The sequence below is a fragment of the Bacteroides sp. M10 genome (assembly GCF_014334015.1).
GTDB classification, from domain to species: domain Bacteria; phylum Bacteroidota; class Bacteroidia; order Bacteroidales; family Bacteroidaceae; genus Bacteroides; species Bacteroides intestinigallinarum.
Map to the genome: position 1 here is coordinate 3067023 of NZ_CP060488.1, position 115343 is coordinate 3182365.

The 115343-nt window shown below is 42.5% G+C and carries 67 protein-coding genes (2 of these 67 cut by a window edge); 42 read left to right on the top strand and 25 right to left on the bottom strand.

The genetic code is table 11. The features are described 5' to 3' along the window. The 8 genes from H8796_RS10915 to H8796_RS10950 form a co-directional block, all read left to right on the top strand. Positions 1-277: the final stretch of a GH92 family glycosyl hydrolase gene (locus H8796_RS10915; protein WP_117934692.1), read on the top strand. It extends 2063 nt beyond the left edge of the window; 277 of the gene's 2340 nt are visible here — the last part of the coding sequence; the start codon falls outside the window, past its left edge; its stop codon occupies positions 275-277. 131 nt (positions 278-408) lie between these two features. Beyond that, positions 409-3552, top strand: coding sequence for a TonB-dependent receptor (locus H8796_RS10920; protein WP_117934694.1), 3144 nt, complete (start codon positions 409-411; stop codon positions 3550-3552). A 19-nt stretch (positions 3553-3571) separates the two neighbouring features. Continuing rightward, complete coding sequence (locus H8796_RS10925) at positions 3572-5083, top strand: RagB/SusD family nutrient uptake outer membrane protein (protein WP_117934697.1); 1512 nt, start codon at positions 3572-3574, stop codon at positions 5081-5083. Between the two features lie 64 nt (positions 5084-5147). Continuing rightward, positions 5148-6500: a DUF5005 domain-containing protein gene (locus tag H8796_RS10930; protein WP_233530391.1), complete on the top strand. Its 1353-nt coding sequence runs from the start codon at positions 5148-5150 to the stop codon at positions 6498-6500. Positions 6501-6578: 78 nt separating this feature from the next. Further along, positions 6579-7046: a hypothetical protein gene (locus H8796_RS10935; RefSeq protein WP_117934702.1), complete on the top strand. Its 468-nt coding sequence runs from the start codon at positions 6579-6581 to the stop codon at positions 7044-7046. A gap of 11 nt (positions 7047-7057) precedes the next feature. Next, the gene (locus H8796_RS10940; protein WP_117934705.1) at positions 7058-8074 is read left to right on the top strand and encodes a DUF4961 domain-containing protein; all 1017 of its coding nucleotides are present in this window, start codon (positions 7058-7060) and stop codon (positions 8072-8074) included. Between the two features lie 158 nt (positions 8075-8232). Beyond that, on the top strand, positions 8233-9642 hold the full coding sequence (locus tag H8796_RS10945; protein WP_117934707.1) for an SGNH/GDSL hydrolase family protein: 1410 nt from the start codon (positions 8233-8235) through the stop codon (positions 9640-9642). An 80-nt stretch (positions 9643-9722) separates the two neighbouring features. After that, positions 9723-12407: a family 78 glycoside hydrolase catalytic domain gene (locus H8796_RS10950; RefSeq protein ID WP_117934710.1), complete on the top strand. Its 2685-nt coding sequence runs from the start codon at positions 9723-9725 to the stop codon at positions 12405-12407. 32 nt (positions 12408-12439) lie between these two features. Here H8796_RS10950 and H8796_RS10955 read toward each other — a convergent pair whose 3' ends face one another. Both H8796_RS10955 and H8796_RS10960 read right to left on the bottom strand, forming a co-directional pair. Beyond that, on the bottom strand, positions 12440-13057 hold the full coding sequence (locus tag H8796_RS10955) for an IS630 family transposase (protein ID WP_117938167.1): 618 nt from the start codon (positions 13055-13057) through the stop codon (positions 12440-12442). Continuing rightward, positions 13033-13449, bottom strand: coding sequence for a helix-turn-helix domain-containing protein (locus tag H8796_RS10960; protein ID WP_117938168.1), 417 nt, complete (start codon positions 13447-13449; stop codon positions 13033-13035). The genes H8796_RS10955 and H8796_RS10960 overlap by 25 nt, the downstream gene beginning before the upstream one ends. 275 nt (positions 13450-13724) lie before the next feature. Here H8796_RS10960 and H8796_RS10965 point away from each other — a divergent pair, with 275 nt between their 5' ends. The 5 genes from H8796_RS10965 to H8796_RS10985 all read left to right on the top strand — a co-directional run bounded on the left by H8796_RS10965 (position 13725) and on the right by H8796_RS10985 (position 22412). Continuing rightward, positions 13725-16007, top strand: coding sequence for a GH92 family glycosyl hydrolase (locus tag H8796_RS10965; RefSeq protein WP_117934809.1), 2283 nt, complete (start codon positions 13725-13727; stop codon positions 16005-16007). A gap of 23 nt (positions 16008-16030) precedes the next feature. Continuing rightward, positions 16031-18187, top strand: a complete 2157-nt coding sequence (locus tag H8796_RS10970; protein ID WP_117934713.1) for a GH92 family glycosyl hydrolase — start codon at positions 16031-16033, stop codon at positions 18185-18187. A 41-nt stretch (positions 18188-18228) separates the two neighbouring features. Further along, positions 18229-19362 (top strand): glycoside hydrolase family 130 protein, encoded by a 1134-nt coding sequence (locus H8796_RS10975; protein ID WP_117934715.1) that lies wholly within the window; start codon positions 18229-18231, stop codon positions 19360-19362. Positions 19363-19373: 11 nt separating this feature from the next. After that, the gene (locus H8796_RS10980; RefSeq protein WP_117934811.1) at positions 19374-20915 is read left to right on the top strand and encodes a family 43 glycosylhydrolase; all 1542 of its coding nucleotides are present in this window, start codon (positions 19374-19376) and stop codon (positions 20913-20915) included. 114 nt (positions 20916-21029) lie between these two features. Beyond that, positions 21030-22412 (top strand): SGNH/GDSL hydrolase family protein, encoded by a 1383-nt coding sequence (locus H8796_RS10985; RefSeq protein WP_117934718.1) that lies wholly within the window; start codon positions 21030-21032, stop codon positions 22410-22412. Positions 22413-22671: 259 nt separating this feature from the next. Here the strand turns inward: H8796_RS10985 and H8796_RS10990 are convergent, their stop codons facing one another. The 3 genes from H8796_RS10990 to dxs form a co-directional block, all read right to left on the bottom strand. After that, positions 22672-24123: a TrkH family potassium uptake protein gene (locus H8796_RS10990; RefSeq protein WP_117934721.1), complete on the bottom strand. Its 1452-nt coding sequence runs from the start codon at positions 24121-24123 to the stop codon at positions 22672-22674. A 99-nt stretch (positions 24124-24222) separates the two neighbouring features. Then, a complete protein-coding gene (trkA, locus tag H8796_RS10995) occupies positions 24223-25563 on the bottom strand; it encodes a Trk system potassium transporter TrkA (RefSeq protein WP_009000401.1) in 1341 nt (446 codons plus the stop codon). A 1-nt stretch (position 25564) separates the two neighbouring features. Beyond that, a complete protein-coding gene (gene dxs / locus H8796_RS11000; protein WP_117934724.1) occupies positions 25565-27469 on the bottom strand; it encodes a 1-deoxy-D-xylulose-5-phosphate synthase in 1905 nt (634 codons plus the stop codon). Positions 27470-27636: 167 nt separating this feature from the next. Between dxs and H8796_RS11005 the strand changes: the two genes are divergently transcribed. From H8796_RS11005 to H8796_RS11025, 5 genes are all read left to right on the top strand, one after another. Continuing rightward, the gene (locus H8796_RS11005) at positions 27637-28656 is read left to right on the top strand and encodes a GSCFA domain-containing protein (RefSeq protein ID WP_233530353.1); all 1020 of its coding nucleotides are present in this window, start codon (positions 27637-27639) and stop codon (positions 28654-28656) included. Then, positions 28632-31172, top strand: coding sequence for a bifunctional UDP-N-acetylmuramoyl-tripeptide:D-alanyl-D-alanine ligase/alanine racemase (locus tag H8796_RS11010; RefSeq protein ID WP_117934727.1), 2541 nt, complete (start codon positions 28632-28634; stop codon positions 31170-31172). The genes H8796_RS11005 and H8796_RS11010 overlap by 25 nt, the downstream gene beginning before the upstream one ends. A 135-nt stretch (positions 31173-31307) precedes the next feature. Continuing rightward, positions 31308-31526, top strand: coding sequence for a twin-arginine translocase TatA/TatE family subunit (locus H8796_RS11015; protein ID WP_117934729.1), 219 nt, complete (start codon positions 31308-31310; stop codon positions 31524-31526). Between the two features lie 11 nt (positions 31527-31537). After that, a complete protein-coding gene (gene tatC / locus H8796_RS11020; protein ID WP_187343971.1) occupies positions 31538-32380 on the top strand; it encodes a twin-arginine translocase subunit TatC in 843 nt (280 codons plus the stop codon). Next, the gene (locus H8796_RS11025; RefSeq protein WP_117934730.1) at positions 32343-35834 is read left to right on the top strand and encodes an AAA domain-containing protein; all 3492 of its coding nucleotides are present in this window, start codon (positions 32343-32345) and stop codon (positions 35832-35834) included. The genes tatC and H8796_RS11025 overlap by 38 nt, the downstream gene beginning before the upstream one ends. Before the next feature lie 395 nt (positions 35835-36229). Here the strand turns inward: H8796_RS11025 and H8796_RS11030 are convergent, their stop codons facing one another. The 3 genes from H8796_RS11030 to H8796_RS11040 form a co-directional block, all read right to left on the bottom strand. Continuing rightward, positions 36230-37747: an MFS transporter gene (locus tag H8796_RS11030; RefSeq protein WP_187343972.1), complete on the bottom strand. Its 1518-nt coding sequence runs from the start codon at positions 37745-37747 to the stop codon at positions 36230-36232. A gap of 266 nt (positions 37748-38013) precedes the next feature. After that, on the bottom strand, positions 38014-38934 hold the full coding sequence (gene kduI / locus H8796_RS11035) for a 5-dehydro-4-deoxy-D-glucuronate isomerase (RefSeq protein ID WP_032853889.1): 921 nt from the start codon (positions 38932-38934) through the stop codon (positions 38014-38016). Between the two features lie 24 nt (positions 38935-38958). After that, a complete protein-coding gene (locus H8796_RS11040; protein WP_009000412.1) occupies positions 38959-40365 on the bottom strand; it encodes a PTS galactitol transporter subunit IIC in 1407 nt (468 codons plus the stop codon). 301 nt (positions 40366-40666) lie between these two features. Here H8796_RS11040 and H8796_RS11045 point away from each other — a divergent pair, with 301 nt between their 5' ends. The 4 genes from H8796_RS11045 (at position 40667) to H8796_RS11060 (ending at position 49391) form a co-directional block, all read left to right on the top strand. Then, positions 40667-41866, top strand: a complete 1200-nt coding sequence (locus tag H8796_RS11045) for a glycoside hydrolase family 88 protein (protein WP_032853800.1) — start codon at positions 40667-40669, stop codon at positions 41864-41866. Positions 41867-41875: 9 nt separating this feature from the next. Next, positions 41876-42847: a pectinesterase family protein gene (locus tag H8796_RS11050; protein WP_032853802.1), complete on the top strand. Its 972-nt coding sequence runs from the start codon at positions 41876-41878 to the stop codon at positions 42845-42847. 88 nt (positions 42848-42935) lie between these two features. After that, positions 42936-44675, top strand: coding sequence for a pectinesterase family protein (locus H8796_RS11055; RefSeq protein WP_187343973.1), 1740 nt, complete (start codon positions 42936-42938; stop codon positions 44673-44675). Positions 44676-44840: 165 nt separating this feature from the next. After that, a complete protein-coding gene (locus H8796_RS11060) occupies positions 44841-49391 on the top strand; it encodes a two-component regulator propeller domain-containing protein (RefSeq protein ID WP_117934732.1) in 4551 nt (1516 codons plus the stop codon). A gap of 10 nt (positions 49392-49401) precedes the next feature. Here H8796_RS11060 and H8796_RS11065 read toward each other — a convergent pair whose 3' ends face one another. The 7 genes from H8796_RS11065 to H8796_RS11095 all read right to left on the bottom strand — a co-directional run bounded on the left by H8796_RS11065 (position 49402) and on the right by H8796_RS11095 (position 63094). Further along, on the bottom strand, positions 49402-50898 hold the full coding sequence (locus tag H8796_RS11065; protein WP_117934734.1) for a pectate lyase: 1497 nt from the start codon (positions 50896-50898) through the stop codon (positions 49402-49404). A gap of 35 nt (positions 50899-50933) precedes the next feature. Continuing rightward, on the bottom strand, positions 50934-52595 hold the full coding sequence (locus H8796_RS11070) for a pectate lyase (RefSeq protein WP_117934736.1): 1662 nt from the start codon (positions 52593-52595) through the stop codon (positions 50934-50936). Positions 52596-52626: 31 nt separating this feature from the next. Beyond that, a complete protein-coding gene (locus H8796_RS11075; RefSeq protein ID WP_117934738.1) occupies positions 52627-54204 on the bottom strand; it encodes a pectate lyase in 1578 nt (525 codons plus the stop codon). Positions 54205-54297: 93 nt separating this feature from the next. Further along, a complete protein-coding gene (locus H8796_RS11080) occupies positions 54298-55926 on the bottom strand; it encodes a pectinesterase family protein (protein WP_117934740.1) in 1629 nt (542 codons plus the stop codon). Positions 55927-56010: 84 nt separating this feature from the next. Further along, complete coding sequence (locus H8796_RS11085) at positions 56011-57888, bottom strand: DUF5123 domain-containing protein (protein WP_117934741.1); 1878 nt, start codon at positions 57886-57888, stop codon at positions 56011-56013. Between the two features lie 15 nt (positions 57889-57903). Then, positions 57904-59811 carry a RagB/SusD family nutrient uptake outer membrane protein gene (locus H8796_RS11090; RefSeq protein ID WP_004301514.1) on the bottom strand — a complete coding sequence of 636 codons (1908 nt, stop codon included), beginning with the start codon at positions 59809-59811 and terminating at the stop codon, positions 57904-57906. 25 nt (positions 59812-59836) lie between these two features. Continuing rightward, positions 59837-63094 carry a TonB-dependent receptor gene (locus tag H8796_RS11095; protein ID WP_004301515.1) on the bottom strand — a complete coding sequence of 1086 codons (3258 nt, stop codon included), beginning with the start codon at positions 63092-63094 and terminating at the stop codon, positions 59837-59839. Between the two features lie 346 nt (positions 63095-63440). On the opposite strand from H8796_RS11095, the gene H8796_RS11100 reads away from it, so the two are divergent. From H8796_RS11100 to H8796_RS11155, 12 genes are all read left to right on the top strand, one after another. Next, entirely contained in the window at positions 63441-64235 is a 795-nt protein-coding gene (locus H8796_RS11100; RefSeq protein WP_117934743.1) for a LiaF domain-containing protein, read from the top strand. A 3-nt stretch (positions 64236-64238) separates the two neighbouring features. Continuing rightward, positions 64239-65057, top strand: a complete 819-nt coding sequence (locus H8796_RS11105; protein WP_074556808.1) for a LytTR family DNA-binding domain-containing protein — start codon at positions 64239-64241, stop codon at positions 65055-65057. Between the two features lie 118 nt (positions 65058-65175). Further along, on the top strand, positions 65176-66705 hold the full coding sequence (locus H8796_RS11110; protein WP_117934821.1) for a pectate lyase: 1530 nt from the start codon (positions 65176-65178) through the stop codon (positions 66703-66705). A gap of 395 nt (positions 66706-67100) precedes the next feature. Beyond that, positions 67101-67985, top strand: coding sequence for a hypothetical protein (locus H8796_RS11115; protein WP_004305286.1), 885 nt, complete (start codon positions 67101-67103; stop codon positions 67983-67985). Positions 67986-67997: 12 nt separating this feature from the next. Continuing rightward, on the top strand, positions 67998-69803 hold the full coding sequence (locus tag H8796_RS11120; protein ID WP_117934745.1) for a DUF5123 domain-containing protein: 1806 nt from the start codon (positions 67998-68000) through the stop codon (positions 69801-69803). A 34-nt stretch (positions 69804-69837) separates the two neighbouring features. Continuing rightward, positions 69838-72225 carry a BACON domain-containing protein gene (locus H8796_RS11125; protein ID WP_117934746.1) on the top strand — a complete coding sequence of 796 codons (2388 nt, stop codon included), beginning with the start codon at positions 69838-69840 and terminating at the stop codon, positions 72223-72225. A gap of 44 nt (positions 72226-72269) precedes the next feature. After that, positions 72270-75482: a TonB-dependent receptor gene (locus H8796_RS11130; RefSeq protein ID WP_004305284.1), complete on the top strand. Its 3213-nt coding sequence runs from the start codon at positions 72270-72272 to the stop codon at positions 75480-75482. A 25-nt stretch (positions 75483-75507) separates the two neighbouring features. After that, entirely contained in the window at positions 75508-77409 is a 1902-nt protein-coding gene (locus H8796_RS11135; RefSeq protein WP_117934748.1) for a RagB/SusD family nutrient uptake outer membrane protein, read from the top strand. Positions 77410-77429: 20 nt separating this feature from the next. After that, positions 77430-79082, top strand: a complete 1653-nt coding sequence (locus H8796_RS11140; RefSeq protein WP_117934750.1) for a DUF5123 domain-containing protein — start codon at positions 77430-77432, stop codon at positions 79080-79082. Between the two features lie 55 nt (positions 79083-79137). Beyond that, positions 79138-80994 (top strand): fimbrillin family protein, encoded by a 1857-nt coding sequence (locus tag H8796_RS11145; protein WP_117934823.1) that lies wholly within the window; start codon positions 79138-79140, stop codon positions 80992-80994. 41 nt (positions 80995-81035) lie between these two features. Further along, the gene (locus tag H8796_RS11150; RefSeq protein WP_117934752.1) at positions 81036-83447 is read left to right on the top strand and encodes a pectinesterase family protein; all 2412 of its coding nucleotides are present in this window, start codon (positions 81036-81038) and stop codon (positions 83445-83447) included. A gap of 25 nt (positions 83448-83472) precedes the next feature. Continuing rightward, positions 83473-85047: a glycoside hydrolase family 28 protein gene (locus H8796_RS11155; RefSeq protein ID WP_117934754.1), complete on the top strand. Its 1575-nt coding sequence runs from the start codon at positions 83473-83475 to the stop codon at positions 85045-85047. A gap of 60 nt (positions 85048-85107) precedes the next feature. Here the strand turns inward: H8796_RS11155 and H8796_RS11160 are convergent, their stop codons facing one another. From H8796_RS11160 to xyl3A, 3 genes are all read right to left on the bottom strand, one after another. After that, positions 85108-85509, bottom strand: a complete 402-nt coding sequence (locus tag H8796_RS11160) for a putative toxin-antitoxin system toxin component, PIN family (RefSeq protein ID WP_117934756.1) — start codon at positions 85507-85509, stop codon at positions 85108-85110. Next, positions 85506-85712 carry a hypothetical protein gene (locus H8796_RS11165; RefSeq protein ID WP_117934758.1) on the bottom strand — a complete coding sequence of 69 codons (207 nt, stop codon included), beginning with the start codon at positions 85710-85712 and terminating at the stop codon, positions 85506-85508. Before H8796_RS11165 ends, H8796_RS11160 begins: the two co-directional genes overlap by 4 nt. A 551-nt stretch (positions 85713-86263) precedes the next feature. Then, a complete protein-coding gene (gene xyl3A / locus H8796_RS11170; protein WP_117934762.1) occupies positions 86264-88855 on the bottom strand; it encodes a xylan 1,4-beta-xylosidase in 2592 nt (863 codons plus the stop codon). Between the two features lie 410 nt (positions 88856-89265). Between xyl3A and H8796_RS11175 the strand changes: the two genes are divergently transcribed. Further along, positions 89266-90033, top strand: a complete 768-nt coding sequence (locus H8796_RS11175; protein WP_004301534.1) for a class I SAM-dependent methyltransferase — start codon at positions 89266-89268, stop codon at positions 90031-90033. A 133-nt stretch (positions 90034-90166) separates the two neighbouring features. On the opposite strand, the gene H8796_RS11180 is transcribed toward H8796_RS11175, so the two are convergent. After that, positions 90167-94507 (bottom strand): hybrid sensor histidine kinase/response regulator transcription factor, encoded by a 4341-nt coding sequence (locus H8796_RS11180; RefSeq protein WP_004301535.1) that lies wholly within the window; start codon positions 94505-94507, stop codon positions 90167-90169. Positions 94508-94983: 476 nt separating this feature from the next. Between H8796_RS11180 and H8796_RS11185 the strand changes: the two genes are divergently transcribed. Genes H8796_RS11185 through nagB form a run of 3 tightly spaced genes read left to right on the top strand, consistent with a single transcriptional unit; the run spans position 94984 to position 98077 of the window. Beyond that, positions 94984-95961 (top strand): TIGR01212 family radical SAM protein, encoded by a 978-nt coding sequence (locus H8796_RS11185; RefSeq protein WP_187343974.1) that lies wholly within the window; start codon positions 94984-94986, stop codon positions 95959-95961. Positions 95962-96019: 58 nt separating this feature from the next. After that, complete coding sequence (locus H8796_RS11190; RefSeq protein WP_004309431.1) at positions 96020-97216, top strand: FprA family A-type flavoprotein; 1197 nt, start codon at positions 96020-96022, stop codon at positions 97214-97216. 48 nt (positions 97217-97264) lie between these two features. Continuing rightward, a complete protein-coding gene (gene nagB, locus H8796_RS11195) occupies positions 97265-98077 on the top strand; it encodes a glucosamine-6-phosphate deaminase (protein ID WP_004301540.1) in 813 nt (270 codons plus the stop codon). 102 nt (positions 98078-98179) lie between these two features. On the opposite strand, the gene H8796_RS11200 is transcribed toward nagB, so the two are convergent. The 6 genes from H8796_RS11200 to H8796_RS11225 all read right to left on the bottom strand — a co-directional run bounded on the left by H8796_RS11200 (position 98180) and on the right by H8796_RS11225 (position 109543). Then, entirely contained in the window at positions 98180-100306 is a 2127-nt protein-coding gene (locus H8796_RS11200; RefSeq protein ID WP_117934764.1) for a GDSL-type esterase/lipase family protein, read from the bottom strand. A 145-nt stretch (positions 100307-100451) separates the two neighbouring features. Continuing rightward, positions 100452-101066 (bottom strand): L-threonylcarbamoyladenylate synthase, encoded by a 615-nt coding sequence (locus H8796_RS11205; RefSeq protein WP_117934766.1) that lies wholly within the window; start codon positions 101064-101066, stop codon positions 100452-100454. Between the two features lie 19 nt (positions 101067-101085). Continuing rightward, the gene (locus tag H8796_RS11210; RefSeq protein ID WP_117934768.1) at positions 101086-103614 is read right to left on the bottom strand and encodes an AsmA-like C-terminal region-containing protein; all 2529 of its coding nucleotides are present in this window, start codon (positions 103612-103614) and stop codon (positions 101086-101088) included. Between the two features lie 389 nt (positions 103615-104003). Next, positions 104004-105998 carry a tetratricopeptide repeat protein gene (locus tag H8796_RS11215; protein ID WP_117934770.1) on the bottom strand — a complete coding sequence of 665 codons (1995 nt, stop codon included), beginning with the start codon at positions 105996-105998 and terminating at the stop codon, positions 104004-104006. A 2-nt stretch (positions 105999-106000) separates the two neighbouring features. Next, complete coding sequence (locus H8796_RS11220) at positions 106001-106786, bottom strand: Cof-type HAD-IIB family hydrolase (RefSeq protein ID WP_117934771.1); 786 nt, start codon at positions 106784-106786, stop codon at positions 106001-106003. A gap of 201 nt (positions 106787-106987) precedes the next feature. After that, on the bottom strand, positions 106988-109543 hold the full coding sequence (locus H8796_RS11225) for a kelch repeat-containing protein (protein ID WP_117934773.1): 2556 nt from the start codon (positions 109541-109543) through the stop codon (positions 106988-106990). Between the two features lie 228 nt (positions 109544-109771). Between H8796_RS11225 and H8796_RS11230 the strand changes: the two genes are divergently transcribed. The 4 genes from H8796_RS11230 to H8796_RS11245 form a co-directional block, all read left to right on the top strand. Then, positions 109772-110794, top strand: a complete 1023-nt coding sequence (locus H8796_RS11230; protein WP_117934775.1) for an alpha/beta hydrolase — start codon at positions 109772-109774, stop codon at positions 110792-110794. 158 nt (positions 110795-110952) lie between these two features. Beyond that, on the top strand, positions 110953-112674 hold the full coding sequence (locus H8796_RS11235; protein ID WP_117934777.1) for a GxGYxYP domain-containing protein: 1722 nt from the start codon (positions 110953-110955) through the stop codon (positions 112672-112674). Positions 112675-112697: 23 nt separating this feature from the next. Beyond that, positions 112698-114116 carry an FAD-dependent oxidoreductase gene (locus H8796_RS11240; RefSeq protein ID WP_117934779.1) on the top strand — a complete coding sequence of 473 codons (1419 nt, stop codon included), beginning with the start codon at positions 112698-112700 and terminating at the stop codon, positions 114114-114116. 10 nt (positions 114117-114126) lie between these two features. Beyond that, positions 114127-115343, top strand: the 5' portion of a protein-coding gene (locus tag H8796_RS11245) for an FAD-dependent oxidoreductase (protein WP_117934781.1). The gene runs 241 nt beyond the window's last position; only the first 1217 of its 1458 coding nucleotides appear in the window; its start codon is at positions 114127-114129; its stop codon lies beyond the right edge, outside the window.

The window sequence follows — 115343 nt, forward strand, 5'->3', positions numbered from 1 at the left end:
TTCTGGCATTCATCCTTCTTGTCCAGGCAACACGCGTATGGAAATAACAAGTCCCGTTTTCGATAAGGTAGAGTTTTATCTTGATCCGAAATATTATTCAGGGAAGACGTTTACAGTCATTACCCATGATAACAACAAAGATAATATGTATATACAAAAGGCCTTACTAAATGGCAAGGTATATAATAAATGTTATTTGGACTTTGCAGAGATTGCGGCCGGTTGTGTCTTGGAACTGTATATGGGTAATACACCTAATAAAGAGTGGGGAAGATAAATCTTGAATTGATTGTGAGTGGCTTAAAATAGATAAGGTTTAATATAGAATATCCTAAAAAAGTTAGAGGATTCCAAATTGACATATGAATAACATAAAAACGTTTTGTTAATTAAAAATTATTTACTATTATGAAAAGAAAACAAAGAGCGGATGTACTTAGTGCATTTCCCGGATTTGCAAAAATGATGTTGTTACTGGCTCTACTATTATGGGGTGGAGTTCAGGCGAAAGCCTCTTCAGACAGCATTTTGCAACAATCAGAAAGAACAATTTCTGGTTTAGTGACAGATGAAAGTGGTGAGCCTTTAATAGGGGTAACGGTTATGGTTAAAGGTACGAGAGTAGGTACGACAACTAATCTTGATGGTGTCTTTACACTAAAGATACCCACAAATGCAGGAATATTACAATTCTCTTATATGGGAATGAAGACGACAGAATTGTCTATTGGCAGCAAGTCACAGTTTAAGGTGGCAATGGAATCAGATGCAGTGTTGATTGATGACGTGGTGGTTATTGGATATGGAACCCGTTCGAAAAAAGATATGTCAATTTCTGTTAGTTCAGTGAAAGGTGATGAACTGAATAACAGACCTTCGGCTTTCAATATCATGCAGAGTGTGGCCGGGAAAGTGGCAGGTGTTCAGAATATATCGATGTCTGGTAGACCAGGTGGATCGTCATCTTTACGTGTTCGTGGTATGGGATCTATCAATGCAGGAAAAGATCCTATCTATGTATTGGATGGTGTTATTGGAGTGGATCCAGACATTATAAACGCTGCCAACGTGGAATCTATTGATGTTCTTAAAGATGCTGCTGCAACTGCCATGTATGGTGCACAAGGATCAAACGGAGTTGTTCTTATAACCACAAAGAAGGGTAAAAAAGGCAAAGGCTCAATCACTTATGATGGTAAAGTCGGATTTGGCTTTATGAACCGTAAACTCGACATGCTGAATGCGGATGAATATATGGAGGTTCAAAGACGTGCATACGCATATAGTGGACAGACAATGCCTCATTTGACAACACCTTATGAAAATCTGTTCTATTATGCTAAAGATGCTTCCAAAAATTACCAATACGATAAAAACGGACTTTTGATTGCTTCTCCGAAATATAATACAGATTGGCAGAAAGCGGTGACACAAACAGCTATGACTAACGACCATATCCTTTCTTTCTCATCAGGGAATGAAGATACAAGCGTATATGCCAGTGTCGGATACCAGAATCAGGAAGGATTGATAAAAGAAAGCGTGTACGAACGTTATTCTGCTACATTGAATGTAAGAACTAAAATAAAAGATTGGTTCCGTATCCAACTTGTGGGAACTGTAGGTAGTCAGAAAGGCAATAATAACGATATGGAGGGGTCTTTCAATCAGGGGGCTATCAGAAACATGATTGAAATGCCACCTATCGTTCCTATTAAATATGATGATGGTACATGGGGACGTAAACACGATTATCCTTTATCGGAAACAGCAGAGAATCCGTTGTTACTACTTCAGGATAGAAAGAACGAATGGAAGTCTAACTTCTCATTGTTTAGTTTGAATGCTACATTTGACATTACTAAGAAGTTGACATTTACTACTCAGGGAGACTATCAGGTATCAAATAGGAAAGAAATGAGCTATGCCAAGGCCGGGCTGTTTGATGTCAGTGAAAACAATGGCGGATATGCTGATATAAAAAATAGCGATAGCCAAAAACTTACCAGTGAAAACTATTTTACTTATACAGATACGTTCTTTGATGGAAAACTTAGCTCGAACTTCGTTTTGGGAGCCAGTTGGTATTATAATCATGCAGAAGAATCGTCTTCGGGGTCTGAACAATATTTCGACGATTCGTTCGGCTATCACAATTTATCGGCAGGAACCACATGGCATGAACCAAAATCAGGAATGAATCAAAATACTATGAATTCATACTATTTTAGAATGAACCACAGTTTTCTTGATAGATACCTACTTGGTTTCACATTCAGAACGGATGGTGCTTCAAACTTTGGTATGAATAATAAGTATGCATATTTTCCATCTGTATCAGCCGGATGGCGTATTTCAGAGGAGAAATTCTTCTCCCCTGTAAAAGATGTCCTCAGTCAAATGAAATTGAGAGCTAGTTATGGTATCGTAGGAAATGCTTCTATTCCCAATTATAGAACTATATCACAATATAGCAATGGTTCTACTATATTTAACAAGGCGCTTACTTCTTACGTAGTTCTTAGTAATCTAGGTAATAAAGACCTGAAATGGGAATCGTCACGTCAATTCAATATCGGAGTTGATATGAGTTTCTGGGATAATCGTTTAGAAGTAATCATGGATTACTATCACAAATCTACTAAAGATTTGTTGTTCGAAAAGCAGGTTCCTTTTACAACCGGTTATACGACTACATGGACTAATCTGGGAGAAATAGTAAATAAAGGTTTTGAGACAACTATTACTTCACGTAATATTCATACCCGTGATTTTATGTGGGTAACAGACTTGGTCTTTTCTACTAACAAATTGGTGGTTGCAGATATCAATGGAGAAACGATTGATACAGGTAATAATACGATAGCTAGAGAAGGAGAAAAGTGGGCGTCATACTATGTATATAAAAGACTGGGCACATGGGGATTGGCAGAAGTAGCAGAAGCTGCTAAATATGGTAAAAAACCAGGTGACATCAAATATGAAGATGTGAATAAAGACTATAAAATTGATGAGGAAGACCGCCAGATTATGGGAAGTGGTACTCCTAAAGGAAGTCTGACAATGGTAAATACATTCACTTATAAAGGCCTTTCTTTGATGGTCGACCTGAACTATACGTATGGATTTAAAATTATGGACATTACAAATTCCATGTTAGAAAACAGACCATTGTATAGTAATAATGTTAAATCCATACTCAACGCATGGACTCCTGAAAATCAGAATACAATGATTGCTGCGTTACGTCTTCCTTCGGACAACTATTTTGGAGAAAATGAGAAAGACTCATATATGCTTCACAAAGGTGATTTCTTGAGACTTCGTAACATTTCATTATCATATACTTTCTCTCCTAAAGTTATGAAAGCACTTAAAGTTTTTGAAAGTTTGTCTATAGGAGTTTCTGCAGAAAATTTGTTGGTAATTACAAAATATCCAGGATATGACCCGGAAGTTGGTGCATTCAATGCAGATAGTGGACAAAGTATAGATTTTTATGCTTATCCCCGTCCGACTACTATTACTGGTAATATAAAGGTTGTATTTTAAGAAAATAAAATAGACGATTATGAAAAAAATATATTCAATTTTATGTGGGTTGATTACTTTGGCAGTAATTGCAACATCATGTGATGCATTTCTTGAAGAGAAGCCTAAAACATTCCTCACCCCTGAATTATACTTCCAGAATGAAGGGCAAGTAGTCGCTGCAGTGAACGGGCTATATACATTTTTGGACGATATCTTTGACGGAGATATAGAACCTGGTTCACAAACATTCATTTTTATAGAATACTTATCAGGATATGGTGAACGGCTTCGTGGTTCGGGCACTCAGGATTTGGCACAGGCCAACAGTCTGAATGTGGCAGAAAATAACGGATATGTTCAGAAATTCTGGGAAACGGGATATAAAGCTATAGAGAACTGTAATAGCATTATTGAAGGTATTGAATCTATGAAGGAGGGAATTTTAACTCAAGATAAAAAAAATGAGCTGTTAGGTGAAGTTTATTTTATGCGCGCATATTACTACTTCAATTTGGTAAGACTTTATGGCCCTGTTCCATTAAAACTGACCAGTACATCGGATTTATCAAATGTCGAAATAGGATTAACATCCATTGAAGGAGTTTATGATCAGATAGATAAGGATATGACGAGAGCTGGTGAACTCATGGATAAAAGTGCCTGGAAGAATGCCAATGGAAGAGTTTCTAAAGGAACTGTAAAATCATTACATGCTAAGATTTATTTGACAATGGCCGGATATCCATTACAGAAAGGCGCAGAATATTATCAGAAAGCTTATGCAAAAGCCAGTGAAGTATATAAAAGTGAGGCGTTTAAATTGTTTGATACATACGAAGAATTGAGAACCAGTGAAAATACGGGTGAACATATATGGTCTATTCAGAGAGAGGCAGATAATGCAGGTTCTCCTGTACATGGTAATATGTTACCTTATCCCGCACCTGCAAAAGCTATTTCAGCTAATGCAGTATATGGCGGTGCATTGGTTCCAACAATGTTGTTTTATAATTCATATCCTACTGGTGATAAACGTAAGGATGAACAGGCCTTTTATTATACTGAGCACGAAGCTCTTGATAAGTCAACAATAGTTCAATTAGGAAGGCCCTATATATACAAATATTGGGATGATGAGGCAGCGACTACAGGAAAATCAGGTGCCAATTACACATTGCTGAGATATGCTGATGTATTGTTGATGATGGCTGAAGCAAAGGCACAAGCGGATGGAGGTACAACAACTGACACCGATGCAATTGATGCATATTATGCGGTGAGAAAAAGAGCATTGCCTACAGAGGTAAAACCGACTTCAATAAAGACGAATGATGTCTTGAAAGAAAGATTCTGGGAAATTTGCTTTGAAGGACAGACATGGTATGATATGTTGAGAACTCGAAAAGCTTTGCATGCTGTCACAGGTCAGATTGTAGATATGATTGGTTATCAGACTCCAGGACATGGTGCTGCATTTAAGGAAGCAGATCTTTTATTACCTTATCCTATCCGGGAAAAACGTTTGAATCCTAATCTGAAAAGGGACTAAAAAATGTCATAGCAAAAAGATACTGAAAATAAATAACTTGAAAATGAAGTGTAACTCCAAATATATGGTATTCTTAGTATTCTGTTTGTGTTTTTTATTCTCTTGTTCGGAGGATGAGGGCACAAAAGAGAACCCGTTTGGCAATGGAGAAAGTGATGCTTTTATGAAGGTCACTAACTCATCAAATGCTGATACGCTATACTTGTCGTGGGAACTTACTAATACCAAGGTGAGTTTTGATAATTATAGGTTTGAGCTAGACAAGCCCAAAACAGTCAAAACTGTTGGTAAAGATAAGACAGAATTCTATTTCACTCATGTACCGTACAATGAACCTGTATCTGTATCTATATCATTAATCAAGAACGATGAGGTTGTAAAAAACTTTGCGATGCAAGTAAAGATTGATGGTCTTGACAGGACAATGTCAAGGATTATCATTCCTGATCAAGGCAGTGTTACGGGAGGAGATGGTATGTATTCGATTCTGTTGCCCGATGGCAGGAGTCTTTTTATGATGGGCGATTCGTATATCGGGACTGTTACTAACGGTCAACGTTCTGGTTCAGATCACATGTATAGAAATACGTATATCGTGTATAATAAAGGTAAAGTCAGTGCTATTTATGGGGCTAATGGCAATAAAAACTCTTCGGCAGCCGTACCTCCCGAATATCCGGATGAAAAGAAATGGTACTGGCCCGGACATGGATTTGTAGATGGTAACAAACTCTATATTTTTCAGACATTGATGTATCAGGGAAGCGGTGATATGTGGGGATTCAGATACGAAACGACCCACATTCTGGAGTATAACTTACCTGATTTGGAACTGGTAAAGACTACTCCCATACCTTTTAATGGTTCCGAGGATATTCATTATGGAATGGCAGCACTGAAAGATGGAGAGTATGTTTATACGTATGCGCAAGTAGATGTGACTAATGATATGAATCCTATTTCTGAAGTGTTAGTTGCAAGATCTATGATGGATAATCTGTATACAGGTTGGGAGTATTACACTGGTTCCGGTTGGAGCACAAATGCTTCCGCCGCAGAAAAGTTAAAAGGTCTGACAAGTGTACCGGTTTCCTCACAGTTCAATGTGTTTAAATTGCGTGATAAATATGTTTTGCTAACACAGAAGAAAACATTCAATTCTGGCGAGATATACACGTTCACGGCAGATACTCCGTATGGACCGTGGGGAAACAAACAACTTATTTTCAAGACATACGAACAGGATATCCCTCACTTATTTACTTATAATGCGATGGCTCATCCTCAATTCGAGAAGGACGGTATGCTATTAATAAGCTATAATGTCAATACCGAAGTTTTTGCGGAACAGTTTAGTGATGTGAGTACTTATCGTCCCAGATTTTTTTGGATCGAAATAGATAAGATTTTAAAATGAATGAGAAATAAGAATGTATTGTTGCAAGGAATTAGGGCAATGCACTTATAGTTCAAAATTAGAAAAGTTTAAAAAGATATGAAAAAGAATACATTAATTTTAGTAATAGTATCATTGCTATTTTTCCTCTCAGGTTGTAACACCGACGACCGGGTAAGGATGAGTGATAATTATCCTGTTGATGGAGATATAAATTATGGTATCAGACAGGTAATGCAATACGATGAGGTGAATATAAATGGTATAGATGTCGCTTCGAAGTTCCCATTCTTTGAGACGCTTCGCCTGACCATACACTACACTGACAGTAAAATAAGCGGCGTGACTTTTTCTAACGGGGAGGTACCTTTCTCTCCTTACAATTTTGAGGTCCCATCGGGTGAAGTAGATTGCTATCTGGATACTGAGGCACTTCCCAACGAATTGCGTATAACTGGGACAGAGCATGTTATCGCCTATTATCAAAATGGAGAATTCACTGTTCCTTTCCAATTGGATTGTCCGTCACTGAATTATAAATACACCTTTAAAAGTATAAATCAATAAATAGAATACATATGAAACTCATGAAAAAAAGCAAACACTTGTTGTTACTTCTGGTAGCATCATTCCTTGTTGCAACTTGTATGACTATAGAGGATATTATTCATCCGGATAACGCTCAGGTTGATAGCGATATTAATATTTCAGTTAAAATAAAGATTGTTGCAGAAACTGATGGTAATAGTAAATTGGCGTTTGGTATTTTGGTTCCCAAAAGCTGGAATGTGGCCAACAATGCTACTCTGACACTTACAACTGCAGCAGGCTTTGCGGCTAATGTTGTAACTAATGAACCTATGGTACTTGTAGGATCTGGAGAAAAAAATCCGTCAGACGCTTTGCCTTGGGCATCTTCATTTCAAAGTAAAATTGGTGTATTAGAGAATACCGGACCTGTTGAATGGGTCGTTTTTAAGTCCGCTACTACATTCCAGATTAATGATCAGGTTGCAGGACAAAAAGAAGTAACCGGTACTGTGAATATTAAACTTCATACAGGAGCAAGAGCTATAAAATTTTTTATGGGCTATACATTCTGTGGTGAGGCTTTTGGATTTAACAGTGAAAAATACCCAGATGATTATGTGAAAGCTTCTAAGGTACTTGAGGTAACTGGGGGAGACGAACCAATGATGGACTTCACTGCTGATCCTGCAATTTCGTTTGTACCAGCTACTTTCGGTTTCGGTGATATTTTCTCAATCAAGTATAATGAACCAAATTATGTAACGGAAGGTGGTCTTAAAGGTGGTGAAGCGTATTTAGTGGGGAAAGTAACATATGAGGAAAACGGAGTGGAAAAAGAAAAGACTATAGATGAGACAAGCAGTAAGACACTAATGGAAGAATTAGGTGATATGGGGCAAGTTACCTCATGGCAGAAATATATTTACCCGAAAGAATTCTTCGGTTTGCCAACAAATGCTGTTATCTTAAATATCCAGGTTCATTTTACAAATAAGGATAAAAGTATTTCTATTTTGGATAATGAAACTAATAGTGATTTTGTAGTAGAGAAAACATGCGAATGATGAATGAAGTGGAGAACTTAGTTAAGTTCTCCACTTTTAAATTTTGGTAGAAGTGTAATAACAGGGTTCTCCTATGTTATCGGTGGAAAATGTTCTGATCAGATGGGATAGGGCATGTAAATCATAATAATTTTATTATTGAATAGTTTTAATGGCTGATGGATATAAAAATATTTAGTAAGATACTTTTTCTAGTATGCTTATTTTATATAAGTTGTAATGGCTTGCAAGCACAATCTGCTATACCTCCTTTTAGAAAAGGAGAACGAGTAGTATTTACTGGTAATAGCATAACTCATGGCGGACATTATCATTCGTTTATATGGTTGTATTATATGACCCGTTTTCCTGATAAGCCGATCATTATCATGAATGCCGGCATTGGTGGAGAAAGTGTATGGGATATTAAAGATCGGTTGGATTATGATGTTTTTGACAGAAAACCGACTTATGTAGCTCTTACTTTTGGTATGAATGATACCGGTTATGATATTTACATGAAAGATGATGCTAAAGAACTATCAGAACAACAGATCATAGAATCATTAAAAAGCTTTCGGGAGATAGAGGAGCGATTACAGGCTAAAAATAAAATAACCAAGGTGTTGATCGGTGGTTCTCCTTATGATGAAACCTCAAAATTTAATAAATTCATTCTGCATCAGAAGAATGATGCTATCTTGAAAATTGTAGATGCCCAGTGTACATCGGCACGAAAAAACGGCTGGGGGTTTGTTGATTTCAATCGTCCGATGTGTGAAATAAGCTTGGAAGAACAGAAGAAAGATTCTACATTTACTTTTTGTAGGATAGATAGGATTCATCCTGATAATGACGGTCAGATGGTGATGGCCTATTTATTCTTGAAAGCACAAGGCTTGGATGGAAATAAGGTATCGGAATTCTTGATTGATGCACAGAGTTCGAATGTGGTTACACATAAGAACTGCAAAATATCAAAATTGAAGAAGGAAAAGAATGAACTTACTTTCGATTATCTAGCTTATGCACTTCCTTATCCTTTGGATTCCATTCCTCGACATGGCTGGGGAAACCAGAGATCTCAACGTGACGCGATGCAATTAGTTCCGTTTATGGAAGAATTCAATCAGGAACATTTTCAGGTAATCAATCTACAGAAAGGGACTTATCGGTTGACTATAGATAATCAGTTTATAGATGAAATTTCATCAGAACAGTTGGAAGATGGGGTTAATTTAGCGAATTATCCGATTACTCCCCAATACCAGCAAGCCATAAAGATCATGTATCTGAATGAAGAGCGGTTTGAAATAGAAAAACGATTTAGGGAATATTTGTGGACAGAATATTCATTTCTGAAAAAAGAAGGTCTTTTATTTGCCGATAATCAAAAAGCCATTAATAAACTTCAAGAATATTTGCCTAAGGATTTGTTTCTTAGGGCAAGTTACGGTTGGTATATCAAGGCAATGCACCCTGAAATTCGTAAAGTATGGAGTAATTATATGAATTCTATTGTTGAAACAATTTATGAAATAAATAAGCCTGTCGTTCATCGGGTGAGGTTGACTAGGGTAGACCTGTAATATAGGTGTTTCATAGCCATTTTGTTGGTTGTGAGCAGAGGAATATGAATTGATTGTGTTGAATATATAACAGATATTTTATGAGGAATATGCGTTTGTTATTATGTGTAGGATTAATACACTGCTTATGTTGTATGTCATCGTTTGTATATGGCAAAATAAAAGAGCCTCCTTTCATTCTGGCAGAATTAAAGTGTGAGAATTTGGTCAATCCTCTGGGCATTGATAATACCACTCCTCATTTCAGTTGGAAATTGAAAGGTAATGAATTAAGAGGCGGACAAGCCTATTATGAGATACAGGTTGCTTCGGATAGTATTTTACTGATCCAGGATAAAGCTGATTTGTGGAATACAGGAAAATTGAAGTCTGATAATTCGGTGATGGTGCCTTATCAAGGTGTTTCTTTATCTTCCCGTTCATTATGTTATTGGAGAGTTCGTGTGTGGAATTCTAAAAGGCAGGTTTCAGCATGGAGTCCGGTAGCTCGTTTTTCTATTGGTATTTTAGAACAATCACAAATGCACGGTGAATATATAGGGGCTTCTGTTGAGGGAGGGAAGATTTGTGCTCCTATTCTTCGCAAGAAAATAAATATAAAAAGAAAAGAAACTACATTTCTACACGTGAACACATTAGGTTATCATGAGATTTATATTAATGGAGAAAAAGTAGGAGAAAGTGTTTTGGCACCTGCTGTATCTCATTTGACTAAGCGTTCCTTGATTGTTACTTATGATGTAACTCCCTACTTAAGAGAGGGCGAAAATGACTTATTAATCTGGATTGGACAAGGATGGTATAAGAGCACTACTTTTGGAACAGCATATGATGGTCCATTAGTAAAGGCCGAACTGAATATCTTACGAAATGGAAAGTGGGAAGTGTTAACGAAAACCGATAATTCGTGGTGTGGACGTGAGAGTGGTTATGAAGATACAGGGACTTGGCGTGCATTGCAGTTTGCTGGTGAAAGGGTGGATGGGAGAATTTTACCGACAGATCTTTCTTCACAAACTTTGGATAAAATGAGGTGGGCTTCAGTAGTAACGGTGAAAGTCCCAGATCATATCACTTCACCTCAAATGTGTGAGGTAAATAAAATCTATGAGAAATTACAACCTGTTTCTATAGAGAAGCTGAACGAAGACGTTTGGCTGGTAGATATGGGACGGGTACAAACCGGATGGTTTGAAATGCGCATGCCTATGTTGCCTATGGGGCATGAAATAATAATGGAATACAGTGATAATTTGACTAAGGATGGGGCATTTGATAAGCAGGGCGAGAGTGATATTTATATCTCTGGTGGACGGGAAGGAGAATGCTTTAGAAATAAGTTCAATCATCATGCCTATCGGTATGTACGCATTTCTAATCTTCCTGTAAGGCCGGAAAGTGAATGGATGAGATCTCTTCAGATTCACGGAGATTATCAGAAAACCGCTACTTTTGAGTGTTCAGATGCCGATTTGAATACTATTCATAATATGATTCAGTATACAATGAAATGCCTCACTTTTAGCGGATATATGGTAGACTGTCCCCATTTGGAACGTGCCGGTTATGGTGGTGACGGAAACTCTTCAACAATATCTTTACAGACTATGTATGACGTATCTCCAACTTTTCTAAACTGGGTACAAACATGGGGAGACTCCATGCGTGAGGGAGGTAGTTTACCGCATGTTGGACCTAATCCCGGTGCTGGTGGAGGTGGTCCTTATTGGTGTGGATTCTTTGTATTGGCTCCTTGGAGAACTTATGTTAATTATGGTGATTCACGGCTAATAAAGAAATATTATTCTCAAATGAAAGAGTGGTTCAAGTATGTTGATAAATATACAGTCGATGGTTTATTGAAACGCTGGCCTGATACAAAATATCGTGACTGGTATCTTGGCGATTGGCTGGCACCGATGGGAGTGGATTCCGGTGACCAGTCATCTGTGGATTTAGTAAGTAACTGTTTTATCAGTGAATGTCTGGGTACTATGAGTAAGGCAGCCCTAACGTTGGGTAAGAAAGAAGAAGCCGAAGAATTTGCAATACGTAAAGGAAAACTTAATGGGCTGATACATAGGACTTTTTATCATCCGAATGATGGCATTTATTCTACCGGTTCGCAGTTGGATATGTGCTATCCTATGCTGGTAGGTGTCGTACCCGATTCTCTATATAGCAGAGTGAAAGAGAATATGATGGCTATCACTGCAGAAAAACATAAAGGACATATAGCGGTTGGTTTGGTTGGAGTACCAATCCTGACAGAATGGGCTGTTCGGAATAAGAAGGTAGATTTCTTCTATCAGATGTTGAAGAAACGTGATTATCCCGGTTATTTGTATATGACTGATAATGGTGCTACAGCAACTTGGGAATACTGGAGTGGGGAACGTAGCCGGGTACATAACTGTTATAATGGGATTGGAACTTGGTTCTACCAAGCTGTAGGAGGAATACATCCTGATGAGTCTGTTCCGGGATATCGTCATATCTATATTGATCCTCAAATACCCCATGGAGTAACTTGGGCTAAAATCACGAAAGAATCTCCTTATGGTACTATTGGTGTCAATTGGAAATTGGAAGATGGTCAGCTGTATCTTCAATTGGCAATTCCTGCGGGAACAACTGCTACTGTTTGTATACCTGATAATGCTGTTTCGTGCAAGATAAACAATAAAAAGATGGGTATTCAAAAGAAAACAATAGTCGTAGATAGAGGAAACTATGATTTTGTATTTGATTTGTATCCATACTAAATTTTATATTAAGTAACTGTTCAAAATTAATTTTACAAATATGAATAATTCACGAATAAGTTCGTACCCACAGACGCCAAGGCCCTGTTCGTACAATAGAAAAGCGAGTCCGTAGTCTCGTAATCTATCGGTCTTATCCATTTACCCTTAAGTATACGCCAAAGAATCTCGGCAGGATTAAGTTCTGGAGAATAAGGTGGAAGATAGAAGAGGAACAATCCTCTTTTCTCCCAAATTTTCCTCAGTTCTTTAACTTTCCGATTTCTATGAACAGAAGCATTGTCCAAGACAATTACAGTCTTCTTCGTTACATTGAAAGAGAATCTGTCAAGATAGTCCACAATCTTGTCTGCGTTGATGGACTCTTTTGTGGTAAAGCCTTTATATTGGTTCCTTTTGGTAATCATGCCAAAAATATTAAGCCGGGCAGCTTTCTCGGATGGGATGTAAATATCCTCATTCTTGAATTGCCAGCCATATGGAACATAACCATTTGTACAGACATGACTTTCGTCGGCATAATATAGCACAAGTTCTCCTTTGGAATCAAGTTCTTCAAGTTCTTGCAACTTCTCTTTCTTGTATGCGTAGAGCTGCGGTGAGGGTTTGCCCCTTGGGCGTTTTCTTATACGCTTATATCTTGCACCAATGTTTCTAAAAAACGTTTGAAAGTAATATCACTGGCTTCTTTACCAGTCGCATTCTGCCATGCTTCACGTGCTTTGGACACACTCTGACGGTCTTCCTCAATTGCCTTGCGGACTGCTTCTTCATCAGAACAATCCATAATAGGCTTTCGCCCCTGACCAGGACGTGTCTCCAAGCCTTTGATGCCATTTTCTTCATAACGTTTTACCCATGTGTAGACAGTAGGTACTGTTACCTCAAGCATTTCTGCTATTTGGGGAGCTGATTTACCTTCTGACTTCAGCAATATGGATTTGCATCTGATACGAAAACTATGAGTAGGGCCATTATGATAGCCTTTCTCTAATTTGAGGCGATCAACCTCTGATAATTCAAGTACTTTTATTGGTTTCATAATTCTATTTTTTCTATAAAACGGAAAATGAACCATATTAGTACTGATATATATAAATAATTTAGATCACCTACTTATTGAATTTATGGTTTATATTTTTTGTACTGTTAAGTAGTCTTTTACTCTACGGAACAAATTGGCTAATATGTTAAAATAGAATGATGTTGCGACATGCATTATTTTCTTTTTTCCTGTTTACTAGAGCAAGGATTTAGTGGTAATTGTATTTTTATTCGTCTTAAAGAAGTAAATAACTATCATATAATAATATGCAAATGATAACTATCAAAAATCTATTGACTTGTATTGTTACAGTCTTTATTTCCACTGGAATATACGCTCAAACGAAAGACTTGGTGCAATACGTCAATACGTTGCAGGGCACTGATTCCCATTTTGGATTAAGTTATGGAAATACATATCCTACTACCGGTATGCCCTATGCCATGCATACGTGGTCTGCACAAACCGGAAAGAATGGAGAGGGCTGGAAGTATCAGTATGCGGTAGATGCCATCAGAGGATTCTGCCAGTCACATCAATGCAGCCCGTGGATGAGTGATTATGCCGTATATTCTTTTATGCCGATGGTGGGAGAACTAGTCGTTAATCAGGATAAACGGGCGACGAAATTTAGTCATGACAATGAAATTGCCAAGCCGCATTATTATAAAGTAACACTGAATAATGGCATTACCACCGAAATGGCACCGACTACCCGCGGCGTGCATTTGCGTTTTTCCTATCCCTCTACCGGAGATGCCTATCTGGTGATCGACGGATATACAGATATGAGTGAAATCAAAATAGATCCCGCCAAGAGACAAATATCCGGTTGGGTGAATAACCAGCGTTTTGTAAATAATTCTAAGACATTCCGCAGCTATTTCGTTGTGCAATTCGATAAAGCATTTGAAGATTACGGCGTATGGGAAAATCAGAAAGATGAAATCTTCTCTAAAAAACAGGAGGGAGCAGGCAAAGGTTATGGTGCTTATATCAAGTTTAAAAAAGGCTCGAAAGTACAGGCTAAGGCAGCCTCTTCCTATATCAGTGCAGAACAGGCTGTGATTACTTTGAACGATGAACTGGGTAAAGACTCCAATCTGGAAACCACTAAAGCCCGTGGACAAAAAACATGGAATGAACTGCTGAACAGAATTCAGGTAGAGGGTGGAACAGAAGAACAAATGAAGACTTTTTATTCATGTCTGTTCCGTGCTAATCTCTTCTCACGTAAATTCTACGAACGTAAAGCGAACGGAGAACCTTATTATTACAGCCCTTACGATGGCAAAGTATATGACGGATATATGTATACCGATAATGGATTCTGGGATACTTTCCGTTCACAGTTCCCACTGACCAATATTCTTCATCCCACTATGCAAGGACGCTACATGAATGCTTTGCTTGCCGCACAGGAACAATGCGGGTGGCTGCCATCCTGGTCGGCTCCCGGAGAAACGGGAGGAATGTTGGGTAATCACTCCATCTCATTATTGGCAGACGCATGGGCAAAAGGCATCCGTACCTTCGACCCGGAAAAAGCATTGAAAGCATACGCACACGAAGCGATGAACAAAGGTCCTTGGGGAGGAGCCAACGGACGCGGCTTCTGGAAAGAATATTTTGAACTGGGATATGTTCCTTATCCGGAATCAATGGGATCAAGTGCCCAGACCATGGAATATGCTTATGATGACTTCTGTGGTTACCAGCTGGCAAAAATGGTCGGAAATAAACACTATCAGGAAGTTTTTGCCCGTCAGATGTACAACTATAAGAATGTATTCGATCCATCCATCGGCTTTATGCGTGGAAAAGGAGTCGATGGCAAATGGCAGGAACCGTTTGACCCGCTGGAATGGGGCGGACCTTTCTGTGAGGGCAATGCTTGGCATTATACCTGGTCGGTATTCCATGATACCGAAGGATTAATCAACTTGTTCGGAAGCGATGAGAAGTTTACTACTAAAATAGATTCAGTGTTTACCCTGCCCAGCACTATCAAGCCGGGAACATACGGAGGAGTGATCCATGAAATGAAAGAAATGGAAATCGCAGGGATGGGACAGTATGCGCATGGCAATCAGCCGATTCAGCACATGCCTTACCTGTATAGCTATGCCGGACAGCCATGGAAAACACAGTATTGGGTACGTCAGATTGTTGAAAGACTCTATAATTCAACAGAAAGAGGATATCCGGGTGACGAAGACCAAGGCGGTATGTCATCCTGGTATATATTAAGCTCATTAGGCATTTATGCCGTTTGTCCGGGTACGGATGAATATGTGATTGGCAGTCCATTATTTAAAAAGGCTACCATAACGCTGGAAAACGGAAATAAGTTTGTGATCGAAGCAAATAACAACAATAAAGAGAATGTCTATATCCAGTCTGCTACTTTGAATGGGCGTGTATTGGACAAGAATTTTATTAAATATGACGATATAGCAGACGGTGGTACGCTCCGTTTTGAAATGGGAGGGCAACCGAATAAAGAAAGATGTACGTCAAAATATGCCGCTCCTTTCTCTCTGTCGAAAGAATAAGAAAAGAAACAACGAAATACAGTATGAAAAATAAAGTTTTAACAGGTTTATTATTGGTATTGATTGGAGGGTGGGGGAGCCTCCTGGCACAGAATGCCGGGAGCAATTATGCCCGTCAGGTGAATACACTGATAGGTACAAAAGGCGTTGGTCTGACTTCGGGATATCTTTATCCCGGAGCCACCTATCCTTATGGAATGGTGCAGTTCACCCCTTCTTACTTTTCCAAACGTTCCGGATTTGTCATCAACCAATTGAGTGGCGGCGGTTGCGAACACATGGGCAACTTCCCTACTTTTCCGGTAAAAGGCAAACTGAAGATGTCTCCGGACAACATTCTCAACTATCGTATCAATATCTCTGAAGAAAAAGGACACGCAGGTTATTATGAGGCAATGGTGCAGGAAGACATCAAAGCCAAACTGACTGTGACCGAAAGAACCGGTATGGCGAATTATGAATATCCGGCAGATCAACAATATGGTACGGTCATTATCGGTGGAGGTATCTCCGCCACTCCGATCGAGCAGGCAGCCGTTGTAATCACTGCACCGAATAAGTGTGAAGGATATGCAGAGGGTGGCAATTTCTGCGGTCTGCGTACACCGTATAAAGTCTATTTCGTTGCAGAATTTGATGCCGATGCCTTGGAATCGGGAACCTGGAAAAGAGATGAACTGAAACCGAACACCACTTTTGCCGAGGGAGAATATTCCGGAGTCTACTTTACTTTTGATGTAAGCAAGAAGAAAAATATCCAGTATAAGATTGGTGTTTCTTATGTTTCCGTAGAAAATGCACGTGAGAATCTGAAAGCAGAGAATACCGGATGGGACTTCTTACAGATTCAAAACCAGGCAGAATCCAAATGGAATGACTACTTGGGTAAAATCGAAGTAGAGGGCACTAATCCAGACCGGACCACTCAATTTTATACCCATTTGTATCGTTCGTTCATTCACCCGAATGTATGTAGTGATGTGAACGGAGAGTATATGGGAGCTGATTTCAAGGTGCATAAGTCCCGTTCTAAACATTACACCTCTTTCAGCAACTGGGATACCTATCGCACACAGATTCAATTATTGTCGATGCTCGATCCCGAAGTAGCTTCTGATATTGTGATTTCTCACCAACTGTTTGCTGAAGAAGCTGGCGGCGCTTATCCCCGTTGGGTCATGGCGAATATTGAAACCGGAGTGATGCAAGGAGATCCGACTCCTATCCTGATCTCTAATGCCTATGCTTTTGGTGCCCGTAATTATGATCCGAAGCCGATTTTCAAAATAATGAGAAAGGGAGCCGAAGAACCGGGAGCAATGTCGCAGAATGTGGAGGCGCGTCCGGGATTGAAACAGTATTTGGATAAAGGATACTATAATGCTTCCATTCAATTGGAATATACTTCTGCGGATTTTGCCATCGGACAGTTTGCATTGCACGCCGTAGGAGATGAATTTGCAAGTTGGCGTTATTTTCATTTTGCCCGTTCATGGAAGAATCTGTACAATCCGGAAACCGGCTGGTTGCAATCACGTAATCCGGATGGTTCGTGGAAACCTCTGACTGAAGACTTCCGTGAATCGACCTATAAGAATTATTTCTGGATGGTGCCTTACGATATTGCCGGTCTGATTGAAATAATCGGTGGAAAAGCCGCGGCAGAGAAACGTTTGGACGAATTCTTCACCCGTCTGGATGCCGGCTACAATGATGCCTGGTTTGCTTCCGGCAATGAACCGAGTTTCCATATCCCCTGGATATACAACTGGGTGGGAACTCCCTACAAAGCACAGGAAATTATCAACCGTGTATTGAATGAACAGTATTCAAGTAAAATTGACGGTCTGCCGGGTAATGATGATTTAGGTACGATGGGTGCTTGGTATGTGTTTGCCTGTATCGGTCTTTATCCCGAAATACCGGGAATAGGAGGCTTTACTGTAAATACACCAATCTTTTCATCGGTGAAAGTTCATCTGAAGAAAGGAGATATAGTGATAAAAGGCGGTTCGGAAAAGAATATCTATATCAAATCGATGAAGTTGAATGGCAAACCGTATGATAGTACATGGATAGACTGGGATCAACTTAATAATGGTGGGACTATTGATTTTGCTACCTCGGCCAAACCCGATGTAAAATGGGGAACTAAAGTGGTGCCTCCCTCTTTCCCTTAAAAAGAAAGTAAGTCGGTTAATAACTAATATCAAACGTAAGAATGAAAAGAAAACTACAGAACATAGCTTATCTACTGATGGCTGCCGCATTCGTTACTTCATGCGGCGAGAAGAAACAAACATCCGAATTTCCGGATTGGGCGTGGGCGGACTTCCAGCGTCCGGAAGGCGTTAATCCAATTATCTCACCTGATACTACTGCTATTTTCTATTGTCCGATGAGGCAGGATTCAGTGGCATGGGAGGCGAGCGATACATTCAATCCGGCTGCCACCGTTTATGATGGAAAAGTTGTAGTGCTCTATCGGGCTGAAGATAATTCGGCAACCGGTATCGGTTCACGTACTTCCCGTTTAGGATACGCTTCTTCCGACAACGGAATCCATTTCCAACGAATGACTGTTCCCGTATTTTATCCGGCAGACGATAGCCAGAAAGAACTCGAGAATCCGGGTGGTTGCGAAGACCCACGCGTTGCCGTAACAGAAGACGGACTCTATGTAATGCATTACACACAATGGAACCGTAAACAGGCACGTTTGGCAGTGGCCACTTCACGTGACCTCCAAACTTGGGAAAAACACGGACCTGCTTTTGCCAAAGCCTATAATGGAAGATTTCTGGATGAATTTTCAAAGTCTGCCTCTATCCTGACTAAATTAGTCGACGGCAAACAAGTGATCGCCCAAATAGATGGGAAATACTGGATGTATTGGGGAGAAAAGTTTGTCAATGTAGCTACCTCCACAGACCTCGTCAACTGGGAACCAATGTTGGATGAAAACGGCGAATTCCTGAAAGTCATGATACCCCGTCCGGGTAAATTCGACAGTGACCTGACCGAGTGTGGTCCTCCTGCTATCCTGACAGATAAAGGAATCCTGTTGTTTTATAACGGTAAAAATAAATCGGGTGCAGAGGGAGATACGCTTTATACAGCGAATTCTTATTGTGCCGGACAAGCTCTGTTTGATAGTAAAGACCCTGCCAAACTGATCGATCGTCTGGATAAACCGTTCTATACTCCCGAATCAGACTTTGAGAAAAGCGGACAATATCCTGCCGGAACGGTATTTATCGAGGGACTTGTATTCCACAACCAGAAGTGGTTCCTCTATTATGGCTGTGCTGATTCTCGCGTGGCAGTTGCCGTATACGATCCTCTCAAAAAATAAAGAAAATGTTCATGAAGAAGATCATAATCTTTCTGTTTGGTATTTGTCTTGCGCCACAACTTGTAGCGCAAGAACAACAGTACTTTATGAATCCGGTTATCCGGGGCGACATGCCCGATCCGTCCATGATCCGGATAGATGATACGTATTATGCCACAGGAACATCATCCGAGTGGGCTCCTTTCTACCCGGTATTCACATCCAAAGACATGGTCAACTGGAAACAGGTGGGGCATATCTTCTCCAAACAACCCTCCTGGACTTCAAACTCATTCTGGGCACCGGAGCTATATTATCACAATAATAAAGTCTATTGCTACTACACTGCCCGTCAGAAAAGTACCGGAATTTCTTATATCGGAGTAGCCACCTCGGATTCTCCTTTGCATGAATTTACCGATCATGGTCCGATCATAACGTATGGAACAGAGGCCATTGATGCATTTATCTATGATGACAATGGGCAATTGTATATTAGCTGGAAAGCGTATGGATTGGACAAACGTCCGATAGAACTGCTGGGAAGTAAACTCTCTGCCGACGGATTACGTTTGGAGGGCGAACCTTTTTCTCTGTTGGTAGATGAGGAAGAGATAGGCATGGAGGGGCAGTATCATTTCAAACAAGGCGATTATTATTACATCGTCTATTCGGCTCACGGTTGCTGTGGTCCCTCTAGTAACTACGACGTATATGTGGCACGTTCCAAAAACTTCTGTGGACCGTATGAAAAATATGCCGGAAATCCCATTTTGCATGGAGGTGAGGGTGATTATATTTCATGTGGTCATGGCACAGCGGTAAAAACTCCGGATGGAAGAATGTTTTATTTGTGTCATGCCTATTTAAAGGGAGAAAACTTCTATAACGGACGCCAACCTGTTCTACAGGAAATGGAGGTGACAGCAGATCATTGGGTGCGTTTTAAAACGGGTAATATTGCCGTCGCCAAGCAACCCATGCCTTTTAAAACAACCCGGCAGAAACCTCTTACAGACTTTGAAGATCGCTTTCAAGATAGTAAATTGAAAATTGACTGGACTTGGAATTATCCTTATTCGGATGTAAATATTGCATTAAAGAAAGGAAAACTTTCTCTGTCCGGCACTCCGAAAAAAGACAATAAACAGGGTACTGCATTATGCTTACGTCCACAATCTTCGCACTATAGTTGTGAAACCAAAGTGATTCGTGCGAATGAAAGTTTGCAGGGATTAACCTTGTATGGTGATGATAAGAATTTGGTAACTTGGGGAGTCAAAGGAAATAAATTGCAGTTGAAAATGCTGAAAGACAATTCAGAATCAATACTCCATGAATCCAGTCTCACTACTGATAAAGACATTTATCTGAAGATAGAGGTAGAACAGGGTTGTATTTTCAACTTCTACGAAAGTAAGGATGGAAAGACATGGAAATCTGTATTGGATACTTCCTTAAAAGGAGCCTTTTTGACTCGTTGGGACAGAGTGCAACGTCCGGGATTACTTCACTGCGGTGCTGAAGATGTGCCAGCGGAATTTGCTTATTTCAAAATGAGAAACTTGAAATAAATGAACTGAACAATGAATAAATGAACTGGATGATGAATAAGCGAATTAATCGGATAAAGACAGATAAAACAATGTATATCAACTTATAGTATTTGTAAAAAAAGATATTAAGACATGAAAAAGTTTTTTGTATTGATTGCGGCAGTTTGTATGACATATACTACTGCCTTTGCTCAAACAGTGAAGCCTTTTAAAGAGGGTGAAAGAGCAGTATTTTTAGGAAACAGTATCACGGATGGCGGTCATTACCATTCGTATATCTGGTTGTATTATATGACTCGTTTTCCGAATATGCCTCTCCGCATATTGAATGGTGGTATTGGCGGAGATACGGCATACGATATGAACAAACGCTTGGATGGAGATATTTTCCCTATGAAACCCTCTGTATTGATGGTTACTTTTGGTATGAATGACTCCGGATATTTTGAATATAACGGGGATAATCCCAAAGAATTCGGCGAACAGAAATATCAGGAAAGTATCAAGAATTACCAGCAAATGGAGAAGCGTTTCAAAGATCTTCCTGATACCCGTATTGTGATGGTCGGAACTTCCCCTTATGATGAAACCGTGCAATTGAAAGAGAATGTACCGTTCAAAACAAAGAACGAAACTATCAAACGTATCGTTGAATATCAGAAAGAATCTGCAGCTAAGAACAATTGGGAATTTACGGATTTGAATGCTCCTATGGTTGCTTTGAATCAACAAAACCAACAGAAAGATCCGGCATTTACTCTTTGTGGCAGCGACCGTATTCATCCGGATAATGACGGACACATGGTGATGGCTTACCTTTTCCTGAAAGCACAAGGATTTGTGGGTAAAGAAGTAGCAGAAATGGAGATTAATGCTAATAAGAAACAGGCAGTTAAAGCAGAGAATTGTACAATCTCAAATATCAAGAAGAACGGAAAAGATTTGAGCTTTGACTATCTGGCAGAAGCTCTTCCTTATCCTTTGGATACTATCGCTCGTGGATGGGGACAAAAAAAGGGGCAGGCAGAAGCTACGAAAGTCATTCCTTTTATGGATGAAATGAATCGTGAAGTTCTGAAAGTAACAGGTCTGAAAGGTGATTATAAATTGTTGATCGATGAGGAAGAAATCGGAATATGGAGTGGAGATGACTTGGCAAAGGGTATTAATCTGGCTGCCGAATCCAAGACTCCTCAATATCAACAGGCATTAGCTGTGATGCATCTGAATGAATATAGATGGGAGATTGAGAGAAGTTTCAGAGATTATGCATGGACTCAATTTGGTTTCTTTCAACAAAAAGGATTGCTTTTTGCCAATGACAGACAAGCTATCAAGGTTATGGATGAAAATCTTGAGAAGAATGGATGGCTGAAAGGACATCGGGATGGTTATACCAGAATGATGTCTGATGCTGTACGTGAGGCTCGTGAACAGGAAATGGATGTTCTTATCAATAAGATTTATGAGGTTAATAAACCTGTAGTGAGAAAGATTCTGCTAAGAAAGATTTAAAACAAAAGCAATGATGCTAATGACTGTAATCATTATCAGGGAACAGCGATTATCATCAGGTTATTCGGATAACCATTAGCAGGGAAGTACACAGGGAATAGTTGAGAAATATAAGTTGATAAGTTGTTGTTAGGTAATGGCTTATAATAAGGTAATGCCTTTTAATAGTTTGATAATGCTCATATTTGCTCTTTCTTATCTCCGGATGCAGCTAGTTATCTTCCTATTTTCTAACGAAAGCTGCCTCTCTTCCTCTTCTTTAACTCTTCTTCCAGAAATCGGAAGTGAAAAGCAATAATACTGTAAACAATTCCAAGCGTCCCAAGAGCATTAAAAAAGAAAGCAGCCATTTGGCAGCATCGGGCAATGCACTCCATGAGAAAGCCGGACCACATGTGCCGAGGCCTGGTCCCATATTACCTATGCTTGAGATTACGGTTCCTATTGATTCCAGAAAACCGACTCCTAAGCCCATCATGACAAGCACGCTGATGATAACAATAACTACATACAAAAAGGTGAAAGCCAATACAGTAGACTGAATGGAAGGGGAAATAACTTGCTTATTTACCCGCACCGGGAGTATGGCGTTAGGGTGAAGAATATGTTTGAATTCATTTTTCACTACTTGAAACAGAATAACCATACGAATACACTTGATACCTCCTGTTGTACTGCCGGCACAAGCTCCTATAATCATCACAATGATGAGGCAGCCCCAGAGGATAGAAGGCCAGAGCATATAGTCAGCTGTGACGAATCCCGTAGAAGTTTGCAATGAAATCACTTGGAAAAGCGATTTCCGGAATGCCTCCTCTACTCCCATAGAAGAAGTCTGATGGAGCCAGATAGCAATGAATAGAGTGAAGAATGAAACACAAATAAAGTAGAACTTCAGTTCCGCATCATGTAGGAACTTCTTAATCTTCCCATTAAACATCAACAGCAGCAATGTGAAGTTAATTCCTGAAAGGAACATGAAAATGGAAATTACATAGTCTATATAAGGTGAATGGTAATATTCAATGCTGGCCTGTTTAGTAGAGAACCCACCGGTACTGGTCGTTGCAAAAGCATGACATATACTATCGAATATACTCATGCCACCACCTATTAATAAAATAATCAGTGTTCCCGTCATTCCGGCATAAATACCCCAAATCCATTTAGCAGTGATGCCAATGCGGGGATGCACTTTATCATGAGTAGGTCCGCTGGCTTCTGCTGCGAACACCTGAATTCCGCCCACACCAAAAATCGGCAGAACAGCAATGGTGAAGAATACAATACCCAAACCACCTATCCATTGCGTCATAGCCCGCCAGAAAAGTATTCCGTGGGGCATCGACTCTATATTATTCAGAATAGTGGCACCTGTACTGCTAAATCCGGACATCGTTTCAAAAAATGCATCCGCAACATTGGGAATATATCCTCCTATATAATAAGGTAACATTCCGAAAAGGGAAAAGGTAACCCATGCTGCGCTGACGATGACATATCCATCGCGGCGATTCAGGGATTTCACTGCGTCTTTCCCGATGGCAAGCAGCAGAAAGCCAATACAGGCTGTGACAGCAGATGAAATCAGGAAACTCTGCAAGTCATTCTCTTTATAAAAAAGAGAGACCGCTCCACAACATAACAGCATCGCTGTTTCTATCAGAAGCAGAAAGCCCAGAATCCGGAATATCATCTTTGAATTAATCATAAACTAGTATTAAGTATTAGGTATTAAGTATCAGGTATTAAGTATTAGTCGGTGAAAATGGGTTGCTACGGTTAATACTTAATACCTGATACTTAATACTTAATTAAAGAACTTCTCAATCTTTTTAATCATCATACTCAGACAGAATACGACTACATGGTCGCCGGGACGGATTTGTGTATCACCCGTCACCAAGATACCTTCTCCGTTGCGGATCATTCCTCCGATGGTAGTACCCTTCGGGAGTCCCAGGTCTTTAATCAGGTGTTTGGTGATTTTAGCACCTTCCGGTACAGTGAATTCAGCAACGTCCGCATTGGCAAAAGTAAGACATTTCACATTAGACACGTCGGCATCCAACATCATTTGGTAGATATGGCTGGCAGCGATCATTTTTTTATTGATAACAGTACCGATGTCAAGACTTTCCGCCATACCGATATAGTCGATATTCTCAACTTCTGCCACTGTCTTTTCCACTCCCATACGTTTAGCGGCGAGACAGGCTAGAATATTTGTTTCCGAGTTACCGGTCAGAGCAACAAATGCTTCGGTATTCTTTAGTCCCTCTTCGATGAGCAAATCCATGTCGCGACCATCTCCGTTGATAATCATTGTCTTATCATCCAGTAACTCTGTCAGGCGGTTACAACGGTTCAGGTCATTATCCACTATTTTCACCTGCATATAATCCGGTACATATTGTGCGGTACGGACTGCGATACGGCTTCCCCCCATAATCATCACGTTGCGTACGTCGGCATAATCTTCCTTGCCGGCTATCTTACGAATATACGGAATATACTTGCGGGTAGTGGTGAAATAAACAATATCATGCAATTTAACGACATCGTCTCCACGGGGAATAATCGTTTCCGTTCCGCGTTTGATGGCTACTACGTGATAAGGTATGTTAGGACCGCCTAGCTGATGCAGCGGTATATTCAGGATTTCAGCCTTTTCACGCATCTTCGTACCAATCAGAACCAGAGAACCTCCACAAAACTCCCACCACTGGCGTACCCAGCTCATACGCATGGAAGATACGATTTCTTTCGCAGCCAGCATTTCCGGGTAAATCAGAGAATCGACTCCCAGCTTCTGGAAAAACTCTTTATTTTTGGGCAGAAGATATTCGTAATTGTCGATACGTGCCACTGTCTTTTTAGCTCCCAGATTGGTAGCCAGCATACAGGCAGTCATGTTACGGCTTTCGTCCGGTGTGACTGCGATAAACAGGTCGGCTTCTTTGACGCCCACTTCTTTCAATCCGGAGATGGAAGAAGGAGAAGCGGCAACAGTCAGCAAGTCAAAATTGGCACTAAGAGCACTTAGTTTCTCTTCGTCATCATCCATCAAGATGATATCTTGCTTCTCGCGCGATAACAGCTTGGCCAAATGGGTGCCTACGTTGCCGGCACCGGCAATAATAATCTTCATGTCAATTGATAAATTCTTTTATTTTAGTCAGAATCCCTTCTTCATCCATGCCGCACAGTTGATACAGTTCGGCAACTGATCCATGCTCTACAAATAGGTTGGGGATACCGATACGCTTCACGCTTGGTTTGTATTCGTTGTCTGCCATAAATTCAAGGATAGCACTACCCATCCCGCCTTTGATAATCCCGTCTTCGATAGTCAGGACACGTTGGAATTTACGTCCTACCTCATGTAACAGCTCTTCGTCCAGCGGTTTCAGGAAACGCAAATCGTAATGGGCGATCGACAGACCGAAATCAGCTTCTGCCCGGGAAATGGCACGGGCAGCTATGTTTCCTATCGGTCCGATAGTGATAACCGCAAGGTCGTTGCCCTCTTTCAGTTTTCGTCCTTTTCCCACCGGAATCTCTTCCAATGGACACTTCCAGTCTACTAATACACCGCGTCCGCGAGGGTAACGGATCACGAATGGCCCCTTGTCCGGCAATTGTGCCGTATACATCAGGCGACGTAATTCATGTTCGTCCATGGGCGAACTGATCGTCAGATTGGGGATTGGACGCAAACATGCCATATCAAAAGCTCCGTGATGAGTGGGACCGTCTTCGCCAACCAGTCCGGCGCGGTCGAGGCACAAAACAACAGGGAGATTCTGAATCGCTACGTCATGAATGATATTATCATGCGCGCGTTGCATAAAAGAAGAATAGATATTGCAGAATGGTTGCAGTCCGTCTTTTGCCATCCCACCGGAGAAAGTAACCGCATGTCCTTCGGCAATGCCTACATCAAACGCGCGTTTGGGCATTTTCTCCATCAGTATGTTCATTGAACAGCCGCTAGGCATGGCAGGAGTGACACCGACAATCTTCGGATTGGCTTCGGCAAGCTCTACCAATGTATTTCCGAATACATCCTGGAAAAGCGGAGGCATTCCTTCAGTGTTGGCAATGAAACGTTCGCCGGTGACCGGATCGAATTTGCCGGGAGCATGCCATTCGGTAGCGTGCTTCTCTGCCGGCCCGAATCCTTTTCCTTTGATAGTATGCAGATGCAGGATTTTAGGTCCTTGCATATCTTTGATGTCACGCAATACTCTTGCTAGATTCTTTACATCGTGTCCGTCTATCGGACCGAAGTAACGGATATTCATCCCTTCGAAAATATTCTGTTGCTGTGCAGCCATTGATTTCAGGCTGTTCCCGAAACGTATGAGCGCTTTGCGACGTTCTTCGTTTAGGATGCCGAGCTTGAACAACATGCGCGAGAGCTTGAAACGTAGCTGATTATAGCGGTTGGAAGTTGTCAGGTTGACGAGATACTGCTTCATACCTCCTACACTCCGGTCAATGGCCATGTCATTGTCATTCAGGATAATGAGCAGGTTGTTCGATGTGGCAGATGCATTGTTCAGCCCTTCAAAAGCCAGTCCGCCACTCATGGAACCGTCGCCGATGATGGCTACTACATGGCGTTTGGCATCTCCTTTTCTGGCGGCTGCGACAGCCATACCGAGAGCTGCAGAAATAGAATTGGAAGCATGTCCGCACGTGAAAGTATCATATTCGCTTTCTTCCGGAGACGGGAAAGGACGGATTCCTCCGAGTTTCCTGTTCGTAGAAAAGGCTTCACGGCGTCCTGTCAGTATTTTGTGGCCGTATGCCTGATGTCCCACGTCCCATACAATACGGTCATAAGGTGTATTGTAGACGTAGTGTAAAGCTACGGTCAGCTCCACTGTTCCCAGACTGGCAGCAAAATGCCCCGGGTTGCAGCAGAGTTCTTTAATAATGTCTTGCCTTAATTCACTACATACCTCCGGCAGTTGCTCTACGTCTAGTCTTCGCAGGTCGTCAGGATAATTGATAGTGTTTAGCAAGTTATATATCGGTTCATTCTTCATGATTCGAGGAAATTTAGTGCAAAAATACGAAAAGAAAGTATATTCGCCCCCCTTTTTTTTATAAAATCTTATTCGGCATAGGGACGTATCTGTTTTTCCATACTCCCTAAGATTATTGAATCGTGAGGAAAAAGAGGTAGGAAATTGTTTTTTGATTACTTTTGCACATGAAACGTAATGAAATGATGGAAAATCGTATGAACTTTCAAACATCTGTAGAATTGCCTGCCGGGATGCCACCTGTCAGTCATGCAGATCGTATTCTTCTGATGGGCTCCTGTTTTGCAGAAAATATCGGGAGACAATTAATGGACGCTGGGTTTCAGCTGGATCTGAATCCTTTTGGTATTCTTTATAATCCTTTGTCCGTCTCATCCGCTTTGAGAGAGATTATGGGAAATAAAGAATATACCAGCCAGGATTTGTTTGCCTACAAAGACTTATGGCATAGTCCGATGCATCACGGCTCTTTTTCAGCTTTTACGCCCGAAGAAACGTTGAATGCCATAAATGCCCGTCTTCATCACGCCCATCAAAGACTGCCGGAGTTGAACTGGCTAATGGTAACTTTGGGCACCGCTTATGTTTATAAACAAAAAGAGAGTGGGCAAGTGGTAGCCAACTGCCATCAACTGCCGGAAAACCATTTCTTACGTTACCGGCTTACTGTTGAAGAAATTGTAGAAGATTATACAGCGCTCATCACCGGAATGGCAGCCTGCAATCCGGAATTAAAATGGCTGTTTACAGTCAGCCCGATCCGTCATATACGCGACGGAATGCACGCCAATCAATTAAGTAAATCTACGTTGTTACTGGCCATCGACCGGTTGCAGCAATTGTTCCCGGAACGAGTGTTCTACTTCCCCTCTTATGAAATCATATTAGACGAATTGCGTGATTATCGCTTCTATGCTGACGATATGCTGCATCCGTCTCCTCTGGCGATTCGTTACCTGTGGGAACGCTTCTCCGAAACCTTCTTTTCCGCTGAAACAAAGCAGGTTATCATGGCAGTGCAGGACATCCGCCGGGACTTGGCACATAAACCCTTTCACCCCGAGTCAGAGGCGTATCAACGCTTTTTAGGACAAATAGTGTTAAAAATAGAACGACTTATCGGAAAATACCCGTACTTAGATTTTCAAAAAGAAACAGAACTATGTCATATGCGATTGAATCCATAGCCAAAAGTATCGGTGCCCGCCGTATGGGCAAACATAAAGCGACTATTGATTGGCTGTTAACAGACAGCCGCTCTTTGAGTTTTCCGGAAGAAACTCTCTTTTTTGCTTTAACTACCAAACGAAATAGCGGAGTCCGTTATATTCCCGAATTATACGACCGGGGCGTACGCAATTTTGTAATAACAGAAGAAGACTTTAAATTAATTGAGAATGGAGAATTGAAAATGGAGAAATCTGGGCAGGATGATGATGCGCAGCCAATTCTCAATTCTCAACTCTCAACTCTCAATTTCCTTATCGTTCCCAATCCTCTGAAGGCTTTGCAGAAGCTTGCCGAAGCGCATCGTGATAAATTTAAAATCCCTGTGATAGGTATCACCGGAAGCAATGGAAAAACCATTGTGAAAGAGTGGTTGCACCAGTTACTTAGTCCGGATCGTTGTATCGTCCGTTCTCCGCGTAGCTATAATTCGCAGATCGGAGTTCCTCTTTCTGTATGGCAACTTTCAGAAGAAGCAGAACTGGGCATCTTCGAAGCCGGCATCTCCGAAATGGGAGAGATGGGAGCCTTGAAACGAATGATAAAGCCTACCATTGGTATTCTGACCAATATCGGCGGTGCCCATCAGGAAAATTTCTTCTCATTGCAAGAGAAATGCATGGAGAAGCTGACGCTTTTCAAAGACTGCGATGTAGTGATTTACAACGGCGATAACGAATTAATCAGTAATTGTGTCGCAAAATCAATGCTGACTGCACGTGAAATAGCCTGGAGCCGTAGGGATATTGAACGTCCGTTGTATATCAGCCGTGTAATCAAGAAAGAAGATCATACTGTTATATCCTATCGTTATCTGGAAATGGATAATACATTCTGTATTCCTTTCATCGATGACGCTTCCATTGAAAATGTGCTGAATTGCCTGGCAGCTTGTCTTTACCTGATGACACCTGCCGACCAGATCACCGAACGGATGGCCCGTCTCGAACCGATTGCCATGCGTCTGGAAGTGAAAGAAGGAAAGAATAACTGCGTATTGATTAATGATAGTTATAATTCAGACCTGGCATCATTGGATATTGCACTCGACTTTCTGGTACGTCGTTCGGAAAAGAAAGGCTTGAAGCGGACACTGATTCTGTCGGATATACTGGAAACCGGACAAAGTACCGCTACGCTCTACCGGCGTGTAGCACAGTTGGTGCAGAGTAAAGGAATAAATAAACTGATTGGTGTAGGGCAGGAAATATCCTCCTGTTCCGCTCGTTTTGATGACGATCTCGAACGCTACTTCTTTCCTAACACAGAAGCACTTCTTACGTCCGGCATACTCAAATCACTTCATTCGGAAGTAATTCTGGTAAAAGGTTCGCGCGTGTTCAACTTTGATTTGGTATCCGAAGAACTTGAATTGAAGGTACATGAAACCATTCTTGAAGTAAACCTCGGAGCGATGATCGCCAATCTGAACCATTACCGTTCCATGCTTCGCCATCCGGAAACAAAGGTGATCTGTATGGTGAAAGCATCCGCTTACGGAGCCGGTTCGTACGAAATAGCCAAGAGCTTGCAGGAACACCATGTCGATTATCTGGCCGTAGCCGTGGCTGACGAAGGTTCCGAACTTCGCAAAGCAGGTATTACCGCCTCTATTATAATCATGGATCCGGAGCTTACGGCATTTAAAACCATGTTCGATTATAAGCTGGAACCGGAAGTCTATAATTTCCATCTGCTCGATGCGCTCATCAAAGCGGCAGAAAAAGAAGGAATCACCAACTTCCCGATTCATGTGAAACTGGATACAGGTATGCACCGTTTGGGCTTTGCGGTAGAAGATATACCATTGCTCATTCGTCGTCTGAAGAATCAGAGTGCGGTGATCCCCCGTTCGGTATTCTCTCATTTTGTAGGAAGTGATTCGCCGCAGTTCGACGCTTTCACCCGTGGACAGATTGAATTGTTCGAGAAAGGTTCGCAGGAATTGCAGGCCGCTTTCTCTCACAAGATTCTCCGTCACATCTGCAATACGGCAGGAATCGAACGTTTCCCCGATGCACAGTTTGATATGGTACGTTTGGGAATCGGACTTTATGGAGTTAGCCCGATAGACAATTCGATTATACATAATGTGAGTACGCTCAAAACTACCATTCTTCAAATTCGGGATGTTCCCCAGGAAGATACGGTGGGATATAGCCGGATGGGACATCTGGTACGCCCTTCGCGTATTGCAGCTATTCCTATCGGCTATGCGGATGGATTAAACCGTCATTTGGGACGCGGCAATGCCTATTGCCTGGTGAACGGAAAGAAAGCTCCTTATGTGGGTAATATTTGCATGGATGTGTGTATGATAGATGTAACGGACATTGACTGTCGGGAAGGCGATCAGGCCATCATTTTCGGTGATGATCTTCCGATTACGGTTTTGTCCGATACGCTGGATACAATCCCTTACGAAGTGTTGACAAGTATATCGACACGAGTGAAGCGGGTATATTATCAGGATTAATTCACTCCGGAGTGGCATGGAGCCTCACAGAGCAAACGAAATAAAAATAAAAAACTCTGCGGAACTCTGCGTTACTCTGTGGTGAAAGTATTATATTTGCAGCAACTATTAAAAACCTCTTTATCAAATAAACTTATGACAAACTTATTATTGTTAGGCTTTTTGCCTAGTGGGTCCGAATGGATTATTATCGCTTTGGTTATCCTTCTTCTTTTTGGTGGAAAGAAAATACCTGAACTGATGCGCGGCTTAGGCAAAGGCGTGAAGAGCTTCAAAGACGGTGTGAACGAAGCAAAAGATGAAATAAACAAGGCAAAAGAAGATCTGGATAAACCTGCCGACACAGGTAAGTAAAGCAAGTACGGATGGCAGAAATGACCTTTTGGGATCATTTGGATGAACTGCGTAAGGTACTTTTTCGGGTGATCGGAATTTGGTTTGTATTGGCGATAGGCTACTTCATTGCTATGCCCTATCTTTTCGATCATGTGATACTGGCACCTTGCCACAATGATTTCATATTCTACGATTTATTACGGCATATCGGGAAGACATTTGATTTGACCGATGATTTTTTTACGCAAAAATTTTACGTGAAGCTAGTCAATATTAACTTGGCTGCTCCATTCTTTATTCACATGTCGACAGCTTTTTGGATGTCGGTTGTGACAGCTATGCCTTATCTCTTCTTTGAAATATGGCGTTTCATCAATCCCGCTCTTTATCCGAATGAGAGAAAAGGAGTACGTAAAGCATTGACTATCGGAACAGTGATGTTCTTCATCGGTGTCCTGTTAGGTTACTTTATGGTATATCCATTGACGCTCCGTTTCCTGTCTACCTATCAGTTGAGCTCGGAAGTGGAGAACATCTTGTCGCTCAATTCCTATATAGATAATTTTATGATGCTGGTTCTCTGCATGGGATTGGCTTTTGAACTTCCATTGGTTACATGGCTACTTTCTTTACTGGGAGTAGTGAACAAGTCTTTCTTGCGGAAATACCGCCGTCATGCGGTGGTTGTCATCGTGATAGCAGCTGCTATTATTACTCCGACAGGCGACCCCTTCACATTGAGTGTCGTAGCTATTCCACTTTATCTGTTGTACGAGATGAGTATTTTGATGATAAAAGACAAGAAGAAAACCGAAGAGGAAGAGGAAGTAGAAGATGAAGCTGGAGATGAAGTTGCCCTGTCCGAAGAGTGAAGCGATAGAATCTTATGAAATCCTTTTAGCAGTTTGCCGGGCAGAAGATGCCTATCTTGCCGTAGGATATAAGCAAATGCGCGACTTGCTGGAACGCATTTGTCGCGCGCAAATGCAAAACGAAAGTTTACAGATGACCGACCTTTCCGCACGAATTAGTTTTGTGTCGGCTAAGGTGGGGCTTTCTGTTGCAGAGCAGAACCGGCTGCATACCTTCCGGTTAACTTCAAATGCTATCCTGAACCGTCAACAAGAGCCCAACCGGGAACAACTCTTGCGGGATGCGAAAACCCTGGCTTTCTTTATCCGTAAACTTTTGGATGAAGATATTCCTCTGGAACTATATCGACTACTTCCGCGTGCGGATGCTACCTATTGGGTTGCGCCTCCTGCCCGCGAACGGGTACAGCGGATGCGTGTCTGTTTCCAGTATGCCGATGAACAATATCTGTATGTGACTCCCTTGGATGAAGTTTCGGAGCAACCATATCTTGTCCGTTATAATGTTCCCCAAATCAATGAAGAGTTTGCAGAAACGTGCAAGCAGTTTTGGCGTCATGCGCAAGTCAACTTATTGGATGTAGCCATCGATGAAGCAGGAATCCTGACCCCTTCTTTTATCGTACTCGAACCGGATTACTTGCTCGACATCAGTTCCCTTGCCGAATGTTTCCGTGACTACGGACATCATCCGGCCAACTATTTTCTTTCTCGTCTTCAACCGATCGAAAATGCCCGTCCTTTATTACTAGGAAATATAGCCAACCTTTTTCTGGACGAATGGATTCATGCAAAGAGCGAAGAGATAGACTATCGTACCTGTATGCAGAAAGCCTTCCGGCGTTATCCTATTGAACTGGCTGCCTGCTCTGATTTGCGAGACAAGGAGAAAGAACGACAATTCTTTGAAGACTGCAAATTGCACTTCGATCATATTCGTGAAACAGTAAATGACACCTTTCATGCAGCCGGCTATGAGCTTGACAAAACAGATGCCGTGCTCGAACCATCTTATATTTGCGAGGCACTCGGACTTCAGGGACGTCTTGACTATATGCAGCGGGATATGTCTTCTTTCATCGAAATGAAATCCGGTAAAGCGGACGAGTATGCTATCCGGGGCAAGGTAGAACCGAAAGAGAATAATAAGGTACAGATGTTGCTTTATCAGGCGGTATTGCAATATTCGATGGGAATGGATCACCGGAAAGTGAAAGCCTATTTGCTTTATACCCGCTATCCGCTTCTTTACCCTTCCCGTCCTTCATGGGCGATGGTACGCCGGGTAATTGATTTGCGTAACCGGATTGTAGCTGATGAATATGGCATCCAATTACGAAACAGCCTGGAGTATACGTCACAAAAACTGGAAGAAATCAATGCTTCCACCTTGAATGAACGAGGATTGAAAGGGCGTTTCTGGGAAACATGCCTGCGTCCTTCTATTGATAACTTTCAATCGAAACTGAAAGCTCTTTCCGCATTGGAAAAGAATTACTTCTATGCGGTGTACAACTTCATAACAAAGGAACTTTATACCTCAAAATCCGGTGACGTGGATTATGAGGGACGTACAGGAGCAGCTTCTTTGTGGCTCTCTACATTGGCGGAGAAATGTGAGGCCGGAGAAATCATTTATGATCTGAAAATAAAGGAGAATCATGCTGCTGATGAACATAAAGCCGGACTTACTTTTACTTTCTTTCAAAGGGAAAAGGTTGGGGATGCTTTGGGAAATAAGATAACCGTAGATAAAACTACCAGAAATAACATTACTGAAAATGAAACCTCTGAAAGTAAGACTATCAGTAGTGAAGCTCTTGAAACTGAAACTTTTCTCCCTAATTTCCGTCAAGGAGACGCCATTATCCTTTATGAGCGGAATTGCGATACAGATAATGTCACCAATAAAATGGTTTTCAAAGGTAATATTGAGTACCTGACGGAAAACGAAATAGGTATTCGCTTGCGTTCTACCCAGCAGAATCCATCCGTACTTCCTGCCGAAAGTCTCTATGCGATAGAACATGACACGATGGATACGACATTCCGTTCCATGTATCAGGGCTTGTATACCTATCTTTCTGCTACACAGGAGCGCCGGGACTTGTTGTTATCACAGCGTCCTCCGAGGTTTGATGAATCATTGGATTCTCTCATTTCCTGTTCGAAGGATGATTTTACACGAGTTGCCCTGAAAGCAAAAGCCGCGCAGGATTATTTCCTTCTTATCGGACCTCCGGGAACGGGAAAGACTTCGTGTGCCTTGAAGAAAATGGTAGAAACCTTTCATGCAGACAAGGATGCACAGATTCTTTTGCTTTCCTATACCAACCGGGCGGTTGATGAGATATGCAAGTCGTTGGCTTCCATTGCTCCGGCAGTTGATTTTATCCGGGTAGGAAATGAATTATCTTGCGATGAAGCCTATCGGGAGCATCTGATTGAAAATGAGTTATCTTCTTGCAACCGTCGTTCAGAGGTCTACGAGCGTATCCGGAATTGCCGGATTATCGTTGGAACCGTAGCGGCTATTTCCGGTAAACCGGAACTGTTTCGTCTGAAACATTTTGATGTGGCTATCATTGATGAGGCTACTCAAATATTGGAGCCGCAGTTACTGGGTATTCTCTGTGCTCGTGGAGAAGACGGGAAAAATGCAATTGATAAGTTTGTATTGATCGGAGATCATAAGCAACTGCCTGCTGTTGTGCAGCAAAACGCGGAACAGGCGGCAATCTATGATGAATCATTACTGTCTATCGGATTGAGCAATCTGAAAGATTCTTTGTTCGAACGTCTTTACCGGAACTGTACGGCAGCCTGTTCATCGTCCGCTATTCATCGTTCCTATGATATGCTTTGTCGTCAGGGACGTATGCATCCGGAGGTTGCCTTATTCGCCAATCGTGCTTTTTACGGAGGTCGTCTGATTCCTGTCGGACTACCTCATCAAATAGAAGACTCGGACACGATCTGCCGTTTAGCCTTTTATCCGTCTGTGCCGGAGAAAGCAGGCGCATCTGCCAAAATCAACTATTCGGAAGCACGTATCGTTGCAGATTTAGCCGTTCGCATTTATGAACACCATCAGTCGGATTTTGACGAATCCCGTACTTTAGGAATCATTACTCCTTACCGAAGTCAGATAGCATTGATTAAAAAAGAAATAGAATCAGTTGGTATTCCGGCTCTGAATCGCATTCTGGTTGACACCGTGGAACGGTTCCAGGGAAGCGAGCGTGATGTAATAATCTATTCCTTCTGTGTCAACTACCCTTATCAATTAAAATTTCTATCCAATCTGACGGAAGAAGAGGGTGTTTTGATTGACCGGAAACTGAATGTTGCCTTGACCCGTGCAAGGAAACAGATGTTCATCACAGGAGTTCCCGAACTTCTGGAACGTAATCCACTCTACAAAAGTTTATTAAAATTAATAGAAGGCTTCTGAAAAATTGCATCATTTTTGCAGATGTTAGTTTTTATTCTCTCTTTATGCAATTCATTAACACCTCTATATTGAACAAACGCCTATATTTGCAACACGTTTTTTTCATAGAGATTTAGATTTAAGGTTAGAAGAATTGTGGAAGTCGTGAGACTTCCCTTTTTTTCATCTTAACGTTTACTATACTTCATTATAGGAATGCAAAAACACTGTTTTGAGTGTTGCGTTTAAATATTTTGCAGGAGGATGATGCAGGATAAGTAAACCTAAAAAGCCTTCTTCGTGAGAAGAGGCTTTTTTATTTTTTCATTTTTTTGAATAATTGGTTAAAAAACAAAAGAGTAATCCGGCGACGGATTACTCTTTTGTTTTTATTGATAGTATCTATTGAAATGGAATTAATCCAATACGATAGGTTTGTATTTCGGAACTAATGCTTTCATGATGATCCAGCCAATCAGATAAGCTACTGCACATACGCAGAAGATAATGAAATATCCGGCCGGTTTACCCTCAAAGCCCATGAATGTCATGGCAGGGTGTACAAATTGCGCTCCCTGTTCCAGCAACTCTTTCGTCATTTCCACTTCTTTGCCGTCAACCATCGTTGTTCCGGAAGCATATACGAATAAGTTACCTGCCACTTTCTGAAGAATCATAGAGCCGAAACCACCCGCCATACCACCGATACCAGTAATACTTGCGATAGCAGTTCTTGGGAACATATCACCAACAGTAGAGAAGATGTTAGCCGACCAGGACTGGTGAGCAGCCCCACCGATACCGATCAAAATAACCGGGAACCATGGAGAAACTGTACCTAACGGCTGTGCCAACAATACAACCAATGGGAAGAAGGCGAAGATCAACATCGCTTTCATACGGGCTGCATACGGATTCATACCCGTTTTGTTGATAAAGATAGTAGGCAGTTTACCACCGTAGATAGACAACATCGTTACTGCATAAAGCGTAAAGATCAATGCCATACCTAGCGGATCGGAAGTTTTGATACCGAATTGAGTATTCAGGTAAGACGGAGTCCAGAAAAGGAAGAACCACCATACACCGTCAGTGGTGAACTTACCAAAGATGAAAGCCCATGTCTGCTTGTAGCTGAAACATTGCCAGAATTTCATTCTCTTTTCATCCTTCTCGTCTGCCATCGGAGCACTACCTGCTTCGCGCTGGTCTTGTTCGATATAGTCAAGCTCTGCCTGGTTAACGTGTTTGCTTTTTGACGGAGCATCGTACATGAATACCCAGAATCCCATCCAGATGAAACCAAGTCCACCAATTACGATAAATGCCATTTCCCAACCGAACATTTTTGCCAGGATAGGAATGGTAAGAGGAGCGATTAATGCACCGATAGAAGCACCGGCGTTGAAGATAGAAGTGGCGTAAGCACGGTCCTTTTTAGGGAAATACTCTGCAGTTACTTTAATTGCAGCGGGGAAGTTACCGGCTTCTCCTAAAGCGAGGATACAGCGGGCAGCGAGGAAGCAGTACATACTGACAGTAGCAATGGTCACTACCACATCTCCTGTGGCTCCTGCCAGTTCTGCTGCGCTATGCAGACCTACCTGTGCTTCTGTGATAACACCACAAACGGCATGCAGACAGGCACCTGCCGACCATACACCGATGGCCCATAAAAATCCTTTTTTAGTTCCCATCCAATCGACAAAGCGACCGGCAAACAGCATACATATAGCGTATACAATCGAGAAAACAGAAGTAATAGTACCGTAGTGAGATTCGTCCCAGTGGAATTCCGGTTTGATAAATTCATCCCACGTCAATGAGAGAACCTGACGGTCGAGATAGTTAACTGTAGTAGCAAAAAATAGCATAGCACAGATGGTCCATCTGTAGTTTGTCATCTTTTCGCCTGTTTTTTGAAATGCATTCATGATAATGGATTTAAATAGATTTTGTTTCGTTGACAAAGGTCGGTATTTCGACTGAATTTTATTTGTAAAAATTGGTCAAAATCATGTATTATTCGTTGCATTATATATGGATTTTGTTACATCTTATATATAATAGGTAACGAGGTGTTTGTTCTTTGGGGGAAGAATATGTAAAATCCGGAAAACTTCATCCCTTTCTCCCGTAAGAGAAAAGAATGAAGTTTTTCGGATCATTGATTATATATATGAGTAGGAATACGCAACGGTTAGCGCATTTCTGTATATTTGATCTTGTCCATGTCTCCGTAGTCGAGGTTTTCACCTGCCATACCCCAGATAAACATGTAGTTGCTTGTTCCGGCAGCAGCGTGGATAGACCATTCCGGTGCCATGATAGCCTGTTCGTTCTGCATCCATACGATACGTTCTTCCTGAGGTTCGCCCATGAAGTGGCAGATCGAATTGCCTGTCGGTACATTGAAGTAGAAGTATGCTTCTACACGGCGAGTGTGAGTGTGTGCAGGCATGGTATTCCATACGCTACCCGGTTTCAACTCTGTCAATCCCATCTGTAATTGGCAAGGACCTTCTTCAAGTACATTGTTTACAATCAACTGGTTGATAACGCGGTCGTTGCTTTCTTCCATCTTTCCGGCAGGGAATGAATTAGCTTTCAGCGAGCCTTTGCGTCCGTCGATAGTAATCAATTGAGTTTTGTATTCTTTGTGAGCAGTAGCCGAGTTGATGTAGAACTTGGCAGGATTGCTGGAATCTTTGCTCTTGAAAGTCACTTTCTGCTTGCCTCTACCTACATACAAAGCATCTTTGAATTTTAGCACGTATTCTTTACCGTCTACGGTTACGATACCTTCGCCACCCACATTGATGACACCCAGTTCGCGACGTTCGAGGAAGAATTTAGCTTTCAGTGGGTCGATTGTTTCAAGTACCAGTTCTTTAGTTGCAGGTACTGCGCCACCGAAGATCAGACGGTCGTACATTGAATAAGTGACGTTGATTTCGTTTGGAACCATCACTTTTTCCATCAGGAAGCTACTACGCAAGCGGTTAGTATCATACGTTTTCACGTCTTGCGGATTGCAAGCCACTTGCATCTTGTAATTCACCTGGGCAGAAGCAGACATCGCTGCGATACCCAACATCATTGCAATTGCTAATTTTTTCATCATCTTTTCTTTATAGTATTTATATTATTCTTTATTATTCATTGCTGCATTTTTTGCGTCATTCCGGGTCATGCGGATACGGTTGTAGATAGCCATTCCGAGTGCCAGTGCCACAAGGATGGCAGGACCGATAATTTTCAGACTGTAAGTCAGGTGGAAGATACCCCAGCAGAAGAGGCTGGAAGCGAAGTCGAGTGCTCCACCTTCAAAACCGGCGGGGATATTTACTGTCGGGTCGCCTGTTGCAGCATATACATCTTTAGCAGCCATTGTGAAGAAGCCTGCCAGTTCGGTTACGAAATACAGACCTACGATCAAAGCTACCAGACCGATAATGAATGATTTCACTACGTTACCTTTTGTAATAGGCAGAATCATCGGGAACAGATAGAACATACCTGCCAGAGAGGCCAAAGGTAAGAAACGGTTGCCCGGAAGGATAACAGCCAGGAAGATCGTTACAGGGATCAAAAGCAGGGATACCACCAACGTAGTCGGGTGACCGATAACCAATGCAGGGCTCATACCGATGCTCAAACCGGTGTTATTCTTATATTTTTTAGCGATCAACTCACGGGTAGCGTCAGAAATCGGTTTCAAACCTTCGATGAAAAGGCTGGTGATACGTGGAATCAATTCCATCACCGCACCCATCTTGATACCTAATCCTAAAATGCCCGGAATACCATCCAATACTTCTTTCCAGCTGGCACAACCCAATGCTCCGATACCGCAACCAATGACGATACCCAGGAACAACGGTTCACCCATCAACCCGAATTTCTTTTTCATACCTTCGGAGTCGATATTCAGTTTGTCGAATCCCGGAATTTTATCAAGTAGTTTATTGATTACAATAGCAAACGGAACAAAACTTTGGCAGAAGGGTTGTGGAATAGAGATACCCTCCATTTTATCATAGAACTTTTGAAAAGCGGGAGCAGTCATATCCGCCATTACCAGTGTAATGATGTAGCAGATGATTGCTGCGAAGAATCCCCAGAAGATATTGTCGGAAGCAAAATAAACGATCGCTCCGATAAAGGCGAAATGCCAGTAGTTCCAAAGGTCGATGTTGACAGTGCGGGTTGTTTTGGTAAGCAACATCAGCAAGTTAACGCCCAGACAAACCGGGATAATAAAAGCACCGACAGAGGTGTTGTAGGCAACTGCTGCTGCAGAAGGCCATCCCATGTCGAAAATTCCCAGTTCCAATCCGTAGATTTCTACCATTTTACTTAATGCAGGGCCCAGGCTGCTGGTAAGCAACGCTGTCACTACCGATAAACCAACGAAACCGACACCTACCAATAAACCGCTTTTCAGCGCTTTAGAGAATTTAATACCGATACATACTCCTAAGATTGTGAAAATGACCGGCATCATCACTGCCGCTCCAAGACCGATAATGTACTTGAATACTTCTTCCATTCTGTTCTATTTTTTCTCTGTTTTAATGATAAATTTCCAGTGTTTCCCCAGAGGGTATTAGTTGTAAACCGTGCCAAAAGTAAGACCTTTTTTGCTTTCTTCCAAAACGAAACTCTTAATTTATTAGATATTGCATCAAAAATGGACATTTTTGACGTTTGCGTGCACAAAATTAGTCGTTTCCGTGCACGAAAAACAAAAAATGCACCTACTTGACTAAAAATTCCTACCAGGTTTGGAGGAAAAGCACTACTTTCGTAGCGTGAAAAAAGACTATGTTGAATCCTTAAAATAACAAACCATGAGACAAACTCCTTTTTATAATTTTTTTATATTGGCTTTATTGGTTACAATGACCGTTTCGGTATCAGCGCAGCAGGTCGACAGTAAGTTGCCCTGGTCTGTACGATTGACTGAATCGGAAATGATCCGTTACCCGCAATCCTGGCAGCTCGATTTTCAACCGAAATTGAAGTGGGACTATTGCCACGGACTTGAATTGGGAGCCATGCTCGATGTTTACGATACTTATGGCGACAAGAAAATTCGCGATTACGCCATCGCATACGCAGATACAATGGTGCACGACGACGGAAGCATTACAGCTTATAAACTAACTGATTATAGTCTCGACCGTATCAACTCCGGAAAAATTCTTTTCCGTATCTATGAGCAAACGAAGAATCCTAAATATAAAAAAGCGCTCGATCTGCTTTATAGCCAGTTTGAAGGACAGCCGCGCAATGAAGACGGTGGTTTCTGGCACAAAAAGATTTATCCTCATCAGATGTGGTTGGACGGGATTTACATGGGAGCTCCTTTTTATGCTGAATATGCTTTCCGTAATAATCTTCCGCAGGATTATGCAGATGTAATCAACCAATTTATCACCTGTGCGCGCCATACGTATGACCCTAAGAACGGTCTTTATCGCCATGCGTGTGATGTAAGTCGTACCGAACGTTGGGCAGATCCGGTGACCGGACAGTCGAAACATACTTGGGGACGTGCTATGGGATGGTATGCGATGGCATTGGTAGATGCACTTGAATTTATTCCGCTGCATGAAGCCGGAAGAGATTCCCTGCTGGATATCCTGAATAATGTGGCTGTGCAGGTGAAGAAACTTCAAGACCCGAAGACAGGAGGATGGTATCAGGTAATGGATAGGAGTGGGGACAAGGGAAATTATGTGGAATCTTCCTGCTCTGCTATGTTTATTTATTCGCTCTTTAAGGCAGTCCGTCTGGGATATATTGATAAATCTTATTTGGATGTAGCGCTGAAAGGTTATAAGGGATTTCTCGATAATTTTATCGAAGTGGACAAAAACGGATTGGTAACTATCACCAAAGCTTGTGCAGTGGCAGGATTGGGAGGAAAGGTGTACCGTTCCGGTGATTATGATTATTATATAAATGAAACTATCCGCAATAATGATCCTAAAGCCGTAGGACCTTTTATTATGGCTAGCTTGGAATATGAACGTTTACAAAAGTAATTTCCAGCGATGAAAAGGACTATTTTGAAAGGAATGATGTGTTTGCTTCTGCTTGGTGTGGGAGCAACATCTGTTTATTCACAGCAACAGCAACGCAAAGACACAATCATTGTGACACGTGACGGGACGGGAGACTATCGTAATATTCAGGAAGCAGTGGAAGCTGTCCGCGCTTTTATGGATTATACGGTAACTATATTTATCAAGAATGGTGTCTATAAAGAAAAACTGGTCATCCCTTCCTGGGTAAAGAATGTTCAACTGGTGGGCGAAAGTGCAGAGAAAACGATTATCACTTATGACGATCATGCCAACATCAATAAGATGGGGACATTTCGTACCTATACAGTAAAAGTAGAGGGAAATGACATTACTTTTAAGGATCTGACGATTGAGAATAATGCGGCTCCATTGGGACAGGCGGTAGCCCTTCATACCGAAGGTGACAGACTCATGTTTGTCAACTGCCGTTTCCTGGGAAATCAGGATACTATTTATACGGGTTCTGAAGGAACACGGCTCTTATTTACCAATTGTTATATCGAGGGGACTACTGATTTTATTTTTGGTCCCTCCACTGCTCTATTCGAGTATTGTGAGCTTCATAGCAAACGTGATTCATATATCACGGCCGCTTCAACCCCACAAAGTGAAGAATTCGGATATGTCTTCAAGAACTGCAAGTTGACAGCTGCTCCGGACGTGAAAAAAGTATATCTGGGTCGTCCGTGGCGTCCTTATGCCGCAACGGTCTTTATTAATTGTGAGTTTGGTAATCACATCCGCCCCGAAGGATGGCACAACTGGAAGAATCCGGAGAACGAAAAAACAGCTCGTTATGCCGAATTTGGAAATACCGGTGCAGGTGCTGATACGACAGGACGTGTAACGTGGGCCAAACAACTGACGAAGAAGGAAGTAGCGAAGTATACTCCGGAAAACATCTTTAAAGAAAGTAGTAACTGGTATCCTTATAAATGAGAGAAGCAAGGCGAATGATTGCCAGCCCGCTTGTGATTATCAGTTTCAAGCCTTGAAACTATTAGTTGTATTATAATTATAGATAAATATGAAGACACAAAGACATAAAATGTGGGGGCTGCTGGCAGCAGTTTTCATTCTTTTTTCTGCATTTCGTGCGGACAAACCGGTTATCACTATCTTCATGATAGGCGATTCGACCATGGCTAACAAGAAAATAGATGGAGGAAACCCCGAACGTGGTTGGGGAATGGTGCTTCCCGGATTCTTTTCTGAAGATGTACGGATAGACAACCATGCTGCTAACGGACGCAGTTCCAAGAGCTTTATCAGTGAGGGACGTTGGGAAAAAGTGATTTCCAAAGTGAAAAAAGGAGATTATGTCTTTATTCAGTTCGGCCATAACGATGAGAAAGCAGACTCTACCCGTCACACTGATCCGGGGACCACTTTTGATGAGATTCTTCGCCGCTATGTGAATGAAACCCGTGCCAAAGGTGGAATACCGGTATTGTTTAACTCTATCGTCCGTCGTAACTTTGTACAACCAAAGGATGACGTCATTGCAAAAGATGTTCGTCGTACACCGGGAGAAAAGGAACAACCGAAAGAGGGAACCGTTTTATTCGATACACATGGTGCTTATCTGGATGCTCCCCGCAATGTGGCAAAAGAATTGGGAGTGACTTTCATTGATATGAATAAAATCACTCACGACCTGGTGCAAGGACTTGGACCCATAGAATCTAAGAAATTATTTATGTTTGTCGAGCCCAATCAGGTGCCTGCCTTCCCGAAAGGCCGTGAAGACAATACTCACTTGAATGTATACGGAGCACGAACCATTGCCGGATTGGCGGTGGATGCCATCGGCAAGGAAATTCCGGAACTGGCGAAATATATCCGTCATAACGATTATGTAGTGGCTCAAGATGGTAGCGGTGATTTCTTTACTGTGCAGGAAGCAATCAATGCAGTTCCTGATTTCCGCAAAGAAGTGCGTACCACGATTCTGGTTCGTAAGGGTACCTATAAAGAAAAACTGATTATCCCTGAATCCAAAATCAATATTTCTCTGATTGGAGAAGAAGGTGTGGTATTGACTTATGATGGTTTTGCCAACAAGAAAAACGTATTCGGTGAGAACATGGGAACTTCCGGTTCGTCCAGCTGTTACATCTATGCTCCCGATTTTTATGCAGAAAACATCACCTTCGAGAATTCATCAGGTCCCGTAGGACAGGCAGTTGCCTGCTTTGTATCTGCCGACCGTGCCTTTTTTAAGAACTGCCGTTTCCTCGGCTTCCAGGATACTCTCTATACATACGGGAAGCAAAGCCGCCAATATTACGAAGATTGCTACATCGAAGGAACAGTCGATTTTATTTTCGGATGGTCTATCGCTGTTTTCAATCGCTGCCACATTCATAGCAAGCGCGACGGTTATGTCACTGCTCCTTCTACCGATAAAGGGAAAAAGTACGGCTATGTCTTCTACGATTGCCGGTTGACGGCTGATGCGGAAGCTACAAAGGTCTATTTGTCACGTCCCTGGCGTCCGTATGCACAGGCTGTATTTATTCGCTGCGAACTGGGGAAACATATTCTTCCTGTTGGCTGGAATAATTGGGGTAAGAAAGAAAACGAAAAGACAGTCTTCTATGCCGAATATGAGAGCCGGGGCGAAGGAGCTAATCCGAAAGCGCGTGCCGCTTTCTCCCAACAACTGAAAAACCTGCAAGGATACGAGATTACGACTGTACTGGCAGGCGAAGATGGATGGAATCCGGTAGCGGACGGACACAAACTGATAACAGTGAAACGTTGACTTGATGAATTTGTAAAGAAATGAATTACTAAGCAAAAAACAATGGATATATAAAAGACAATAGATCACTTGTCCTATAGAATGGCTCGATTCTGTTAAATAGCCGCTAAAGATTGCATAAAAGTACAACTATTTTTCTATCTTTACGGCACAGAACCGAGTTATATGATGAAGAAAACCTTAATTTCAGTAATTCTTTTGCTAGCTATTGTGTTCTCGACACATGCGCAGCAGCACTGTTTTTTCACCCACTATTCTACTGAAGATGGATTGTCCCAAAATACGGTGATGAACATCTTGCAAGATCACAAAGACAACCTTTGGTTTGCCACTTGGGATGGAATCAACCGTTTCAACGGTTATACCTTTAAAACATATAAGGCCCGTCAGGGAAACTACATCAGTCTGACCAATAATCGCGTAGACCGTATCTATGAAGACCGTTACGGTTTTTTGTGGCTACTGACTTATGATAATCGTGTTCATCGTTTCGACCCGAAGACGGAGACTTTCGAACAAGTACCTGCTGCCGGAGAGGAGGGGAGTGCTTTCAATGTACATACCATTGAGGTGATGCCGAACGGAACCGTCTGGCTGCTGACAGAAAATGACGGAGCCATCCGCATCCTAACTCATCCGAATGAGAATAATCGTCTGACATGGGATATTTATTCCAGTAAGACGGAACTGTTTCCCTCTTTGCATGTATTCAAAGTACATCAGGATAAAGCAGGCAATGACTGGCTGTTGACGGATAACGGCCTCGGCATGATCCGCTCCGGAAAGAAAGAACCAGATTCCTATTTTACGGAGACAAAAGGGAAGTTTGGCGGCATGAACCAAGCCTTCTATGCAGTACAGGAGCGGGATAAGGACATCTGCTTTGCTTCGGATCATGGACGTATCTGGTCTTATCAGAAAGATAGCGGAGAATTTACGTTGATCGAACTTCCTACAAAAGGGCAGATCACTTCCATTCACCCCGTTGCATCGGACGTTTCTGTAATTACTACCGATTCGGATGGTTTCTTTACTTATAACCTGCGGACCAAAACAAACGTGCATTACTCATTTTTGACTTGTAAGGCTTTACCCGCAAAACCAATCCTTTCTGCTTATGTAGACCGTTCTTCGGAAGTGTGGTTCGAGCAGGAAGAACCGGGTGTTGTAGCCCATTTTAATCCCTCGACCGGAGTGGTGACCCGTGAACAGATTCTTATTGAATACAGTAATCCCGAACGTTCCCGTCCGGCCTTCCATATCCATGAAGATGTAAACGGGTATCTTTGGGTACACCCTTACGGAGGAGGTTTCTCTTACTTCGATCCTCAAAAAAAACGATTGGTTCCTTTCTATAACGGACTGGGTAGCCGTGACTGGCGCTTCTCCAATAAGATTCATTCGGCTTTCTCCGACAAACAAGGTAATTTATGGCTTTGCACCCACTCCAAGGGATTGGAGAAGGTGACTTATCGGAATGTACCTTTTGCGATGATGACTCCCATGCCGCATGAACATGAATCATTGCATAATGAGGTGCGTGCCCTGTGCGAAGACAAACTGGGTAATCTGTGGGTTGGCTTAAAAGATGGCATGCTTCGTATGTATGATGCCGATAAAACTTATAAAGGATACCTGACCGAAAGCGGTATCGTTTCTACTACTGGTACTCCCATGTTGGGAACTGTTTATTTTGTTATTCAGGATTCGAAAGGAATAATCTGGATTGCAACAAAAGGAGACGGACTTGTCCGTGCTGAGCCGACTTCTTCCAACGGAATGTCTTATAAACTAACCCGTTATCTTCATCGTGAAGAGGATATGTACAGTTTGAGCGATAATAATGTGTATTGTATTTATGAAGATCATTATGGTCGTATCTGGGTAGCTACTTTTGCCGGAGGTATCAATTATATCACGGAGAATGAGGCAGGAAAGACATTGTTTATCAATCACCGGAACAATCTGAAAGGGTATCCGATTGATCCTTGCTACAAAGCGCGTTTCATTACTTCCGATCATAATGGACGCCTGTGGGTAGGTACAACTACGGGAGCTGTTGCTTTTGATGAGAACTTTAAGAAACCGGAGGATGTGCAGTTCTATCATTTTTCCCGTATGCCGAACGATACGCAAAGTCTGAGTAATAATGATGTTCATTGGATTATTTCCACTAAGAAAAAGGAACTGTATCTGGCTACTTTCGGCGGGGGACTCAACAAACTGGTATCTATCAGTAAGGACGGCCACGGAGAGTTCAAATCATATTCCGTACTGGACGGTCTTCCTTCTGACGTCTTGCTTTCTGTCCGCGAAGATAGTAAGGAGAATTTATGGATTAGTACGGAGAATGGAATTTGTAAGTTTATCCCGTCTGAAGAACGTTTTGAAAGTTACGACGAACGTAGTATTACTTTCCCAGTGCGCTTTAGTGAAGCGGCTTCCACATTGACGGCTAAAGGAAGTATGCTTTTCGGTGCCAGTGGGGGAGTCTTTATATTTAATCCCGACTCTATTCGTAAGAGTAGCTATATCCCACCTATCGTATTCTCCAAACTGATGGTGACTAATGAGGATATTACACCCGGAGATAACTCCTTGTTGAAGGTGGATATTGACGATACCGACCCATTGGTGCTCTCACATAAAGAAAATATTTTCTCCGTTCACTTTGCGGCACTTGATTATACCAATCCGCAGAATATACAGTATGCTTATATTCTCGATGGATTTGAGAAACAGTGGACTTTTGCCGACAAGCAGCGTAGTGTGACTTATACGAATCTTCCGAAAGGAGAGTATGTGCTCCGTGTTCGTTCAACGAATAGTGATGGTGTGTGGGTGGATAATGAACGTATACTGAACATTGTTATTCTGCCTTCTTTCTGGGAGACGCCGGTAGCTTATGTGCTTTATGTGCTTTTTATTCTGATTATTATTCTCGTAGCCGTTTATATCCTGTTTACTATTTATCGGTTGAAGCATGAAGTTTCGGTCGAACAGCAGATTTCAGATATAAAATTGCGTTTCTTTACTAATATATCGCATGAGTTGCGTACTCCGCTTACGTTGATAGCCGGTCCGGTGGAGCAGGTCTTGAAGAATGATAAATTGCCGGCTGATGCTCGCGAACAGTTAGCGGTGGTTGAACGGAACACCAATCGGATGCTCCGTCTTGTCAATCAGATTCTGGACTTCCGCAAGATTCAGAATAAGAAGATGAAGATGCAGGTGCAGCGGGTGGATATTGTACCTTTCGTCCGTAAGGTGATGGATAATTTTGAAGCTGTGGCCGAAGAACATCGGATTGATTTCCTGTTCCAGACCGAAAAGGAACATCTTTATCTTTGGGTGGATGCCGATAAGCTGGAAAAGATTGTATTCAATTTGCTTTCCAATGCATTTAAATATACGCCGAATGGCAAGATGATTACGATGTTTATCCGGGAAGATGAAAATACGGTTTCTATCGGTGTGCAAGATCAGGGTATCGGTATCGCGGAAAACAAAAAGAAGTCACTGTTTGTCCGTTTTGAGAATCTGGTAGATAAGAATCTTTTCAATCAGGCTAGTACGGGTATCGGACTTTCATTGGTGAAAGAGCTGGTGGAAATGCATAAAGCGACTATTTCCGTTGATAGTCATTTGGGAGAAGGGAGTTGCTTCAAAGTCGATTTCCTCAAGGGAAAAGAACATTACGATAAGGAAGCCGAGTTTATTCTGGAAGATGCGGATGCTCCGGCAAGAATGGGACAGGTAGTGGATATAGCCAATTCTTCCATTCAGTCTGAAACGTTGGTAAGTGATGATTCGGAGAAGATTGAGGATGTGTATGGGGAAGAATTTGCGAAAGAAGAGAACTCCAAAGAATTGATGCTGTTAGTCGAAGATAATCAGGAGTTACGTGAATTCTTGCGCAGTATATTTTCTCCGATGTACCGGGTGGTGGAAGCTGCTGACGGTAAGGAGGGGGCAAGCAAGGCTTTGAAGTACCTGCCGGATATTATCATCAGTGACGTGATGATGCCTGAAAAAGACGGTATCGAAATGACGCGTGAACTGCGTGCGGATATGACGACCAGTCATATACCTATTATCTTGCTTACTGCCAAAACTACGATTGAAAGCAAACTGGAGGGATTGGAATATGGTGCGGATGATTATATAACGAAGCCTTTCAGTGCTACCTATCTGCAAGCACGTGTGGAAAATCTGTTGATGCAGCGTAAGAAACTGCAAAGTTTCTACCGGGATAGTCTGATGCATATCAATATTTCTACCGGTCAGGAGGAAGTGCCTGTGGCTACGGATATGCCGTCTACTGAAGAAGATGCGTCCGAAACTCCACCTGCAACTCTCGAAATGTCTCCCAACGACCGTAAGTTTATGGATAAATTGGTTGAATTGATGGAGCAGAACATGGATAATGGAGAACTGGTGGTAGATGATCTTGTTCGGGAACTGGCTGTCAGCCGCTCTGTCTTCTTCAAGAAGCTGAAAACACTTACCGGATTGGCTCCGATTGAATTTATCAAAGAAATGCGTATCAAACGGGCTACACAATTAATAGAAACCGGAGAATTTAATATGACCCAGATTTCGTATATGGTCGGCATTAATGATCCGCGTTATTTCAGTAAATGCTTTAAAGCACAGGTTGGAATGACGCCTACGGAATATCGGGATAGAGTGGGGATGACACACCCCCACTCTTAGTTATCCGAATTTATTTTTTAGGGTACAGATGATTCACAAGGCTGTTCATATACATTTCCAGGTTTGTATATTCCGGGCTTAATGTATATTTGGCTCCGTCTGAAGGATCATTGGGATTAAGGTTGTATTTCTTTTCCCATTCATCGGGAATACCATCACCATCTGTATCAACAAGTGCTGTTTCTGATTTATATTCCGGCCATCCTCCTACATCAGACGGTTGGTCAATCATTCCATTCGTGCTTCCGTGAGAACCTTCGTAAGTATAAGTGCCTTTGAGAGTTTCATCTACGATGCGTTGGTCTATGGCGTCACGGCGATATGAAGCACCGGCAAACTCGAGAACATCTTTGTAGGCTTTCTTGGCAGGTTGCAAAGAAGTATGTTCGGCTATGTCAAATGCTTTTTTAGACAGTACTTCCTTTTCTGTGGCAAAGTCTTTTTTGATAACCAGTCCGTAAGAGTTATCCATATTCACTTTATAAAGAGCCTCTTTCTGCTTGTCGGTCAGTTTGGGACAGGTAGGATCCATATAGTTACCTTTGAAATAGAATACACCATGAACACCTGCTTTATTGTTGTTTTTGCCATCATCGGCATACGCTGTAAACAAGCGTTTGAAAGAACCTTTTGTCGCACTGAAAGGTCCCGGTTTATAGTAGTTATTTATAAAGTTGTAGGAACCTCCTTCACCGGCATAAGCGCCGTCACTGCCATAATTATAAACCACATTATTGAATAATTCCACTTTTTCATCTTCCGGACGACCCGTATAACGGCTTCCGCAAAGACGGGGTGTACGGTTAGTGTGATGGGCGAGTAAGTTATGGTGAAAAGTAGCAGGTTGTCCACCCCAGATACCTCCATAACCATGCGCTCCCTTTTCGTGGATAGAATTGGCGAGACTTTCACTGATGATGCACCACTGAAGTGTGAAATTACGGTTATCATAGAATGTGGCACATTCGTCCGTACACCAACTCATGGAGCAGTGGTCTATGATAATGTTTTGGTGCGCTTTTGTACCATTCATTGCGTCGTCACCTTTTTGTTTGATGTCGACTCCCATACGGGAACGGATGAAACGGACGATAACATTGTCTGCCTGAATAGAGAATGTATAGTTTTTCAGGCAAATGCCATCACCCGGAGCTGTCTGTCCTGCAATGGTCACATCACCATTGCTGAGTTTTAATGCTTTTTGTAGTTCAATAATTCCGCTAACCGCAAAGACAATAGTGCGGGGACCTTTCTTGCTGATAGCCCAGCGAAGTGTCCCTTCCGAACCGTCGTCTGCCAGGGACGTAACAGTGTATACAGCACCTCCGGCACCACCGGTGGTATATTTTCCTGCTCCGTCGGCACCGGGGAAGGCGAGAACTTTGGAACGATCCGGGGTAGGATAGTCCTTTGATGCTTTTTCAACCGAAATGGCAGGTTGCATGGCTTGTCCCACTAGAGGAAAAGCCAATATCAAACTACAGATTGCTAATATATTCTTTTTCATTATTAATTTATCATTTGGGTTCGAATTTACTAAAATTATTCTATAACACTGCCACCTGTCGCACCATTTACCATGATTTCGTGCACCAGACTATTGAGATACATTTCCAGATTAGTGTACTTCCCGTTTTTGTCAATAGTCGTTTCTTTTCCATCAGCAGATTTCTTGGGATTCAAACCATATTCTTCTTCCCAGTAGTCGGGAATACCATCACCGTCCGTATCTTTCACGTTTGCATTGGTTACAGATTTCAGAACATCGTAGGGATCATTTACTCCTAAGGCTGTGCAGACATCTTTCGGGTCGTTGATATATCCACTTTTGTTTTGTGAGTAGCCGGAAAGACCTTCCCATTTGCTGGCATCTCCCGTGCAACTTGCTTTTCTGTTTTTAACGTCGCTAATTATCAACTCGTCGACTTTATCACGATAGTTGCTGGCTCCTGCATAGCTCATCACACGTTCATAAGCCTCATCCGGCGTATGAGTTCTTACATTTCCTGCCTTAACTACCGGTGAACTTGATTTTATCTGGGTATGTTGGTTCCAAAGCTCCGTAGTTGCACAGTTCTTTTCATCCATTTGTTCAAATACGCCTTTTGTCCAGTTATCATTGCTAACAGTCGTATTGCCTACCACTTTATTTCCGTCGATATAAAACTTTCCCCAAGTTTGAAGCCATTTTTTGTAGGCTTCGCCGGAGTAATTTTCCGGATATACATCCGGCTTGGCGATGCGGTAAGCACGGTCTGCTTTACCACTTTCATCGGTTCCGGGGCCTGGTTTGTAGTAGTTGTTAACGATATTCACGTGTTGCGCTTCACCACCGTAGCAGCCTTCGCCTCCCCAGTTGTAGTAAACGTTGTTGCGCATATCCACTCGCTCTCCATCGTTGTTGTTCAGTGCTAATGTAGTATATCGGGGACCAAGGCGTGGAACACGGCTTTCGCAATGGGCTATCAGGTTATGGTGGTAAGAGGCATAGTTTCCTCCCCAGTTACCGCCATATCCGTGAGAAGCGAATTTGCCTGTGGCAGCATTGATCTTTACATCAGTCACACGTAAGGCTTGATAAGCTAAACACCATTGTACGGTAGAATTTTGCATACCATAGACAGAAAGACATTCATCGCTTCCCCAGCTTACTGAACAATGGTCGATGATTACATTTTGTTTGTCACAACCTCCTAATCCGTCGCAGTCTACGTTAGAGCTTCCGGGGCGGAAACGGATGAAACGAATGATGATATTGCTGGAATTAATCGTAAATGGATAATTGGCGATACAGATACCGCCCGGTGATGTTTGTCCGGCAATGGTCAGATCATCTTTCTGGGTTTTTAATTCCGATTTCAAATAGATGGTACCCGACACATCAAATACAATCGTTTTAGGACCGTCTTGTTTCATAGCCCAGCGCAGACTTCCGCTGATACTTCCACTGGCGTCGTCTTCAAGGCTAGTCACATGATAAACTTTTCCCCCGCGTCCTCCGGTGGTATTGCGACCGTGACCTTCGGCGTATGGGAAAGCAAGAAGTTCTCCATAATCCAGTTGCTTGACATCAGAAGATGTCCCACCTGGATTATTTGTTCCTCCACCTGTATCATCTACAGGATCGTTGGAAGAGCATGAGGTACATAATCCTGCGATGCTGAATGCAATAGCTACATAAAATAGAGATATTTTCTGCTTCATAATCTTTTAACTGTTTGGGGATATAGACGATTTATTTGTTGGGATACAACGTTTCTACCAGACTGTTGAGGTAAACCTCCAGATTGGTATACGTTTTACTTAGAGTATATTTGGAACCGTCGGCCTTACTTTTGGGGTTCAAACCGTTGGCAGTTTCCCATTCATCAGGGATGCCGTCGCCGTCGGTGTCTTTCGGACCGGTTTCCTTTTTATATTCCGGCCAGCCACCTACATCGCTGGCTTTATCAATAAGTCCCTTTTCACTGCCATTACTGCCGTCTGCCGTATAATTTCCGTTGCGAACGTTGGCTATGATGCGTTTATCGACATCATCATATTTTAAGGAAGCACCGGCATACTTTAATACTGATTCATAAGCTTCTTTTGCCGATTGAGTGAATTCGGATGCATCTTCGGAAATGGTAAATTCGTTACTTGACTGAAGTGCTTTTTCTCCTCCATCGGGTAAAGGAACGGCTTCTGTTGCATTGGGGTGTAACCCTTGCCAGTTGTCATTGTTTACAGAAGTAAGCAGAGATTGATATTCGGCTTTCAATTCAGGACATGTGCCATCAAAATAGTTTCCTTTCAGATAAAAAGTACCCCATATACCTTTGGTGTTTTTATTTGTACCGTCATCACCGTTAGGTTGGAAGATACGGTTTACAATATTTTTCTTGGTATTGGTAACTGGTCCGGGCTTGTAGTAGTTGTTCACGAAATTATAGCTTCCTCCTTCTCCTGCATAGCCACCATTGGTCGGTCCCCAGTTATAGAAAACATTATTTCGTAAATCGACTTTTTCATTTTCCGGTTTCCCTGTATAGCGGCTACCGCATAAACGTGGTGTACGGCTACTGTGGTGGGCTAATAAATTGTGGTGGAATGTAGCGGGTGATCCTCCCCATATTCCTCCGTAACCGTGATTACCTTTGGTGTGTACCGAACGATTCAAACTTTCGCTGATGATACACCATTGCATGGTAAAGTTAGTGTTATCGTAGAAAGAAGCACATTCATCAGTGCTCCAACTCATCGAACAATGGTCAATGATAATATTTTTATGTTGCTTTCCCCACAATGCATCACCACTGTCGGCTTCTGCTTCTGTTGTAAAGTTGTCCGATCCCATGCGGAAACGCATGAAACGGATGATTACGTTGTCCGCCTGTACGGATACGGGATGTCCTTTCAGGCAAATACCGTCACCCGGTGCACTCTGGCCGGCAATCGTTACATCTCCGTTGGTTATCTTCAAGGGGCTTTTCAGTTCTATCAATCCACTTACTGCAAATACGATCGTGCGCTTTCCCGTGCGATTTAATGCGTAGCGTAGTGTCCCTTGTGTTGTGTTATCTTCAAGCGAAGTTACTGTATACACTTCTCCGCCTGCTCCGCCGGTAGTATAACGACCTGCACCGTAAGCACCCGGAAAGGCATAACGCGTTTCGGCAGGTGTCTCTTCTTCACCACCTTCGTTCTCATTACCACCGTTACCGGTATTCTGTCCCGGTGTTTCATCAGTGATACTTGGGTCTTCGCTGCTGCAAGCAACCGATAGGTTGATTACACAGAAGCACAATAATCCCATTTTAATAGATTTGAGCATACAAATTATCTTTTAAAAAAATAGAGTTCTTTGTCTCATACATTATATTTGCTGATGATGTGACAAAGAACTCTTTATTAAATCTTATTGGTTTTATTCGCTTACTGTACCGTACTGGCTTACAGTTTTCACTGTATAAATATTGCTTTCGTCAGTGTTAGTCAGTGTAACGGTAGTGTCTGTAGTTTGCCCTGCATAGTTACCATTCATAAAGATGAGGTAACCGGCAGCACCGGATACTGCATCCCATGTCAGAGTGTTTCCCGACAGATTGACATTGGTAGGTGCTGCAAGGGGAGTTTCCATATACTCTTTCGGGTTCCAGCTGTCAATAGTTATTATATTCTCATATGTATATTTAGCAGCTTCGGATGCTGTTAGCACTGAACTCGTGAAGGAAACGTTTCCGGAGGTGATTGTTTTACTTTCCGCAATCATATTTCCATTCTTGTCGATAGTGTTATATTCAGCATATAGTGTAGGTATTTGTCCACCATATCCCCAGTGCGAATCTATAATATCCATTTTCAACTTGGTGTTGATCCAGACAGTTTTCGTGGTTGTTGCTTGGGAACGTCCGAATGAGAATTTTGTATCATCACCGTTTACCGTACAATCTTTTATAACATATCCGTATTTATCGCTTTCACTGGTACGCGAAGCAGTTATAACGCTACCACCGTCATTGCCTGTATTATAGAATGTACTGTTTTCGATAAGTACATCGCCACTTCCCCAGATATAATCTGTATGACCTTCAATCCATGAGTTATAAACGTATGCACGATGAGGGGTTGTATTGTTCCAATAACGGGTCCACCATGTATCCTGGTAGGAGACAAGCAAACAATTATTCAAAGCAAAGCGGTCTTCACGGTTTATCAAGGCTTCTGCCTGTCCGTTTTTACCTAAACCACCAGTGTGACGATTTGAGAATGCACCATAAAGATTGATGATTGAAATGTTTTCAGCATAAAAATCTGTGGCTTCAATCAACACTACTGTGTTTTGGTCTTCACTATATCCGGCTTTGCGGGCTGGTGAGTTTTCGTTGAAAATAGAATAAGGCCATGAGGTAGCATTACTTGAATCATCTACACGGTTTACTGCAAACTGGATTTTAACACCATCGCGGCTCTCACCGATTAAATGAACAAATGGTTTATTCTTATTGATTCGGACACATTCATTATAAGTTCCGTTGGCAATGAAGATTTTATAAGGACTGGTCGGTGGGGTAGTGATGGCGTTGATTGCGGCTTGGAGAGTAGTGTAATCACCATTCCCTTTTGAATCAACAATTGCATCGAATACTTTTCCACCACCCGAAATTTCAGATTTGGCAGTAAAGCTTAAAAAGAAGTCTTCGTCGTAAGCTCTTCCCTGCATATCCGTTAATGCTCCGGCAGGAACTTCGAAAGTACATTCTTTGTTTTCCATACCAGAGAAGGTATAACGTACTTTTTCGTAGTTGATGGATACACGCACTACTCCTCCGTTGAAATATATTTCTGTATCCGGAGCCTGACGCATGGCTTTGCTGAAAGTCAGTTCTACATATCCGCTCGGACCTACTACATCACCATCATTGATATTCTGTGAAATCAGAACAGGGATACTTGTATCTTCTGCATCATCGTTGTCATTACAGGAAGCACCTGTAAGAATCAACAAGAACAGAAGTAAGTATTTACTTATTGTATTGATTGAATTTGTATTCATAATATCTGTTGCTTTTTAGAGAAGATTCTCCGTCAAGTAAATGGAAATTCCAGACTTGACGGAAAACCTTGTAGTTTTATTTAGTTATTTGTTCCAACGTTGGTCACCGACTCTGTATTCTTCAGGAACATCTGCTCCAAAAGTCAAATCTTCACTTGAGCCATTAGGGAATAGCTGATCGGAAGTCAGAGGAAGACTAGTATAGTCTTTTCCCCAGTCGGTAGCACCAAATGCAAAGTCAGAAGCCTTATACAAGCCGTTTACGTTTAGAGTTGTAGCTACAGAACTTGGGTTGTAGAAAGGTTTAACTCCACCTTTGGCAAACAGGGTGTTTGATATAGTCATTGTCATATCTTTTGTATCTCTGCAGAAAGCATCACTTGCTGACATATCATAGAATGTGCAATCCTTGATTGTTATTGTACCGGTTTGTCCGGACTTGTGTCTTATGAATTGAGACGCAGAAGCTCCCTTGGCTACAATAACAGAAGTATTGGAAACCGCTAGGTTGAGAGTTGTTAATGTTACCTTGTCAGAAAGAAGTAATCCATAATGATTGGATGTTGCTGCTCTTCCCAATCCTTTGATGATACAGTCATCAATAGTAACAGACATAGCATTACTTGTACTTGCATTCATACGAACGATGCCACGGATATTGGTAATTGTACACGAGGTGACTTCTATTTCTTTGATGCAACCTGAAGCACCGTTTTGATAAATAAGGGTTGTATTTCCTTCATCGGTAATATTCAGATTATGGAATTCTACTTTATCACATATTCCGCTGGCACCTACGCCCTTTTTAATAGTCATATTAACCTGTCCGTCTTGACTGTCACCCCAGAAAATAAGGTGAGTCACGCCGGCAGCAATGCTTTCTTTTTCTTGTGCAAATCCTTCTGTTCCGGAAACATTGATTAATATTTTTCCTGAAAGATTATCCCAGTTGGCAAGGGCATCTTCCCATGTCATTTCAGTATAACCTGTCGGTTTACCTTTCTTAGTTGTAAAGGTGATACGAGAACATATAGAGCCGTTTGCGAAAGCATAAGCCGTATATTCCGTACTGGAAGCCAAACCTGTGATTGTTACCTTATGCGCAGCAATATCTGCTGGTGATAATTGGGTTCCTGATTCAGGTACTCCTTCGGTAGAAAGAACACAAGCATATTCATCTACATCCACCGTTTCTTCCCATGAGAATACAGCTGAATTTGCTGTTATATCACTGATGGTAGATTCGATTTCCAAACCAGGGATGGTAACAGTCTGTGAACCACGCGGATTATTTCCATTATAAATAGTAATCGTGTATTCAGTGAACGACTTCAAATTTTCAACCCATGCTTCACCTGCGGCAGCTTCTGTTGACGAAATAATACGTGAAGTTGCTTCTGTGGCACCCGTTTCCATGATTTCGAAATGATCGACTGCTAATCCGGCTTCCCATGACATGCGTACTTTTCCTTGACCTTCAGGTAAGTCTTCAGTAGTTGGGATATTCAGGATAGCTTCTTCCTTAACTGAAGCAAAAGTCTTTTTATAATTTACCCAACGAGATTCCTTCTCTCCGGAAATAGACTTGATACGCATATAATAAGTCGTATTTACCGCCAGATTATCCATTGTGTAAGGTGACTGCTTGATCCGGTTGGCAGGATCATTTCCATAAACGATATTTCCATTTTCTTCTGATCCCATTGGAGTCTCGTCAGTCATCTCGTTAGGACTAATCTCGATAATGTAATAGTCGGTATTGGATGTTGAGCTCCAAGTTACTACCGCTCTGGCTACTTTACTGTCTGTTTCTACACTGATTCCGTTTTCATCAGTTCCGAAAGGACGGCTATAGGAAGAGTCAATATCCCAATCACTTTTCTCTGTACACGAAGATACAGCCAAAGAGGCCAGGAGCATGAAAGCTCCCATTCCCAATATATTTTTTATATTCTTCATCATTTTACGATTTTAAGATTAATCCGAATAACCATAAGAGTTATGTAATTTACCGTTTGAGGTAGAGATGGTTGTAGAAGCTATCGGCAATAAATAACGATTCTTCACAGCCTTGTTCAATCCGCCAGAAATACTAGGCAAGTTTACTTTCAGATTCTTTTGCTCCTTGTCACTGGTTTCAGCACCGAAGAAGCTCTTGTTTTCATATTCTCCACCTACTTTAGCTCCAAATACGAGAGAAGTCATATCGATATACATCGGATTGTCCGTGCGATATTTATAGTTCACATACTGTGGATATGTACCATTATACACTGCATTTGTATATTCGTTTTTGAACTCGTCTATTTTTTCGCTCAACAGGTTCCAACGGATTAGGTCGAACTTACGAACACCTTCTCCTGCCAGTTCCCATGCATTTTCGTCAACAATTGCATCGAAGAAGTCTTTTCCCATTAGAGCAGTCCATGCAGCATCACGTTTGGTTGCATCGGTGAAAGCACGGTCGTGTACTTCTTTCAGGGCTGCTGTGGCTGTTAATGTACAACCTTCGGCTGTTGCACCCTTACCATAAAGTTCGTTCACAACTTCGGCATACATCAGCAATACTTGCGGATAACGCATTTTCACTACGTTGATACCGGAACAAACTTTCTGATCGCTGGCCAATACAGCTGCGTACCATTCAGAGTTTTCCATCATCTTACGATAATCCCATTTTCCACAATAAAGACCGAAAGGAGCATTTCCTAACATATATTCTTTAAATACTTTGGTGTTTTTGTCTGTAGAAAGTTGTGAAATAGCACAAGTCAGATCGCGGCGGATATCTCCTTCGCCAAACGACAGATAATAAGGAGCAGTCAGTTTCAACTTACCGGATGAGTTACCTTTCGGACCGAATAGGGAACTGGCACCGTTTATACGATATCCGATAGTATATCCTAGCTCACCACTTTTGTTCAGTCCCATTGGAATCTCGAACAGGTTTTCTTGATAAGTCTGATCTAGTTGTCCGATATTTATTAAACGCCAGTATTCTTCTACAGAAGGATTCAGTTTATGTTTTCCTGAACTGACAACAGCTGCCAGATGTTTTTCGGCCAATTCGAATAGTTCTCTACGTTTGGTATCGCTGCAACGTTGAGTAGGATAAGTAGCGTCACTGTTATCTCCGGTGATATATCCGTCTTTAGCTTGTTCGCGGATAGCATATCCGGCACGTGTCATTGCAATGTTAGCCAAGAGAGCGTGAGCATAGCCTTTGCTTACATGTTCGGTTGTATAACCGTCTTCACCAGCCCAAGGTAAATATCCGATAGCTTCCTCGAGTTCGATTATCAATTCATCCATGATATCGTCACGGTCTGCCTTTCCAATATAAACATTAGACAGGTCGCTGTTGGAAGATTCTGTTTTGAAAGGAATATCACCGAACAAGCGGATCAGATCGAAATAAATCATCGCACGCAATGTCATCGCTTCTGCACGGAATCTCATCATGCTGGTACGGGTTGCTCCTGCTTGTTGTATCAGTTGGCTATTGTTTATACCATCTACTACCAGATTCGCATTCTCGATTACTCCGTACATGGCATCCCATACTTTGGAAAGTTGTGACCATCCCGGATTAGCGTTGTAGTTCATATTACCACGTTCGCTGGACGTGTTGCTTGCATCCGTACCCAAACCGTCAATCAGTTCACAGTCGGTATTGGTTCCGGCAATGATAGGCAGGAAGTTAGAATAAGTCTGGTCTTGCGTCAGGCTGCCGTAAACTTTATTAAGTGCCAATTCTGTATAATAGGCATTATTAAAAGTTGATTCATTATCCAATTCAGACGGTGAGGTCTGATTCAGGAAGTCCGAACAGGAAGACAGGGCAATTAACCCCAGCCCCAGGAATAATGTCTTATATATTTTCATACGATCAATCTGTTTAATGTTTTAATTAGAATGTAACGTTAATACCACCCACAAATGTGCGGCTCTTAGGATAAGCGGCGTAATCTATGCCCGGAGTCATCGCATTTTTCTTACTGCTTGTATCGACTTCAGGGTCTGCTCCGCTGTAGTTAGTCCAACAGAACAGGTTATATCCTGTCAGATAGATTCTCACATTCTGCATAAACGCTCTCCTCACAATTGTTTTCGGAAGAGAGTATCCGATAGTGATGTTATTCAAACGCAGGAATGAGGCTTTTTCTACTGCATAATCAGTCAGCTGCATGGTAGTAGCGCTGGCCGGATTGTACATATTGGCGTTAGCGTTTATTTCATTCAGACGTAATCCTGCTGTTGTCATGTCTCCATAGGTATTAAGGACATCTGTAGAGCTGGACGACAGGTTTAAACCAGTTTCTGGATCAATCCATGTGTAACGGTTAGACAGTCTGAAATCATTGTTTAAGTTATAACCGGTTCTTGAACCTGAACGGAAAGAAGCTGCCAGTTTTGTTCCATTGACAATTACATTTCCGAGAGAGTAGTTGAAGAATACATTGAAGTCGAAATTACCTACGCGACCATCGAATCCAAAACCACCGGTTGTAGGAGCGATAGTGTTACCCAAACGTTGTTTGAGAGGGTTACCATCTTTATCACATTCCAGTTTCAAACCACCCGGATAGTATTTACCACCGGTGATAGTAGGACTGTTATCTTGCATTCCGTCTTTTAATCCCCATTCGCTACCTGCCCAAACCAGTTCGCCGGTAGGGTTGGTGACAGGATCATATACGGTATAATAACCGTTTGTCTTATATCCCCAAACTTCACCCAAACGTCCGCCTTTCTCTACGCGGAAGTCTTCGTATTTGGCCATTGTACTACCTGACCAGTTACTACTTTGCCAGGGAGAGTCTGTATTCAGTTTATCAATGCGGTTGCGGTTGTAAGCAATGTTGGCATTGAAGTTCAAAGAGAAATTCTTTTTATCAAATAAAACAGCACTAACAGACAATTCTACACCTTTATTGGATGTCTGTCCGAAGTTCTTGTACTGATAGTTATATCCGGAGAGAGAAGGAATTTCAGTACGCATCAATAAGTCTCTGGTTGTATTCCAGTAAAAGTCGATAGCACCGGAGATACGATTGTTCCAGAATCCATAGTCAATACCGATGTTACGGGTTACTGTTGTTTCCCACTTCAAATCGGGGTTGTATAAGTTCGTTCCATGTTCCAACATGGTAGTGCTTTCTCCGTTGAAGAAAGGATTGCGTGCATCATTACCTCCCAAAGAGTAAGTGGTGGAAAGCAAACCGGAATTGATACGGTTGTTACCGGCAGTACCGAAGCTTAAACGTAGTTTCAAAGCTGACAGCCAGTCTTGAGTGTTACTCATGAAAGCCTCGTCAGAGATACGCCATGCCAAAGCTGCTGACGGGAAAACACCCCAACGATTTCCGGAACCGAACTTGCTCGAACCGTCTGCACGTACTGTAACAGCAAGCAAGTATTTATCCATCATGGTATAGTTTACACGGCCAAAGAATGATAATATGTTTTCTTTTGCAGCAATGGTAGATTGGTTGGCTAAAGCTTTGCCCGAACCCATATTTGCTTTCATATCATCGAAATTCATAGTGACAGGGAAAGCTACAGATACATTTTCGATTGATTTCCTTTGGCTGCTGCTTACTTCATGTCCGATCAATACATTGAGTTTATCACGACCTTTGAACAGTTTTTTGTTATCATAGGTCAATGTGTTGGCATTACGCCAGCTCATCGTCTTTTCTCTCAACAGGTAGGCTTGTGGCTGACCGTTATATCCATATTTAGAATTAGATACTGCATCTACTCCCCAATACTGTTCTGTATCGTCAAACTTCCATCCATATCCGAATTCGGAACGGAATGTCCAGTTCTTGAATGGTTTCCAGTTTAAACCTACATTGTAGTTCTGGTTGAAAGTATTGCGGGTTTTATCTGTTGCAAGCAGACGTTCCAATGGAGATTTCTGTTGTGCCGAACTGTTTTCTTCGTCGTCATCACTGTATTTAAGTGAATCAACCGGACGGAATACGGTAGCATTAGCCACAGTTGAATTGGCTGCATTGGATTCATTGGTATCAGCACCACCACCTAAACCGTCAATGGTAGAGTAACTTAACCGGGCGTTAAAGTCCAGTGTCATCCATTTATTCAGTTCTGATTTAATTTTTGCATTTACATTGTCTTTTTTGAAGCCGGAATTAAGCATGATACTTTTTTCTTCATTATGGGCATAGCTGACACTATAAGTCATTTGCTTGGTTCCGCCACTTACATTAATGTTATATTGTTGCTGGTTTCCAGTACGTCCGAACATCTCGTCTTGGTAATCGGTACCATCAATAGAACGCCAGATATCCATATCGGCAAAGTTACCATAATCCAGAGAACCGATTTCACGCTGATAAGCAACGAAATCGTAAGGACTCAAGACTTCAGTCAGTTTGGTTACCTGTTTAAAACCGAAAGAAGCACCGAAGTCTACTTGCGTTTTACCTTCTTTTCCGCTCTTGGTAGTAATGATGATTACACCATTTGCACCACGGGCACCATAAATGGCTGTGGAAGAAGCATCTTTCAATACGTCGATGCTTTGAATTTCCGAGGGAGCGATATCACTAATGCTTGAAACAGGGAAACCATCTACAATATATAAAGGAGAGTTATCCTGTGATAGTGAACCACCACCGCGAACACGGATCTTTATATCTGCATCGGGAGAACCTTCAGTAGTAGTAACACTAACTCCGGCAAGTTTACCGGTAAGGGCTTCAGATGCACTTGCTACTGGTATAGCAGCTAAGTCTTTGGCACTAACAGAGGCTACAGAACCGGTTAAATCTCTTTTATTGACCGTACCGTAACCAATTACTACGACTTCGTCCAAAGCTTTCGAGTCGTCGACCATTTGTACATTAATTGTTTTTCTACCTTGAACGGCTACTTCTTGAGTTTTCATACCTATGTATGAAATAACCAATGTTTTTTTGCCATCAACTTTAATAGAAAAATTACCATCTAAATCTGTAATCGTACCATTGGTAGTATTACCTTTTTCTACAACAGAGGCTCCAATAACAGGCTCTCCGCTGGTGTCTTTCACGTTACCTTTTACGGTAATCGTTTGCGCAGATACGCTAAGCGATATTGCTGAAAATAGTATTAGCAATAAGGAGCGCATGTTTTTCACTTTGTTAGACATTCTTTGCATGTTTATTAATTAATGGTTGTTGTTTGATATTTCATAAAAATCCCGATGAGAGTTCATTCATCGCTACAAAAGTATGAGAATGAAGATATAGTGATGTGCAATATTTGTTTTTCACCTCGTATTTTTTGTTTTTTAGTTTGTTGCGAGGTGTAGTTATTAGCTTTGAAGGGTGTTATTTGTGTTCTAAAGGCCGGCAAATATACGAATCAGAGATTTATAAATTGATTTTTTCACCGGTTTTTATCCGGCATTCATCGGAATTTATACCGTAAATCAACTGAAAAGCCTGTGGAAGCATAGGGAAATGATGTATCTTTGAACCATTAATCAATTAATAATAGAAACAATGGAAGAGAAACAAAATTTTCCCCGCGCTACAGGCTTTTCCGGTAAAATACTGATAGCTTTGCTTTTTATCCTTTCCGGGATTCTACTGTTTGCCCGTAATATGGGATGGATAACTTCAGAAGTATTTGATTTGATCGTATCCTGGCATTCACTCCTTATATTATTAGGTATATATGCAATGATTCGCCGCCATTTCATCGGTGGAATCATCCTTTTTCTGGCGGGTGTCTATTTTCTGATAGGAGGACTTTCCTGGTTGCCGGAGAATTCACAGGCAATGGTGTGGCCCCTCGCTCTGATAATAGCAGGTATTTTATTTATCTTCAAACCCGGCAGAAATAAGAGGGCGCAATGGGCTCGTCAGCATACAATGGAACATCGTCGGCAATGGATGAAGATGCATCAGGGTAGACCCGGCATGAACTTTGAGAGTGAGCAACAACAATCGGAATCAGTAGATGGCTTTTTGCGTTCGGAGAATGTCTGGGGAGCTGCACGTCACGTAGTACTTGATGAGTTGTTTAAAGGAGCCATGATTCGTACCTCTTTCGGAGGAACAACTATTGATCTTCGCCATACCCATATTGCACCGGGAGAAACCTATATTGATTTGGATTGCAGTTGGGGAGGAGTCGAGATTTATGTCCCGTCGGATTGGACAGTCGTGTTCAAATGCAATGCTTTCTTTGGAGGATGTGATGACAAACGCTGGCAAAATGGGAATGTAAACAAGGAGAGTATATTGGTCATTCGTGGAACGCTTTCTTTCGGAGGTTTGGAAGTTAAAGACTAGCGTATGAAAGCACATCCGATAATAGATTATCCATTCCGCTGGATTCCGATGCTGGTGCTGGCGTTGATTCTGGTTGCGACACAGGTGGCTTTAGTCTGTGGATATACCGGAAACGACTATCTTCCTGCTCTGGTAGATGGAGTGGCAACAATTGGTTGGCTGGCAGCCATAGCCTATTTGGCCTGGTTTGTGGTCGGTCTTGTTTCGTTGTTCCAGACGGATATAATCATGATAATCGTTGGAAGCCTGTTATGGCTGGCGGGTAGTTTTATGATCTGTGATATCATGGTGAGGATTGTAGGCGTATCCTATATTCCTTTTGCGCAGACAATACCTTTCCGGTTACTGTTCGGACTGCCAACCTTGATTGCCATTACTTTATGGTATCGCCTGATCGTAACTAAAGAAGAAGTACAGAATCAGGAACTGGATAAAGAATTGGCTGCGCATCAGCTAACTGTGACCGAACAACAAGGAGAACCACAGACAGAATTAATAGATCGCATTACGGTGAAAGACGGTTCCCGCATTCATCTGGTAAAGACAGACGAACTGATCTACATACAAGCCTGTGGAGATTATGTAATGTTGATAACCCCTACCGGAGAATATCTGAAAGAACAAACTATGAAATATTTTGAGACCCATCTGTCTCCTGATACTTTTGTTCGTGTACATCGTTCTACGATTGTCAACGTAACACAAATTTCGCGAGTCGAGCTTTTCGGAAAAGAAACTTATCAGTTGTTATTGAAGACTGGCGTGAAACTAAAAGTAAGTCTTTCCGGTTACCGGTTATTAAAAGAGCGATTGGGGATCTAAAATTTGTTCAATCTTATCATAAAAACTGATTTTTCCCCCATATCGGTCAAAAAATGAATGTCAGAATGAAAAGCTTCCACTACTTTTGTTTCCATCATCTAATAATGTGAATAAGGAAATGAAAAGAAAATTAGTTTATGTTTGTCTGCTGGCAATGGTTGCGGGAGGAATGATGTCCTTTTCCTATGACATACCCGAAAAACAGGAGACAGGCGTCCGGGAAGATCGAGTGATCTCTTTTCCCGGAGCTGAAGGACACGGTAGATACACGACAGGCGGCCGTGGTGGTAAAGTGTATCATGTGACTTCTTTGGAAGACGATGGTTCGCAGGGGACTTTACGTTGGGCTTTGAAACAAAATGGACCTAAAACGATTGTCTTTGATGTGGCAGGTACGATTTATCTGAAATCGGAATTACGAACAGGGAAAGATCATCTCACCATTGCAGGACAGACTTCTCCCGGAGGGATCTGTCTGGCTGATTATGGCTTTTCTATTAATTCTAATAATGTAATTATCCGTTTTCTTCGTTTCCGCCCCGGAGAAGTCAGTGGGAAAGAACCCGATGGGTTGGGCGGCTGTGATAAAAAGGATATTATGGTAGACCATTGCTCTGTCAGTTGGAGTGTGGATGAATGTCTTTCCGTCTATGGTATGGAAAACTCTACGGTACAATGGTGTATTGGCTCTGAAGCATTAAGAAAAGCGACTCATGTAAAAGGGGCACATGGATATGGAGGCAATTGGGGAGGACATAAAGCTTCTTATCACCATAACCTGATCGCTCACTGTGAGAGTCGCGTGCCTCGTCTGGGCCCTCGTCCTTCTACATTAGCTCTTGGCGAATGTGTTGATATCCGGAATAATGTTTTCTACAACTGGGCTGGAAACGGCTGCTATGGCGGGGAAGATCAGCATGTCAATATCGTCAATAACTATTATAAACCGGGACCGGCAACAAAACAGGCTTCCAAACAGGTGCAATATCGTATTGCCAAAGTCGGAGTTTATCCGCAAGCTTATGTTTACGTTGATGGAGAACCCAAAAAGAACTTAGCTTTTCAACCTTACCTGCAGAAATGGGGAACTTTCTATATTGATGGAAATAAGATAGAAGGAAACAACAAAGTTACTGCCGATAACTGGATGGACGGAGTCTATGCCCAGTTGAAGAATGATGAAAAAGTAGATTTCCTCTGGACAGAAGATGCCAAAGAATCTATCCGTCTGAAAGAACCTCTTGATTTTGGAGTAATCACTACTTATTCGGCTGACAAGGCTTATGAACAGGTAATGAACTATGCAGGTTGCTGTAATTATCGTGATGAAGTAGACAAACGTATCATCTCCGACACCCGGAAAGGAACGGCAACTTTCACCGGAGAAGGAAATAAACCCGGATTTATCAATAGCCCCAAAGACACAGGCGACTCTCCCTGGCCAGAATTATCAATAGCAGGTCTTTCGGCACCGGTAGATTCGGACGGTGATGGCATACCTGATGAGTGGGAAATAAAAAACGGACTTGATCCGAATAATCCCGTAGATGGAAATACAAAAACGAAAGATCCGAATGGACAATATACGAATCTTGAGGTATATTTGAATAGTTTGGTGCAACATATAGTCGATGCACAGAACAAATAGGTAATCAGCAATTCTCCGTTCAATGCGGTGAATTTAGATGATATGCCCTTCAGGTGTTTTATGATAACACTTGAAGGGCATATCTTTTTTGTACATGGCTATACTTGAGGGGCACTTTTTTACCCCAGTCCGTTTTTTACTCCTTTTCTACTAAATCTTACTCTATCTTCTCTTGCTTAATCCTCAATTTTGCACTGGTGAAAGAACAAAGAATTCACTCTAGCGAAAAACATCATTAATATACAATGAAAATCTAAACAAATGAGAAACATGAAGCCAGCACTTATAATAGCCAATCCTCCTTAGGCTTGAATCCGCCTTTTAAAGAAAAAGGGCATAGAATTTTTATTCTTTTAATAATTGCATATCTTTAAATTATATATAAACTAATATTTATGAAACATCTAGCAAGTTTATTTCTTCTGTCATTTCTGCTTTGCTGTTCTTGTTCACAGCAAATGGATGATGAATGGAAACCGAATGAACAACTTCCCAATGTGCCCGAAACCCACCCGGTTGGCGTTTCTTTCAGTAGGGCTAGTCTTGAAACTTTTGCTGAACATGGAATTACAGAGGTCGGTGTTTATGTCTACCTGCAAGATTCCATGGTATATGGAAAAAATCTCCCTTTAAATAATGGAGATTTAAAAGTTGACCTTCCTTTAGGAGAAAATCTGCAAACCTTCATCGTGGCAAATGCCGATCATCTGGTGGATACAGATAGTCTTTCCAAAGTGGTAGTTTATCAGGATGCTCATATTCAAAAGCCGGTTTATATTTCGGATGTCGTAGGCTTTACTTCAGATAACTCGGTCAGTTCGCTCAACGTAGAATTGAAACGTTTAGTCGGGCAAGCAGTGTTCCAGCCGAAAGAGACGGAGGAGGAATTGAGTGCTATCACTCGTTTTGACCAGTTGAATGTCACTTTTACAAATGTGGCAATAGGCTATAAAGTAAAGAGTAAAGAATGTATTACAGAAAATGTGACCATCTCCACTAATCTTTCTACCGGCTTTGGAGCTTCGGTTTATTCATTTCCCACAGTGAATGGAGATTCCAGAACATCTATAGATGTGGTATATCTGAAAGGAGGCGAGGAGGTGAATCGCATCATCAGCCCTCTTGATACCGGTATAGGCTTTGAGTCTTCCAAGCGTTCTACCGTACATATGAAAATTACGGATGAGAATTACTTGGACGAGCCGTGGCCTTCGGTACGCACAGTCATGTATAAGAGTACATCCACTCAACCGTTTACAATAGAAGTTTCAGAATTTTAAAACAGGAGTTATATGAGAAATATATTCTATTCACTGACGGGAATAATGCTCCTGTTGGGAATAACAGCTTGTTCGGAAGAAGAACGATATGCCACTTCGGTAGTAAAAGAGATACAACTGTTTCTGGATGACGAACCGTGGGCGGTGAACACAGGTGCCTCTAACAAACCCCTGTTTATCTATACAGCCGATGGTGAGTATGTAGCCAACTATTCGTCGCTTTATCGCTTTCAGTTGGCCAATGGGAGTTATAACATTATTTCTACCACACAATCCGATTCTATTCCCAGTCCGAAGAATCTGAATGATATTGTGATACATCAGGATCCAACGGCTAAAACAAAATATGCCATTTCGGCACCGGTGACGTATAAATCCCCGTTCGACGAACCGCTTACTGTGCGTATGTACAATCGTACAGGTGTGCTTCGACTGAAGTCTACCGATCGTAAATCGGATAAAAGCTACTCGAAATTACGCGCAGTCGTTTCTTCACCAATATCAGGATATAAACTATCAGATGCAACTTTTGTAAAAGCTCCGACAGATGTGCAACGCGAGAAAGAAACAACAACCGGTGGAGTGAACTACACCGATGACTTTGTATTGTTTCAAACGCAAAGCGAAGGCGGAACAGTATCCGTGCGTATCGACTATCTGGATAAGAATAATACGGTAATCCAATCTAAAGCTATCGATGGCACATTCCCCATCTTGCCTGATGATACGGTACAAGTGGCGTTTGCACTGAACAACGTAGATGAACCGATCATACAAGATTACACTGTAACAATTGCTTCGGAAGGATGGAACGAAGAAGATATCAATCCGGAAGCTCCGATGAGAATACCTGACGGATACAGATATGTAAGTCCGGAAGAGAACCTTGAATCGATCTGTAAGTCAATGCTGGCAGATGCTTCAGTGAACGAGGTGAAACTTTTCCTGAAAGCGGGTGCTACTTATAAATTAGGTACACAGACCGAAATACCGAAAGCCCTTTATATCATGGGACAGACACCGGGTGATGGTGAAGCATTGGCATTTATGGAGATGGGTAACATGAGTATCAACTGCCCTGATGCTATTATTGAAGCCTTCCACTTCGAGAATCTGAAAATAAAGGTGACCACTTCCGACTTCTTTAAATTTAAGAATCAAGCTTTCCATGTAGCTACTATCTCTTGGAAGAACTGTGAAATCAGTGATTTGGTACGTACAATGTGGTATCAGGAAGTAGATGCCGACCAAAAGCAGATTGCTGACAATATTGTAATAGAAGATTGTCGTTTCTTAGGTTTGAATTCCGGTGGAAGTGGGTTGTTCGGTCTTTCTACGAAGAAAGATGCGCCGGTACACAACTTTGTATTCAAGAATTCTACGTTCCATGCCAATAATCTGTCAAGAGCTCTGATAACAGGTTTGGGTAGTATGACAGGAGAGCTGAATGTAACAGTAGAGAACTGTACATTCGTGAGTATGGCTCCTGCTGCAATGACTTTCTTTGACTTAAATCCGAAGAATACTTCTTCATTCAACCTGATTGTCCGTAATAATCTCTTTAGCGGTGTTTGTGAAGCCGGTCAGGGAACCTGGTTTACTACAAGAAACGTTACCGGCAAGACTTTTGAGAACAACTATCGCACCAATGGCTTTGTAGTGGCTAACTGGGGAGTCGATACCGCTGAAATACCGGTAGAAACAGCTCTCCCTATGGAAACACTCTTCAAAGATGTGGCTGGTAGAGATTTCACTATTACCGATAAAAACTCCGAAGTATATACAAATGGAATTGGTGATCCGCATTGGATTAAATAATCAATAGAGTATTAACAATATAAAGATATAAAACATGAGATATTTTCTATTCATATTATTGGTAGGATTGTTGAGCGCATGTAGTTCGGACGACGAATCTAATGCGGGTGCAACAGCTGCCAAACTGGAAGTGTCGAAGAATGAGGTGAAGTTGAGTAACGTAGACGGTTCGTTTACAATCAACGTAACGGCTACCTCTACATGGACTGCCGAAGTGACCTCGACAGGCGACTGGTTGACTATATCAAAAAGCTCCGGAGAGGGGAATGGTGATCTCCGTTTGTTTTTTACCGAGAATACAGACGGTCCCAAGCGCACCGGAACAGTAAAAGTATCAATGTCGGGTGCAGGCTCGACATTGGAACAAGAGATTAGCGTAGAGCAACTGGGGGCCGATCCCGATATTTTGTTTGATTATTCATCAGACCCTTTGTCATTCCGGGGAGGTACATTCACCTGCAAAGTAGTGGCAAATGTGGAATGGGAACTGGAGATAGCAGCAGAGTACGACTGGATCAAGTTGAAGGAAGCAACTCCCAGAACCCGCAGTTTTGTGACGGATGAAGTAACATTTGCCGTAGATGCAAATGCAAACAAAACCAGAACAGCCGTCCTGATATTCAAATCCGTAGGAGATTATACATTGCAGCGTGTCCTGAAAGTGACACAAGACGGTGTAAGCGGTGAGGTGACGATAGAACAGGATGAGTATATCATTCCTTATAAATGTCCTAAACTGGTTATCTCGGCTCCGCAAGGAGAAAACCCGGTAGATTACGATGCTGTAATATCCGAGAGTTGGATTACGCAGGATAAGAAAAACTCTACTGCCAATGAAGTCGTATTGAATATCGAAAATAATGAAACAGTCTTCCCACGTACAGCAACGGTAGAGATGTTGGATAAAGTAATTACCATCTTCCAATATGGTAAACCCGATACAAGCATCGGTGACGATCATTCTACTTCTATACTCGCTTTCCCGGGTGCCGAAGGTGGCGGTCGTTTTACTACCGGTGGCCGTGGGGGAGAAATCTATCGGGTGACAACTCTGGCAGATTATAACAAAAACGAAACTCCTATTGAGGGCAGTTTGCGATACGGAATTGAAAAGTCCAATCAACCGCGTACCATCATCTTTGATGTATCCGGTATCATCGAATTGAAAAGAGGATTGTATCTGAATGAATTTCCTAATTTGAGTATCATCGGTCAGACTGCACCGGGTGACGGTATCACACTGAAGAATTACAACTTCACCTTTAATCTTTCTAAAGACCCGGCTATAGGTGCAGGCTCCAGCCTGAATGCTATTGTTCGTTTCTTGCGTTGCCGTCCGGGCGATCAGTTTGCCGATTATGGAGAAGATGCTATTGGCGGACGTTATTTCAAAGATGCCATTATCGATCACATTACAGCCGGATGGAGCGTGGATGAGACACTGACTTTCTATGGCGTACAGAACTTTACGGCACAATGGTGCATTGCTTCTGAAAGTATGAACTTGTCTAACCACGCTAAGGGTGCACATGGATATGGTGCTATGTTTAGTGGCGACAATGCTTCGTTCCACCACATACTGTTAGCGCATCACGGTAGCCGCTGTCCGCGTATCTCCGATTTGTCAGCTCCCGGTACACAGGAATCTTATGATTTTACCGGATATTTTGATGTACGCAATAATGTTTATTACAACTGGAGTGGAAGAGGACAGGGCAGTTATGGCGGAAAGTATGCTACTTTTAATCTAACCAATTGCTATTATAAGCCGGGACCCGCTACCGGAACAAACAATCGTTCTTACCGTATCCTGTCAAGTGATCCTACTGCCAGAGCTTACATCAATGGCAACTATGTATTGGGTAATACCAGTGTTACGGCTGATAACTGGACAGAGGGTGTTTGGGGACAATTTGACTCCTCATTGGGTACGGTTCCTGAAGCGGAAAAGCAAGCTATGAAGATGGCAGATTACCAACCTTATAGCAAACTGACCAATCATACGGCTGAACAGGCTTACGATAGAGTGCTCGAATATGCCGGAGCTTCTTTGCGCAGAGATGTGATAGACCAGCGTGTGGTTCGTGAAGTGAGGAATGGTACTTACACCTATATAGGTTCCAAGCCCGAAGAAGATGGTAAAGCCAAACAACCGGGTATCATTGATACGGTATCAGATACTGAAGGTTACATTGATGTGAAATCATTGAAACCCTGGCCAGATACGGATGGTGACGGTATTCCTGATATTTGGGAAGAAGCTTACGGGCTGGACCCTAACGATCCGAGTGATGCACAAAAGATCAGTTCGTCAGTTGATCCTAACGGACGCTATCCGAACATCGAAGTTTATTTTCACAACCTGGTTCAGCATATCATTTACTATCAGAACCAAGGCGGAATAGTGATGGAAAAGAAATAATGGTGTGGAGCAAATAAATCTATTTACAATAAAAGCATAGAATGATGAATAAAATAATCATAAACATATTTATCCTGCTGTGGGTAGCGGTGGGTGCTATGGCACAGACTGCTACTGTGACCGGTACGGTGACCGACGACATGGGACCGGTGATTGGTGCCACAGTAACGGTGCAAGGCACTTCGATCGGTGCCACGACCGATTTGGACGGTAAATTTACATTGACTGGCGTGTCCAATGTAGCCAAGGCCGTGTTGATAGTTCGCTATGTAGGTATGGAAGAAGCAAAAGAACCGTTGAAAGGACGTACCTCGAACATTAATATCCACATGAAAGAAGCTGTCGGAATGTTGGACGATGTAGTCGTAATCGGCTATGGAACGCAGAAAAGAGGTAACCTGACCGGTTCTATCGCCAGCGTATCCGGCAAGATATTGGAAAAAGTACAGACCACTTCTGCTGCTGAAGCCATCGTCGGTAAGCTGCCGGGCGTACAGGTGACGGCTGTAGACGGCTCGCCGGATGCAGAAATCAAGATTTTGGTGCGTGGTGGTGGTTCTATTACACAAGATAACAGTCCGCTTATCATATTGGACGGATTTGAAGTGGGCAGCCTGAACGATGTTCCTCCTACCGATATTGAATCTATCGAGGTGTTGAAAGATGCGGCCTCTACGGCCATCTATGGTGCACGCGGTGCGAACGGTGTTATTTTGGTGACAACCAAACGTCCTGTTGAAGGACGGGTTGTCATTAGTCTGAACACTTATGTGCAGACCAAAGAACTTTCTAACAAGCTGGATGTGATGGACCCTTACGAATTTGTATTGATGCAATATGAAAATGCTCGTCAGAAAAGTTCTAACCCAACAGCTTTCAATAATAAGTATGGACATGCTTACGAACACTATATCTATCAAGGGAATGCCGGAAAAGACTGGCAGGACGAGGTGTTCGGTTCCAATCCGGTGGCTAAATATGTAGACCTTAGTGTGAATGGTGGTACGGAAAAAGCCAAATATAAACTATCCTTTATCCATCAGGACCAACCGAGTGTGATGGTAGGTAACGGACTGAAACAAAATAATATGAATGCTTCTTTCAACTTCAAGCCTTTTAAATTCCTGACGTTGGAATACCGCACGCGTTTGTTACATAAGGAAGTGGATGGATCCGGTACGGAAGGCGTTAGTTTGTTGACTGCTTTGCGCCAAAAACCTACTAAGGGTCTGGATGAATATATGAAACTTCCTGAAGACGATACGTATTTCGATCCCGATCAACTGGAAGAGGAAACTCTTTTTGATCCCAAAGAAGAATCGAAAAGAAATTATAAAAAGAGAATTAATAAGTCTCTCAATACGATGGGAGCTGTGACTTGGGATATTATGAAAGGTATGACTTTCCGTAGTGAATTTGGTTTCGAAAATAACTCTGAAGAACAACGCCGTTTCTGGGGTATGGAGACTAGTAAAGCTCGTAGCAACAATAACCAGCCGGTGGCGGAATGGAGCATGAAACAAGGTACTAAGTGGCAGCTTACCAACGTGTGGAACTACAACTTTATGCTAAAAGATGTACATGATATCCGTCTGATGTTGGGACAGGAAATCAAGCATAACCAGACTACTACCAAAACTTACTCTACCCGTTTTTTTCCGGAAAATATCACGGCAGAAAAGGTCTTTGATAATTTGTCGCTAGGTACTCCTTACGAGAACTCCTCGTCAGCGGCCTCTCCCTCGCGTATTTCTTCATTCTTTGGTCGTATCAACTATGGCTATAATGATAAATACCTTGCTACAGTAACGTTGCGTGCCGATGGCTCTTCCAAGTTTGCCAAAGGTAACCGTTGGGGATTCTTCCCGGCAGGAGCGTTGGCATGGCGTATCTCTAATGAAGACTTTTTGAAAGATAATCAGGTCGTTTCCAACTTAAAGTTGAGAGTCAGTTACGGTACTTCCGGTAATGACCGTATTGATGCCGACCTTTATCAGAAATTGTATGGTGTAAGCAGTTCCCGTCCTGCCGGCTGGGGAGAAAACAGTCACTATTACTACAATTTTTATAACTCTAAATATGTCTACAATCCCGATGTGAGATGGGAAACTACCATCACACGTAACATTGGTTTTGACTTCGGCTTCTTCAAAGAACGCATTAGCGGTACTGTTGATGTTTATTGGAATACAGTGAAAGATTTGTTGGTGCCTTCGGATATTCCCGGTTATACAGGTTACACTAAGCTGATGACCAATGTGGGACAAACGTCAAATCGTGGTATAGAACTTCAACTGAATGCCTGGCTGGTAGAGACGAAAGACTTTTCACTGAACGCTACCTTTAATATCGGTCATAATAAAAACAAGATTGACAAACTGGCAAGTGGTGAAAAAGAATGGATTCTCACTTCGGGTTGGAGAAATGATGTGGTGAACTCGGATGATTACCGTGCCTATGTGGGTGGTACCAGTGGTTTGATTTACGGTTATGTCAATGACGGATTCTATACCGTAGCCGATTTTGAATCCTTCGACTCCAAATCCAGAACATGGAAACTGAAAGAAGGAGTGGTAGATTCAAGCCCATTGTCCGACACTCCGCGTCCCGGTAATGCCAAGTTCAAGAAACTCACTCCGGTAGATCCTAACAGCACCAATCCTTATCAGTTGACAGAAGCCGACCGTACTGTTATTGGTAACACCACTCCGAAATTCTCGGGAGGTTTTGGCTTGAATGCTACTTATAAAGGGTTCGACATGAGTATGTTCTTCAACTTTATGTATGATTTTGATGTACTGAATGCCAACAAAATCATGCTGACCACGTGGGCGGACAATAAAGAGAACAACTTCCTGATGGACATTGCTTCGGATAAACGCTGGCGTAACTTCGATGACATGGGGAATGAGATCCGTTATAGTCCGGAAGTACTGGCAGAATTCAATAAGAATGCTACCATGTGGAATCCCACTTCCATCGGGCGCCCCATCTGTATGTCGTATGCCGTGGAAGACGGTTCGTTCCTGCGTCTTAATTCAGCTACCCTCGGTTACACCTTACCAAGTGTCTGGACGAAGAAAGTAGGTTTGAGTAAAGTACGTTTCTACGTATCGGGCAATAATCTGTTTACTCTCACCGGATATAGTGGTTATGATCCGGAGGTGAACATCGCTACCGGTTTGACACCCAATATTGATTATGACCGTTATCCGCGTAGCCGCACCTATACATTTGGCGCACAGTTGACTTTTTAATTGAAATCTATAAAATGAAAGAACAATGAATAAGAAACTAATATACTCACTCATTGCCGGAACTCTGTTCACTTTGACGTCTTGCGATGATTTTCTTGATGTGCAGCCCGGCTCCGGTTTTACTCCCGAGTACATATTTTCCAGCGAATCGGAGATGAAAGCGTTGATGACCCGCATCTACTCTTCCATGACGGAAGACGGGTTGTACGGAAGTAACCTTGCCAGCGGTTTGAATACGAATACCGATGTGGAGATGAGTTCGTTCAAGAACAACACTGTCAGTACCAATGGCTCGGATATCGGCTGTTTTGATTCCCGTCCCACTTGGTCGGTGTTGAATTCAACTTGGAATAATCTCTATTATGCTATCAACTATGCCAACGACTTTTTGCAGGCTGTGCAGGAGTCACCGTTGTTTTCCGATAAAGTAACAGGTGATACTCTCTCCGAGACACAACAGATGTATGGAGAAGTGAAAACGCTTCGTGCCATGCTCTATCTGGACTTGATTCGTACATGGGGAGATGTTGTGTTTGTTACCAAACCAACGGAAGCGACCGATGATTTCTTCAGCCTGGGTACTACCGACCGCAATGTCATTCTGGAATATCTGATCGACGACTTGATAGCTGTAGAACCGATGATGAAATATGCAGTCGATTTGGATTACGGCGTAGAACGTGCTTCACGCGAATATTGCCAAGCGCTTATCGGACAGTTGGCTCTTTATCGCGGTGGTTGGACTCTTCGTGCCGACAAAGAGGATGTGACTCACGTAGGTTACATGGAACGTGGCGATAACTTTGAGCATTATTATGAAATTGCCGTCACTTATCTGGGAAAGGTAATCAAGGAAAGCAAACATGACCTTTCTCAAAGTTTTGAAAACTTGTGGATGAATGAATGTAACTGGAAGACTGCCAACAACGATGATGTCATATTTGCTGTTCCGATGCTGAAAAGTGTCACCAGCCGTTATGGTTATAACATCGGTGTTACCATTGCGGAAGGTAAGCACTCTTATGGCAGCGCCCGCAACTATGTAACTTTCTGCGGTACGTATGTTTATTCGTTTGATAAGGATGATTTGCGTCGTGATATGACTTGTGTACCTTATAAATATGATAAAGACCTGAATCAGGAGATTGATATGGGAGTGACTGGTATGGGTGTTGGTAAATGGTCCAAACTCTATATGCAGTCTCCGCTGGGTGCTTCCAGTGGTTCCAATACCGGTATCAATAGTGTGCGTATGCGCTTTGCAGATGTTTTGCTGATGTATGCTGAAGCAGTCAACGAAATCTACGGACCACGTGACGATGCCAAAGAAGCACTGAAACGTGTTCGCCGCCGCGCTTTCGATGCGGCTCAATGGATGGATAAAGTAGAAAGTTATGTAGAGAGCCTGACTAATGAAGCAGATTTCTTCCAAGCTGTCATGGATGAGCGTAAATGGGAGTTTGGCGGTGAAGGTATTCGTAAGTACGATCTTGCACGTTGGAATAAGTATGGTGAAGTCATCTATAATCTTTATAATGAAATGACTAATTGGGGACTGGTAGCTAACGGGGCTTACGTACCGGGCATTGAGAAAGTACCGTCTAATATCTATTACAAACAAGTAACGGATCCTGAACATCCCGATCGGAAGGTCTTGGATATTGTAGGTATTGACGAATATGGTCCGGGTGTGGGTCGTCCTGCCGGTTACACGGTATTGGAGTATGCGTTGGGATGGAGAGTGTTGAACAAAGAAACACAGCTTTATGAAACGTTGGATGCTATTTCATGGAGTTTCCGTGGATTTATCAACAAGAACAACGATCAATTAGTGAAACCTACCGATCCTGTGAGATACTTGTGTCCTTATCCTGCAAAGGTTATAACAGACCATCGCGGATTGATTCGGAACTATTATGGATACTAATCAGTAAAAAGACAAACGTTATGATAAAGTTATTACGAAAACTTGCAACGGCTATGCTGCCCGCACTCCTTTGCGGCACCCTGTTCATAGGCTGCGAGGCAGATGATAAATATACGAAAGTGGACGACCTGTTCCAGCCCCGGTTTGTATTGGAGAAACCGGAGGTGAAAGCAAACTCTGTGACATTGGTATGGTATAAAGTGAACGATGCTATCTCTTATACGGTACAACTACATCAGGATCAATATTATACCAGCTTGTTTATGGAGATAGAAACCACTGATCCTTATGTGTTTATTGATGATATTCCTTACGGGACAACTTTCTATATTCGTGTACGCAGCAATGCTGCCAAAACAATCAACAATTCGCAATGGAGCTACGTCAGTGCTTCTACTGAAGCTCGTCCGGAGTATGCCAAGCTGGTGGAAGATGTATCTAAAACCGAGATTACGGAATCATCTGCTATCATTCGCTGGAAGAAAGACAACAAACAAAATCCGGTGGATAGCATAAGCATTATGCCTATGATGGATACGACTCTGCCGGGCGTTAGCCGCTATCTGACCATTGAAGAGATGATGCAAGGATATGCTGAAGTGGACGGATTGACGAAGAATACATTATACGCAGTCAACCTGTATGATACCAGTAAACCTCGTAAATATGACAAACCTTACAATCAGGTAACGTTCCGCACGGCTGGTCCGTCGGCCATGTCTATACAAGTTGGCTTGGAAGATGATTTATCTGCCATGTTATTGGACAACGATGTCGATCCTGAAGTGCCCGAAGGTACGGAATACTACTTGCCGGCAGGTTCTTCCTACCGTGTCACTCCGTTCTCTTTGATGAAGGGTTTCCGTTTGGCGGGCAGTCGTGACGGTGTTAAACCTGTTGTTGTCCTCGAAGGCAGTTGGAGCATTGCAGAAGGTTCTTATCTTTCCAGCTTAGAGTTCGATAATATCGAATTCCGTCATGAAGCAAACAATAATTACTTTATGAATACCAGCAAGGCATACACAATAGAGAATGTCAGCTTTGTAAATTGCGACTTTATAAGTCTTCGTCGTGGTTTCTGGCGTCATCAATCAGCTAATGCCAAGTACATTATGAATCTGGAAATGGAAGGATGCCGTTTCGAAGGTTGTGGATGGCAAACAAGTGCGTATGGTACATTTAATCTTCAGTCTTTCGATAAAGATAACGGAGTGTCTTATGATCAGGTAGACCGTGCCATCTTCCGCAACTGTACGTTTAGCAACGACAATGATGGAACCAATGGCTATGGCTGGGGTAACCTTTTCTATGCGCCTTATATGGATAAACCGATCGAACTGGAATATAAGAATGTGACTATCTACAATTACAGCCGTAACCAACGTCTGATTAACATTGAATCTGCCGTAGGTTCCAAATTGGTAATGCAGGGCATCCTGTTGGCATCTCCTTGCGGTGATTTGTATGCTATCGGTGCTAATACTACCACTACTTTCTCTGATAACTATACCACAGCGGATTATGCATTGGGCGGTAGCAAAATGAATGCGACAGATCTCGAGATTACAGCGGACAAACTGTTTGCCGATCCGGTTAATGGAGACTTGACGATTAAAGATACTTCTTCCCCGATAGTAAACAGTCGTGCCGGTGATACTCGTTGGTTGCCTTAAATTTAAATTGAGAATATGAACTTATATGATTAAGAATAAATTAAAAGATAATATTATGAATCTGAAACATCTATTTTTCTTAGCGGTTGCCGGAACGTTGGCAGTAGCTTGTAGTGAAGTTAATGAAAATTCTCTTACTGATGGCGATGGTCAAAGAATGCTTCGCACTATCAGTTCGGGCAACGATCGTTTCACTACACGATTGAATAGCGAAACCAGTGAATGGGAGAACGGTGATGCTATCGGTATATATATGTTCGATACAGAAGATAAGAATGTATTGAACGATGCCCTTAACGTGAAATATACGACGATTGGCGAGGGGCTTACGGCGAACTTCTCGTCCGATCCCGGAATAGCAATCTATGATATGCCTACGAATTTCGTAGCCTATTATCCGCATACTACATCTGCAGATGTTATTGATGCTACGGCAGCACTTTATAAAGTAGATGTAAGCGATCAGTCTAACGGTATCTCTGCCCACGATTTAATGTGGGCAAAGGCTGCCAACCAGTCTACAGAATCATTGTTGGCAGGTGGATTATCATTCACTTTCCATCATCAGTTAGTGCTTCTACGTGTCAAGATTACGAATGAAAACGTATCAAATGTAACAAGTATAACAGTAGGGGGGATGAACACCACAGCTATTTTTAGCCTGATAGACGGTAAATTGACTAACATGGATACACAGAAGTCTATTTCCCTGCAAAAAACAGGAGATAAATCTTTTATTGGTATCATGTTGCCTACTGAAGAGTTGATAAATAAAATGTCGCTCACTATCATGGCAGACGGTGGTAAGTATCAGTACACAGTGCCTGAAGGCAGCAAGATAGATAAGTTTGTTGCAGGCTATGAGTATACCTTCAATATCAATGTAGGAAAAGAGACTAGCGGAGAAATAGGCGGTGGTTCCGGCAGCAACACACCTTGGGGTGATGGTGGCAGCGAGGATGGCGACGGTGATAAAGTTTCAGAGAATGAAGCAATCCCTGCTGATTATGCTCAAAAAGCGATTAATGCAGAAACAAACCTGTCGACAATATTGTCCGGTGCTTCCGGTAAAGTTGCGTTAGTATTTGCTGCCAATGCAGAAGCTTATACCTTTAGCGATGCAATAGTAGTGCCCGAAGCTGTAACAGAGTTGTTGCTGATTGGTGATACAGAAAAACAAGTGAAGATGAATCTGAAACAGATACAATATACCAGTCTTCAAAAGATAGCATTGAATAACTTGGATATTACAGGTGATAACTCAACCGCTCTGCTGACTAACAATGAAACTGCCCAACTTGCTACTGATGCTGTAGTAGACTTTAAGAAGTGTAACTTTAGTAATATGAAGACTGTTTGTGACTGGCCAACCAGAAATGACGGAGTACAAAACTTACTTTCTGCCGTACTCATCAACAATTGTCTATTTGAAAACATGGAAAGTATTTTCAATTATTACGGCTCTAAAGCAATTACTATAACCAACTCTACACTTTATAAAATGACAGAACGTGCCGTTTATGTAAAAGATGCCAATGGTGTGGTTATCACTGTAGAAAATTGTACATTAGCAGATTTGGGCAAGACTCCTTTTGAAAGTCAATATGGTAACGGCAATCTCTACTATAAGAATAATATTTCAGCCTGCTTCGTTACAAGTAACCCTAACATAGGCTATAAAATGGATGTACGGGAATTCTCCGGTAACTATGCAGCGGCAGCTACCGAAGCCGGACAGCTGCCTGTATTGAATGTACATGGAAAAGCAATTGATGCCAATACTTTCCCTAATGCCTGGATAGATACGTCCAAAACAGTTACCGAACTGTTTGAAGATGCAGGAAACGGCAACTTCAAACTGAAAATTGATGCTCAAGTAGGTGACCCGCGTTGGTATAAGAATGTAAAATAACCATTGAATTACTCTTGTAATACTGATTAAACATTACAGTTATGAAATTATTTCATTCATTATTATATCCCTTGTTAGGTGGTTTGTTTTGCCTCTCTTGTTCGGATGATGAGCAAGATACAGGTACAAAACAACCTACTACTGCGGGAGAGGTTACCTTCGGTGTAGACCTCACAGGTTTCTCAACCCGTGTCACCCAAGACGGATCGTCATGGAATGACGGAGATAAGATCGGAACATACGTATTGGATATGAAGACTCTTGAACCTGTCACAGAAGCAGCGAATGTACCTTATGTCTGCTCGGAAGAGGGTGCGTCGGTTTCTTTCACTTCCACTACACCGCTGAAAGTGCAAAATGATGGAACACCGGTGAAGTTTGTGGCATACTATCCGTATAATGCCGATGTACGTAATTTTAATTATCCCGTGCAACTGGCCGCTCAAGAAAGAGGAAGTACGGCGTGCGACTTACTATATGCTGCCACGAAAGAAGAATACACCTACTCTCCGGAGAACGAACCCCATATCTCATTAAACTTTACCCATCGTCTGGCAAAAGTGATTCTGAAGTTTGTGAATATGGAAAAAGAACCGTTGGAAGTAAGTGATGTACGGATTGAGGGGATGCAAACTGCCGCTTCATTCAATATACAAACAGATGTACTGACGGTTGACGAAAGCTCTGTTGCTACAATCAACCCTTATCACAATGCTACAACAGGATTCTACGAAGCTATCATTCTTCCATCGGCATTGACAGACAGCTATAAAGTGTCTTTCGTATTGGACGATAGAGAGAAAGAGTGGATATTTACTAATTTGGACATTGCTTTGCCGCAATTCCACAAAGGTTATAGCTACACATTCGCACTCTACATAGACGACAGCGGCTTTGTAGAGATGGGACGTCTTGAAAATGTGGAAGGCGGAAACTCATCAGCTCCCTGGGAAGACGGAAGCAGTGAGGACGGAACGGCCGAAGGTGACAAGACTCCTGTATCAGGATATGCCTTCACACCTGCCGACGGCACGCAGCAAGCACTAGCAGATACCGAACTGAAAATCGCCTTTGAAGGCACTGCACCCGAACTTGGTACGAGTGGTTGTATCCGCATCTATCGTATGAGCGACCATAAACAGGTAGATGAAATCAATATGGCAGAACGCAGACAGTCTATCGTAAACGGTCAGACCCAACTGAATACGTGGATGGATATTATTGGCGTTACGCCTACCGGTTCTTCCGTCAGTCGTCGTATCGTCAATTATTATCCGGCACGGGTGGAAGGTAACAGTTTCATCATCAAGCCTCATCAACAGCGTTTGCAGCCCGACACCGAATATTATGTAACCATCGAACAGGCAGCTGTGAAACAAACAGACTTCAAGGGAGTATACGGCCGTGCATGGACATTCAAAACGAAGCCGGCACCAGCATTGACCGGACCGAACTATGAGGTGAAGATTAGTCACACCGACCCTAATGCTGACTTTTATACTTTGCAAGGTGCTATTGATTTCTGTGCGGCACATGTCGATTTGAATGCTGCCAAGACTTTCCGGATGGATGACGGTATCTATCAGGAGATTATCTACTTGCGCGATCAAAGCAATATTACCGTAAAAGGAAATGCCAGTGATAATACGGCTGTCAATATTCAATATGATAACAGCAATGATATTAACGGTGGTATAGGCGGCGGAACCAATATCGATCAGTTTGCCCCTATTGGTACTATTGTACCTTCTTCCGGAGGTCGTTCGGTGGTGATACTCGATGGTAACAGTGATAAAATCCGTTTTGAAAATGTGACGATAGAGAATGCGTATGGCTGGACACTGGGTAAGAATGGCCAGGCCGAGGCACTTTATATTAACAACCAATCGGCTGCTTTTATCAATTGCCGTGTCTTGAGTTTCCAGGATACTTTGCTTCCCGGTGGAGGTTACAACTGGTTCAAAGATTGTTTCATAGCCGGAGCTACCGACTTTATCTGGGGATCGGGTAAGGTGGTACTGTTTGAAGATTGTCAGATCCATGCACCTAGCGGTACACGTGCTGTAATGCAAGCACGCGTCAGGGCGGGTTACTTGGGTTATGTATTCTTGAACAGCCGTTTCACGGTAGGCGAAGGCGTTACTAACTCCACTTTGATTTATCAGTTTGAACCGGACAACCTGACTTTCTTAAACTGTACGTTTGCGGATGTGTACGGTCCTAACTTTGTAGGCGAGAATAAACCGCTGACACCGGCTGTACCTACTGTTGCCACCGGCTGCAAACTTTACAACTGCAAGACTGAATCGGGTTCTGATATTTATCAATCCATTCCGGCAACGGTGCGTAATACAGTGCTGCAACTTAGTAAGGAACAATACGATCAATACTTCGGTACACGCGAAACCATCATGAGTTGGGATGGCTATACCGATGCGGCTTGGTTCAAATAATAAAATGTTTAGGTAAAAAGATACGATGAATAGATTGAATCGAATGACTGGCCTGGTACCGGTCATCATAGGACTATTTTGTGCTTGTCAAGGTACTGCCAAACAGGTGGATATGGAGACAGATTTGAAGGCGATGTATGCAGACCTTCCTTTCTCCATGCCCGCCATAGAGCGTCCCGTTTTTCCCGATTATCAGGTAAATATCTGTGATTTCGGAGCAAAAAGCGATGGGGTGACGCTGAACACGGAGGCTATTAATAAGGCTATCAAAGCAGTGCACGACAAAGGAGGGGGTAAAGTAATCATTCCGGAAGGTTTGTGGCTCACAGGCCCCATTGTTTTGCAAAGTAACGTCAATTTGCATGCAGAAAAGAATGCTTTGATTGTGTTTAGTGGTGACACCTCGTTGTATCCGATTATTACGACTTCATTTGAAGGACTGGATACACGGCGCTGCCAGTCGCCTATCTCGGCAATGAATGCAGAAAACATAGCTATTACCGGTTATGGCGTTTTTGATGGAGCGGGAGACAGATGGCGTCCTGTGAAGAAGGATAAAATGACGGATAGGCAGTGGAAGACTCTGGTGAACTCCGGTGGTAATGTGGATGAGAACGGCAAGGTGTGGTATCCCAATGAAGGGGCATTGAAAGCATCCGTTCTCATGTCTGGCCAGGGGGATCAACAGGCTGAAATCACGAGTGAAGAATGGGAGGAGATGAAAAGTTGGCTGCGTCCTGTACTGCTAAGTATTGTGAAGAGTAAAAAGGTGCTTCTGGAAGGCGTGACCTTCAAAAACTCTCCGAGCTGGTGTCTTCATCCGCTTTCGTGCGAATCTTTGATATTGAATGATGTAAAGGTGTTCAATCCCTGGTATTCGCAGAACGGAGACGCGCTCGATGTGGAATCATGCAAGAATGTGTTGATTGCCAACTGTTTCTTTGATGCGGGAGATGATGCGATCTGTCTGAAGTCTGGTAAAGACGAAGATGGCCGTCGCAGAGGTGAACCTTGTGAGAATGTGATTGTGAGAAACAATACCGTTTTGCATGGTCATGGCGGATTCGTAATTGGTAGTGAGATGTCCGGAGGAGTGAAGAATGTATATGTGTCCGAATGTTCTTTTATCGGTACGGATGTCGGGTTGCGGTTTAAAAGTGCCCGTGGACGTGGTGGCGTTGTGGAGAATATTTATATCAATAATATAAATATGATTGATATTCCTAACGATGCTTTGATTGCCGATTTATATTATGCGGCCAAAAGCGCTCCCGGTGAACCGATTCCGAGTGTGAGTGAAGAGACTCCTGCTTTCAGGAACATCTATATCTCGGATGTGTTTTGCAGGGGAGCAGGACGGGCGGCGTATCTGAACGGACTTCCCGAAATGCCGATTGAGAATATTTCCATCAAGAATATGGTGGTTACTGGTGCTAAAGAGGGTATTGTAGTGAATAAAGTGGCAAAGCTCAACATCGAGAATGTTGAAATTGACACTCCTGACCAATCTATGATACAGATCGAAAATACAACGGATATCACCATTAACGGAAAAGATCTGGGAACGATTTCAGAGAAACGGTTGCTGACCAAGAACTAATAACTAGTCGGATAGAGTTACGGGGGGATTTTAAGTGTGATGCTTAATGCCCCCTAAAAATTATAATAACTTCATGAATTCTGTAATAGTTATAATCTTAGTATGATTATGTTTCTCTAATACTAATAAATCTTTGTCACCGGTAACAATGTAGTTTGCATTGATAGTATCTGCCAAAGAGAGTAGATAAAGGTCTTTTTCATCTCTGATCTTTGATTTGCTTTGGGTCCTGATGACGACATATTTTCCGTATAAATGGATAAGTTTGAGTGTGTCATCTAAATCTTCAGGACGAATATATTTTCGTATTTTTTCCCGTGAAGAAACATCATAGAATTCATCTAACAACTCACGACATACATATATTTCCAGTGTAGGATATGTAAGTAATGTACGCATAGTTGTAACCTTGCGTCCCAACATGAACGAAATCCATAGGTTCGTGTCTATGATTATTTTCATTCTTCGTATCTTATGGTCTTTAATTCTGCAAGAATTTCTTCTTCTGAAAGATTTACTTTTTTAGGTCGTGACGCTATATAATCTTTTAGAAAATCTTCTCTTATATCAATATCCCAACCCATTTTTTTTGCAAGTTCTTTAAAGAACTTTATGTCGGATTTCGGTATGCTTAAAAAAACACCTTGATTCATTGCTGTATCCATAATTATTTTCCTTTCATTATTAAATATCTAACGAATACAAAGATAAGAAACTTCTTCAGCTTCTCCAATCATTTATCACATCTTTATGACGCTTCTGCGAAAGATGATAGATTATTTAATAGAAAACTTCCTTTCTTTCTATTGCAAACTTCCTTTCCCTTACTCACAAAGTTCCTTTTATCAGAGACTAATCTATAAATGCAAGCTTTGTTTTTATAATCAAAGCTTGCATTTATAAAATCAGAACTTGCAATTATATAATTGAAGCTTTCGTTTATAGTTTAGGCTTAATGAAGAAAGAGTTTGCTATGAGGGAAAAGGAAGTTTGTCTCTAATCCAATGGAACTTTTCTATTAATAGATTGGACAACAGATAGTAAGTGATGATACAACAAGTAGAAATAGATAATAATACGTATGCTTTGAAGATAGAGAATAGAATTTGTAAGGTTGGGAATATTGTGTAGAGAATGGGTATGTAAAGAAACAGGGATTGGAATAATTTTGCTATCCCAATCCCTGTTAAAGTGAATGATTTATATATCTGATAGTTTACTGAATCTGAATGTTGGCAGACTGTAAGTTGTTCGAATCAGAGCTGTTTCCGTAAAGTATCTTATATGTTCCGCTTAGGGGGCGTATGGTATTGGTGGAGGCATCGAACCATTCGAAAGAATCGTAAGGAAGTTCTATACTGACGTTCTGTGTTTTACCTTTAGCAATGTGGACCCGTTGGAAGCCGCGAAGAGTTTTTTGTGGACCTCCTTTGTCATCTGGACGACAGATGTACACTTGCACCACTTCTTCGCCATCTCTCTGTCCGATGTTACTTACCGGAATAGTAAGGACCGCTTTTTCTCCTTTGTTTAATTTCGATTGGTTCAGGGTAGCTTTTCCATAAGAAAAACGGGTATAACTTAAACCGTAGCCGAATGGATAAAGAGGTGTTTCTGTCATGAAACGGTAGGTACGTCCCTTCATCGAATAATCTTCATAATCCGGTAATTGTTGCATGCTTTTATAGAAAGTGATAGGCAGACGTCCGGCAGGATTGTAATCTCCGAAAAGAACATCGGCAACGGCTGTTCCACCTGCCTGTCCGGGATACCATGCTTGCAGGATAGCATCGCAATTCTGCGTTTCAGGCACGATGGCCATTGCCGAACCGGAGAAGTTGACGAATACTGTTTTCTTTCCATTCTTCTTTAGAAGAGCAAGAACTTCGCGCTGGATGGCGGGCAATTCGATTTCTGTACGGTCGCCGCCTTTGAATCCGGGGTCGGATACCCGCATGGATTCTCCTTCCAATAGGGGGGAGATACCTCCGGCAAAGATAACTACATCTGCGCTTTGCAACTTGTTCAGGATTTCACGGGCATCCATTGGAGTTTGTTTTGCCAAGTCGAAGTTCAGTGCAGGGTTATCTTTAACCTGAATAAAACGCAACTCGATGTCGTAACTCTTTCCTGCTTCGTAGTTGAAAGAATACAGATTGGTATGATTCTTGATGTTGGTGGCTTCTGCTATTTGCTTGCCGTTGAGGAATAAAGTAACTCCTCCGTTAGTCATCACGCGGAAAGTGGCGGCACCGGAATCTGTTGGGCGGAAAGTGGAACGATAGATGGCGGTGAAGTTTTTCAATCCTACACCGGGAGCAAATACGGTAGAACCTTCTGCACTGAAATGGAAAGGAGTGGTCAGACGGTCGGTTGCGGCAATCTTGCCTTTATATTCGCGGTTATTCCAGTAGGTGGCGTTGAATCCGGCTTCTCCGTCGATGCTGCACTGATTGAATAGGCTGTGCAGGGTGGTGTCGTTTGTATATCCGCATACAGGTTCGTAGATGATTTGTGCGTCAGGTAGTTTGGCGCGTATTCCTTCCAGTAGAGTAACGGTATGTGAAGGGAAGCCGTTGTAGTTACCCCATTGCATTACCGAGTCGTTGGCGTTGGGGCCGATGACTGCGACTTTCATCTGACGGTTTAATGGAAGGATGTTGTTATTGTTTTGGAGTAATACCAGACTTTCGTGTGCCATTTTCAGTGCCAGTTCTTTGTGTTTGGGACAGTCGATAACAGAAAATGGAATGTTACTCCAGGGATGAGTCGAATTCATTTCTCCCAGTTCAAAGCGGGCTTTCAGTAGTCTTTTGACTGATGTATTGATTTTCTCTTCCGAAATCAGGCCTTTTTTCACAGCATCGGTGATGCTTTTGAAGTTACCGCCACATTCGAGATCTGTTCCGCTTAAAACAGCGTCGGCAGAGGCATGGGCGGCATCGGGATGCGTTTCATGTTTCTTGCGTTGGAAAAAGTCTCCGATTGCTCCGCAGTCGGTGACTACAATTCCTTTGAATCCCCAGTCGTTGCGGAGAATTTGGGTTAACAGACGGTTGCTGCCGCAGCAGGGATCGCCTTCGAAACGGTTGTAAGCGCACATCACTTCTTTAACTCCTGCTTTTTGTACCAGTTCCTTGAAAGCAGGAAGATAGGTTTCCCATAAGTCTCTGGGTGCAATGTTTTCTGCGTTGAAGCTGTGACGGTTCCATTCGGGACCCGAGTGTACGGCAAAGTGTTTGGCGCAGGCATGAAGTTTGTCATATTCGGCATCTTCCGGTCCTTGCAGACCTCTGACTGCCGCCATTCCCATACGTCCGCTTAAATAAGGGTCTTCGCCGTATGTTTCCTGTCCCCGTCCCCAGCGGGGGTCGCGGAAGATATTGACGTTGGGAGTCCACATGGTCAGTCCCTGATAACGTTTATATTGTCCTTTTTCATTGAATTGGCGGTTCTTGGCGCGTGCTTCGTCAGATACGGCATCAAAGACTTCGTATAATAGTTCGTCGTTGAAAGAAGCGGCCATACCTATGGCTTGTGGAAAGACAGTAGCCAGTCCGGCGCGGGCAACGCCATGAAGAGCTTCGTTCCACCATTCATACGGCTTAATGCCAAGCCGGGGAATAGCCGGTGAGTTGTTTTGCATCAACGCCACTTTTTCTTCTAATGTGAGGCGTTGAAGTAAATCATCCGCCCGTTGTTCCACAGTCAGCTTCGTGTCCTGATAGGGATACTTGTTTGGTTGTTGTGCCTGTACATTTACCCCTTGAATTCCGATAAGACAGGCAATGATCCATTGCTTTTTCATTTTCTAGTTCTTTTGGTTTTTAGATTTGAGACTGCAATAGTACGTGCTTTTCATTATTTTTGTGGGGAATATCCGGTAGAAAAGGAGGATTTCCTATGCAAGGCTTATTTGGAGCCGATAAATCCATAGACCTGTTCAAAGATAAAACATTTTGTTGAATATAGCATAAGCTTTGCAATGTAAATAGATGATACCGAAATGTTGTTTTGATACTTATATCAGAGATATGTCTTGTTGAAATTTGAGTATTTAAGAGATAATTATAGCTGGATTACAGATATTTACTACATTTGCGAACGACTGGTAGTTCTTCTGGTTGTGTATAGAATATCCTTTTGGTACATTGTACGTTGGGGATATTCTCGTTTGTATAAGAAATAATCGTAAATAATGAATATTGGAGGACATAAATGAATAGTGATTATAAAGTTGGCGATTTAATTTATGATGCAAATATTTATGATGGAATGAATACCAGCATGGATGATTTGCAATTTTATAAGCGGTGGTTACCTAAAAACAAGGATGCCCGAATACTTGAGCTTTGCTGTGGAATTGGCAGACTTACTCTTCCTATTGCAAAGGATGGATATGATATAAGTGGGGTTGATTACACTGCTTCAATGCTCCATCAGGCTAAGATGAAAGCTGCCGAGGCTGGACTAAGAATCAATTTCATTCAGGCGGATATCAGGACTCTGGATTTACAGAAGAAGTACGACCTTATTTTTATTCCATTTAATTCGATCCATCATTTATATGAGAATGAAGATTTATTTAAGGTACTTCATGTCGTTAAAAATCACCTCAAAGACGGAGGCTTATTTCTGTTGGATTGTTTTAATCCGAATATTCGGTATATAGTTGAAGGTGAGAAAGAGCAGCAGGAAATAGCCACGTATACAACTGGCGATGGAAGAGAAGTCTCGATAAAGCAGACAATGCGATATGAAAATAAAACCCAGATTAATCGGATCGAATGGCATTATTTTATCAATGGTGAATTCAATTCTATTCAAAATCTGGATATGAGAATGTTTTTCCCTCAAGAGTTGGATTCATATTTGGAATGGAATGGTTTTAGTATTATTCATAAATATGGAGGATTTGAAGAAGAAGTATTTAATGGTGATTCGGAAAAACAGGTGTTTGTTTGTCAATGTAAGTTTGGATATTGATGTGTTGTTGACAGGCAAATCTCTTTATCTTGTATGAAAAGTCCCTTTATATCAGTTTACTCTATCGAATTTCGATTGATCGAATAATGAGACAACCGGGTATAAAGGGACTTTTTATATTCTTATCAAAGAGTTATTTTTTTCTCTCTTTGTATTCTGACGGGGTAATTCCTATCACTTTCTTGAAGCACTTGCTGAAATATTTCGGATCGTTGAACCCCGTCATATATGCTACCTGGGAGAAGTTATATTCGTCGCTGTCAATCAGTTGTACGGCACGTTTGATACGTATTTCCCGTATAAAGTCAACAGGTGTCAGTCCGACGATTGATTTTAATTTCCGGTAGAAGATTGTACGGCTAAGCATCAACTGTTCTGCAAATTCGTCAATCGTTAGTTCGGCATTGTCCATCTGTTCTTCCATGTATGCCATTACTTTTTTCATAAATTGCTCGTCGTATGGAGTAATCTGTGGTTGTGAAGGAGTCAGAGGATCGGGAGAAGAGGTATTCTTTCCTTCCATCAGCCTATTCATATAGAGTTCCTGCAATGCTTTGCGTTGTCGTAACAAGGAGGCTACACGGGTCTTTAGATAAGTAGCACTGAAAGGTTTGGTGATATAATCGTCAATGCCTTGTTCCAATCCGGCGATACGGTCGTCCAGAGAGGCCTTGGCTGATAATACAATGATGGGGATATGGCAAATATTGTTGTTCTCTTTGATTTGCCTAATCATTTCTAAACCGTCCATCACCGGCATCATAACATCGCTGATAATAAGATCGGGCAGGTCGTCAACAGCATGTTGCAATCCCTCTTCACCATTGGAAGCTGTGATTACCGTATAATTCTCCGACAAAATACTTTTCAGAAAAGCCTTTAACTCTTCATTATCTTCTACCACCAATATGGAGAAACCATCCGAATTAGTCTCAAGGTCTTCTTTTTCTTCCACCTCTTCCGGCGCTTTCATGCTATCGACGGGATGAGGCGCTGAACTCTGACTATCATTCAGGATAAATTCGACCTGTACATCCTCCTCGAAAATTTCCCGTTGTAAAGGCAAGCTTACTGTAAAACGGCTGCCTACTCCGGGTTGACTATTTACTGTAATAGTGCCATGATGCATTTCCACCATCTCTTTCACGAGAGACAGCCCGATGCCGGAAGATGGTTGCAGAATATTCTGTTTTACCAATGACTCGAAGCGTTGGAACAAGGAATGTTGCTTTTCTACTGCAATTCCGATTCCTTCGTCTGCAACCTCTATCTCTACCGTCTTCTCTTTCGTTGTGATATTGACTGTAATCGACTTGTCGGCAGGTGTATATTTGAATGCATTGGAAAGCAGATTGAAGAATATCTTTTCAAACTTGTCTCTATCCACCCAGCTATATACCGACTGGATGGTAGAAGTCAGCTGATAGTTTATGTTCTTTTCTTCAGCTATCAGTTTGAAGCTACTCATCACCTTTTGCAAAAGTGGAATCAAATCGGTCTCTTCAATCAGTAGTTTCATTTTCTGATTCTGAATCTTGCGGAAATCCAGAATCTGATTCATCAGTCGGAGCATGCGCTCTGTGTTTTGATGTACCAAAGTCAAATGCTCACGGGCGGAAGGAGAAAGCGGTTCATTCTCTAATACCTCTGTCACAGGGCTACTGATTAAAGTTAGCGGAGTACGTAACTCATGAGATATGTCAGTAAAGAATCGCAGTTTGATATTTGCTAATTGTTGTTCCATATCCACTCTGTGACGTAACCGATAGATGTAAAACAACACATATACGATGCTTGCCGTAAAGAGTATGAATAGAATGAAATAGAGCAGCCATGCCCAGTAGGTTTCCCAAAAGGTGGGGAGTACATGTATAGATAGAGTCCGTACATTGTCCACCCAGACCCCGTCACTGTTTGTTGACTTTATCTGCAACTGATATTTGCCTGCAGGTAAGTTGATGTAGCTAGCGGAACGGTTATTATCTGCTTCATTCCATTCTTCTTCTAGTCCTTGCAGGCGATAGGCATATAAAATCCCTTTTGGATTGACATAATCAAGTGCAGCAAACTGGAAAGTTACATTCCTTTGAGAGGGCTCCAGTTCCAATTCTTCCAGATTGTCAATAGAGTGATCGGTAAGGTGTCCTTGAATCTTGAGTCCTGTAAACACAATAGGAGGGACATAGCTACTCTTCCGCATCTTCTCCGGAGAAACTTCCAGAAAGCCTTTATCAGTTCCTAAGATAATTTGGTTACGGGCATTGATAATAGGAAGAGCTTCGGAGAAATTGAATTCCTGATAGATGGAACTTAATTCATAGTTCTCAAAAGTTTCTTTGGCAGGATCGAATTTGGAGAGCGCAATCTCCGAAACAACCCATAGCTGATTCTGTGTATCTTCAATCATTGATAGTGCCAAATCGGAAGCCAGCCCGTTGTTCTTGTCGTAGTTTCTGAATTGGATATTCTCGTTCAGCAGATTGGGAGATATCACTTTATTTACGCCTCCGGTGAAACTGATGATATAAGTGGTTTTATTCTTGTCTGTATAGATATGCATGATATCGTTGGCACTAAGACTGTTTTTATCTCCCGGTCTACGGATATTCCGGTAGAATTTAATCTCTTCCAGGCGTTCGAAGTTGTTCGAGAATGTCAGCAGTCCGTTAGTCGTTCCCACTAAAATCACTCCTCCCGGAGCTTCTGCAATATTGCGTACTTTCATACCGTAAGCTATGGGATAGTTTCTTAACTCATTATTACTATGAATAAATGAAACTTTTCCATCTTTAGCTTGTGCCAGCAGATTTAATCCACCCCCATAACATCCTATCCAAATATGATTACGACTGTCCTGAAAGATAGCATAAATACTATTACTGCTTAAACTATAAGGATCATTTGTCTGGTGTTCAAAATGGTGAATAGAGTAATGATTTGCTCCTGTCTTTTTAAGTTGGAAAAGTCCGATTTCTTTAGTCCCCAACCATATATTTCCATCTTTATCTTCCAGAATCGAATATACCCCATTATAGAACGATTGTTTTTCCTTAATGATATTTCCTTGTTTGGATAAGTACCCCACCAGGTTACCATCCGGTGCGAATATCTGGATATAATTAGATTTCGATGCTGTCCATAGACGTTTATTGCTGTCTTGCAGGAATGCACGTGTTTCTGCCTCGTAATCAGTCAGGTTAAATTGATAGCTCTGTGGAAAGAAGCATAGTTTCTCTACACCACGTGCTGTTGCAAACCAACAGTTTCCCTGATTATCCAATGTATAAGACCTGACTAACGGACTGAAAATAGACTTAGGATTATTGATATCCGTAAGAAGCGGTTTGAGAGTTCTTTCTTTCCGGTCATAGTAGCAAAAGTTTCCTTCCGTGGGGAGTAACCATAGGTTTTTCGCATTATCTTCAAAAATAAGTTTGCGACTTTTACGCCCATGCTTGATAATCTCATCTTTTGGGGTGAACAGATGCTCTTTTTCATTGGTCACGAGGTTAAGATGGACAATGCCCGGATCTTTTGAAAAAATCCAGATATCTCCCAAGTGGTCTTGATAGACAGATTCTACATCGTTGGAAGTTTGGGTAGCTGTACGGATGTCTATTTGCTGGAAACTGTTCTTCGGGATAGAATACAAAATCACTCCATTATCCGTTCCCAATGCCAGCATATCTTTTCCTATGGTAGTGACATTGTTTATTTTATGATGCGGATAAGGAATATCTACGAATTTCAGTTTTTTAGTGTGGAAGTCATATCTGGCTAACTTGTCATTTTCTGCAATCAGATAGATCGTTTCCTTTATTTGGGTGATGAACTGGAAAGGAAAGTCAGTATCCAGTGTTTTCTTTCCTATGATGGAAACACCTTTATCCGTCAATATCCATTCATCTTCTTCAGAGTCTTGATAAATGTTAAATATTTGATTTCCTTTCAGGTTGTGGTTGGAAGCTGAATAAAGTGTGATGCCTTCTCCTTTTTTGCATAATTGTTCGTCCACTCTGAATGCATATCCGCTTTCACAGAGAATCCAGGCAATCCCTTTCTCCAGCGAATAAATGCGTGTAACATTGTTAGTTTGTTTCGTGGAAAGTTCAATAGGTTGGAGAACATCAATAAACTTCTCGGTTTCCACATCAAAAAGACAGGCTTGTCCATCGTAAGTGGGGCACCATATATCTCCGTATTTGCTTTCTGAAATAGTTCCCATGCGATTACTGCCGAATGCATATTTACTCTCTTGCGAAGTTTTATATGTCTTAAAAGTGTATCCGTCAAACTTGTTAAGCCCATTCCAGGTACTAAACCAAACAAGCCCTTTCTGATCCTGTAAAATGCTCATTACATTACCTTGAGCGAGACCGTCACTCACGGAGAAATGTTTAACTTGGCAGATAGGTTGAGCAGCTATATCGATCGCTATTGTTAGAAGAAGAAATAAAGTATGGAGCCGTTTCATAGTAGTTACTTTAATGTTTATAGCAAAAATAAACAAAACAATGCAGAATGGAAAGTCCGATAAGTGGTTTGAACGAATAATACTCGTTTTTTCCTATTTTTTCCTCTTCATCCTATACAGCATTGATCTCTATGTTGTGTTTTGAACAAAAATAAGAGAGTAATATTAGTTAAAAAAATCCTCTTTATAATCTTATTCAGATTATAAAGAGGATAATTTTATTGACAAGAGTTGCATGGGGTATGGTGAGATGAAATCATAATTGGGGAATAAATTGCACAAGACTTTCACAAGTATCCTCCTGCCAATGCCTAAAATCATAGCAAAGCTAATTAAATAGTTTTTCGAATTGCAATATTTATTAATTTATCTTATGGTATTTATGAAATTTTTAATATATTGAAGATATTTTGTGCCAACTTTCCGTAACTCGTTGATTTTGCTTATGTTTGTAGGTAAAATAAAGAATGAAGTGAATGAATATGTCTACACAGCTATTATATAATGATTTCCCTACTTTTTTACGGAAATATTTTCCTTACAAAGTACAAAAGATTTCATTGAATGCAGGTTTCACTTGCCCCAATCGTGATGGTACAAAAGGGTGGGGTGGATGTACTTACTGCAATAACCAGACTTTTAATCCGGATTATTGTCGGACAGAGAAATCTATTGCAATTCAATTGGAAGAAGGTAAATGCTTTTTTGCCCATAAATATCCGGAAATGAAATATTTGGCCTATTTTCAGGCCTACACCAATACATATGCGGAGTTGGAAGGCTTGAAGCGTAAGTATGAGGAAGCATTGGCGGTGGATGGGGTAGTCGGGCTGGTGATTGGTACGCGTCCCGATTGTATGCCGGAAAGTTTGTTGCGTTATCTGGAAGATTTGAACAAACATACGTTTCTCATGGTAGAATATGGGATCGAAAGCACTTGTGATGAAACCTTAAAACGCATCAATCGGGGGCATACTTATGCAGATACAGTAGAAGCTGTGTGTCAGACAGCGGCCTGTGGTATCCTGACAGGTGGACATATCATCCTCGGACTTCCGGGAGAAACACATGATACAATGGTGGCACATGCCGAAATTCTTTCCGATCTGCCTTTAGCTACACTTAAAATCCATCAGTTACAGTTGATCCGTGGTACGCGAATGGCGCATGAGTATGACGTAACTCCTGCTGGCTTTCATTTGTTTAACGAGGTTGAGGAATATATTGATCTGGTGATTGATTATGTAGAACATCTCCGTCCCGATATGGTTGTGGAACGTTTTGTTTCCCAATCTCCTAAAGATTTATTAATAGCTCCGGACTGGGGATTGAAAAATTATGAATTTGTAGCTCGTTTACAAAAAAGAATGAAAGAAAGAGGTGCTTATCAAGGTAAGAGGTATAAGGATTCGGAAAAAAGGATTATTTTTGCAAACGATAAACTTACCACTTAATAAATAGCTGTTTTGCGGAGTATAGAATAGTGGAAGAAATATTTAATGGATTTGAAAGATGGAAAGTAAAACAAGAATTAAAGGAAATGTCCACTATGTGGGAGTAAATGACCGTAACAAGCACAGATTTGAAGCGATGTGGCCATTGCCCTATGGAGTTTCATATAACTCTTATCTGATTGATGATGAAATGGTGGCATTGGTAGATACGGTAGATATCTGTTATTTTGAAGTCTACTTGCGTAAAATCAAGCAAGTGATTGGAGAACGTCCCATTAATTATTTGATTATAAATCACATGGAACCGGATCATTCGGGATCTATCCGATTGATTAAACAACATTATCCGGAAATTATTATCGTGGGTAATAAGCAAACATTCGGTATGATTGAAGGTTTCTATGGGGTAACCGGTGAACAATATCTGGTAAAGGACGGTGATTTCCTCGCTTTAGGACGTCACAAACTGCGTTTTTATATGACTCCAATGGTGCATTGGCCGGAAACGATGATGACTTTTGATGAAACGGATGGAGTTCTTTTCTCCGGTGACGGATTCGGATGTTTTGGTACTGTAGATGGCGGATTCCTGGATACCCGGATCAATGTCGATAAGTACTGGGGAGAAATGGTTCGTTACTACTCTAATATCGTTGGTAAATACGGAAGCCCCGTGCAAAGGGCTTTGCAGAAATTAGGTGGACTTCCCATTTCTGCCATTTGTTCTACTCACGGACCTGTATGGACAGAGAATATTGCAAAGGTGATCGGCATATATGATCGTTTGAGTCGTTATGATGCGGATGAAGGTGTTGTTATTGCCTACGGAAGCATGTATGGAAATACAGAGCAGATGGCGGAAGCTATTGCTGAAGAGCTTTCTGCACAGGGGGTTAAGAATATCGTTATGCATAACGTAACAAAGAGTCATCCTTCTTATATCATAGCGGATATTTTCCGTTATAAGGGATTGATTATCGGTTCTCCTACGTATAGTAATCAGATATTTCCGGAGGTGGAAGCGCTGCTTTCAAAGATTCTGCTGCGTGAGGTGAAGGGACGCTATTTGGGTTACTTCGGTTCTTTTGCATGGGCAGGTGCTGCGGTGAAACGTCTGGCGGAGTTTGCTGAAAAGAGTAAATTCGAATTGATCGGTGATCCGGTGGAGATGAAGCAGGCTATGAAAGACCTGACTTATACCCAGTGCGAAAATCTGGCACGTGCCATGGCGGACCGTTTGAAGAAAGATCGTTAAAACAGTGAATGAGATAATTTATTAACTAACCTATAAAATAATCGACTTATGAGACTTATTATTCAGCCGGACTACCAGTCCGTATCTCTGTGGGCTGCACATTACGTTGCCGCTAAAATAAAAGCTGCCAATCCAACCCCCGAGAAACCATTTGTATTGGGCTGTCCCACCGGATCATCTCCTCTGGGCATGTATAAAGCTTTGATCGACCTGAATAAGAAAGGAATCGTTTCCTTCCAGAATGTGGTAACATTCAACATGGACGAATATGTAGGATTGCCGAAAGAACATCCGGAAAGCTATTATTCTTTCATGTGGAATAACTTTTTCGGTCATATCGACATTAAACCCGAGAATACTAATATTCTGAATGGTAACGCTCCGGATCTGGATGCAGAATGTGCACGTTACGAAGAAAAGATCAAGTCATACGGTGGCATCGACCTGTTCATGGGTGGTATTGGTCCTGACGGACATATTGCATTCAACGAACCGGGATCTTCATTGACTTCACGCACTCGTCAGAAAACGTTAACAATGGATACCATCATTGCTAACTCCCGTTTCTTTGATAATGACATCAACAAAGTTCCTAAGACTTCTTTGACAGTGGGAGTAGGTACTGTGCTTTCTGCAAAAGAAGTGATGATTATTGTAAATGGTCATAACAAAGCTCGTGCTTTGTATCATGCGGTAGAAGGTGCTATCACACAGATGTGGACAATCAGTGCATTGCAAATGCATGAAAAGGGTATTATCGTTTGTGATGATGCTGCTACAGCTGAATTGAAAGTGGGTACTTACCGTTACTTCAAAGATATCGAATCTGCTCATTTGGATCCAGAATCATTGATTAAGTAATTTGTGATGAAATAATAGAAATAAGGGCTGCGCACTGAAAATGTGACGCAGCCCTTTTAATTTCTGATACTATTATGTGAAGATTAGATTTTGGATGATTGTCTAACGAGCAAGTATTTTGGCTATTTCTGTTGCTGCTACTTTATATCCTTCACCAGTGAAATGAATGTAATCATTTCCATAAAGTCCGTCTTTCATAGTTCCGTCCGCTTCGGTGAACCATTTGGTGGGATTGATATATTCAACTTTCTCGAATCGGTGATGTTGTAATATGTCATGAATCTTATCACATTGTGTGCGCACTTTACTCTGTTGTTCCTTACCGGATGGAAACAGACCTAAAAGAATGATACGTGATTCGGGGAATTGCTTCCGTACTTCATTGGCTACTGCGATAATTCCTTCAGCCGTGTTTTCAGGACTGTCTTTTCCACTTATCAGATTATTAATTCCAATGGCAATCACTATGTTTTCAGGGTGGCAACTATTGTAGTTATCATAACGGACACGCCAAAGCAGGTTTTGCGTGCGGTCGCCGGATATGCCGGCACTTTCCCAATTATCCTTTCCTATGGCATTGTCCATAGCCTCTTTGCCGGGCTTGTAAGTCACTTCTTTTCTGTTACCTCCCCAACCTTGTGTGATGGAATTTCCCAATAACAACAGTTTTAAATGTTTCCCATTGAGAGTGGCGGTTATGTCTTTTGCTACGCTGTTCCAGTCCGAGTTTTGGGTCCATCCGGCTGCCGAACGGAATTCATTTCCCGGTACAGGATGCACACACATATTTTCCGCCCTGTTCGTAGCTTTGAGGATGAACTGCACAATAGGCTCGGGATTGTTGAGGGAGTGCGGGTGATGATCCACTCCAGGCTTATGAATAATAGTAATTGGTGCATGCAATTCCTCCATACGTTGTTCGAAAATGGCTGTGTTTTCAGCAACCGACACCACTTGGTCAGCATCACCTACCACGTGCAGGATGGGGATTCCGGCTTTTGCCATTGTCGGTGCACAGTCTATCGGATTCTTTTTCCAGTTCAACGCTTCAGCTTCGTTTTTAAAACCGTAAGCATTGAGAAGTTGTTTCGTATCCATGGCGGAACCGGCAGATTTACCTTGTCCCATAGGCCAACTTTTGAAGTCCATTACGGGGGCATCTGCATAAATACATGCCACTTTTTCCGGGTTTTGTGCCGCCCAGTTATAGACAATCAGCCCGCCACGACTCATCCCTTCAAGTGCCACTTTCTTGTTGAATCCGGCTTTCACCATTCGCTTGTAAAAACTATTCCAGCGTTGAACAGCTTTATCCGAGCCATATAAGTCGGCTACATCACAGTAAACAATATGAAAGCCATGTTCCAATAATGCTATGTCAGTCTGTGGCTCATGTCCCCAAAAGCGTGCACGAATCATCCAAGGTTTTCCTATGGCTTCTTTTGCGGGCTCTACTACAAGGCATTTTACTCCCTCATTCTCAAATTCATACCCTTGGTGTCCATGGAAGTTGAATCGTTTGGCATCTTGTATTTCCAGTGATGTCTGCAGCTTTGTTGGAGAAGCTGTTGTTTTTACAGCGAGATATTCATATATCTTTTGGGCCATGACTCCTGCTCCGATAGAAGAGGGGTGCAGTTTGTCCGGTAGCATAACCGAATCCCACTGGTCGCCGAAGAGATTAAACAGATTGATAATTTCCAGTTGATTTTTCCAGGCCAATTCTTCCACCGTGGGGCGTACCTCGTTTTCTATCAGTTGTGCATTGATTTCCGAACCCTCCGGCAGGAAACAACGGATAGGAGTCAGGAGAATAATACGTGGATGTGATTTCAGATTCCGGTATGTGTCAATTAATGTCTGGTAATTGTCTTTGAATTCGTTTTTGTATTTCCAGTTTTGCGGTTTGGTATCGTTAGTACCTAATTTGATTAATACAATATCGGGCTGATATTCCAGAGATGCTTTGTAGGTATCTGTTTCGGAATATGGGTAATCTCCTTTAGACAATATAGTTCGACCAGAGGCTCCGAAGTTTTTGACCTCATACCCATCTCCCAGATAAGCTTGAAGTTGTGCCGGATAGCAGTTCATTTCCCGGTTGGGGATGAATGCTCCATAAGTAATACTGTTTCCTATGCACGCTACCCGTATGGGTTCACTTGCAAATGATTGGATAGTAATGAATAGATATACAAGAAAGATGCCGATGTGATTTAATTTTTTCATGATGAATATGATGATTTTGGTTTGTTGGGGGGATAACCAATCGTTGTTTTGCTGTGTATAAACGAACTGGCATACTACTAATAATAAAACTTATTTATTCACGTTCCTATCATATAGCATACCAGTTCGATTCATTTTTCGGCTTTTATACCTCTTCCAGCCAGCCTTTCCCTTGCCGGATGATTTCCAGTTCGTCGTCGGTACATTTCACTACAGTGGAAGGTTCTATACCTCCGATACCTCCGTCAATGACCAGATCGACAATGTCACCGAACTTCTCATCTATCAGTTCGGGATCTGTCATATATTCCAAGTCCTCATGCTCTTCGTAGGGCAGAGTGGTTGTCATAATGGGAGCATCCAGCAGGCGTGCGATTTCGCGGATGATATTATTATCCGGCATACGGATACCCACTTCTTTCCGGTTGCGGAAGATTTTGGGTAACCGGTTGGTTCCGTTCAAAATAAAGGTGAATGGCCCTGGAAGATTATGCTTCATCAGCTTGAATATATTATTGTCTACTTTCGCATATTCGCTGATGTTACTCAAGTCATAACAGATGATAGACAGATTGTTCTTTCTAGGGTCTATCTCTTTGATCCGGCATATCCGTTCTATAGCACGTTCCTTCAAACCATGACAGCCGATGGCGTACATCGTATCAGTGGGATAGATAATCAGTCCGCCGTCATTCAGGATGTCGATGATTCGTTGTAAATCCTGCGGGTTATTATTTTTGTCATATAGCTTCAGAAGCATAATTCATTCTCCTTCTCTCTTATTTGAGTTTCTTTTTTAAGAAATCCAGTGCCTTTTCTGCTGCTTTCTCTGTCACCTTTTGTTTGATTGAATCCTTATTGGCGGTAGCGGCAGAGTCCAGTCCCAGTTTCTGTCCGAGTTTGCTGATAGCTTCATCGGCTACAGCCTCGACAGCTTGATTGGCCATGCTTTTAGTATCGACGCTGACTTTCGGAGAGGTAAATGAACCTCCGATCTTCAAGTCAAGAGTCATTAGTTTAGAGATATTGCCTACAGATGCCGGTAACTTCACTTTTCCGGAGTAGTCGATGGTTTGATCGAGGCCTGTGCTACCGGAAAGATTCAATGTGTAGTCTCCCATCTTGATATCGAACGGTTTGGTTTCTACGCGTCCGTCTTTGAAGGTGAAATCCAGTGTCATATCTTTCACCTTCATGTCTTTCAGACTTGGCTGTTTAACGGCATCGGCTATTTCGTCGATTGCTTTCACTCCGCTCAAACTAAGATCACGGGTGGAAAGGCTGCCATCACCTTGCATTGTATTCAGTACAGGGCTCATGGTTGCATCCAAATCTGTCAGTACATTAATACTTCCGGAGAAATTACCTTTCAGGTTTTCGAAGATAGGAGCCATCTTCTGCACCATGTCCAATTCTTTGTAAGCTTGTGCGAAACCGATATTGGAGAGTTTGAATCCGGCTTTCATTTCCGGCTTCTTTACGTTGGCAGTGGAGTAGTAGCCGTTCGTGACCACGTTGCCACCCATGGTATTCATGGAGAGGTTTTTCATATCCACTTTGCCATCTTTTACCACAAGCTTGCCGTTCATATTATTGAAAGACATCTTATCGAATAACACCTGTTTCAGGTTAGCGTCCATTTGGAAGTCGATGTTGCGGGGAACTTCCATAATACCCGTGGCAGCTGTAGCTACGGAGTCGGTAGACGCAGTTTCTGATGCAGTCGCTTCATCCGCAGAAGCGGCCATGAAGTCGTTCAGATTGAAATAGTTGGAACGAATATTCAGGTTTCCTTTCAATGTAGTACCTTTCAATGCGTAACCGATATAGTTTTCAAACCGACTGTCGGCTGTGATATCATTCTTTCCGATGTTGACGGTTGTCTCGCTCAACTGGAGGTATTTCGGGGTGAAAGTGAAAAGAGACTTCTTGATTTCTACGTCCGGCATATCTTTCATTTTGAGTTTCATACCCGTCAGTCCGATAGTACCTGAAGCTTGCATACGTTCGTATTCCTCTTTTTCGATATAGGAAAGGCGTCCTGACATTTGCATATCGGCGTCAATGGTACCGTTCAACTCCATATCTCCAAGTGGATAGACTTGTTTTATCATACCTAAATTGAGAATCCCTTTAGCTTCAGCTTTAAAGTCCGGATCGCTGATCGGTGTTTTTACATTAGCCGTCAGGCTAAACGGATTTCCGGCAAGACGGAAACTGAAAGGATTGATATTGACCGTCGTCAGGTCTATATTTCCTCCCGGGTTCTGGACGTTGGCACTGATATTGATTTGATCCACTCCTGCCGGTAAAGCCGGATAGCGGAACATGGCATTCTTGACTTGCATATCAATGTTGAATGCAGGAACGGTGTCGCCTTGCAAGATACCTTTGGCCGTTGCAGTAAGCGTAGCGGTTCCGTCTGTTTTCAGACTGGAGAATTCCGTTGCATAAATGGCTGGAATCAGTGACAAGATTTCCTTAAACCCGATATCGTTCGTGTTAAGTTTCAAGTCCATGTCGATAGCCGGATCTTTCAAGGCTACCCAACCGTCGATACCTGCCTGAATGGCGTTGAGGCGGATGGTGTTGTCTTTTAATGTGTATTTGTTATTGGCAAGGTCGGCATCCACATCCATTGTTGCGGAGATATTGGCATTGGCCAGGAAAGGGATTCCATTCATCTTGTAAGTAAGTGATTTGGTTTCCGCTTCCAACTTCAGAGTAGTGCGGTCACTTCCTAAGTCTCCGGTGCAGATTGCGTTAAAGTCGCGGATATCAGCATACATCTTCCCTTGTTGATCGTCATAAATCAGGTTCATGTTTTTGATAACAAAGCGTTGTAGCTTCACTTTGAAAGGAGAAGATGCTTCTTCTTCTGAAACAGGAGCTTCGGCTGTTGCTGTTGTATCCGGTTTCATAATATCCCAGTTGGCACGTCCGTCCGGCAATACAATGGCATGTAACCGTGTATCTTCAATAAATATTTTAGAAATATCGTAACCGCTATCTCCGAAAAGAGAGAATAAGTTGACCGCGGCAGTAACTTCTCCGGCCTGTACAAGGGTGTCGTTGGCAAATTCACCAGTACCTTTTAACCAGAAATCCTCGAGAGTGACAGAAGCCTGTGGAAAGTTACGGAACAGGCTAATGTTAAGGTTCTTAAAGTCGAATTGTGCATTAAGCATCTTGTTGCCTTCTGTTTTTACAATGTCGGCTATCTTTCCCTGGAAGGCGAAAGGAAGAAGGAACATCAGAATGATGATGACTCCTACTGTGATAGCTGCGATTTTCAAACCTTTTTTCATTTGCTTCTATTTTAAGAGTTTGAGATATTACAAAGAACAAAACTAATAAAAGTTTTTGATATAGAGGGAGAATCAGTTCTTTTTCTTTCGTCTTGATACGAAAGAAAAGGAACCAAAAAGAAAGAATCAAGGCTGCGTTTTTCCGACTACTCCGGTGTTTCCTCCGGCTAAAGGGCAGAAACTCGCTACGCTCAAACAGTCTGCCCTTTTTAACGCCGGAGAAACCACCTGCGCTTAACGTCGGAAAAACGAGGCCGGGAGGCCATGCGGGGGGGGGCACTGTTTGATGGAGGTATTGTGTGTAGTTGATGGAGGTATTGTGTGTAGTTGATGGAGATGTTGTGTGTAGATGACAAAGATGGATAGGTGCGGAGGTCGGGAAGAATAGGCTATTTTTTCTTTCTAAGTTCTTCTGCAATTCTCCATTGTAAGGCGGCTTCTCCTTCTTTCCCGACTTTCAACAGAGCGTCTCCGAAGAGTTCGTGTGCACCGGCATGTTCCGGTTTCAGGCTGGTGGCCTTGTCCAGGTCGGCAATGGCACCTTCTGTGTTTTCTGTTTTTAGTCGGAGCTTTCCGCGGTTATAGACAGCTTTAAAGTTTGCCGGATAGAGGGTGACTGCAGTGTTGAAGCAGTTTTCAGCATCGAAATACTCTTTGTTGTTGAAGAGAGTGATTCCTTTGCGTATCCAGGCATCCACATAATTAGGGTCGAGACTAAGTGCCTTGTCGTAGTTGGCGAGGGCGGCACGTGAGTCGTGTGCCTGGGTGATACATTCGTTACCCATTAATAGATATTCATGAGCATATTGGCGGAGGCGTTCCTGCTGTTCGCGCATTTGCTCTTTGAGTTTCTTATTCTGCTCTTTCAAGGTGTTTATGACACCGAGTTTACGTCGGATAAAACGGCGGGGAACAGGTTTCTCAATATCATAGCGGGAATGAATGGCGCGGAAAAACTGCTCCAGACATTCTTCCATGTCTCCTTTGTCGAAAGCGCGTGAAGCAGCAGCGTATTGCACGTCGGCCTGCGCTTGTTTCAGAGCTTTGTCGATAGCCTGCCGGTCGTTGAAACGTCCGGCAAAGTTTACGATTTCGGGGCGGACGAAGACGTCAGCACGGTTAATAGGCTTTTTGAGCTGAATACCGTCCAGTGAGGTACAGCGGCTTAGTGCCACGTATGCTTGTCCACCTGCAAATACACCACCTGTGAAGTCGATGACTACACGGCTGAAAGTCAGTCCCTGACTCTTGTGAACAGTGATGGCCCAAGCTAACCGGATGGGATATTGTGTGAAGCTGCCTAAGACCTCTTCTTCTATTTCTTTTGTCTTTTCGTTGTAGCGATAACGGATATTGCGCCATGATTCACGCTTTACGTCACATTCTTTTCCATCGTCGGTGATAACGTAGATGGTTTCTTCTTCCTCATCAATTCCGGCAATGACACCAATGGTACCGTTTACCCACCTGCGGTCGAAATCATTTTTAATAAAGATGATTTGTGCACCGGGTTTCAGTACGAGCTCTTGTGAGGTGGGTAGACTGCTTTCGGGGAAATCTCCTTCGATGACTCCTTCAAAAGTAATTGGGTCTCCGGGAAGTTCCGCCAGTTTCTTTTCGTTGATAGAGTCTACCGTGTCTCTACGGGTGGCCAGAGTGATATACATATCAGCTTCCGATTCTTCTATCTGGCTTCCATAACGGGTGTTCAGTAGTTGCAGATCAGCCGCTCCGGCTGTATTGTTCCGGATATGGTCGAGGACGCCGACAAAAACGGGGTCTGTTTGGCGGTATACCTTTTGAAGTTCGATGGATACCAGGTCTATCTGGCCGAATACTCTGGCAGAGAAAAAATAGGGTGTAGGATAGAAGCGGTTCAATATTTCCCGTTCGTCGTTCTTTACGACGGGTTCCAGTTGGAATACGTCGCCTACTAATAACAGTTGTTTTCCTCCGAAAGGTTCGCGCAGATTGTGAGAGTATACACGTAGGATTCGGTCGATGGCATCAATGATATCCGCCCTTACCATTGAAATTTCGTCGATGATGACCAGTTCTATTTGTTCCAACAGCTTCCGGTGAGGCTTGGTGTATTTGAAAAATTCATGGATACGACCACGCTGGAGACTCAAGTTCGGATCATCCGGTAGCAGCGTATAGAAAGGGAGTTTGAAGAAACTATGCATCGTACTTCCTCCGGCATTGATAGCAGCGATGCCTGTCGGGGCGAGTACGACATGTTTCTTTTTGGTGTTTTCGCAGACGTAACGTAGGAATGTAGATTTCCCTGTACCCGCTTTCCCGGTCAGGAAAACCGATTGACGCGTATATTGAATCAGGTTCAGGGCGTCCTGAAATGCTGCGTTATTGGTGTCTACGCTCATAATCAGATAATACCAAAATGCTTCATTGCCTTGCTGATGCCATCCTCGTCGATGGGAGCTGTCACATAATCGGCAGCGGCTTTCACATCCTCTTTGGCTTGTCCCATGGCTACTCCGATGGCTGCATGGCGGAGCATGCTGATGTCATTTCCTCCGTCTCCGAAAGCCATGGTATCTTCGAGTTTAATATCAAAATAGCGGATTATTTCATCAATGCCCTTTTGCTTGGTGTCTCCTTTGGCGGTCACATCGGCAAAGGCAGGATACCACCGACCTATCTCGCAGGTAGGAATAGACGGACGGATTTCTTTTTCTTCCTCTTCCGTGATAATGGGTGTCATTTGGATGACTTCCTTACTGGTTGCCTCCTCGAAAGATACAGTCGGAATCACATTCACGTGCAGGAAATCATAGAATATCTTTTTCACCATGTCATTGGGCTGGCAAACGGAAATGTTGTGTTCCTCTACAAAGATACAGGGAACGCCTTTTTTCTCGCAGAAATCTCCCATCGCTTTTACTTCGTCCTGGGGGATGGCACTTTTATAGATTACCTGTTCCCCGACAAAGCAGTAAGCCCCGTTCATGGTGATATATCCATCAATCAGATTCCGGTCTTGCAATTCGGAGAGGTTGTTGATAATGGCTTTCGGACGTCCCGTAGCGATAAATATCTTCAGTCCTTTTGCACGAGCGGCTTCCAGTGCCTCAATGGTAGACGACGGGATGCGGTGAGTTTCAAAACTGACCAATGTTCCGTCTATATCAAAAAATAATGCTTTCGTCATAAATTCTTTTTTGAATGGAGTACAAAAGTACTATTTTTCTATGTAAATAGCAATTAGGAGATTTCTCTTATGCTTTTTTTAAGTCTCTACTCTTATCGATAGGAACACAATTAATTTAAAATGCCTAATAAAACCATTAGTTATAATAGGTTCCTTTATTCTTTTGACTAAAAAAAGTTTCCCAGGCATGGCATCAAATCCTTATTCTTCTAACGAATTTTCCTTATACTTCTCTCCATAGAGTTGCTGGTACTCCTTTTGGAAACGGTCATAAACACTTTGTGCATACGCTTTTTGTCCAAGTTTCTTGAGTGCTTTTATTTTGAAAGTCAATGCCGTTTCGCTCATTCCGTCGAACGAGAAAAGCACGTCGGACAATACGATAACCTTTCTGGGTTCATTATTCGCTTCTACGATAGGAAGCAGTTTCTCGATGATCCGGATGAAAAGTTCGTCATGGTTAATTTTGATATTGCCAAACCATTCGTAATGTACAAAAGTAGGCAGTAAGGTGCCTCGTTGCAGCAGGCCGATAAGTTGTTTTACCTCTTCTTCTTGTTCTTGAGGTGAATGAACCTGTTGCAGCATTTTTGCTATATTCAAGGCTTTGAGATAATCACAGTAGAAATTATCTCCATACACAATTTTCCATTTGTCGTTTAAGAAAACAAGCTCCACTCCCTCTAAATCAGTTAGAATGTTCCGCAGGTGGTTGATCGTGACGTTACGTATATTCTTGGCAGAGGTCGTAGTCTTCTCCGGCCAGAGTTGGGCAGACAGTTTATTAGTACTGATCCCCTCCTGACCGTCGTGTGAATGAAGCAGTACGAGGACAAACATTTGTTTTATTTTCGGACCGAAACGATAAGCAATTTCATTGCCTTTGGTATCGAACACCTGAAAATCTCCAAACAGATAGACAGCATTAACCTTTATCGGAGTACTGGCTGGTGCATCAGTACTCTTCTCATCGACAGATACACCATCTTCTGGAACGCTCGGTGCTGTTGCCTCTTGTTTACTTCCTTTTTTTCTATGCCGATAATAAGCAAAACAAAGAATCAGCAAAAGTACGACTCCTCCGATTATATAATAAAGGTAAGCTCTGCCTGCTTCGTTGTCATCGTCCGTATTCCATTTTTTGAGCTCCTGATAAGTAATAGGAGGAGCGTTCAACTTATAGACACTAATCTTCGCTTTTGGATTATTATCTTCGCTATACCGGATGACGGCATATAATTCATTATCTTTCGGATTATTAAACAGGTATGCCGTTGACAGAATACAGTTCGTTTGAAAAACGATCTCGTTGGAGACAATGGCATGTTCCCCTGTCTTCACGTCAAACCGGTGCAAAGAGGCATTCGTTGTTTTCCGGTCTATGCACAAAAGATAGATACACCCCTTTTTACTGTCGAACACAAGCCCGCGGGTCGGAATAAAGTAATTGTCGGGAAACGCTCTGCTCCACAACTTCTTGACGGTACGCTTGGAAGTATCAAACAGATACAGGTCACAGAAGAAATCCTTGCCAAGTTCCTGTTTGCCCGTCTCGTTGCCCACTCCTCCGAATACGAAAAAGCTTCCCTCCACAGGACCTTTACCTGCTACGGTGTGCATACGGGGATAAATGACATCGCCCGTAAACTGTATCTCTTTCCATGCTCCATGATCGAAGTCATACTGATAAGTCAGGTTTGAATACTGATAGTTGCCATACCCGCCGAAAATATAAAGCGATTGGCTTGCCTGATCGAAAAAGTAAGCATGATGATGCAATGGATTGGAGAATTGAGGAGAAACGATACGGGTGGGCAGATCCTTATCCGAAATAGTGGAGAAAAAAGGACCGGTTTGTCCGCCAATATCCGCTAAGTTATAGAAATAAGTCTCCTGCTTATTCGGGTTATAAATAGCCTCGCCCGAATATCCCGTTTGCGTGCCCACCGTTTCTTTGGGGTATTCGGTCAGTTTCAACGTGTTGATGTCGAACTTACCTATATTATTATCACCTACAACTAATATCTGCCGGTCCGGTTCGTCAAACGCTATTCCGGCAGCCGCCGAACTGGTGAACGTACCTATTTCCTGCCAGAAGAACTGTTTGTTAATCTGCCACGTGGGATGGACTACTGTTCCGTGTAACTTGTTACCTGCCTCATGCACCAAATTCCCATCCGACTCCGTGAGCGGGAACAGGAAAGAATGAGAAGCCTCATCCCGCACCATGATATTTTTAATCACCATGACAGGCACTTCCGGAATCGCCTTGATATTGGCACCGAAGATAATATTCGCCTTAGACGGATTCGGGATAGTAATACCATCGAGCAAGTATTTCTGGCCATCGATAGTTACTTCCGCTTTCTGGTGCTGAAAGTCCAACCGCGTTTCTACGTGCAGCCATTTGCGCGCACCGATAGTTTGGGGCGAAACGGGTATTTCGAGAAATTGTTTTTTATCCGAAAGGCTGTTGATGACAAACGATGAACTGCTCTTGTCGCGACCGATATAAGCAAAACTATATGGCGCGGCCTTATCCTCATACACCCATATCTGTCCGAAACTCTCATGGCTAAGGATAGATAAATCGAAAGAGATCGTTACAGAATTGGTGAATGAAATATCGTTTCCACTGAATAAGTCTAAATAGGTCTGGGGAGTCTCTCTTGAAAAGAGCAGTCCTGCCCCTTTTAGCGGTTGAAAAGAAAGAGCAAATATGGCAATGAATATAAAAAACTGGTATGTTCTCTGCATAATCAAACGGCGTTTTAGAAATGCGTTTCAGTGCAAAGTTAGAAATTTCCCTCATGTATTCCTAATAATTCAGTTTAATTCTCTTGGGTGATTGCCTGACATCTACCTTTTTATGGAGTGATTAATGAAATAAAAAGCGCACTAATCCGAAAATTAACCCCCTTTTTTTTGCTTCGACCCTATTTTTGTGTCATCGAATTGATGAACCTATATAATACTAATTAGAACATGATGCATATCTCTTCTGACATTGCTTTCCGCCGTTCCCTTTGCCGTCCGCTCATGCTGCTTTTGGCGTGTGGCCTGTCGTTGGCTGTATGGCCCCCGCTCCGGGCACAAGAAAAACCGGTAGGAAAACACATTGGATACAACCGCTATGGCAATCGCCTCTATCAGGTAGGAGACCAGATAGATGTCTATCCCCGGCAACAATTGACCAAACTGTATGCCGGTCAATTTCCTGCAGATGCCTTTGTGCCTTGGAGCAAGACAATCTACGACCATAAGTTCGAGATTGACGAGCAAAAGGTACGAACGAAACATTTCGTCTACCGTTCGCACGAGGGATACGATCTGGAAATGTATATCGACCTTCCTGCTTCAGGTTCCGACTTCCCCGTCCTTTTTCATATCTTCGGTGGCGGATGGACTTCCGGCACGCCCGAACGGGTGGAAGTCATTTCCAAATACCTGGCTTCCCGCGGGATAGCAGGAGTGCGGGTGGGACATTCGTTGTCCACTCATCCGGGTGCCACCATTGCACGCGCTTTTGATGATATCAACTACGCCCGGCAATACGTCTTTCAACGTGCCGCCGAGTGCCGGATAGATACCACCCGCTACGGATATGCGGGAGGCAGTTCGGGCGCACACCTGTCGGCCGTATCCGCCTTGCGCGATCCCGGAACTAAAGTGTTGGTAGGTTTTGCCGGCGTATACGATTACAATATGTTTGGTGGTGACGATAAACCCTATTTCGCACCCAACACCACCGAGTTCAAGCGTGAAATATCACCCGCGTCCATGATTCCGGTTTCAAGTCCGGCTGTTTTTCTCGGACATGGGTTAGGCGATTTTCTTGTGGGATACGTACAAAGCACTAACTTTGCTTCTTGGCTTGCTAAACAGGGGCTGGAAGTCGAACTTCACCTTTATCCCTATTATTCCCATGCATTCAATCATCCCGGAATTACAGATCTGTTTCCTAAACTGATGGATGAAGTGGAACATTTCCTGCAAATTCATCTATGAACGGAACTTCGATACCGTTCGATAGCAGATGAACACATTTGCACGAAAAAAAGCCCTTTTCGGGTAGGATTAATAAAATAAAAGTGGGAGGTAACCTATAAATTAACCCATATATTATAGGCTCCCGGATATCTTTGTCTATATAAACTAATGCCACGATGAAAAAGAAAAATCTAATTAAAACACTCTTCTTAATAGGAATGCTGCTGGGAGGAACCATCTCACCGGTAGTTGCTTCCTCTTCACCGGATAACTGGTGGCCTGTTCAGAAAAGGCCCGGTTACATCTTGAAATGTACACTGTCCCGTCCCGGTGATATTCGTGAGATGAATGTCGCCCAATCCTTATGCGGACTTGCTGCTCAAGCTGTAAACGAGGGTATCGGCAACGAGGGACTTTGGGTTGAGAATCGTACACCGGATTATCAACTGTATTATAAAGCTTGGCTGAAACGCCTCAAAGTAAAGGAACGGGGCGCCCTGAATACCTGGGAAGTCGTGAAACGCTTTCAAAAGCAAGGCTATATAAAAGGTTACATTCTATATGATTATAACCGGAAAGACAACTCCATCAATCTGGCAACCGCACAAGCCGGCATCCTGAAAGGAATTCTGGTAGATATAACATTGGAAGAACAGGCAAAAGCATCCGGCTTGAAGAAATTGTATGACGCCAGCAAGGAGAATCTGACCCAGTCCTGGTTTGACGAACACAAATCCCGGATGAACAATAACTTCATCGTCCTGACCAATCCGTCGATAGCCAACAATCGTGATTATGCCATTGCCCATAAGGGAATGGTTTATTACGGAGTGGACGAATTGCTGGATACTGTACTGGAGTGGGTACGCCCCTTGTCACCGGTGATAGGCTGGAATAGCGGACCGGAATTTCAGCACATCGCCCCCTGTTCCCATTGGGGATTAATTAATACAGCTTCCGACTGGTGCATGAATCTTGCCATGCTCTCCATCACCGGCAACGAAAAAATAAAAAAGATTAAAACTGTTAATCCGGCCCGGATAAATTGGGAATCTGATGCAATTTATCATTCCTTTGTGATGAGCGACGGAGATAATATGCAGTGGACATTGGGTAGTTTTATCAATAATCCTGACTTTTGGAGCAACGAACATAATGGCAAGATTCCCATGTCATTCACTACGTGTATGGTCAACCTGTCAATGGCTGCTCCCGATGTGCTTAATGTACTGATGAACAGTCAGCCACGGAACGTATCGCTTGCCGAATATGGCGGCGGATACTATTACCCCGACCTTTTTGCTTCAAAGCGCGCCGACAGAGAGGGACTGTTGCGGAGTTTTGCCCGTATCGTGAATGTGCACATGCAAAAGATGGGTATCAAAGCATTTGGTTTCATTTGTCATAAGATAGATTCGAAAGAAGCTCTGGATGCGTATCGTGTCTTTGCCGAAGAATTGGAGGGAATAGCCGGAATGCTTGCCGTGCAGTATTCTCCCTATAATGGCGGATATGGTAAAGTGTTTTGGGTGAAAGACCGGAAAGGGAACGATATTCCGGTGATTTCCGCACGTGGACAGATATGGGCTAACCAGGAAAAAGAAAAGTCCGGTACTCCCTCCCAGATTGCGGCAGTAATTAATGAAGATGCGACGAATAAAATTCCCGAGGGTGAGATAGCGTGGACCATTGTTCATGCCTGGTCGCGCTTTGAGAAAGAGTCGAAAGACAGTATTGTCAGTGCGCCGCAGAACAGCCGTTCGCCGAGAGGAGTGACTCCCGTGTACTGGTGTAAGCAATTGCTGGACAAAAAGGTGCAGGTAGTGCCGGTAGATGAGTTGCTTTGGCGGTTAAGAATCAAACACGTCAATAGAGATTCGGCCATAAATTCTAATTGAAAAACATTAAAGTATACACATATATGGAAATTAACAGACGAGATTTCATTACTAAAGTGTCTGCTATTGCAGCATTGAGTGTCCTGCCTTCGTCATTTGTAGCCGCTATGGGCAATGAGAAGGTAGAGAAGGCCAAGCCCAAGTATCCAACATTGAAATGTGATGTGGTGGTAGTCGGAGCCGGTCCCGGTGGAGTGCCTGCCGCCATTGCGGCAGCCCGTCAGGGAGCTAAAGTAATATTGCTGGAAGAGGATAATATGCCTGGAGGAGCCCCGGTCGATATGTATGTTCCCTTTATATGCGGTGGTCCCAGAGTGGGAGTGTTTCAGGAGATGATTCAGGTATTGAATGCAAAACACACCATTGGCGGGCGTACTTGTGAGACGTTCGGAAAAACAGGCAGTGACGGAAAGAATCACTGGTGGATGCCCGGTTCTTATGCGGAAGTGATTTATCAGCTTCTCGAAAAAGAAGAAAACATCACGCTGATGTGCGCAGCACCCGTTGTAGGAGTAAAGCTCAAGACCTCCGGCAACAGAAACCAGGTGACCGGAGTGCGCATCATACGTAATGGCGATTATCAGGATATTGATGCGGCAGTTACCATAGATGCCACCGGCAACGGACTGATTGCAGATATGGCAGGATGCGAATATATGTTTGGCAGTGAAGCCAAGAGCGACTACAACGAGCCCGTAGGCATCGAAGTGGCCGATGGTAAGGTGCAGCCCTGTACCTGGATGCTGATTAGTGAAAGAATCAAGCGCAATGCCATACTACCTATTGATAAACTGAAAGGCAGCAGTGCTGTGGAAGATAACCTGAATCGTTGGGTGAAAGCCGACGATAAGGAGGATATGATCCGGAGAGACGCCGGCATCTATCTGCACTGGGGACGGACTGTATATTGCAAGGATACCCGCGACCCTCTGTTGCTGGCACAAGCCCAGCAGGAAGCATTGGAACGCCTGCAGGAAAACCTCGAAATCTGGCACGAAGCCGGATACGCAGTACATCTGGCTCCGAAACTGGGTGTGCGCGAAGTGCGTCGTATCAAAGGCGAGTACGTGCTTACAGCCAACGACTTGATTGCCGGAACGATGCACGATGATGTGATAGCCCACGCACACTATTCGTTCGATGTATGGGGAATGAAAATTCCCGAAGAAATGAAGCATATCGGCCCTTACGGCATTCCCTATCGCAGTATTCTGCCAACCAAGACCGAGGGGTTGCTCACTGCCGGACGTATCATCAGTGCGACACGCATTGCGCACAGTTCTCTTAGAGTGCAGCCTATCTGTTCCAACATCGGAATGGCAGCCGGTACGGCAGCAGCTATGTCCGCCTTGAATCAAACCGGACTTCGTTCCATAGATATCAAACAACTACAAGACCGACTTGCCTCAATGGGGCTTTTCGATGGTTTAAAAAAGAAATAAGCGTACGACTATGACAATGAATAGAAGACAGTTTTTGAAGAACATGGGAATAGGCGCTGCTGGTGCAGCTTTGCCCGGAGTCTCCATGTTTGCCGCGAATGAAGCGATGAATACCCAAGATAAATCCCTGTTTAAATTGCCCGAATTGCATTGCGATGTGATTGTAGTGGGCGCCGGACCGGCAGGTATACCTGCTGCCGTTGCTGCTGCCAGAGAGGGGGCCAAGGTGATTTTACTGGAAGAAGATATGATGCCCGGAGGAGCTCCGGTGGATATGTATGTCACATATATGTGCGGTGCACCCCGTGTCGGTGTATTTATCGACATGGTGCGCGAACTGAACCAGAAACATTCACTAAGCATTACCCCCAGCAACACGTTCGGACAATGGGCATGGGATAATAAGCAGCATTGGTGGTTGCCGTCGTCATTTGCACAAGTCGTTTACGGCATTATGAAAGCGGAAAAGAATATCACGTTGATGTGTGGTTCACCGGTTGTGGATGCAGTGGTCGAGACAAAAGGCAACAGAAACAGAGTGACCGGCGTTTGCGTGATGCGTCAGGGTATGTTGCAGAAAGTCTCCGCTCCGGTTACCATCGACGCCACCGGCACCGGACTACTGGCAGCCAAAGCCGGTTGTGAATACTTCTACGGTAGCGACGCCCGCAAGGACTTCAACGAAAGCATCGGACTCGAAAAGAGTGACGGTAGAGTGCAGCCATGTACCATGATGTACATCAGCCAACGCACCCGCAGCGACGCGGAATTTCCCCGCCACATATTCAAGACCGGTGTACTCGACCACGACCAGGAAAAGTGGGTAACCCAGCAGACGGAAGAGGAATTCCGGAAGATAGACTCCGGCATATACCTCCACTGGGGAGCAACGGTAGAATGTACCGACACCACCGACCCGGTATTGGTAGCCGACGCGCATCGCCGTGCCATGAAAAAACTGGAACCGCAATTCGAAGCCCTCAACCGGGCTGGATACGTCACTCATGTAGCCCCGAAAATCGGAATCAGAGAGTGCCGCCGTATCAAAGGAGAATATGTGTTGACGGTGGATGATGTACTGAAAGGAGTGATGCACGATGATAAGATTGCTGATGCCTGGTACTCGTTAGACCCGTGGGGAATGAATGTAGACCCCAAAATAAAGAACAGCGTAGGACCTTACGGCATCCCATACCGCAGCTTGATTCCCGTCAATACCGAAGGATT

What these genes read in the sequence shown, in the direction of transcription:
- H8796_RS11240 (WP_117934779.1), top strand. Translation starts at nt 112,698, where the DNA reads ATGGAAATTAACAGACGAGATTTCATTACTAAAGTGTCTGCTATTGCA.
- H8796_RS11175 (WP_004301534.1), top strand. Translation starts at nt 89,266, where the DNA reads ATGAATAGTGATTATAAAGTTGGCGATTTAATTTATGATGCAAATATT.
- kduI (WP_032853889.1), bottom strand. Translation starts at nt 38,934, where the DNA reads ATGAAAAAATTAGCAATTGCAATGATGTTGGGTATCGCAGCGATGTCT.
- H8796_RS11135 (WP_117934748.1), top strand. Translation starts at nt 75,508, where the DNA reads ATGAATAAGAAACTAATATACTCACTCATTGCCGGAACTCTGTTCACT.
- H8796_RS11075 (WP_117934738.1), bottom strand. Translation starts at nt 54,204, where the DNA reads ATGCTCAAATCTATTAAAATGGGATTATTGTGCTTCTGTGTAATCAAC.
- H8796_RS11110 (WP_117934821.1), top strand. Translation starts at nt 65,176, where the DNA reads ATGAAAAGAAAATTAGTTTATGTTTGTCTGCTGGCAATGGTTGCGGGA.
- H8796_RS11100 (WP_117934743.1), top strand. Translation starts at nt 63,441, where the DNA reads ATGGAAGAGAAACAAAATTTTCCCCGCGCTACAGGCTTTTCCGGTAAA.
- H8796_RS11065 (WP_117934734.1), bottom strand. Translation starts at nt 50,898, where the DNA reads ATGAAAAAGAATATATTAGCAATCTGTAGTTTGATATTGGCTTTTCCT.
- H8796_RS10935 (WP_117934702.1), top strand. Translation starts at nt 6,579, where the DNA reads ATGAAAAAGAATACATTAATTTTAGTAATAGTATCATTGCTATTTTTC.
- H8796_RS11090 (WP_004301514.1), bottom strand. Translation starts at nt 59,811, where the DNA reads ATGAAAATATATAAGACATTATTCCTGGGGCTGGGGTTAATTGCCCTG.
- H8796_RS11085 (WP_117934741.1), bottom strand. Translation starts at nt 57,888, where the DNA reads ATGATGAAGAATATAAAAAATATATTGGGAATGGGAGCTTTCATGCTC.
- H8796_RS11205 (WP_117934766.1), bottom strand. Translation starts at nt 101,066, where the DNA reads ATGCTTCTGAAGCTATATGACAAAAATAATAACCCGCAGGATTTACAA.
- trkA (WP_009000401.1), bottom strand. Translation starts at nt 25,563, where the DNA reads ATGAAGATTATTATTGCCGGTGCCGGCAACGTAGGCACCCATTTGGCC.
- H8796_RS11015 (WP_117934729.1), top strand. Translation starts at nt 31,308, where the DNA reads ATGACAAACTTATTATTGTTAGGCTTTTTGCCTAGTGGGTCCGAATGG.
- H8796_RS10950 (WP_117934710.1), top strand. Translation starts at nt 9,723, where the DNA reads ATGAGGAATATGCGTTTGTTATTATGTGTAGGATTAATACACTGCTTA.
- H8796_RS11010 (WP_117934727.1), top strand. Translation starts at nt 28,632, where the DNA reads ATGTCATATGCGATTGAATCCATAGCCAAAAGTATCGGTGCCCGCCGT.
- H8796_RS11050 (WP_032853802.1), top strand. Translation starts at nt 41,876, where the DNA reads ATGAAAAGGACTATTTTGAAAGGAATGATGTGTTTGCTTCTGCTTGGT.
- xyl3A (WP_117934762.1), bottom strand. Translation starts at nt 88,855, where the DNA reads ATGAAAAAGCAATGGATCATTGCCTGTCTTATCGGAATTCAAGGGGTA.
- H8796_RS11125 (WP_117934746.1), top strand. Translation starts at nt 69,838, where the DNA reads ATGAGATATTTTCTATTCATATTATTGGTAGGATTGTTGAGCGCATGT.
- H8796_RS11140 (WP_117934750.1), top strand. Translation starts at nt 77,430, where the DNA reads ATGATAAAGTTATTACGAAAACTTGCAACGGCTATGCTGCCCGCACTC.
- H8796_RS11190 (WP_004309431.1), top strand. Translation starts at nt 96,020, where the DNA reads ATGGAAAGTAAAACAAGAATTAAAGGAAATGTCCACTATGTGGGAGTA.
- H8796_RS11095 (WP_004301515.1), bottom strand. Translation starts at nt 63,094, where the DNA reads ATGCAAAGAATGTCTAACAAAGTGAAAAACATGCGCTCCTTATTGCTA.
- H8796_RS10975 (WP_117934715.1), top strand. Translation starts at nt 18,229, where the DNA reads ATGAAAAGAAAACTACAGAACATAGCTTATCTACTGATGGCTGCCGCA.
- H8796_RS11215 (WP_117934770.1), bottom strand. Translation starts at nt 105,998, where the DNA reads ATGAGCGTAGACACCAATAACGCAGCATTTCAGGACGCCCTGAACCTG.
- H8796_RS11030 (WP_187343972.1), bottom strand. Translation starts at nt 37,747, where the DNA reads ATGAATGCATTTCAAAAAACAGGCGAAAAGATGACAAACTACAGATGG.
- H8796_RS11045 (WP_032853800.1), top strand. Translation starts at nt 40,667, where the DNA reads ATGAGACAAACTCCTTTTTATAATTTTTTTATATTGGCTTTATTGGTT.
- H8796_RS10930 (WP_233530391.1), top strand. Translation starts at nt 5,148, where the DNA reads ATGGTATTCTTAGTATTCTGTTTGTGTTTTTTATTCTCTTGTTCGGAG.
- H8796_RS11120 (WP_117934745.1), top strand. Translation starts at nt 67,998, where the DNA reads ATGAGAAATATATTCTATTCACTGACGGGAATAATGCTCCTGTTGGGA.
- H8796_RS10985 (WP_117934718.1), top strand. Translation starts at nt 21,030, where the DNA reads ATGAAAAAGTTTTTTGTATTGATTGCGGCAGTTTGTATGACATATACT.
- H8796_RS11230 (WP_117934775.1), top strand. Translation starts at nt 109,772, where the DNA reads ATGATGCATATCTCTTCTGACATTGCTTTCCGCCGTTCCCTTTGCCGT.
- nagB (WP_004301540.1), top strand. Translation starts at nt 97,265, where the DNA reads ATGAGACTTATTATTCAGCCGGACTACCAGTCCGTATCTCTGTGGGCT.
- H8796_RS10990 (WP_117934721.1), bottom strand. Translation starts at nt 24,123, where the DNA reads ATGATTAATTCAAAGATGATATTCCGGATTCTGGGCTTTCTGCTTCTG.
- H8796_RS10940 (WP_117934705.1), top strand. Translation starts at nt 7,058, where the DNA reads ATGAAACTCATGAAAAAAAGCAAACACTTGTTGTTACTTCTGGTAGCA.
- H8796_RS11220 (WP_117934771.1), bottom strand. Translation starts at nt 106,786, where the DNA reads ATGACGAAAGCATTATTTTTTGATATAGACGGAACATTGGTCAGTTTT.
- H8796_RS11185 (WP_187343974.1), top strand. Translation starts at nt 94,984, where the DNA reads ATGAATATGTCTACACAGCTATTATATAATGATTTCCCTACTTTTTTA.
- H8796_RS11235 (WP_117934777.1), top strand. Translation starts at nt 110,953, where the DNA reads ATGAAAAAGAAAAATCTAATTAAAACACTCTTCTTAATAGGAATGCTG.
- H8796_RS11145 (WP_117934823.1), top strand. Translation starts at nt 79,138, where the DNA reads ATGAATCTGAAACATCTATTTTTCTTAGCGGTTGCCGGAACGTTGGCA.
- H8796_RS11165 (WP_117934758.1), bottom strand. Translation starts at nt 85,712, where the DNA reads ATGGATACAGCAATGAATCAAGGTGTTTTTTTAAGCATACCGAAATCC.
- H8796_RS11180 (WP_004301535.1), bottom strand. Translation starts at nt 94,507, where the DNA reads ATGAAACGGCTCCATACTTTATTTCTTCTTCTAACAATAGCGATCGAT.
- H8796_RS11210 (WP_117934768.1), bottom strand. Translation starts at nt 103,614, where the DNA reads ATGAAAAAAGGTTTGAAAATCGCAGCTATCACAGTAGGAGTCATCATC.
- H8796_RS10945 (WP_117934707.1), top strand. Translation starts at nt 8,233, where the DNA reads ATGGATATAAAAATATTTAGTAAGATACTTTTTCTAGTATGCTTATTT.
- H8796_RS10920 (WP_117934694.1), top strand. Translation starts at nt 409, where the DNA reads ATGAAAAGAAAACAAAGAGCGGATGTACTTAGTGCATTTCCCGGATTT.
- H8796_RS11155 (WP_117934754.1), top strand. Translation starts at nt 83,473, where the DNA reads ATGAATAGATTGAATCGAATGACTGGCCTGGTACCGGTCATCATAGGA.
- H8796_RS11115 (WP_004305286.1), top strand. Translation starts at nt 67,101, where the DNA reads ATGAAACATCTAGCAAGTTTATTTCTTCTGTCATTTCTGCTTTGCTGT.
- H8796_RS10980 (WP_117934811.1), top strand. Translation starts at nt 19,374, where the DNA reads ATGAAGAAGATCATAATCTTTCTGTTTGGTATTTGTCTTGCGCCACAA.
- dxs (WP_117934724.1), bottom strand. Translation starts at nt 27,469, where the DNA reads ATGAAGAATGAACCGATATATAACTTGCTAAACACTATCAATTATCCT.
- H8796_RS11005 (WP_233530353.1), top strand. Translation starts at nt 27,637, where the DNA reads ATGAAACGTAATGAAATGATGGAAAATCGTATGAACTTTCAAACATCT.
- H8796_RS11130 (WP_004305284.1), top strand. Translation starts at nt 72,270, where the DNA reads ATGAATAAAATAATCATAAACATATTTATCCTGCTGTGGGTAGCGGTG.
- H8796_RS11160 (WP_117934756.1), bottom strand. Translation starts at nt 85,509, where the DNA reads ATGAAAATAATCATAGACACGAACCTATGGATTTCGTTCATGTTGGGA.
- H8796_RS11150 (WP_117934752.1), top strand. Translation starts at nt 81,036, where the DNA reads ATGAAATTATTTCATTCATTATTATATCCCTTGTTAGGTGGTTTGTTT.
- H8796_RS11105 (WP_074556808.1), top strand. Translation starts at nt 64,239, where the DNA reads ATGAAAGCACATCCGATAATAGATTATCCATTCCGCTGGATTCCGATG.
- H8796_RS11040 (WP_009000412.1), bottom strand. Translation starts at nt 40,365, where the DNA reads ATGGAAGAAGTATTCAAGTACATTATCGGTCTTGGAGCGGCAGTGATG.
- H8796_RS11070 (WP_117934736.1), bottom strand. Translation starts at nt 52,595, where the DNA reads ATGAAGCAGAAAATATCTCTATTTTATGTAGCTATTGCATTCAGCATC.
- H8796_RS10960 (WP_117938168.1), bottom strand. Translation starts at nt 13,449, where the DNA reads ATGAAACCAATAAAAGTACTTGAATTATCAGAGGTTGATCGCCTCAAA.
- H8796_RS10970 (WP_117934713.1), top strand. Translation starts at nt 16,031, where the DNA reads ATGAAAAATAAAGTTTTAACAGGTTTATTATTGGTATTGATTGGAGGG.
- tatC (WP_187343971.1), top strand. Translation starts at nt 31,538, where the DNA reads ATGGCAGAAATGACCTTTTGGGATCATTTGGATGAACTGCGTAAGGTA.
- H8796_RS11225 (WP_117934773.1), bottom strand. Translation starts at nt 109,543, where the DNA reads ATGCAGAGAACATACCAGTTTTTTATATTCATTGCCATATTTGCTCTT.
- H8796_RS11055 (WP_187343973.1), top strand. Translation starts at nt 42,936, where the DNA reads ATGAAGACACAAAGACATAAAATGTGGGGGCTGCTGGCAGCAGTTTTC.
- H8796_RS11200 (WP_117934764.1), bottom strand. Translation starts at nt 100,306, where the DNA reads ATGAAAAAATTAAATCACATCGGCATCTTTCTTGTATATCTATTCATT.
- H8796_RS11060 (WP_117934732.1), top strand. Translation starts at nt 44,841, where the DNA reads ATGATGAAGAAAACCTTAATTTCAGTAATTCTTTTGCTAGCTATTGTG.
- H8796_RS11025 (WP_117934730.1), top strand. Translation starts at nt 32,343, where the DNA reads ATGAAGCTGGAGATGAAGTTGCCCTGTCCGAAGAGTGAAGCGATAGAA.
- H8796_RS11080 (WP_117934740.1), bottom strand. Translation starts at nt 55,926, where the DNA reads ATGAATACAAATTCAATCAATACAATAAGTAAATACTTACTTCTGTTC.
- H8796_RS10965 (WP_117934809.1), top strand. Translation starts at nt 13,725, where the DNA reads ATGATAACTATCAAAAATCTATTGACTTGTATTGTTACAGTCTTTATT.
- H8796_RS10925 (WP_117934697.1), top strand. Translation starts at nt 3,572, where the DNA reads ATGAAAAAAATATATTCAATTTTATGTGGGTTGATTACTTTGGCAGTA.